Genomic DNA, 115,343 nt, shown 5'->3' with positions numbered 1-115,343 from the left:
CAGTCTGGGCAAGCTGCTTGCCGATCCGGGCCACGTGGCGCCGGTGGCCGGCGTGGGCCCGGTAAAGCGGGCGCGCCTGATGGCGACGCTGGAACTGGCGCGGCGTGCCCTGGGCGAAGGGCTCGTCGACCTCCCCCGCCTGGAAAGCCCGCGCGACAGCGCCCAGTACCTCCGGGCGAAGCTGTGCCACCTGCCATACGAGGTATTCGCCTGCCTGTTCCTCGATACCCGGCACCGCGTCCTCGCCTACGAGCAACTGTTTCGCGGCACCATCGACGGCGCCAGCGTCTACCCACGCGAGGTGGTCCGCGCGTGCCTCCGGCACCACGCCAGCGCCGTCATCCTCGCCCACAACCACCCTTCAGGCGTCGCCGAGCCCAGCCGGGCCGATCGCGACATCACCCGGACCCTGGTGGATGCGCTCGGCCTGATGGAAATCCGCGTGCTGGATCACATGATCATCGGCCAGGGCGAACCCGTCTCCATGGCCGAGCGCGGCCTGCTGTGAGCAGGAAGCAAAAAAAAACGGCGCGAGTGCCGCTCGCGCCGTTCTGGGTCACCTTTCGAGGGAGGGGTGGGTAACCCGCCGTGCCTTGGGCCGGGGAGACACCGGGCACGAAACGAATTGTGACGATGAGCGATGACAGGTCCGTGACGCGTCGCTTCAACGCCGATGACGGCCTTGCAAATTCCGACTTATGCACATTGGGCCAAATCCTCACTTGGCCGTCACAGCTGTTGCCAGCGCACAGATCAATGATCTAAGCATATGAATAGTAAGGAAATTAGATATTACGAATCCATGTCATCGACCCCGCTCCGCCGAAGACCATCAAAAACCGTCGTATTGCCCACAGAGTTATCCACAGGCTGTGGATGAGGCGAAACCCGCCACGACCGGCCGGCTCGCCCCTTCTGATAGGATTGCCGGTTCCATATCCGCGCCGCGTATTCCGTGAAACAAGAGCTGAAACAACTCGTCCTGCAGGCCATCGGTGCGCTGCGGGAGTCCGGCAAGCTGCCGTCCGACTTCGTCGCGCCCACTTTCGTCATCGAACGTACCCGTAGCCGCGAGCACGGCGACTTCGCGACCAATGCCGCGATGATGATGGCCAAGACCGCCGGGCGTAAGCCGCGCGACATCGCCACCGACCTGGTCGAGGCGATGCCGGCGTCTCCGTGGGTCGGCAAGGTCGAGATCGCCGGGCCCGGTTTCATCAATTTCTTCCTTGCGCCGGCCGCTTTCCACGCCGAGATCGTCCGCGCCCTCGGCGAAGGCGACCGCTATGGCCGCAACCGGGATGGCGCCGGCCGCACGGCGGGCGTCGAATTCGTCTCGGCCAACCCGACAGGCCCGCTGCACGTCGGCCACGGCCGCGCGGCCGCCATCGGCGACAGCCTAGCCCGCTTGCTGGACGCGGCGGGCTGGAAGGTATTCCGCGAGTTCTATTACAACGACGCCGGCGTCCAGATCGCGAACCTGGCCCTCTCGACGCAGGCACGGGCCAAGGGCATCGCTCCGGACGAGCCCGGCTGGCCGGAGTCCGGTTACCGTGGCGACTACATCGCCGAAGTGGCGCGGGCCTTCCTGGCCGGCGAATCCGTCGAGGCCGATGGCGAAACCGTCACCGCCAGCGGTGACGCCGACAACCTGGACGATGTGCGCCGCTTCGCCGTGGCCTACCTGCGCCATGAACAGGACCTCGACCTCAAGGCCTTCGGCGTCGGCTTCGACGTCTATTACCTGGAGTCGTCGCTCTATACCGAGGGCAAGGTCGAGGAAACCGTGCGGGAGCTGGTCGCCCACGGCCACACGTACGAGGAAGGCGGCGCGCTCTGGTTGCGCTCCACGGATTTCGGTGACGACAAGGACCGCGTCATGCGCAAGTCCGACGGCACCTATACCTATTTCCTGCCGGACGTGGCCTACCACCGCACCAAGTGGCAACGCGGCTACGAACGTGCGATCACCGAACTCGGCTCCGATCACCACGGCTCCCTGGCACGCGTGAAGGCCGGCTTGCAGGCGCTGGACGCGGGCATCCCGAAGAACTGGCCCGAGTACGTGCTGCACCAGATGGTCACCGTCATGCGCGGCGGCGAGGAAGTGAAGATCTCCAAGCGTGCCGGTTCGTACGTCACCTTGCGCGACCTCATCGACGAAGCGGGACGCGATGCCACGCGCTACTTCCTCATCGCACGCAAGGCCGATTCGCAACTGGTGTTCGACATCGACCTGGCCCGTTCGCAAAGCAACGACAACCCCGTGTACTACATCCAGTACGCCCATGCGCGCGCTTGCCGCGTGTTCCGCGAACTGGCCGATCGTGGCCTGTCCACCGACCGTGGCAACGGCCTGGCGAAGCTCGACCTGCTCGCGACAGAGCACGAGTCGGCGCTGATGGTGCAGCTGTCGCGGTATCCGGAAATGGTCGAGGCCGCGGCGGCCAATCTGGAACCGCACCTGATCGCGCAATACCTGCGTGAACTCGCGGGCGAGCTTCACAGCTACTATCACGAGCACAAGTGGATCGTCGATGACGCCGACCTGCGCGATGCCCGCCTCGCCCTGGTGGCGGCCACGCAGCAGGTGCTCAGGAACGGTCTGGATCTGCTGGGCATTTCCGCCCCGGAGAGCATGTAATGGCAACACGCAAGAAGGGCAAGGGCCGTCAGGCCGTCCGCAACGGCTCGAGCGGCATGCCGGGCTGGAGTTGGGCGCTGATCGGCATCCTCGCTGGCGCCCTGCTCATGGCTTTCGCGATGCGCGGCACCTGGATGCCGATGATGCGCCAGCAAGATGGCCCCGCGCCTAACCCGCAGGCCACCGCGCAGAAGGGTAGCGACCCGGGCGTGGTGGATCAGGCCGAACCGGAGAAACCGAAGAAGCCGTCGTACGACTTCTACTCGGTGTTGTCCGAGAAGGAAGTGCGGATTCCCGATGCGGAGATCCGCGCGCAAGCCAGCGCCGAGGCACAGCAAAAGCAGCAGCAACAGCAGGCGGCGCAACAGGCGGCGGCACAGCAACAGGCCTCCGCGGCACAACAGGCGCAAGTCACCGCGGCCGCCTCGAACCTGCCGAAGGCGACGACGCAGACGGTCACCGCCGTGCCGGCGCAACAGCCGCCCGCGGCCGCGTCCGGTGGCTCGGGTTATCTCCTGCAGGTCGGTGCGTTCCCGAGCGCCGCCGATGCAGAAGCCTTGAAGGCCAAGCTTGCATTGCAGGGCTTCGTCGCAAACGTGCAGTCGGTGAAGGTCGGCGCGCAAACGTACAACCGCGTGCGCCTTGGCCCGTTCAAGTCGGCGACGGAACTGGAAGGCACCAAGCAGCGCCTTCAGTCGGCGGGCATCAGTGCCATCGCCTTGAAGGAAGGTGGCTGAGTCGTCGACTCAGCCACCTCCGGACCAGGCGAGGTTCGCGCGAAGGATTACGCCGGGCGCTTCAGCCGGATCAATGCCGAGATGTCGTCGTCGCCGTAGCCCTGGGCCATCAACTCGCCGAAATCGGCCAACGACTGCTCGATGATCGTGCGATCCGTCCCCGCCTCGCTGGCGATGCCACGGACGATGCCGAGATCCTTGTGCAGCAAGGCCAGCTTGAAGCCCACCGAAAACTCGTTGCGCAACATCGTCGCGCCTCGCTTGTCGAGAAACCAGTTTCCGGCGGCGCCCGCGGCGAGCGTGGGGATCAGGCGTTCCGCTTCCAGGCCGAGGGCTTCGCCCAGGGCCAGCCCTTCCGTCACGGCCTGGGCGATGCCCGCGACCAGCACCTGGTTCACCGCCTTGGTGGCCTGTCCGCTGCCGACCTGGCCCATGTGCGTGATGCGTAAGCCGTAGGCTTCCAGCACGGGCCGGGCGCGCTCCAGAACGCCTGTGTCGCCACCGACCATCACCGACAGCTTGCCGTTCTTCGCGCCCTCGACGCCGCCCGATACCGGGGCGTCGAGGAAGTCCGCGCCTACCTCGGCCAGGATGCGCGCCGCCCGGGTGGCGGTGGCCGGCGCGACCGTCGAATGGTCGATGACGATGGCGCCCTTCTTCAGCGAAGGCGCCAGCGCTTCCACCACGCCGATGACGTCGGCATCCGCGCTGACGCATAGCGCCACCACGTCGCACGAGGCGGCGATATCCGCCAGGGCGGGAGCGGCGACGCCAAGTTGCTTCGCCAGCGCATCGGCCTTCGCCTGGCCGCGGTTGCCGACGGCGGCCAGCAGACCCTTTGCGTGGAGATGGCCGGCCATGGGCGCGCCCATCGCGCCCAGTCCGATGAAAGCTGCCTTGAGGGTCATGCGCCTGCCCCGGTGGTTTCCGCGAGATACGTATAGCCGGTAAGGCCCTTGTCCAGCGAGGCGGCCAGCGTCTCCGCCTCCGTGCCGACGATACCCGCCGCCGCGATGCGCTCGGCATAGGTCTGGCGCAGCGCCTTGAGATCGTAGCCGACGTAGTCGAGCATGAGGTCCGTCGTATCGCCATGACGGATGTGCGCGAACTCGTAGCCGTCCTTCGTGGCACGGACATTCACCGCGTCGGTATCGCCGAACAGGTTGTGGATGTCGCCCAGGGTCTCCTGGTACGCACCCACCATGAAGATGCCGAGGCGATACGACTCGTTGTCCTTCAGCGGATGCAGCGGCAGGCTCACGTCCACGCCTTCCGCGTCCACGTAATGATCGATTCGGCCGTCGGAATCGCAGGTGAGGTCGGCGATGACACCGCGGCGCGTCGGCTCTTCGTCCAGCCGTGAGATCGGCACGATCGGGAAGATCTGGTCGATCGCCCAGATGTCCGGCACCGATTCGAAGACGGAGAAGTTCACGAAGTACTTGTCGACCAGCTTCTCGTCCAGGTCGTCCAGGGCCTGCCGGTGGGCACGCTCCGCCGGAAGCAGGCGCGGCCGCACCGCGTTGGCGATGGCATAGAACAGTTCGTCGAGCCGCGCGCGATCGCGCAGGTCGAGCTGACCCAGCGCGAAGAGGGCCTGGCCCTCCGCAAAATGGTGTTGCGCCTCGTGGAAGAGTTCCAGCGCCGGCCGGTGGTCGAGTTCGGCGTGGGTCTCGCGCAGGTGGCGAAGCACCATCGGCTCGCCCTCGCGCGCCGCGGGAATGGCGCCCTGCGGGAGCGACTCCACTTCGCTGACGTTCACCACCATCACCGCGTGGTGCGCCGTCATGGCGCGTCCGGACTCGGTGAAGATCACCGGCGCCTTCATGCCGTGCTCGGCCACGGCCTCGGCCAACGGCTGGATGATGCTGGCCGCGTACTGTTCGAGGCTGTAGTTGATCGAGTTGTAGCTGCGCGATCGCGTGCCTTCATAGTCGACGCCCAGGCCACCCCCGACGTCGACGATCTCGAGCGGCACGCCCAGGCGATGCAATTCGACGAAATAGCGGACAGCCTCGCGCATGCCCGCGGCGATGTCGCGGACGTTGGAGATCTGCGAGCCCATGTGGAAGTGCTGCAGCTTCAAGGTGTGCTTGAGCCCCGCGGCCTCCAGGCGCTGGATCAGCTCCAGCACCTGGCCGGGGCTGAGGCCGAACTTGCCTTTGTCGCCACCCGTGTTCTGCCACTTGCCGGCGCCGATCGAGGACAGGCGCACGCGCACGCCGAGCAGTGGCTCGACATCCAGCGCCTTGGCCTCGGCGAGGACGTGGTCCAGTTCGGACAGCTTCTCGATGACGATGTGCACGCGCAGGCCGAGCTTGAGGCCGATGAGCGCGAGGCGGACGTATTCCCGGTCCTTGTAGCCGTTACAGACCACCATGCTGCCCGGCCGCGCGTGGGCGAGTACCGCCATCAACTCCGGCTTCGAGCCGGCTTCGAGGCCGAAGCCCTGCTCGCCGGCGGCGACCAGTTCGCTGACCACGCCGCGCTGCTGGTTCACCTTGATCGGATAGATGGCCGTGTACGAGCCGGCATAGCCGGCGTCGTCGATCGCCTTGGCGAAGGCCTGCTGCAAGCGGGCCAGGCGGTCGGCGAGGATGTCGGGAAAGCGCACGAGCAAGGGCAGGCGCAGGCCTTCGGCGGTCGCCTTGGCGACGATGGCCGGCAGGTCGAGTGCCGGGCCTTCATCGCCGCGGGGGCGCATGAGCAGATGGCCGTCGCCGCCTACGTCGACGTAGCCGTTGCTCCAGTGAGGGATCGCATAGGTCAGCTTCGCGCGATCGATGGTCCAGTTCGTCATGGGTGTGACGATCTCCAAGTGATTGTGTCGTGTCCCCGGAAGGGGGCGCGGAACAGTCGCAGCGGCGAACCTTGACCTGAAGCGGGCCTGGCGGCCGGGAGCCTCGCACGCCGCGGGGCCGACCAGACTTTTTGCTGCGCGCGGCCCGGTGCAGGCGCGGCAGGCCGCCTATTGTAGCGGCGCCTCGTGACATCCGGGTATCGGCCGGCCCGTTGTAAGACTCCGCTTACATACCAGGCAGGGCAAGGACTTGGCCGCATTTCGGCCCGGAGCCGGTACAATCTTAGGTTTGGCCCCCTTACCCGTTTCCAGGAAAGCGTCATGTCGCAGCAGCAGCTCAGCTGGTTTACCGAGGCCCACCAGGCTTCGGGATCCTCCATCGGTTTCCGCGTCGAGCGCCTGTTGCACGCCGAGAAGACCCCGTTCCAGACGATCGAGATCTACCAGACCACCGACTGGGGCAACCTCATGGTGATCGACGGCTGCGTGATGCTCACCGGCCGCGACAATTTCCTCTACCACGAGATGATGACCCACCCGGCGCTGTTCACCCACGCCCGCGCCAAGCGCGTGGTGATCATCGGCGGCGGCGACTGCGGCACCTTGCGCGAGGTCCTCAAGCACGAGGAAGTCGAGACGGCCACCCAGGTGGAGATCGACGAGCGCGTCACCCGTCTCGCCGAGCAGTACTTCCCGGAACTGTGCGACGCCAACGACGACCCGCGCGCCGAACTCCTGTTCATCGACGGCATCAAGTACATGGCCGAGGCCGATCCGGAATCGATCGACCTCATCATCGTCGACTCCACCGACCCGGTCGGCCCGGCGGAAGGCCTGTTCAACGCCGCCTTCTACTCCAGCTGCTACAAGGCGCTGCGTCACGGCGGCATCCTGGTGCAGCAGTCGGAATCGCCGCTGGCCCACATCGAATTGATCAAGGCCATGCGTTCGGCCATGCGCACCTCCGGCTTCAAGGCCGTGCGCACCTTGCCGTTCCCGCAGCCGTGCTACCCCACCGGCTGGTGGAGCTGCACCATGGCCCGCAAGGACGGCGATCTCTCGGGCTTCCGCGAGCGCGGCGCCATCAGCAAGAACTTCGCCACGAAGTACTACAACGCCGACATCCACAAGGGCGCCCTGGCCCAGCCGGAGTTCATGCGCGAGGCACTGGGCGAATAAGCCCCCGAGTGGTGGTGGGAGCCGACCCTGTCGGCGATCCCGCGGCAGCGGGCCAGGGTTGAGGCAAGCACCCATCGCCGACAGGGTCGGCTCCCACCGAATAAGGGCCGGGTTCGGCCCTTCTTATTTCTCTACCTTGGCCGGCTCCCAGCCAGCGGGCGCCTCCGGCGGCATGCCGTAGGCACGTAGCGAAGCCAGGATCACGCTCATCTCCGTGCCGCCGCTGCGGGCCAGCGCCAGCAGCTTCTGCGCCGTGGCCTTGTCGCCCTGCGCCTGTATGTTGAGCTGGGCGAAACGCTGCATCTGCCAGACCAGGTTGAGCCGGGCGTTCTTCGCCGCCTGCTGGTCGGCCACGTCGGGCGACAGCGTCTCGCGCAGGTGCAGGCCGAGCGAACGCCCGAGCGGGCTGCTGCCCCACTCCAGCACCTTGGCCAGCTTCAGGCAATCGCCAACCACGCCCGCGTCGGACTTGTTGTCCTCGCAGTACTTGGCCGTCGCCTGGAATCCCGGCAAGGGTTGCGCACTGGCGAGACCGAAGACGATCACCATCTGCACGCCGGCAGCCCCCGCGCCTTGCAGCGGGTTATAGGTATCGGCCGGCGGGGGGAGCTGGCTCACCGAATTGGCCAATGCCTTCAGGCTGGCGCCGAGGTAATCGTCGTAGAGCTTGGCATTGGCGGCACGGGTGAGGTCGGCGCGCACGGCATCGCCGGCACCCGCATGCTCATCCATGCCCAGTTTCAGCAGCCACACGGCCGCGTTGTCCGGCGCCTGTTTCTCCAACACGCCCAGCGCATCGGTATTGGGGCAGGTACCGGCTTTCGCATCGCAGTCGGCCAGGCGGGCCCAGGCCACCTGAGGACCGGCGTCGGCATTGCGCGACGCGCGCTCGAGCAGGGCGTGGTAGGTCAGTACCTCGGGGGGATTCGCCAGCGGACGGGCCAGCAGGGCGGCGCCCAGCAACGGCTCGGCCTCGGTGCGCAGCGCGAGGACGCTGGCAAGGTCCTTCTGGAACTGCAACAACGCCTTGGTCGGGTCCTTCTGCACGACCGGTCCCTTGGCGGGACCCTTCGTCGCGCCGGGCCACGGCGTGGCCGCCATGACGGGCAGGGAAAGCAGGCCCGCTAGGGCCAGGGTCAGGACGCGGCATCCCCGCATGGGCCCATCTCCGTGAAATAAAACGACAAGCATACGGCTCCACCATGAACGGAAGCTGCGCCCGAACGATGCCATTCGCGGCAAGGTTGTTACTATCGGAAACCGCGCGGGGGGAACGCTGGCCCTTGGTCCGCATGACCGCACGACCCAATCCTGCGACAGAACAGGAGTTTAGAATGGATCAATTCGCCCTCTTCGCCAGCGAACGCGCTGGTTTCTTCGTTGGCTGGGGCACCCTGACGCTGATCAACGCCGGCCTTGCCCAGGGCAAGAACCGCGGCGGCTTGCTCTGGTGGGTGCTTTCCCTGTTCCTCGGCCCCCTGGCCACGCTGATCCTCGTGATCCTGCCGAAGGTACGCGCCAAGATGTTCTGAGGCGTGCGGCCCCGTGCGCCTACCACCGGCGGCCCGGGATGTGTAGGCTAGGAGTCCTCCCAAGGCAGGTGCTCGCGGATGCTTACGACGCTCGTGGCAAGCAGCAAGGGTGGTTGCGGCAAGACGACGCTGGTCACCCAGCTCGCGACACACTGGGCGCAGACCGGAAAGCAGACGGCCGTCATCGATGCGGACCGTCAGCACTCAAGCTTGCGCTGGGTCGGTCGCCGCCCTGAGAACGCGCCAGGCATTACCGCTATAGAAGGCAGCCGCAGGGCTTTCGACCGCCTGCCGGGCGACGTGCAGCGGGTCATCGTTGACACCCCCGCCGGCGTTGGCGAAAAAGACCTCGAACCCTATCTCGAACGCGCCGATGTCATCATCGTGCCCGTCCTGCCTTCCCATTTCGACCTGGATGCGACCCTCGACTTCCTTACGATGCTGCGAGGCATCAACCGGGTGAAGCGTGGGAAATTGCCGGTCGGCCTCGTAGGCAACCGCCTGAAGCCGTGGACCAATGCCAGCCAGGCCGCCATCGCCGAACTGGGCGAACGCGCTCCCTTTCCCGTCGTCGCGGAACTTCGCGACTCCCAAGCGTACGTATTGCTCACGGCGCTCGGTAAGGGCATCTTCGATTACCACTCGGAAAATGTACGCGGGCATCAGGAAGACTGGGCAAAACTGCTACGCTGGATAAAGCGCAGCACCTGAGCCGACCGGGGCCGCGTCATCGATCACGCCACCTTGTGGTGGCACAGCGGAGGACGGTACCCATGCGAGAACTCATCCTGTTGCGTCACGCGGAAGCGGAACCCGGCAAAGACGACAAGGACGACCGCGAGCGACGACTCACCGAACATGGCAAGAACGAAGCCCGCGCAGCGGGCGAATGGCTGTCATCGCATCGCGTCACCTACGACCGCATCCTCTGCTCCCCGTCCGAGCGAACGAAGGAAACCGCGGCGCTGGCCCTGGGCCAGGTAGAACCCTCTTACGAACCGGCGATCTACAACGCCACTCCCGGGGATCTTTTCGACCTGCTCGACCAGCACAAGGATGCGGAGCGGGTGGTCCTGGTCGGCCACAACCCGGGCATCGAGCAACTGGTGGCCTTCCTGGTCGATGGCCGCTCCGAGGACTACCGCGGCATGCCGCCCGCCGGCATGGCTCGTCTTCGCTTCGATGGCTCCCTTGAGCCAGGCAGGGCCAAGCTCGAGACATTCTGGTCCCCCCCGAACTGAGCCCGTCGAATGCGCCACCTGATGCCGGCGATCGCCATGCTCCTGGCGGCGGCGCCTTTGTCCGCCGCCGACCTGCGCATCGATCCCGTGCGTTCACGCGCCGAGTTCAGCGTACGCCTGCTCTGGGTGAGCACCGTATCGGGTAGCTTCGACGGCATCCGTGGCGACCTCGTCATCGATCGCGCGGCGCAGACCGCCGTGGTCAACGCCGACATCGACACCGAAAGCATCCGCATGGACTCGGCCCGTTTGCGGCGCTGGGTCCTTGCCCCGGAATTCTTCGACGCGAAGCACCATCCACGCATCCACTTCGAGTCGGACCCCACGGCCCTGCAATTGCTGAGCGAGGGTGGCGATGTGCAAGGCAAGCTCACCATGCGCGGCGTGACCCAGCCGGTGACCTTCCACTTGCAGGCCAACCGTTGCCCACCGGAGGCACTGGCCGGATGCGTACTGCAACTCCAGGGCATGATCGACCGCACCGATTTCGAGATGCGCGGGCGACGCGGGGCGTTGTCGGATCGCGTGAACCTGGGCATGGCCATCGTATTGACACCCCCTTAGGCAAGAGGGCCGGCCTGGCCGGCTCACGTGGCGTTGTCGAGGCTCGCCTATGATCTGCGCCATGCGCCGCCTTCCCACGATCCTGCTCCTTGCCACTGTCCTCGCCACCGGCGGCTGCTCCCTGTCGCGCACGCGCATACAGAAGGCCGATGCGGTGGTGACCCTCACCGTCGACCGGCAAGACACCTGCGACCCGGCCGACGCCAGCCATTGCGCGACGCCCTCCCCGCTCATCGACGCCGCCATCGAGGCCAACGCCGCCTCGACACCCACGCGTCCCGTGCATGTGGCCACGCTCCTGGAGGATGGCGAGAGCGCCATGGCGGCGCGCATCAACCTGATCCGCGCGGCGAGGAAATCCATCGACGTGCAGACCTATATCTGGGAGCAGGACGACGCGGGCAAGCTGGTTCTCGACGAACTGGTCCAGGCCGCGCGCCGCGGCGTGCGTGTACGAATCCTGGCCGATCAGCTGTTCTCGTTCCGCGACCCCGGCCTGCTCGCGGGGCTGGCCCGCGCCAGCGATCGCCTGGAGATCCGCCTTTACAACCCGACCTTCCACAGCGCCCGCACACCCCCCCTGGAGTTCGCCGCGGGCATCCTGTGCTGCTTCTACAAGTTCAACCAGCGCATGCACAACAAGCTGCTGGTGGTCGACGACCTCATCGGTATCACCGGTGGCCGGAACTACGAGGACCGTTACTTCGACTGGGACGAGACCTTCGACTACATCGACCGCGACGTCATGGTGGGCGGCCCCGCCGCGAAGGCGATGGGCGCGAGCTTCGAACAGTTCTGGACGCACAAGCGTTCCGCGCGGCTGACCCACTTGCGCGACGTGAATCGCGAACTCCTGGCCGACACCGACGATCCCCGGCACTGGAACGTCCCCATCTACGAACGTCCCGACCGCGTCGCGCAGATCGTCGCCGATGCCGAGGACCCCGTCTGGATCGAGGAACACCTCGGCCGGGCCTCCCTGCGCCTGAACCGCGTGGAGTATCTCTCCGACCTGCCGGGCAAGACCGACGAACCGAAGCGCCGCGAGGTACGCGCACTGACCCGCCACATCATGGGCCTGCTGCGCGAAGCCAAGAGCGAGATCGTGTTGCAGACGCCTTACCTGGTGATGAGTAAACCAGCGCAGAAAGTCTTCAGCGGACTACGCCAGCAGGAAGAACCGCCGCGCGTCGTGGTCTCCACAAACTCACTGGCCTCCACGGATGCCTTCGCCGTGTATGCGATGTCCTACAAACATCGCAAGCGCTACCTGACCGACTACGGCTTCGAAATCTATGAACTCAAACCGCGCCCCGCGGACAGCGATATCGACGAACTGGAAGGCCGCTCGACCGACGTGGCCACGCCGCCGCTGGCCGCACAGGACACCGGCAAGGGCAGGCGCGGGCGTGGTTCGTCGCACGGCGCCTCAGCCGGGCGCCCGGGACCCCCTTCGGAAGCGGCGAACTTCCTCGGTTTCGGCAGCCGTTCGGGGCGCGGCGCGCGCAGCCGGCCCGCACCGCTGCTGACCGCAGGCGTCCGTTTCGGCCTGCACGCGAAATCGATCGTGGTGGACGACACCTTCGCCATGGTCGGCACGCACAACCTGGACCCGCGTTCGGACCACTACAACACCGAGTCGGGCGTCATCGTCTACGACAAGCGCTTCGCCGACCGTCTGCGCGACTCGATCATGCAGGACACCCGGCCCGGCAACGCCTGGGTGATCGCGCCGCGGCGGAAGTCGATCCCGGTGTTGTCGTCGGTCAACGAATTCATCGGCGATGTCTCCGAGCGGTTGCCGTTCTTCGACCTATGGCCGTTCCGCTACGCCACCAGCTATGAGCTCAAGCCCGGCTGCATCCCCATGCGCTGGAGCGACCCGCGATTCTTCGAATGCTACGAACCGGTGGGCGACTTCCCGGAAGTGGATGTCTCGCTGAAGTTGATCTACACGCGGATGATCACGGCCTTCGGTTCGTCCGCGGCCGGCATCCTCTGAGCGACGAACCGCCATCCACCCTCGCTCAATACGTGCGGGTCAGCTCGAAGTTGACCGGCAGGTCGGCGGTATAGCGCGATGGACGGTCGGCGGCGGCGAAGCGCCAGCCGCGCACGGCGTCTTCCGCCGCACGGTCCAGGTCGATGTCCCCGCTGGAATGTCCGACGGTGACGCTGGTGACATCGCCTTCCGGCGTGACCGTGACGCTCAGGACCACCTTGCCCTCCCGCCCCGCGCGCAGGGCGGACATCGGGTAGCGCGGCGATGGCATGTAGACGGGCACGAGGGGCTCCGTCGCGGGAATCGGAGTCGTCGTTTGCACCGGAGCTACTCGCGGCCCGGGAATCCGCGCGACGGCATGGTGCGAACGCGACGCTGCATCCGCCACCGCCACCACCGGCGACGGCGCGATACGGGACACCGTCTTCGAGACCAGGGCGGGCGCAGCCGTTGGCAGGGTCACCTCGGCCAGACGGCGCGTCATGGGTGCGCGTTCGTAAGTCAGCGCCGTGAGCCAGCTGGTGCCGGCGATACCCATGACGAGGGCCAGGGCACTGAGCGATGTACTGCTGCGTAGTGTGAGCATGAGTCTTGCGCGGAAGGCATCAGGGCCGTTCGAGGATGGCGGTGACGCCCATGCCACCGGCCGTGCAGATGGAGATCAGGCCGCGACCCGACCCCTTCTGCTCCAGCATCTTCGCCAGGGTCGCGACGATGCGCGCACCGGTCGCCGCGAACGGGTGGCCGGCGGCGAGACTGGAACCGTTGACGTTGAGTTTCGCCGGGTCGATCGATCCCAGCGGGGCTTCGAGACCCAACCGGTTCCGGCAATAGTCCTCGCTCTCCCATGCACGCAGCGTGCAGAGCACCTGCGCGGCGAAAGCCTCGTGTATTTCGTAGAAGTCGAAGTCCTGCAGCGTGAGTCCGGCCTGCTTGAGCATGCGCGGCACGGCCACGGTCGGCGCCATCAGCAGGCCTTCGCCATGGACGAAATCCACGGCGGACACCTGGGCGTGCGTGAGGTAGGCCTGGATCCGCAGGCCGCGCGCGGCGGCCCATTCGTCGCTGGCCAGCAGCACGGCTGCCGCGCCATCGGACAAACCCGTGGAGTTACCCGCGGTGAGCGTGCCCTGGCCGCTGGTCTTGTCGAAGGCCGGCTTCAGCGAAGCGAGCTTCTCGAGCGTGGAATCGGCACGCAGGAAGCCATCGCGCTTCAGGCCCCGGAAAGGCACCACCAGGTCGTCGAAGAAGCCCGCCTCGTACGCGGCGCCCAGCTTCTTGTGGCTGGCGAGGGCCAGTTCATCCTGTTCGATGCGGCCGATCTTCCACTCCTTGGCCATCAACTCGCAGTGGTCGCCCATCGACTTGCCGGTGCGCGGTTCGGCCACGCCCGGGAACGATGGCTTCAGTTCCTTCAGGGCGAAACCGCGCGTGGCGACCTGGAACTTCTCCTTCAGCGTCTTCGCCCGGTTCAGGGCCAGCAGCCGCTTGCGCAACTTCTGGCCATAGACGATCGGCACGTCGCTGGTGGTGTCCGAGCCACCGGCGATACCCGCGTCGATCTGGCCCGTGGCGATCTTGTTGGCGATGAGGATGGTGTTGTCGAGCGAGGTGCCGCAGGCACGTGCCGTGGTGATGCCGGGCGTGGTGGGCGCCAGCCCCGACGACAGCAGGGCCTCGCGCGCGAGGTTCCAGTCCGAGGAGTGGCGGATGACCGCTCCCATCGCGACCTCGCCCAGTTCCACGCCGTGGAGGCCGAACTTCTCCACCAGGGACCCCAGCACCTTGACCGACATCCCGAAATTGCCGACATCGGCATAGGCGGTGTTGTTGCGGCAGAAGGGAATGCGGACGCCGCCGACCACACCCACACGCTTTTGCGTCTTATCCATGCTTGAGAAACGATCCAGACCGATGGGGATGCCACGGGGGCAAGCCGAAATGCGAAGACGAAGGGATCGCGGACGCCGACGATCGCCGACGAACGCGTATCGGCAAGGCTAACCCGCATCCCCGCCCGGCGAAAGCCCGACGTGCCCCGATGATAGAATTACGTTCCTTTGCCGTTCGGAAAAACCTGCCGTGAACGAGTCGCTGATCGCCTGCCCCGCCGTCCTGGCGCTGGAACTGGCTGCGGGCGAAGTGCCCGCCCGGCTGGAACTGACCCGGGACGAGGCGCAGGCCCTGGCGACCCTGGTGGCCGACGACCTGCGCACCCTGCTGCCCGGCGTGGAGGCCTCGCGCTTCGCCCTGGCCGGCGCCCTGTTCGACGGTGTCGAACTGCTCAGGCCCGGTTTCCCCGTGTTCACCACGCTGGAAGAACTGGCCCGGCGCATTCCCCGCGTGACCACCGCGGGCGGCGTGGTGGCCTTCGGCACCCATGATGGCCACATGCCGGCCCAGCCGCTGGTGCCCGATACCCGCTATGCCGGCGGGCCGATGCGCCTGGTCCCATGGATGCTGCTGGCGCCGGAAGACCTGGCCGCGGAACTCACGGCACGCATGGAAGTGGAACTGGTGGGCCGTGGCGAAGCCGGCGCCGCCACCGCCGACTTCCTCATGCGCACGCTGGGCATGCGCCTCGAACACGCGCGCTACCTCAGCCGCGACGACCTGCTGGCGCTCACCTGCGTGCAGTACGAACACGTGAACCTGGCCCCGTTGTGGACGATGCTCGAAGCCGCCCTGCTCACCCCCTACAAGGAAGAGACCGCACTGGGCTCGCGCGGCCTTCCGCTGCATTACGCCGAGGGGCGGGTCGGCATCCCCGGTCCGGCCGCCTGGTTCGCCCGCGCCGGGGCCCAGCGGGAAAACCCCGCCCACGAATTCGCCGGCACCCTGTTCGAGCTTCGCCAGTACGCCGCGCTGCTCGCGGCGCACCACGTACCCCTGCACCTCCAGGGCCAGCCCGCGCAAACCGCCGGCTACCTGATCGAGCCGGTCGCCGACGCCGATCCCGCCCTGCCTGCGCCCGCGATCTACGCGCACGAGGCACCCGGTCTGGGCATGGCCGCGCTCACGGTGGCCCAGCCGGCGGCAGGCAAGGCGCGCATCCTGGCCCACGGCTACCCGCTGGCGCCCGATGCGCTGGCGCCGCTGCTGGACACCCTGGCCGGACGCTATGCGACGGAGCACGAGGTCCATGCCCTCGGCCGCGTGCTCCTCGACGCGGATGGCGCGCTGTCGGCACCCGCGCCAAGCCTGCATTGAAACTCGCGTTTTCCCGAATCGTTCGATATACGCGGGCCAGGGTGACGGATTAGAGTGGGTCGACGTCCTTACGGCGACCGCATGCCCGCTTCCGCCCTCCCCGCGAACGCTTCACCCTCGGACTGGTCCGCGTACCTGCTGGAACGCGCGCCGGCGATGATCGCCTACGTCGATACATCCCTGTGCTACCGCTATGCCAGCCCCGCCTACCTCGCCTGGATGAACATCCAGGAAGACGACGTGGTCGGCCGGCGCATCGACGAACTGATCTCGCCCGATCTCCACGCAAGCATCGAACCGGACCTGTGCGCGGCCCTCGCCGGGGCGCCGGTCGTGGCCGATCGCGCCATCGCCCACGAGGATGGCAGCCGCCATGCCCAAGCCACCTTCTCGCCCGACATCGACGCGCTGGGCAAGGTACGTGGCGTGGCCATCCTGCTTGCCGACATCTCCAGCCGGCGCGAACTCGAGGCGCGGCTGAAGGAAAGCGAGCGGCGCTTTTTCCAGGCGTTCCGCTACGCCGCCATCGGCATGGCGCTGGTGCTCCCCGACGGACGCTGGCTGCAGGTGAACGACGCGCTGTGCGCCATGCTGGGGTACGACGAATCCGAACTGATGATGCGCTCGTTCCAGGAACTCACCCATCCCGACGACCTCGCCGCCGATCTCGCGCTGGTCGGGAAGCTGCTCGCGGGCGAGAGTCTGTCGTACCACATGGAGAAGCGCTACCTGCACCGCGACGGACACGTCGTGCATGCACAGCTCAGCGTGTCCCTCGTGCGCGACGAGCATGGCGAGGCGCTGTACTTCATCTCGCAGGTGCAGGACATCAGCGAGCGCAAGGCCTTCGAGGAAGCCCTGTTCCGCGAACGCGAGCTGGCCGAGGTCACGCTGAAGTCGATCGGCGACGCGGTGATCACCACCGATCCGAATCTGGTCGTCACCTCGCTCAATCCCATCGCCGAAGCGATGACCGGGTGGTCCAGCCACGAGGCCGTGGGCAGGCCGATGGACGACATTTTCCAGCTGCGCGACCCCCTCACCCGGCGGCCGATACCCAACCCGCTGATCATGGCGGTGGACAAGAACAGCATCGTCGGGCTCACCACCGATGCGATCCTCGTTCATCGCAACGGCTTCGACAGCCCCATCGAGGATTCCGCCGCTCCGATCCACGACCACGCCGGCAACGTGATCGGTGGCGTGGTGGTGTTCCATGACGTGAGCGAGACCCGCGCACTCGCGCTGAAGATGGCCCACCTCGCCCACCACGACACCCTCACCGGCCTGCCCAACCGAGCCCTCCTCACCTCACGCATGGAGTTCGCGGTGACCGTGGCGGCACGGCGCCACCAGCGCGCGGCACTGCTCTTCGTCGATGTCGACCACTTCAAGCAGATCAACGACACCATGGGGCACGCCGCGGGCGATGTCCTGCTCCAGGAGATCGCCCGACGCATCCGTGCCTCCGTGCGCACCGACGACACCGTGAGCCGCCTGGGCGGCGACGAATTCGTGGTGCTGCTGCCGCAGATCGAAGGTCCGTCCGATGCGAGCGCCGTGGCGGAAAAGGTACTGGCCGCCTGCAGCCAGGCCGTCGGCGTGGACACTTCCGCGTTGACGATCAGTTTCAGCATCGGCATCAGCGTGTATCCGGACGACGCGATCGACGCCGAGTCGCTCCTGCGCAACGCCGACACCGCGATGTACGAGGCGAAGATGCAAGGCCGCAACGGCTACCGTTTCTTCAATCCGCACATGAACGAGCGCAACAGCGCGCGCGTGCGCATCGAGGTGGAACTGCGCAAGGCGCTGGCGCGGAACGAACTCAGCCTGTACTACCAACCCAAGGTCGATGTCAGTCTCGGCACGATCGTCGGCGCGGAGGCGCTGTTGCGTTGGCAAGTGGATGGCGAGGATGTCTATACGCCGGAACAGTTCATCCCGGTGGCGGAAGACTGCGGCCTGATCGTTCCCATCGGTGAATGGGCGCTGCGCGAGGCCTGTGGCCAGGCCGAAGCATGGACACGCCTCCACCGGCCCCTATCGGTATCCGTGAACGTCTCCGCCTTGCAGTTCCAGCACACACGCTTCTTCGAAGCCCTGCGCGGCATCCTCACGGAAACCGGCCTGCATCCCACGCTGCTCGAGCTGGAGCTGACGGAGCGCACGGTGATGGAAGGCGGCGACCACATCGCCAACCTGCTACGCAAGATCAAGTCGCTGGGTGTCTCGTTGAGCCTGGACGATTTCGGCACGGGCTATTGCAGCCTGTCCTACCTGAAGCATTTCCCGATCGACACGCTGAAGATCGACCGCGCCTTCATCCGCGATGTCGCCTGGGACAACGACAGCGCCGCCATCGTGAGTGCGATCATCACCATGGGCAAGGGCATGAACAAACACGTGCTCGCCGAAGGCGTGGAAAGCATGGAACAGGCCAGCTTCCTCGACTCGGTCGGCTGCTCGCAGATGCAGGGCTTCCTGTTCGGCAAGGCCATGACGGTGCGCGATTTCGAGGAGCGCATCTCGGCGGTGGATACCGGTGACCCGCGTGTGCCGGTGGATTGAGGGGCATCGCCGCTGAAGCGGCTCCCACAAAGGCTTACATGCCGCGGCGGGTGGAGCGGTTCTGGTGGGAGCCGACACTGTCGGCGATTCAAGGCCCCAGCGCCGCCTCATCCATGCAGCACCGCCTCAAGCCCCCAGCGCCGCCTCATACATGAAGTAGTGACACCGCTCCATCCCCAACCCCGCATACGTCGCCTGCGCGCGCTCGTTCTCCACTTCCACGTACAACCGAAGGCCCACCGCACCCGCACCTTCGGCCATCGCCTTCACATGCGCGTACATCCCGCGGAACACTCCGGCACGCCGCGCCTCGGGCGCCACGTAGACACTCTGCACCCACCAGAAATCGCCACACCGCCAATCGCTCCACTCATAGGTGACGAGCAGGCAGCCCACGGCGACGCCGTCCAGTTCGGCGATCAGGTAGAAGCCCCGGCGCGGCTCGTCGAACACCGCACGCACGCCACGGCCGATGGTCCCGGGATCGAGGCGCTTCTCCTCGGTCTCCCATGCCATGGCGATGTTCCAACGGGCGATGGCGTCGGCGTCATCCGGCGCGGCGCGGCGAATCTCGAGGGTCATGGGGTTATCCGTTCGAAGGACGGCGCTTGCGCGAAGCACCGAGTTTGCGTGTGAGGGTATTGCGGCCGACGCCAAGCGCCGCCGCCGCATGTTGCCGGTGGCCATCGTTGGCGATCAGCGCCACTTGCAGCAAGGTCTTGTCCAGGGCGTCGCGCGCACGCGCGTGCACGTCCACCTCGCCCTGCGCCAGCGCATCCTGTGCCCAGACGCGCAGGGCGTCCGTCCACTCCGCGCTGCGCGTTTCGCGCGCGGGCAGTCCGCCGAGATCGCCCGCCTGGATTTCCGGACCCGGGGCGATCACCGCGAGCCTCCGGCACAGGTTTTCCAGTTCACGCACGTTGCCCGGGTAATCGCGCTGTTCGATCAGTTTCATCGCGCCACGCGAGAAGCGCTTCGGCGGCAGTTTCAACTCCGCCGAGGCTTGCGCGAGGAAATGCCGCGCCAACAGGGGAATGTCGCCGCGCCGCTGGCGCAACGACGGCAAGGCGATGCGTACCACGTCGAGACGATGCTTCAGGTCCGCACGGAAGAGACCGGCGGCGACGCGCGCCTCCAGGTCCTGGTGCGTGGCCGCGATGATGCGCACGTTGCCGTGCATCAACTCGCGTCCACCGACGCGGTAGAACTCGCCACCCGCCAGGACGCGTAGCAAGCGCGTCTGCAACGCCAACGGCATGTCGCCGATCTCGTCGAGGAACAAGGTGCCGCCATCGGCCTGCTCGAAGCGGCCGGCGTGACGGCGCGTCGCCCCCGTGAAGGCGCCGGCCTCATGACCGAACAGTTCGCTCTCCAGGAGTTCGGCGGGAATGGCCGCCGTGTTCAAGGCCACGTAGGGCTTGCCGCGCCGCGCGCTTTCCTCGTGCAGCGCACGCGCCACCAGTTCCTTGCCCGTGCCTGTTTCGCCGGTGATCAATACGTTGAGGTCGCTCGCCGCCACGCGGCCGATCAGGCGGAACACCTCGCGCATCGCCGGGCTTTCGCCCATCAAGGCATGCGCATTCCCACTCGGCACCGGCACGATCACTTCCTCGTGCGCGATGGCGAGCGTGCGCTCCACCGCCTCGACCGCGCGGTCGAGGTCGAAGGGTTTGGCGAGATAATCGGCCGCGCCCGCACGATACGCCGCGGCCGTCGTCGCCACGTCGGTATAGGCGCTCATCACGATCACCGGACCGATGTTGCGCCGGGTGAGGTCTTCGAGCAGGCGCAGACCGTCTTCGCCCGGCATGCGCACGTCGGTCACCAGCAGGCCCGGCTTGCCCTCGGCCAGCGCCGCGCGCACCGCGTCGCCGGCACTGAATTCGCGCACGGTGTGCCCGGCGTCGCGCAAGGCTTCGGCGAGCACGAAGCGCACGCCACGGTCGTCGTCGGCGATCCAGATTTCAGTCATGCGGCCGCTCCATCGGAAGGTACAGCGAGAAGACCGTCTCGCCGGGATGGCTGGTGTAGCGCAGGTCGCCGCCGTGTTCGAGGGCGATTTCGCGCGAGAGCGCGAGGCCAAGGCCCGTGCCGTCCGGCCGTCCCGACACGAGGGGCTGGAAGAGTGAATCGCGCAACTCGTCCGGCACGCCACGACCGTCGTCGACCACATCGACACGCAAGGCCGCGCGCACCGTCCGCTCGCCCAGGCGCGCGCCATGTTCCACGCGCGTGCGCAGCGTGATCGTCTCCGCCCCGGCTTCCCCGGCGTTGCGGGTCAGGTTGAGCAGCACCTGGAGCAGGCGGTCGGTATCGCCGAGGCTGTCCGGCAAGCTGGGGTCGTAGTCGTGGCGAAGACGCGGGGCATCCGCTTCGGCACCGACGAGGCCTTCGAGCCGTTCGAGCAACTCGTGTACGTTCACCGGGCCGATTCGTGCCGCGCCGCGATGGCGCAGGAGGCCATCGGCCAGCGCCGCCAGCCGGTCGGCCTCGCCGATCACCATGCTGGCGAGTTGGCGCAGGTCCTCCTCCACCACGCGGCGTTCGAGCAGTTGGGCCGCACCGCGCAAGCCTGCGAGGGGGTTCTTCACCTCATGGGCGAAGCCGCGCAGGGTTGCCGAGAGGGGCGTGCCGCCCGGGGTCAGGTCGGGAGCGAGGGCGTGAACCTCGACCAGGATCCGGTCCTCGTCGATCGGCTGCATGGTCAGGTCGGCGGTGACTTCGCGCCCCCGCGCCACGCCGAAGGTCACTCCACGGAGGTTGAAGGCGCGGCGTTCGGAGAGGGTACGGGTGAGTTGCGAGGCGAGACCGGGCTCGCGCATCAGGGCCGTCAGTTCCTGGCCTACGGCGGTTCTTGGGCCCACGTCCAGGACCTCGCCGAGGGCGGGGTTGAGCCATTGGACGCGGCCATCCAAGCCCACGATGGCTAGGCCGGTGGACAGCAGGGTCAGCAGTTCCGCCTGGCTGGGTGCATGCATTGCACCAATGTAGGGAGTTAGGGGGGCGGGGGCAATGGGACGGATTCGGGGCTGAGGTGGACGGAATACCATAGTTCTCGCTGCAGTGAGCACTATGGTGAACGCACGAACGGAGACGGCGTGACTAGGTTGATGGATGCGGATTCGCCCCCGCCGATAGGTGCCTGTAAGTGATTGATTTGCTTATAGCCCTTTTGCTTGATCGGCCCGTAAAGGGTGGACTGGGCTACGGTTTTGCTTTTTTGGTCCGTTTTCTTTGCGGCGTGCTTCCTGCTCCGCCCGGGCCTGACACTGCTTCGCTCTGAATATGCTTCACTTGCCGCCGATCGCATGGCAGGGAGGGTCTGTTTGTGACAATTAATGTTGCTGCGCTTACGTATGACGCCATCGTTCTCGGTTGCGACAGCTTCTCTAGTCTCACCGACACCGCAATCTTTCCATTCCGCCCAGATGGCGCGGGCTTTGCGCTCGACGAGAATGGCGATTTCATTACCGACAGAGATGGCAACTTCGTTGTCGCTCTCGCCCAGCCTCACATCGAGACTGTTGCCACCACAGTATTCGGGGGCGTCAATAAGATGTTTCTACTATTCGAGGACGGCGATACCAGCGTCGCTGCGACGACTGCGGGAATGGGCACGTTGAACGGGCTGACCATCGCGGCTCACGCTGGACGTTATAGACGAGCGTGCGGTCGGGCGAACACCCACTTTGACTCGGTCAGCGCCGTTGCCGAGGACTTCCGGGCATACATCCGCAGCGAATGGGAGAGGCAAACCGACTGGGAGAACCTCCCTGACGAACGGAAGCGATATTTGGGAACGGTAGAGCTCATCGTGGGAGGCTTTTCGCCAGACCACGACCACGGCCAAGTATTCGTGATCGATACCAAGGAGAATTCCTGCCATGAGCAGTTTGAGGAAGAACGGTCGGGTCTCTGCTGGACCGGCCAGGCAAACTTCGTCGAACGGCTCCTGAGCGGCGTCGACGGAAGGTTGCGGGCCATTGTTAGCCGTGAGATCGTTCGGGCGCTCGAGGACCAGCGAACGACGCTGCTGGAAGGAGTTTCACGGGAACTTCACGTTGCCGGAATCGCCGTTCCTGATGGAACGGAACTTCGGATCGAGGAGACGGTCGAACCGTCCCTACCGTGGTCGGTGGGCTGGGCAGATATAGATTATGCCAACCTCCCGACTCAATACGGCATCGATCTAGTTTCGTTCCTGGTTAACACACAGTCCGGTATGCAGCACTTCAGCAAAGGTATCGCAACGGTCGGGGGGCGTACCCACATTGGCGTATTGCGGCGTGGAGAGCGCTTCACCATGCTTCACGAACCGGAACTGACGCACGACCACACGGGATTCAGCCATGATAGATAACGGGTTTACCAACTCAGTTAGATCACCCCGATCATCGAAGGGCGCCAGTCCTTCGAAGCCGTCAGAGCGGACCGGAGCGGTTAGCACACCCAGGTCAGCTGAGACACGTGGACCTACGAAGACACGCTCGTACACCGTAGTGTTCAATGATGGCGTTTTTTCCGTGAAGAACGGTTCCGTTAGGAAGCGATGATCGCCCGCCTTCTTTACCGTGTGCCGTAGAAAGGCCTGCTAGCTCACTAGCAGGCCTTTTTTTGCAGGGACCATAGGGATACTAACGGCGCTCATGCATACCTAGTAATTCGCTCGGCCTACCCCGCAGCCGAACGCGGGACGGGACGGGACGGGACGGGACGGGACGGGACGGGACGGGAATTTTTTCCAGAGTCCTCCGCGTCCTGCCAACTGGGTGTAACGTCGTTGTCCGCGCAGGGGCTGACCTAACGCATGCGGCTAACTATCGAGCGTGGCCAAGCCAGCCATGGACGAGCTGGTTGCGGCGATGGCGGCCCCTGGATTCCCATAACCAAAACCAAACTCTCGATACACCCAGACCCGGTCCTCGTCGGTCGTCTCGAACATGTATAGGCGATACATTACGACCAGCGACAGCAACCGTGTGGCCACTAGGTTGTCCGCGACACGCTTCTTTAGCTCACGAAGCTCAGCACGAGGCAATCCATTACCCGAATCCAAGCATATCGCGACCGAGATCAGGTCAAAGGCCGAGGAATTCGTTCGCTTGATAACCGCTTCTACATCGTCACGCAAATCGGGGGAACGTGCGCATTCCGCTGCGTGGACCACGTAGCCAAAGCTCAACATTTCGATAATCAACGCAATGATGCGCTCCACTAGCTTCCGCCGTTCCTCGAGATTCTTAACAGCCTTGCCGGCAAAGGAGTCCGCTCTGCGCTGAAGCCGCTCAGGCTCTTTAATCAGTGCGACATAGATGGCTCGCAGGCCGCGCATCGAACCGTTGAAAATGCTGCTTAGAAGCTCCTGCTTCCGGCTGTGACGGAAGCTCGAGTATTGGGCTTTGAGGAGCAGCCCCAATACCTCGGTGGTCTTGAACAGCATGGTCGTCTGAGCTTGAAAGCTAGCTTGATCGCCCGTCTCGGGGACATCCATCAGGCCGTCGTCGCCGTCGTCCATGTCATCCTGGAATTCAGCTGCCTTGGCCCGATGCTCCTTCGGCGTACCGCCTCTGAACTCAATCTTCGGCGCAGCCTTGGTCACCAGATCTGTGACATCACGAATGTCACCATCAAAGCAAACGGGATTGAAATCGGCGAATAGAGCGTCGAGGGTGCCTTGGATAGAGCGCACAAAGAAGTCCTCGTGCGCATGATGAGCCAAGAACAGCACCGTGTTGGCATTGTCACGCACATACAATTGAGCACAGGCCGATTCGATGTACGCCCGAACCTCTTTGTCGTCGATCTGCTCAGCGAGATATTTGCCCTTGAGATAGTAGTACACATACGGGTAGCGAAACGACAGAGACGAGCCGCGACGCTCCAGGATCTTGGCTTTGAGTAAGAATTCCAATCGGGACTCAAATTCGGTCGTCGTCCACTCCTTCGCGTATTCCTGCGTGAACCTTCGCATACTCGCCTCAGACAGGTCCTCCGCACCACCTAAATGAAACGTCCAAGCAAGGTGCGCACAATAGTCGAACAGTTCGTTGAACTTTTCTAAAGGCGCATGAGAGCCACGGAATGCCTCCGAGATAAGGTAGTGGTAGTAATGACCGAGGCTGCTGTCGATAAGCTCAGGCCCACGCTTGACCGTCAGGCTTTGCAGTAGCGTGACCAGGTAGAGCGGCAGCGCCGGAATAACCTTTCGAGTCATGACATGATTGACCACGCGCTCAGACTCGTCGCAACGGACCGTGAACTCAGCTTCGCTGAGGTTGGGTTCGGAGAATCCGTACCAACGCTGGATCAGCTCTTGGCGTGCTTTGTATCCAAATGGCTGAAGACTAAACCGGCGTAGCTTGACTCCGTCCAGCTCCAGACCGCCCGTCGAGAACGCCTTGTCACACGCTATCAACAGGCCACCGCAGACTGCCTTAAGGTTCGCTAACAGCACGCGACGATGTTGCTCGTTCTTGAGCCCGACGAATTGGAAATCATCGACGAGGACGACTTTTCGCGCCACTTCCAGCTGCTGGAAGCGGAGATAGTCGGTTTCGTATTGGGCTTCGAAGGCGCCGCGAATCACCCGCTCGATCTGATCAGGCTGGGTGTGTTTGAGATCCTTACCATTGACGATGACCGGAATCAGCGCTGCATCGCGATACCGCCCAAAGAGCTGATAGAGCAACGACGTCCGGCCCGACTTCTCCTCGCCAGCTACAATGACACCAGTCTTGAGCCACTCCATCGAGGCCAGTTCGGTGCTTGAATAAATCGGCATAGACCCGCGCTTACCGCGCTGGGCCTGATCGGTCATGTCAGGGTATACAAAAAACTGGGCCAGCTCGATTTCTCGGCTGTAGGCGTCCATGATTGGCGCACCTGGGTCATTGAGTGTTCGCTCAAAGGCGGCGCGAACTACGAAGGCCTCACCTTCGGTCAATCGAAGCGCCCGGGGCTGTACCCAAGGTGCGTCGGCCGCGGGCACAAATCTGGTGCCATCGAAGCTGAAACGCCAGGCCGAGACCTGCTCGGCTCCGGTATCAACCGTTAGCACCAAGAAGCTCGCGCGGCCCAGGCCATCGTGTTCTTGCAAGGGCCCGCATTCGACAAAGGTGGTCGTGGCCGCTTCGGTGTCAATGGTTAGCCCGACGTTGGGCTCGTGCTCATGGCCGGTGATCACGATCTGCGATCGCTTCTTCAAAAATGCACGGTAAGGCCGGTACGTCGCTTGATGCAGCCAGTTCGACGGGTGATGCTGGATAGCCACCCGAAGCCCCCTTGCGCTCGGCGCCAAAGCTGGGGCGAAGTCCTCCCAAGGGAACGTGAGCTCGCCGATCTTTTCCTTGAGCGTCGACAGCCAAGCGACGTTGATGGCATCGATGAATACGGACTCGTCGCCCACGACGATCTCAGTGGTACGCCACAAGCGATCACTGATGTCGCGCTTGTTGGTTACACCCTCGAGTGCGTCACGGAAGGCGAAGAACGCCTCCTGAACTCCGGTGCACTTCTTGACGACCTCGTCGTCAGCCTTGTCGCCACTCAGCACGCCCTTGATGAGCATTTTTCGTATGGAGTCGTTCTGGGAGAAGTCGCAGTCATGGTTACCGGGTACGACAGCGACATGTATGGGCAGGTCTCGCTCGGCCCGCAGGCTTGAAATTATTTCACTGAAGAATGGTGTGGCTAGATCGTATTCCTCTGCTCGACCGCTAAACGCGACATCCCCGGCGATCAGCATGAGTACGGCGTCCACATTGGCCAAGCAGACATACGACGCCTGCGCAATCTCTTTTGCCTTACCCAAGATAGGGTCGGCAGCATGTGAGATATGGACGTCGCTCAAGATGAGCATCGCGACCTTCATGGGCGCTCCTGGATTGGGTCATCGACATGGCGCAGGCCGATCAATGGCTTGCACCCCACTCTCAGGTGAACCCATTGGTGCCTCATCCACGGAGCGACCAGCGATGATCCGAATGGATCACCGCGTTGGCGGCGCGCATGAAACCCTGTGCTTCCCCTGTAGCGATCCATCATATCAATGTGCTGAAGCGTCCTCAGTGATATTTTTTCGACCACTCCCCTAAGGCCAGTACGCATTTTCGGCAACGCGTCATGGGCGTGCCTTCGTGTCACGAATGCCGATCCTTGGCAACGCTACGCGGTGCCAGCGGCTCAGGCAGGACGAGGTCGGGGCTTGATGCGTAGGGCCGATGGCACGACGCGCACCGATGGTGCTAGCGCGTGGACGTCTTCGATGGTCGCCTGTTGCTGCTCTGCTGTCATGGCAGGCCCCAGAGTGACGGTGAGATCGTCGAAAGCGTCATAAGCGAGGGGCAAGTCGATGAACTCGACTTCGGGATGCAAGTCGGCGAACACCATCCGCTCTAGGGCCGCCTCCACCATATTCACCATTGACCGCTCATATGCCGCCGGATCCGCCGTGTAGACCATAGCCGGACCACGAATCGCGTGGAGAACGAAGCGATACTCCGCTTGGTCCGCCCATCCGCTGTCTTTGACACGCGCCAAAATTGAGCCGTCGCCTCTGACGGTAATGCCCTCGTTTGTGACATTAATGAGCTGCGCGATGACGGCCTGCGGATCGGTGGCGTAGTGCACTCTTCCGCCGAAGGTCTCTTGCAAGTCCCCGCTCATGGGGGTCGCGATATAGCCGTTTCCCAAGAAGGTCTCTTTTGAGAAGGGAACTAAAAGATCGGTCACCTTGAGGCCCACACGCTGAGGCGTGCCATCGGGTTTTAGCCTTCCGGTGCCTCGGGATATCTCCAGAGACAGTGGTGACCATGGAAAGCGCAAGGTGTCTACCGAGAGGCGAACACCTTGGTCAAAGTCGCCGTAACGCGACCACATGCCTGCTTCGCCGACTGTTGCCTGCGACCAAGAACTGATGAAGAACGATTTCCGATGTACAAGCGCATGCTGAAACGGCACCTCGGACTCATCGTCGAGCAAGTCCGCGCGCCTGAAGCGAATCGTTCGGTTGGCGAGAATCAGTTTGAGCGTGGCGGCACTGGTGTAGTGGTGAATCATCTTCGTTAACGACAAACATAATGGCTCGAGCATGACGGCGCGTCGGCGCCTGACTGGGCTTGACAGCGAGGGCAGGCGTGGGGCCTGAAAGACCTACAAGCGGCGCCGCGAACAGGCGTATCACGACGTTTGGCTTTCGCCTGGCTTGCAAGATGAGCTGCCAGCGGATTGCACCTCGGTCGAGCCGATTGATGTGGTGATTTTTCTGCGGCCTATTATGGCCGTTTGCAATACTGGTGTCTGCGGCACATACGATGCGACGAAAGATGGTCTTTGCGTTCGTCCATTACCAACGACTTCCTTGACCGTTCGTCTACCCACGAGTGCAGACGAACGATGCAGCCCTAGCGCGAGCATTTGCCTCAATTTTCTGATCAGGTCACCACGTCCGGGACGCACCCCTAGACCTCGCTTGCAGACCACCCGTAGTGGGCCAGAGCAATGCGTAGGCTGAGTCGCCGACGCGGATTGCATCCTCCATGATCTCCATGCCGCCCCCAAACGTCCACCCATCAAACCAAGCGTGGGCCGGTACGCGGCGAGGCCCACGTGCCGGCTCCGCTCTGAAGCTCAGGTCAAACGCGGCGCTCTCCGCCCCCAGCGCCTCTGTAGGAAACCAACCCGCTTCGGTACCCGCTGGACCTCGATGGAACCACTGCCTTCGCCCATGCTTGGCCACGACAAACAGCAACGGTGAAGCGCTCAATTCTGACATTCGCAGAGCGGTTGCGACGAGGCTAGTTGAGAAAGCTGATGCAACGGAACGCATGTGCTTCCACGTTGGTTGCGCTGCGTCCACGAAGGGTACAAAAAGTCGTGTGGGCATCAATAGCGACGAGGCGTAATGATCGGCCGTCAGCTCTGGCTCTCGACCTACTCGGGGGTCGCCGTCTATGTCGCCCGACAAGCAATACAAGCCTTGACCTCGGTGATAGTGCCAGTGTCCCAATTCGTGGGCTAACGAGAACCGTTGCCGCTCTGTCGAGCAGTCCCGATTGACTGTGACCATGGCACGAGCCTCATGTCCAACGAGAAGCGCATCGCAACCAGTCAAGCGGCGATAGGTTACCGAGATGCCCACTGTCAACGCGATCGCGTCGAGATCGATGTCTTTTGGATGGTCAATGCCCAGCTCGTCGATGAGCGCCTCTGCGGCCAAATCACTGGCCACTCGATGGCTCCGAGATTAAACCCAATGCTAAGAGAGAGCGATAGACTTCTAGCGCATCGCTTTCCGACAAGGTCTGGCCGTTTCTCGCGGCCATAGTGATCGGCCGTTCTCCCGGGTTGGCACGCCAGTATCCGAGCACCGCTGCCTTGGCTTCGGCGCCGGACACGCTAGGTAGTGCGTCGGCGCGCGATTGGCCGGCGAGGGCCATCTTTGCCCTGGCCAATCGGGCAGCCCCGCCGGCTCGCTTCGCGCCCATCAATGCGCGCGCAGCGGCGGCATCGGCGGCAGACACATCGCCAAAGGCCAGGCGCAGCTCCTCCTCGACCTCCGCGTCGGTCAGGCGATCGACATCCTCAAGCAGGAAATCAAGCGTCCGTTCGAACTGGTCTTTCGCATCGTTGGCGTGCTTGGTCATGCCGTCCGCTCCTCGTCGGCGTCGCGATCCCGAAGCCGGCGGATCTGCCGCTCCAGGGACTCGAACTCGGTCCAAGGGATGCTAAGCATGTCACGCAACTCCTCGCGCGACATCCCTTCTGCTCGCCCCTCAAGAACCATTAGTACCCGACCGTCTTTCGACGCCGCCGCGATGCGTTGCACCCGCGCGACGAGGTCGTTCATCCACACCACGGCGTCCTCGGCCGACTCGACGACCAAACCATCGAGATCCTCCGAGACTTCGTCCAATGCATCCGTTCGCTCCGCCTTCTTGCGCAGGTTATTTAGTTCGCTACGCATGGCATTCGCAAGAAAGGTCACAACGGGTACATGCCTGGGACAGATTCGTCGGCCAGTCAAGGCCGCATCTAGGGCTTCTTGCAGCACGTCTTCAGCGCTTGAGCCTGGCAGGCTCGATGCGAGACGGGAGGCGGCGACCATCAATCGCCGCCATTCGGCACGCGTAAGCTGCTGAATCAATGAATGAATTTCGTCCGTAGACCGGATGGAATGATCGGGATCTGCTTTGGTCACGGCGGCCTCCTTGTGCTTAGGCTCTCCAGACGCGCCCGTTAGGACACGCCACCCAACTTTACCGCCAACGCGATGCCCCTGGAGATAGTTCCTTCGGTCATGTCCGAACTTGCCGTTTCCAAGCGCCTAAGGATATGGGCGGCCCTGTGCCCGACCTAACGCGTTGTATGTTCGATTCTTAGTCGAACACAGCATCTGTGTCCATGGACTCATAAAGATGAGTTGTCTCTAATTTCATGACCGCCATGGGCTTTTATACGGACCTCCTCGAGAGCACAGATTATGACCACCGAAAAGAAAAAGCTTCATATTTTCGTCAACCAGGATAGCCACGAGGTCGAGACACAGACGATTTCGTACGAGCGTGTCGTCGATCTCTACCTTGGCGCAGGCCAACCGCAGTCGAAACAGTACGTCGTCAAGTATTCCCATGGCCCCTCGGAGAATCCGAGTGGCACGCTCGCACCTTCAGAAGAGGTTAGAATCAAAAATGGCATGCGATTCCGTGTTTCTGGAACTGGCGAGTCGTAATCCGTTCGTCCGGGACCTCCATGAACTCGGCTACCACGCCGACTTCTTGGGGGGGCACTTTTCGCTCTACGGCTTGCCCTACCTGGATCAGGCCGGCGCTATTCAATATGGCGATCTGTTCACCCCCGTTGCCCTTGGTCCCGAATCAGTGATCGAGCCTGCCGGCACCCACCAGGTGTGGTGGCGTGGCGGCCGGCCGTACGCCGCGGGCGGAGTCGAGCTGGGCATTGGTGCCGCACCTGCGACTGTCCAGATCATTCCCGGCATCATGACGGACTGGGCGTTCTCGTTGAAGCTGCGGGACGATGACCAGCAGCCGCGCAACTACGTCTCCTTCCAAGAGAAGATCCAAACCTATCTCGACGTCATAGTCCGGCCAGCTATAGCGGCGCATCCCGGCGCGACACCTTTGCGTGGCATCGAACGGCGGGCTGCCGAGCAGGGATCGCCGCTTCGGCTCCCAGACACGGCTTCTTCGAACTACGGCATTAACGACCTAAGTGACCGCCTTCGACGAAAAAAGGTAGCCATTGTCGGACTCGGGGGTACCGGATCATGCATCCTGGATTTTGTTGTGCGAACACACTTGGAAGCCATCACGTTGTTCGACGATGACAAGATTCACGTCCATACGCTGTTTCGGATCCCAGGAGTCATAGGCAGCAACGCCATCGGAAAGCCGAAGGTCGAAGCACTGAGTCAGTACTACGACAGTTGGCACGCTGGCATCACACCTGTGCCAGAGCGGGTTACCGCCGAGAACATAGATCGTCTGCGCGATTTCGACTTCGTCTTCGTCTCAGTCGACGATGGCCCCTCGCGGCGCTTCATCGTCGAATGGCTGAGCAATGGGGGCATCCCCTATGTCGATTGCGGTATGGGACTCAATCGATCCTTCGGCGGAACGCTTAACGGCGTGGTTCGCATCACCGGAATCGATCGCGAGGCCTACGAACGAGCCGTGGATAGCCCATACTTGCCAACTGTGAATCCGAAGGATGCGGAGTACCGCAAGCAGGCGCAGATCATTGAGCTCAATGCGCTGAATGCGGCGATGGCCGTTGTCCGCTTTAAACAGCATTTCGGGCTATATGACCGGACGAACGACGCCGCGTGGTACACCTTCGAAACCGCGTCATTTGAAGCGGACGCCGAGCGAGCCAGCGAATGAGATACAGATATGAGGCAGTACAGCGTATTCCTGCGGAGTTGATCGCGGGCGTCGTGTACCACAACGTGGAATTCGAGTTAGCAGCGCTCCTTTGCGCATGCGGATGCGGTCACCGTATCACGCTGTTGGTGCCAGACGGTCACCGTATCTCAGCGACGGTGACTGGACCGTCTATTACGCCGTCGATTCTCGTTGCTGATGCTCCGTGCCACTCGCATTACTTTATTTCCAATGGAGAAGTGGAATGGCTTCGGGCCTTCTCACCAAGCCAAGCCGAAGCGATCATGCGGAAGCAGGTAGCACGTCACGTCGCCTCTGATCGGGCTAGTCGCTCGTGGCGGGAGCGCACGCGTCGGGTGATCGCACGAGCAACGGGCAGGCTCAAGCGGTTCATCACCTTCGGCCGATGAGCCAAGGGGGAGCCGCCGCTAGCTCTTGGCACTCCGCCCACTGCGAGTATGACGCGGCGAGCCGGGGATTGGCCGGACTACTGGTCAAAGACCACTGCCGCCCGTGTTCGGCCCGCATGCGGCCGCTCTTAATCTTGATGCGACCACAAGGATACAAGCCCAAGACTTAGCTGAGACCCATGTTTATTCATCCAAAGCGACGCGCGTATTGATAGGATTGCCGCCGCCGTACAGTGACTGTTTGGATTCAGACTAACGAAGCCGCCCCGACGACGCCCGCCAAAGAGTGACTGGCGACGCCGCTGCGTTGCAGTCCCTATCACTCGAAGAGCGCCCGCAGTAACGAATACTCTCGCTTGATCAAACTATGTAGAGACTGCCTGTCATGCTTCGGAAGCGATGCCCGCTCTCGTTTGGCGTCATCGCTCTGAACCCTATCAAAGCTTTCGCCACAATCAACGTTGTGAAAATAGTCCGACGTGTTGATCTCTGCAATCGGTGCAAAGAAGCCAGTCTCCCTGCTGTACACCGCCCCCTTCACTCGATAGAACCGGAGCAATTCAGTTGTCACGATTTACGCTGAAGCTCAGATGCGACTCGACATCGTAATTACTTCCCCGGAACTCCTATTGTAGGTGATCGACATCGATCGTCGCACCAATTGATCCAGCAAAAAGCGACATGGACGGGGGAATCTCAATACTCGGACATCGCGGGTCATCGCCCATAACGACAATGGTTATAACTGCTCTACCTTCTGCAGAAAAACGACGAAAAGCATCGATGTTGGACAGAAGATCTTTCTCGATTGTGTTCCAATGTGACTCCACGGACTGTTCCGGGCCGCCTTCCGAGCGAAGCGTCCATAGATTGGATCTTGGTAAGTCTCGCTCGCTGTTTCGCTCGCCTCGCAATAATTCCGTATAAGGCTTGATGCGAGTAACGGCAGAAATATCACGAGGATGCGTGGTTGTGCCGATGAGTGAAAATGAGATGAACAATTTCGACGACATTACTTCCACCCGTTCGAGTTCATATTTAAGTATTCCATTTGCCCGGTTCCTTGCCGTGGCCCGGAATACATGTTCCCATTCCCGTCGACAAATATGTCACGGTCGCTGCCGAGGTTTAGATCCCTCTTCATTTCATGTGCGTCTTTGTATCCGTTTGCCTCACATGCCTTGTCCAACTGTCCCGGTGACATCCGCTTCGCATCCTTCGCATCTTGTGGCGAGGGCTGTGATCCATCGTCGGAGCATTTCTGGAGGTCGAAGCCGGGAAGCTTGAGAATCGTTTTGCACTTTGTAGCGAGCCCTAGAGGATCTACGTAACCAAGCGGATTGCTTCCTACGTAGGCGAACGTAGTAGTGCCTGCGAGTAAACCGAGTGGATCGCTTTGAATGTACCGCCCAGTTGCGGGTTCATAGTCACGGTTTACGTTGTAGCTCAGCCCACTCTCTGCATCGAAGTACTGACCGGGAAAACGAAGATTCAACGTGTAACCCGTCAGAGACGCCGGCAGCATCTCGCCAAACGGGTTTCCCTGAAACACCAACGTCCAGATCGTCACGCCCTTGGCATCGGCGACCGCACGAGGCGTACCCAATGCATCCGCGTGAATATATCCGAAAGTCGCAATTCCGCCAGCGATGTCGACCGTTGCAATAGGCAAGTTGTCCAGCCAGACAATATCCCGGTTCGTGGCCCCATACTCGGCCAATAGCTGACTGTTTTCGTCATACACGAACCGCGTGATACCAGCAGCAGGCGTTGTTACCGTCTTGGACACTCGCTGTCCGAGCGCATTGTAGACGTACGTACCTACCGTAGCGCCATTGCGCCGGACCGCCGTCATGCGATTGCGGCCGTTGTAACCGTAGCCGAGTGCCTCGCCGGCGATCGTGCTTCCGGTCGTGTTTCCATTGGAATCGTAGGTACGGGAATCGGTTCCTACGCTCGTGAGCCAATGAGTACCTGCCTGATAGCCGTAAGCGCCGGTGGCTTGTCCTGGCGCCACCTTGTTCAGTCGATCGCCGGTCCTGTTATACGTGTAGGCCTCGATCGCCGCGCCATCCGCGTCATTCACGGAGGTCAGGCGGTAGAGCGGATCATAAGTGTAGGTTTCCGTTGCCGGAATGGCGCCAGGGGTGGCACCGAGCGACACGAGGTTGCCCATGACGTCGCGTGCGAAGTGCAGATCGAGCGCCGGGCTGGAGACGTCGGTGACCGCAAAGTTCGCATCGTAAGTTCGCGTAACGGTCTGCCCGCTCCCCAGGCGGTAACTTGCCACCGGTCCGAAAGGCAGATAGGTGACGCTACTGACCACGGTCTGGCCCACCCCAGGGGCCGTGAAGAGTATCGATACCGTGCGACCCCGGTAGTCCCGCGAATAGGTCACCTTGCCACCATTTGGATACGTCACGGTGTCCAGCCGATCCGCGCGGGTATAGGTGTAACTGGTCGTGTCGGTCTGTGTTCCGAGCGTCTGGCTCTTCCGGGTAACGTTCCCACGCCGGTCGTAGCAATAGGTCGTTGTCACGGCCGATTCCACGATGCGGGTGAGCCGGCCGATCGGGAAGGAGCCCGCGCATCCGGTCGTACTGTCCGGCTCGTCGTAACGCCACAACACGTTGTCGGCGGTCGTCGGGTAAGTCGCCGAGGTACGACGGTTCAGTGCGTCGTAGGTGTAGCTGACGGTCGTGCCACGGGCATCCGTGCTGGTCGTGGCGTTGCCAGCCTCGTCGAAACCTGCCGACGATGGCCCCGTATCCGGGCTCACCTGGTTCACGACATCGCCGAAGGCGTTGCGAACGTACGTGGTCGCTAGGCCCTCGGGGTCGCTGATGCCCTCGATGTGATCGAGCGCATCGTATTGCGTCACGGTCTGCGTGTTTTGAGTGGCCGCTGTCTTCCCGCTGGCATCCTGAATAGCCACGACCAGTCGATCCAGGCCGTCGTACGTTGCCTTCGTCTGCACGCCCAGGCCGTCGATGTTTTGTACGAGATGGCCGTTGCCGTCGTATGCGGCGGGGGCGCTGGCATCCATGATCACGTGGTTCAGGCCGTCGAAGAGTCGGGTCAGGCGTCCCAAGGCGTTGTATGTCCGCGTTACGCCCTTGATCACGACGCCAGACGGATTGAGCACCTGCTCTTGCACGCGATTGCCCGCCGCATCGAGAATATAGTGAATGCGGTTTCCCGCGGTGTCCTTGATGTCCGTCAGGCGATGGGCGTTGTCGTAGATAAAATTCGTGACGACACCGCTGGGGTCGGTGAGGGTCTCGACGTTGCCGTACGTTGTGTAGGCAATTTTCGTCAGGACGTCGCCCGATGCATCCGAGCCATCGGCATTGGCCCGTACCGTCCGCGATTGTAGCCATCCGCGTGGCGTGTACGTGAGATCGGTGATGACGCCATTGGCATCGATGGTGCGCGTCGGTCTACCCGCGCCGTCGTACTTCGCAATGCGGGTGACGTGGCCCAATGCATCGGTGACGGACTTCAGGTCGCCGTGTCGCCACTGAGCGGTATCGTCCATGTAGTACTGGTACGTCGTGGTCTGCACCACGTCCTTGCGCGGTCCGGTGATACTCAGCAGAAGACCGGCTAGCGGACACTGTGTGGTGTCGACCACAGCGCAATAGGTGTAGATCCAGCGACGTACGCCAGCAGGGACATCTCCGGTCGGCGAGCAGACATAGGTCGAAGCGCCAGGTTCTGCGAGATCCGCTTGGCAACGTGCAAGCAATAGCCCTGTCGCATCGTAGACCTGGCTCGTGGCCATGAGCGCCGTTCCGGCACCGTCGAGCACACGCGTCACCAATGGCAAGCGAAGACCCGTGTCCCATGTGGTCTGCGTGCGCCGCTCCTCGGGCAGGCCCACTGCTTCGCTGGTCGACTCCAGTAACCCAAAGGCGTCGTATGTGGTCTGCGTCGAAACGCCGTTGAAGTCCACCATGCTCGCTGGGAAGCCGCGCGCATCATACGTGCGAGACTGCCAGGGCTGACCGCAGTCGGGGGTGCAAGGACCGTCGAGCGAACCCACCCTCATCAGGCCGTCGATAGAAACGGGCGCGATGCGAACGGTATTGCCTAGCGGGTAGGTGATCGCCGAGGTTCCATCGGCCTGGTAAGCGATCCGCGTGGTGCCAACATTGCCGTTGAACGTCGACGAGGTTGCCCGTCCAAGGTCGTCGTAGGTGATGCTTTCGTAACGTATACCGCGCTGGTCCGTGATGCCCGTCAGCGCGTTCGGCAGCGGTGTTGCACCGACAAAGCCGCTCTCGTTGTAGGTATACCTACGGGTTTGATTGTCCGCATAGACCACCTGACTGAGGTTGGACGAGGAAGAGCCGTAGCTGTAGGACAGACTCTTGCCATCGGGCAGCTTCACCACACTGAGCCGGGCGGAGCTGTCGTAGGTGAAGACGAGCTGGCGGCCCTTTGAGTCAGTTACCGTCGACAGCAATCCGATCGCCGGCGAAGGCGTGGCCGTATAACTGAGCGTGATTCCCTGGCCGTCCTGGCCAACCACCGATATCAGGTGACCGGCCAGATCATAGTTTTCGGTCTGTCGTGTGCCGCCGACAAACAAGGCGTACCCCATGGGCGCGCCCTGCGCGTCACGGAGATCGGTGAGGATGTCCGTCCGCGTGTCGGCGAGCCATGAGCCGGTACTGTCGCTGCGCGTGTAGATCGTCTGCTTACCGTCGGGGCGCAATGAAATGATGGTGTTCGCTGGATTGCCCGAGATGTTCAGCGAGCGATCGAAGACGTGCCGCCAGCGGAACCCCATGGCCGCCGGTGCGGTCGCGCCGTTGCTGTTGTAGAAGCGCCGGAAGGTGAGCCAGGGGCCGCCCTCGTAGTCGTCCTCCTGAAGATGGAAGTTACCGGTGGAGGCATCGATCGGGTCGCCCACGACGTTTGCACCCATGACCTCGGCGCAAGACGAGCCGTTGGCATTGCCGCTGGCGGTGCCGCCGCTCCCGCTACCGGACTTGGCGGAGCCGAGACCGCCATCGCACCTCGCTCCGCTGCCGAGGTTCTTGGTTGCCTGCCCACCATAGCGCGTGATGTCCACCGTGCCACTGGAACAGCCGGCCTGGGTTGAGGTCCAGGTACCTTGTAATCGAGTGCCGTCCGGTGTCTCGGACAAGGCGAGCGACATCGACGTCTTGCATCCCGTGTTCGAGCCGCCTTGCGCAAGGATGGTGCCGTCGCCGATCGTCAACGTGTTCCCCGAGACGCCGCCGGCTATCGACCATAAGTACCAGCCACTGGCATTCGACAGCGGCGTCGTACGACGCGTGCCTGTCACATTACCGGCAACGTCCTGCGTGAGTTCGAATTCCTCGGCCCAGTCTGCGGCGGTGGAATCACCGGCTGCATGCAGGTTGCCGTGCCAGGTGCCGGTCACGTCAACGGTGGCAGCGATGCCGTTTGGTGCGGCTGCCGGGACAGTCGTCGTCCACGCCGGGAGCTGTCGTCCTGACGACGGCGAGGCATCCTGACCACGTGCTTCCGGCGAGATCACCGCGCCAGCGACGAAAAGCACCAGAACAGCATACCGCCATGCGATACCGACCAAACCCATCCCTGTGGCGGGCCAATTCGCCCTCCCTCCCTGAGTGCCCCGAACGTCCATCGCGTTTCCCTGCCGTGTTTGTCTGAGCGCGTGGAAAGCCCGATGCGCGCTGCACGCAAGACTACGTATTCAGGAAGTAGCGAGATATAGGAGTGGTCCTACGTGACGCGGCTAGTTATATGCAGTTTTGGCAAGGAGCCATCAAGCGTGTAACCGGTCGCCGCGGCACTAGCTACGCCGCCAGCTGCCGGTTCCGCGCGAGGTAGCGAAGCCCGATCGAAAGCGCCATCTCGTACCCGGCGGCGGGATTGCCCGGCGTGGTGACACTCACCAGGGACGGATGAGCCGGAGAGATCGTCGCCAGGTCGCCGGCGCGGCTATCGGCGTGGATCTCGATCAACGGCACGCTCAACGCGTTGAGCGCGCGGCGTAACGGAGCCACCTGTCCCTCGGGTATCGCATCCGCGTCGACGTCCAGAAGGACCAGGTCCACCGAGGCAGCCTCCCGGCCGGCCAGGCAATCGGTCACCTGCTCGATGTCGGCGCAAGCTCGCCAGACCAGGTCTTCCCCTTGCGCTTGCGCGCGGTCCCATAAACCCATCAACGCGTCATCGGCGACCGCCTCCGCTTCTTGGGGATGAACCGGAGCGACAAGCAACAGAATCGACATCGGAGAACTCGGCAGTGGGAACGGGCCCAGTATCTGCCTGCCCGCCGTAAATTCTCCCGGTCGAGCGGGGCGGCGAGCCGTAAAAATCGCGTCAAGTTACATCCAAGTGACTAACCCGTCTTGGACAGATTCTTGAACGCCATCCCCAGCGTATGCAGCGCACTGCGCGACCGATTGTCATGAAGCGCCGAATACAGCACCACCTCGTGCGTGGGTAACGGAGGCAATGAAAGCGCTTGGCCGATATCGATGGTACCGGACGGTGCGGCACGCCTCGGCAATACGGCGACCGCCAAGCCGATCGTAGCCGCGGCTCCCACCACGGCAGCACCCTTGCCGATGAACACTTCCGTCCAGGCGATGCCGGCACTATCCAGCGCACGGACCGCTGCCGCGCGAATGCTGCATGTTTCGCCCTGGGTCGACAGCGGGAGCGGTTGACCTGGGCGCGGTTGCCAATGCGGAGCGGCGATCCATGCGAACGATTCGGCAAACAGCACTTCACCATGGCGACGGCGATCTTCCGGCTGCAACACCAGGGCGGCATCCAGCACGCCGTCGTCGTAGGCCTTGAGTACTTCGTTCGAGCCGGCGACGCGCAACTCGATCACCAGATGGGGATCGTGCTCGTTCATCCAGAGCAACAACCCGGGTAACTCACTGCCCACCAACTGATGGCTGACGCCGATCACAAGTCGCCGCTGCTTCACGTCGAACGACGCGATGGCGCGTTCGTGCGCACCGACCAACTCACGAGCGGCCTCCATGAATGCGGCTCCCTCGGCGGACAGCCTCACCTGGCGCGGCGTCCGCTCCAGCAGGCGCCGGCCCAGCTGGTCTTCCAGCCGGCGCAACTTCAGGCTGATCGCCGACTGCGTGCTGTTCAGCGCCTCGGCGGCACGGGTGAAGCTCTGCAACTCAGCGATCAGGACAAAGGCTTTGACGGCATCGAGATCGAGGGCTTTCATGGTGTATCCATTTCATTCTTAAATGACTGAAACACATATTCATATATGTTCGAAATGAATGGTAGCGCACTAAACTGCGCCGCACATCGGCAGGAAATCCCCGTCATGAAATCCTCGAAGACGCTTCTATTCGCCCTTCTGGCCCTTCTCCCGATCCGTGCAGTCACCGCCTCGGAGCCCGGCACCACGAATACGGCCGCTCCCATCGAAGGCACCTGGACACTCGCCTTCGCCGACGTTCAACATCCGGACGGAACGCGAACGCACGACTACGGCGATGCCCCGAAGGGCGTGCTGCAAATCGATCGCGCCGGTCACTATTCGCTGTTTATCTTCAACAGCGCCCGGCCTAGGTTCGCCGCCAACGACAAGAACGCGGGGACGCCGGATGAATTCCGATCGGTCATATTGGGAACGAGCTCTCACTTTGGAACGGTCGAGGCCGATCCCGTGAAGCGAACGCTCACGTTCCACATCGAGGGGGCGACGTATCCGAACTGGGAGGGAACGACCCAGGTGCGCAGCTATGAACTGAGCGGCGACATGCTGAGCTACAAGGTGCCGCCGCGGCCCAATGGCGATATTCCATTGACGGGCTGGAAGCGAATTTCTCGCTGATCCAGGCAAGGACATCCGCTCGCGTGAGCGTCCCGCGAGCGGAATCCACCCAGAACGTCCTACCCCACCTCCTCGCGGGTAGTTGACAACCGCACGTTCCTGCACCAGCATGGATTTCCCATTCGGACTTCTAAACACCCAGACATCTGGTCGTCCTCCGGAGTAGAACCGCCATGATCACGCAGCCCACGACCGACACGCGCTATCCGATCGTCCCCACGATCGGTGCGTGTTGCTGTTGTCCTGCCTGATCCTTCGGGCGCACCTGCGCCCCTCCGCCTGACGGGCGGATAGAAACACCTCCCCCTAGTCCCCTGCGTCACGCGCGGCTCCTCGCCGCGTGCCGTACCGCTGCCCGCACCATCCAGGAATCCGTTCATGAGGCATGCCCTGCCAGCGCGCTTGTCGCTGTCCGTCCTTTTCGCCACCAGCTTGTATGGCCCCGTCACCCACGCCGAAGATGCCGACAAGGCCGAGGACGCCACCAAACTGCAGACGGTGGTCGTCACCGGCACCCGCTCCGTCAATCGCAGCCAAAGCAGTTCGCTGTCACCGATCGACGTGGTCACGTCGCAGGACTTGCAATCATTCGGCGATACCCAGTTGGGCGCCGTGCTATCGCGGCTCACCCCCTCGCTCAACTTCCCGCGCGCCCCGGGCAACGACGGCTCGGGTATCGTGCGCCCGGCCGCGCTACGCGGCCTGTCACCCGACCAGACACTGGTCCTGGTCGACGGCAAGCGCTGGCACACCAGCGCGCTGCTCAACTTGCAAGGTGCGCTCGGCCGCGGCTCCGCGCCCGCCGATCTCAACGCGATCCCGATCTCGGCCATCGACCACATCGAAGTGCTGCGCGACGGTGCCTCGGCCCAGTACGGCTCCGATGCGATCGCCGGCGTGATCAACATCGTGCTCAAGGGTGCCGCCGGTACCGGGACCAATGAAGCGAGCATCACCGCGGGACGCTACAGCGCGGGTGACGGCAAGCAATGGCAGGGCGAAGCCAGCCTCGGTGTTCCGCTCGGCGGCGACAAGGGCTGGGCACGCCTGAGTCTGGTCCAGGGCCATGCGGACGCGACCCACCGTGGTGGCCGCGACTACCGCGATTCGTCCTCGCCCGTTTACGGCCAGAGGACGCAGCGCATCGGCGAGCCGGACATCGGCAACCACCAGGCCCTGCTCAACGTCCAGTACGCGCTGGCCTCGAACGTGGACTTCTACGCCTTCGCCAGCACCAGCAGCCGCGAGGGCACGTCGCCCGCCCTGTTCCGCACCTACGACAGCGCGCGCAACGTGCCGTCGATCTACCCGAACGGCTACCTTCCCCTCAACGACGTGCGCTCGATCGACAGCGCCGTGGTCGCCGGCGTGCGCGGCACCACCGCGGGCGGTTGGCGCTGGGACATCAGCGGCAACTATGGACGCGATCGGGTCAGCATCGACCCGACGCATACGCTCAATGTCGACCTCGGCGCGGCGAGCCCCACCCGCTTCAACGCCGGGCGCCTGATCGCCACGCAGAAGGCGTTCGATGTCGACGTGGCCCGCGATCTCGACGTGGGCTAGTTGACCAACCCGGTGACCCTCGCTTTCGGCATCGAGTACCTGCACCAGCAGTACGAGATCGAAGCCGGCGATCCGTCGTCGTATTTCGGCACGGGATCGCAGGGCTTCCCCGGGTTCACGCCAGGGGACGCGGGGCGCCACAGCCGTCACGACGTCGCCGAGTACGTCAGCCTGGAAAACCAGATCACCGACAAGCTGAACGGTTCGCTGGCGGTCCGTCACGAGGATTACAGCGACTTCGGCAACACCACGTCGGGCACGTTGTCGGCGCGCTACGACTTCACCGACAGCTTCGCGCTGCGCGGCACGGCGGCGACGGGTTTTCGCGCGCCATCGCTGCCGCAGCAGTACTACACGACCACGTCGACCAATGTCATCGGCGGCGTGCCGACGCAGATCCGCAATGTCGCGGTGAGCGATCCGGTCGCCCGCGCGCTTGGCGCGGAACCGCTCAAGCCCGAGAAATCGCATAACTACACCCTCGGCGCCGTATACGCGCCCGGCACGTGGACGCTGTCGCTCGACCTGTACCAGATCACGATCGGCAATCGCATCGTTCCCTCGGAGAACCTGGTCGGCGACGACGTGCAGGCGTACCTGCAGAGCCAGGGCTTCGCCAACATCCAGGGCGGCAGTTACTTCACCAATGCCTTGAAGACGCGCACGCGCGGCGTCGATCTCAGCAGCGGTTACCGCCTCGACTTCGGTGATGCTGGCAAACTCCAGCTCACGGTCGCCTACAACCGCAACCACACGTCGATCCTCTCGGTGGCACCCAACCCCGCCACGCTCGCCGAGAGCGGCCTGGAACTGGTACGTGTCGGACACATCGCGCAGGGCTACATCACCAACGGTGCGCCGCGCGACAAGATCGCCTTCGGTGCCGATTACGGCATCCGCGACTGGAGCGTCCACGCGGCGCTGACGCGCTACGGCCAGTTCACCGTCAACCAGGACCCGGTCGGCAACCCCGGTTTCGACCAGGTCTTTCCCGCGCGGTGGCTGCTCGACCTGTCCACCAGCTACGCGGTCCACGGCTGGACCTTCACGGCAGGCGTCGACAACCTCACCAACGTCTACCCGCAGAAGTACAGGACCGGAAGCGACGGTGCCGTCGGTGGCACCTGGCCTTATCCGGATTACTCGCCGTTCGGCTACAGCGGACGGTATCTCTACACGCGCATCGCCTATCGCTGGTGACCGCGCTTTTTCCACGACCGTCCAGGGGCTACAACGTGCATTCCAGGCTACCGATCCGCCGCCAGTTGCTGGCTGCGACACTTCTCTCCGTACTCGGCACGCAAGCCGCCTTCGCCCAGTCGACCACCGGCGCCATCTCGGGCCAGGTCGGCGATGCGCAGGGCGCCACCGTCGTCGTACAAGGCGGCAACGGCCTGACCCGCGAGGTCACGGTCGATGCCAAGGGGCGCTACAGCGCAAGCCAGCTTCCACTCGGCACCTATACCGTCACCCTCCGGCGAAACGGCGTCGACGTCGACAGCCGCAAGGACGTGGGGCTCAGGGTGGGCGCGTCGACCGACGTGTCCTTCGTCGCCAGCGCGGCCAATCTCGAAGGTGTCAGTGTCAGCGCCTCGCGCCTGCCCGATATCGACGTGACATCGGTGGACTCCCGCTCGGTGATCACCGCCGACCAGCTGGCCAAGCTGCCACTCACACGCAACGCGGATGAAATCGCCCGGCTCGCCCCCGGCGTCGTGTCGAACAGTGGTGGATTCAAGGGCCCGACCGGGTCGTCGCTGAACAGTTTCGGCGGCTCGGCGGCCAGCGAAAACGCCTATTACATCAACGGCTACAACGTGACCGACCCGCAACGCGGCATGGGCGGCATCTCCCTGCCCTACGGCGCCGTCGACCAGCAGGAAGTCTATACGGGTGGCTACAGCGCGCAGTACGGGCGCTCCGACGGCGGTGTCATCAACCAGGTCGGCAAACGCGGCAGCAACGAGTGGCACTTCGGCGGACAGGTGCTCTGGGAACCCGCCTTCGCGCGTGCCGGGTCGGCCAACACGTATTACACCAACGGCCTGCCCGCCTCGCCCGTCGCGGGTGATCTTTACCAGCCCAATCGCGAGGACCGCAGCTGGGTGACCACGGTGAGCAGTTACGTCGGCGGTCCGCTGATCAAGGACAAGCTGTTCTTCTTCCTGGCTGGCGAGTTCGAGCGGCAGGAAGGTTCGACGCACAACAACGTGGACGACACGAGTCCGGACGTGCAGTACCGGTATGGCTCGCCGCGCTGGTACGGCAAGCTGGACTGGAACATCACGGACAGCCACATCCTCGAGGTCACCAGCGCCTCCAGCAAACGCGAGACGCAAGGCACGATCTACGATTACGACTACAGCGCGCTGCGTCGCGGCGGACGGATCGGTTCGGATGACGACACCAAGACGGGCGGCGACGTGTGGTCGGCCAAGTACACCGGCTACATCACCGACGACCTCACCGTCTCGGCGCTGTACGGCAAGATGAAACTTGACCAGTACGACCAGCCGGGCTCGTATAACGGTGACCTGACCTACGTCAACGGACTCACGAACCAGAATCCAGCGCTCAACGGTGGCTCGCCGTTCGGCAACAACCAGACGGTGCAGACGTTGACCGATTCGGGCCGCGGCACCCGCAGCACCAACACGCGCTTCGACGTGACCTACGTGCTCGGCGACCACACGATCAGCGCCGGCATCGACAACCAGGTCACCCGTGCGCTCGACCAGGGCTCACAGGCTTCGGGCGATGGCTATTACTGGACCTACGGCAAGGCCGATCCGAATACGCCGATCTCCACGGGGCTGGGCGTCCCCGCCACCGGTGGCATCGTCAACGGTGAGCAGGGCTATTACGTGGTCCGGCATGTGGTCAGTTCGCTGGCCAGCGTGCGCGCGAGCCAGAAGGCCCAGTACATCGAGGACAAATGGCAGGTCGACGATCGCTGGCTGCTCTCGCTGGGCCTGCGCAACGACCAGTTCGAGAACTACAACCGCGACGGCGATGCCTATGTCACGCAGCACCGGCCGCAGTGGGCGCCTCGCCTCGGTTTCAGCTGGGACGTGAACGGCGACGCCAGCTTCAAGGTCTACGGCAATGCCGGCCGCTACTATCTCGGCCTGCCGCTCAATCCCGGCCTCAATGCCGCCGGCGCGTCGCTCAGCACGTCGCAGTACTTCACCTATGGAGGCATCGACGCACAAGGCCTGCCCACGGGCCTCACGGCCTTTTCGCAGCCGGTCTCGTCGAACAACTATTACGGTGTACTGCCCGATCCGCGCACGGTCACGGCAAGCAACCTCAAGTCGGAATACCAGGACGAGTTCATCCTCGGCTTCACCAAGACGTTGGGTCACGACTGGGTCTACGGCGCGAAGGCGACCCAGCGCATCCTGCGCAGCGCGATCGACGACTACTGCGACACCGACCGGATCGTCGCCAAGGCGGCGGCGCTCGGTTACGACGTGACCACGACCAACAGCTGCTACCTGTTCAACCCGGGCCGGGCGAACACGTTCAACGTGATCGATACCTCCGGCAACCTGGTCGCCGTGCCGTTGAGCAACAGCGAGTTGGGCTTTCAAAGCCTGAAACGCCGCTACTACTCGCTGGAAGGATTCCTGGAGCACCCGTTCGACGGCCGCTGGTACGGCAAGGTCGACTATGTGTTCTCGCGCAGCTACGGCAACACCGAAGGCCAGCTCCGCTCGGACCTCCAGCAGACGGCGGCCTCGACCAGCGAGGATTGGGACAACAGCTACATCATGGAGAACACCAACGGCCCGACCAACAACGACCACACCCATCAGCTGAAGCTGTTCGGCTACTACCAGCTGACGCCGGAATGGCTGGTCTCGGCCAACCTCAGCCTGACCTCCGGTTCGCCGAAGATCTGCCTGGGCTACTACGGCCCCGACTTCTCGGACCCTGGCAAGTACGGTGGTTCGTACCACTACTGCGACGGCGTCGCGTCGCCGCCGGGCAAGCAGGGCCGGCTGCCCTGGATCCGCCAGCTCGACCTGGGCACGACGTATCGCCCGGCCTTCGCCGACGGCAAGCTGTCCTTCACCGCCAGTGTCTTCAACGTGTTCAACGAGCAGCGCCCGTTGAACCGGTACCCGTACTCGCAGACCGATCCCGGCGTGCCCGACCCGCAGTATGGGCAGGCGGTGGTTCGCCAGGTGCCGCGTTACGTGCGGCTTGGTGTGAGTTACGACTACTGAGGATGTCAGGTGGCGCTGGTTACCCAGCGCCATCTTCGCGGACGCCGGAGATGCGAAGACTGGTAAGTCCGGGATCATTCCGGAGCCGGACTGAAGAAGATCTCCCGCACCTCGACCTGTCCCCGGGTGGCAGTGGCACCCTTCCGCGCCCACGCCAGTGCCTCGTCCATGTCGGCGCATTCCAGTATCCAGAAGCCGCCGATATGTTCCTTGGCTTCAAGGTACGGACCATCGGTGATGAAGACGTCGCCGCCGGCTTGCGTGCGCAGCGACTTCGCGGCGCCGAGTCCACAAGCGAACTTCCTGACGCCGGCGTCGATCATTTCCTTGTTCAACGCGTGAATTTCGCGGCCGACGGCTTCATCCATCTGGGACGGGTCGAAATCGTCGGGGAGGTAACCAGCAACCAGATACTGCGGCATCACCTTCTCCTCGAGTGGCTTTCAGTCGGGCCAATGCCCGCCTTACCGATACGTCGAACGAAGGGTACGGAATTCGACAGCCTCTCCCCGAATAACGCCTGGCCTGCTTAAGCGGGCAACAGGCCGGCCTCACGGTAACTCTCGATCAACGTGTCGAACAACGAGATGTCCGAGCGGCTTCTCGCCATCAGTTGCGCACCGGCAACCGCGGCGAAGATGGCTCGCGCGCGCGCTTCGCTTTCTTCTGCCGTGACCACGCCGGCCGTTTTCAACATCTTGCCGATCCAGGCCACATTCACATCCGCGAAGGTCTGGACTTCCTTCTTCACCGGCTCCGGAAGATCGTCGTATTCGGCGGACATGAAACTGCCCAGGCAGAGACGGTTCCCGTTTTCGAGGGAGCGCCGGAAAATCTGCGGATATTTGCGCAGGGCGTCCCGGGGTTCTGGCGTTTCTTGGGACATCGCCTCCAGGTCGGCCACCGTGTCTTCCCAATAGCGCTTCGCCACCGCCGCGCCGAGTTCGGCCTTGCTCGGGAAGTGGTGATAGATACTGGCCGCCTTGATTCCGACCTCGCCGGCCAAGTCGCGAATGTTCAAGCCGCCGTACCCGTGCGCCTGGGCGCTGCGCCGTGCGGCGGAAAGAATGGCTTCGTTCGTGCTCATGCCTGGCTCCGGTGGTTACCGCGACAAGCATCCTACCATGTGTTAGTTAGGCCTTGACGGGCGCCGTGGATGGCGCCTATGGTTTACCTACCAAATGTTAGGTAGATGACGATATGAGCGACGACATCCTCTTTTCCGACGCGACGAAGCTGGCGGAACTGGTCCGCACCAAAGAGGTCTCCCCCGTCGAAATCATGCGGGCGCATCTCGACCGGATCGCCACCGTCGACCCCAGGGTCAATGCGATCGTCACGGTGGTGGATGGCGCCCTCGATGCCGCCAAGGCCGCCGAGCAAGCCGTCATGTCGAGCGACGCGCTCGGCCCCTTGCACGGTGTCCCGTTCACGGTGAAGGACTCGATCGACACGGCGGGCGTCCTCACCCAGCGTGGCTCCCCGCTCTTCCAAGGCCGCGTGCCCGACACCGATGCCACGAGCGTCGCGCGCATGAAAGCGGCCGGCGGCATCCTGCTGGCGAAGACCAACCTCCCCGAGTTTTCGTACTGGATCGAGAGCGACAACCTTCTCTCCGGCCGCTCGAACAACCCCTGGGACCTGACCCGTACACCGGGTGGATCGAGTGGCGGTGAATCGGCGGCGATCGCCGCGGGCATGTCGCCGATCGGACTCGGCACCGATCTCGCCATCTCCGTGCGCGGCCCAGCGGCGCAAACCGGCATCACGTCGATGAAGGCCACCCACGGTCGCGTACCGATGACTGGCATCTGGCCACGTGCGCCACGTCGTTTCTGGCATGTGGGACCGATGGCACGTTCGGTGCGCGACATCGCCCTCGCCTTCTCCCTGCTCGCTGGACCCGATGGCCAGGATGCTTTCGCGACCAGCACCGCTGCCTTCGATGCAGGTATCGGGCGCCAGCCCTATCGACAGCTGCGCGTGGGCTGGATGGTCGGGCCGGGATTCGGGCCGGTCGATCCCGAGGTGGTGGCCACCGTGAAGGCGGCGGCCGATGCCTTGAAGCAATGGGGGGTGTTCGTCGAGCAGGTAGGCATTCCGGCGCTCGAACGCGACTTCGCGCTCGACGTGTTCAATCGGTTGCACGTCATGGAGATGAAGCCCGCCTTCCGGCAAGCCACGGCGGGGCGCCGTCCCGACGAACTCTACAAGATGGCGAAAACCATGCTCTCACTGCCCGATACGTCGATGGACGACTTCATCGATGCCGAGCAGGCAGTGGAACGGTTGCGCGATGGCTACGCCGATTACTTCTCGCGCTACGACGCCCTGATCACCCACGTGTTGCCGATTCCCGCCCACAAGCATGGCGTCGAGGAGTTCACCATCGATGGGCAGACCGTCGATGCCACCTACCTCCAGGGCGCGACCGTACCGCTCAACCTCACGGGTCTGCCTGGCTTGGCGATGCGGTTCGGCACGAGCAAGGAGGGCCTTCCGATCAGCGTGCAGATTGTCGGCAAGTGGCAGGCCGAATCGACCATCCTGCATGTCGCTTCGTTGCTCGAAGCCATCAGCCCCGTCCGGGGTCTGCGTCCGGCGCTTTGACATCCGGCCCACCGGGCCCCTATTGCTTGCACAGCTTGTCGAACCATCGATGCGGGCATACGATCGAGCGGTTTCCAGGGAGCGCGTCATGCTCAAGAACCTCATTCCGAAGATTTTCTACGACCGCCTGCGCGATGGCCTCGAATTCTTCGTGCGCGCGTGAGTGAGGTGACGGCTGTTTCATCAAAGAAAGCTTGATGAAAATCGAGGGAGAGTAGGCTGCCGAAAGCCACCAACCCGGGCACCGAAGAACCTCATGCAGAAGCTGATTCTCTTTTTCGCGTTGCTGATCCTCGCGCCGCTGGCGGGCGCCGCCGACTCGCCCAAGGACGTGCAGGCCCTTATCTCTCGCGGTGACTATGCGGGAGCGGAAGCGATGCTTCGCGACGCCATCGCGGAACATCCGCAAAGCGCGAAGGCCCATTACGTGCTGGCCGAGGTGTTGGCTCACGAAGGCAACATCGGCGAGGCGAAGGCGGAGGCGTCCAAGGCGGCAACGCTCGATCCGGGTACGCACTTCACCGATCCCGCGAAGTTCCAGGCTTTTCAGCGGAAGCTGAATGGGGCGCTGGCCCCTGCGGCCAACGTTCGGACCACGGCGGCTCCTGCGCGCTACGGCGAGACCGGACAGCCGTCCCGCGACGAAGGCGGTTCGTCGAACCTGCTCAAGATCCTGGCCATCGGGGCCGGTATCGCGCTTATCGCGTCCCTCTGGATGCGCCGGAAGCGCGCAGTGGATGGCCCTTCCACCGGCTATCCCCTCGCAACGCCGCCCGGCGGGGCGTCACCTTACAGCGGGTACCCGGGTAACGGTCCCTACGCCCCGCCCCCGCCTCCGCAAGCACATTCGGGCGTGGGCACGGCCGTAGCGGCGGGACTCGGCGGCGTGGCAGCAGGCATGTTGCTCGACGAAGCGCTCCGCTCCCACGGCGATGGCGAGGTATCGCGCGAAACAGGCTCTGTCGTTCGTGATGATCGCGATCCTTCGGCACAGGCCTATGACGATCTTCGTAGCGACCCGATCGATATGGGCAATGACGACAGTTCGTGGGATGACAGTTCGTCGGGTGATGGCGGGTCTAGCGACGATGACTCCTGGTAACTGATGTGGTGCACGGCTTCTTTCGTACCGTGCCGGGCTGAGGGTTCGCGGACAGGGTCCGCTCCCACGCCAAGCTGAACGCCGGCACCTACGGCCGCCTACCCCAGTTCATCCTGCCGCAAGGAATTCCAAGGCAGACTCGCGCTGGCAGTATCCCGGCCTCGTGCCTCGTACGGAGATAGTCCCATGCGCCATTCCACCCTGCTTCTGGCCGCTTCTCTCGGCCTCGTCCTTGCCTCGCACGCCGTCGCTTCCGACCGTCCCGATCCGGGCAAGCTGACCACCCGCTGCCTGGATGCCGCCGCGGACAAGTTCGACGTGAAGAACGACTACATCCAACTGCAGCCGATCCAGGCCGCCGATGCCGGTTACACGATCACCGGTACCGCCGACGCGGGCATGGATGGCAAGAAGAATTTCACCTGCCAGTTCGACAAGAAGGGCAAGCTGGCCAACCTCGTTCCCGAGGGCAAGTAAACATAAGGATGGGCCGTGCGCAGGGCACGGCCCATCCCGTTCCTTACAGTCGAGAAGTTATCAGTGGATCACGCTTACGCGGCGAATCCACCATCGATCAAAAGGCCCGCGCCCGTGATGTTGGCCGCCTCGGGCCCCGCCAGGTAAGCGACAAGACTGGCGACTTCGTCAGGATGGCCATAGCGGCCAACCGCAAGCATGGGGATGAGGCCTGCGGCCATCGGACCATCCGCCGGATTCATGTCGGTATCGATGGGTCCCGGCTGCACCACGTTCACGGTGATCCCCTTCGGTCCGAGATCGCGCGCAAGGCCCTGTGTCAGGCCTTGCAGCGCCGACTTGCTCATCGCATAGACCGCCCCACCAGCGAACGGCATGCGCTCCGCATTGGTGCTGCCGATGTGGATGATGCGGCCGCCCTTGCCCATGACACGAGCCGCGGCGCGACTGGCGATCACGGCGGCGCGGATGTTGACCGCGATCGTGCGGTCGATGTCTTCCGTCGTGAACTCCTCGATCGGCGCGATGGCGAGCACGCCCGCGTTGTTTACCAGGATGTCGAAGCCACCGAAGGATTCCTTCGTCTTGCTCACCGCCGCCTCGATAGCCGTATCGTTCGCGCTGTCCGCCTGGATGGCGATGGCGCGGCCGCCGGCCTTGGTGATGTCGTCGACGACGGCATGGGCGGCGGAAGCGCCTTGCACATAGGTGATCGCGACGGATGCGCCGCCGGCGGCAAGCCGACGCGCTACCGCAGCACCGATGCCACGTGAACCGCCGAGCACGAGGGCGCTCTTGCCTTGGATGGAATTGAGGTCGTTCATGGTGGGACTCCGGTAAGTTGTGTTCGATTCCCGAGCAAATCTAGGCCCTTGGAGCCTCAACCACTAGCGACCTAGTGGTAGTTTCATTCGATCCATCTGGTTTAGAGTCGCCACATGGATACCCTCAACGGCATCGCTTGCTTCGTACGCAGCGCGGAACTGGGCAATTTTGCCGCTGCCGCGCGGGTACTCGGGCTCACGCCCGCCGCCGTGGGCAAGAATGTGGCACGCCTGGAGGCCGAATTGGGGGTTCGTCTTTTCCAGCGAACCACGCGGCGGCTCTCACTCACCGAAGCGGGCGAGGCATTCCGGCTGGAAGTCCAGGGCAGCCTGGACCAACTCCACGGCGCCATGGCCAATGCGCGGGCACGCACGACCGGCCCCGCCGGGTCGCTGAGGGTCGCGCTTCCCTACGCGTTCGGCCGGGAATACATCGTGCCGATGCTTGCCTCGTTCCTGGAAGCGTTTCCCGCCGTAAGGCCTGACTGGCGTTTCGACAACCGCCCGGTCGATCTCATCGCCGAAGGCTTCGATGTCGCCATCGGTGGAGGCTTCGACATGCGGCCAGGCGTCGTCGCCCGTGCGCTCGCACCGGCTCACCGCATCCTGGTGGCGTCACCGGAATTCCTCGCGAACGGACCCGCGATCGCCACGCCCGCGGATCTCGCCGGTCGCGAAGGCATCCTCATTCGCTCGCCGCAAACCGGCCGCGTGAGGGATTGGGTACTTTCCGACCGGCACGGCGCGGAAGCGGCCGTGGCACTGGATCGCCGCATCCTGTTCGACGACCCCGACGCCGCCGGTCACGCCGCCGCACTCGGCATGGGCATCGCGTTGCTTGCCGTGCAATCCGCCCTGCCCTGGATGGAGCGAGGGCGAATCGTGCGCGTGTTGCCGGACTGGTGGGTCGAAGGTGGCCAACTGTCGCTTTACTACCCGGCGCAACGTCTGCTGCCGCAGAAGACGAGGCTGTTCATCGATCACATCGTGGAGTGCTTTCGGGAGCAGGACTTGCCGGCGCGGTTTTCGGCGGTCGATGCGGCTATCCGGATCACTCGCGATCCCGGTGCTTCGCGTCGCTGACGAGCATCAACCGGATCTTCGGTTGCCACGTTTCGGCTTTCGCTCCGCCACGATAAAGACAGACGGCCCGGTGAAGGTAGCGGCTCTGGCTCGCTTCTCGCACCGGGGTGATCAACTCATGAAGACGACGGCATGGATCGGCTTTGTCATCGCGCTATCGGCACCCATCGCCGCCGCGGTGGCGACGACGGGAAGCGAACCGCTGCTCAACCGGCAGGACCGGCCATGGCAACCCGTGGCACCGGCGGTGCAGACACCGCTCTGGCCGAAGGGACTTTCCATCGCCGCGCCCGCCTCGCCCGGCCACGAAGTGTTCGGGACAGGACGAGGGCAAATCGCAGGCCGCCCGGTCACGGTGGTCCAACACGTGTCGGTTCCCACCATGACGATCTATCGCTCCAGCGGCAAGAACACCGGTGCCGCCGTGGTCGTGTTTCCCGGAGGTGGTTACCGGGTGTTGGCGATCGACCTCGAAGGCACCGAGGTCTGTGACTGGCTCACGCCCAAGGGCATCACCTGTGTCGTCCTGAAGTACCGGGTTCCCGGCTCCGGTCCCTACTGGAACGACGAATGCAACTGCAGGCGCGTTCCAGCGGAACCGATGGCCTTGCAGGATGCGCAACGGGCGATCAGCCTCTTGCGCGAACAAGCGACTGCGCTCGGCATCGACCCACACAAGATCGGCGTCGTCGGCTTTTCCGCTGGCGGCCGCATGGTCGCGGACGTCAGCAACCACCCGCAGCGCAGCTATCGCCCCGTCGATGCGGCCGACCGGCAAAGCGCGAGGCCCGATTTCGCCATCGCGCTCTATCCCGGGCATCTCTGGAAAAAACCAGGATTGACACTCGATCCCGGCGTAAAGATCGACCCGCATGCCCCGCCGACGCTCATCATCCAGGCGGAGAACGATCCGACGGACGACATCCGCGAATCGCTTACCTATTACCTCGCACTCCAGCAGGCGAAGATTCCCGTCGAGATGCATCTGTACGCCAACGGCGGCCATGCCTTCGGTTTGCGAAAGACGGCCGACCCCATCACCGGATGGCCGTCGCTGGCGGAGCATTGGATGAGCACGATCGGTGTCGTTCCTTCCGCCGGCCCTTAGGGCGTCAAAGGTGACGGGCGCGGTTTCCTGAAGGTCAGCCATAGGGCGGACAGCAGGAAGTAAAGACCACCGAATCCGGCATAGGGCGCGAGTTGTGCGAGGCCGGGCGCCACGCCAAACGACTGGACGATGAAGACCACACCCGCGAGTGCCGACTGGGCACCGCTGATCATCATGAACACCTGGCCGCCGAGCTTGCGGCGACGAATGCCGACGGCCAACTGGAAGAGCCCGGCCAGCAGGGCCCATGCGCCAAACACCAGCACGCCACCCGCATTTCCTCGCAAGACAAAAGCAACAGCCATGGCCATGGCCGTGATCACGCTGACGAGGGCGTTGAATTTCTGGCCCGGATTGGCTTGCAGTCCACCGCTTCGCCGGGCATCGATGACGTTGGCCATCGCGTCCCAGGCGGGGTAGACCACGAGCAGCGCCGCCGCGAGCGGTACCGGCGCGGGTGCGGACAGGAGTACCGCGGCCACCCATGCGAAGGCGACGCCCGCGCGCAGGTAGTAGAAGGATCGGAGGGGATTCATGGAGGGAGTCCGAATAAGGTGATAACACCCTACTAGTAGGTAGGTAATGCGTCAACCTTGCCAAGATGAATCTTTATTTACAGGCCCACGATTCAGGTTGTGCCAAGACCGACACCTACCACATGGTAGAATTCCGGGCATGAGCACCCAGCAGAAACTCATCGATTCAGCCCGCTACCTCATACAGACGCGGGGCTACAACGGTTTCAGCTACGCCGATGTCGCCGAGCAGGTTCAGGTACGCAAGGCGAGCATCCACCACCACTTCCCGACCAAGGCCGATCTCGCCCGGGCGGTGGTGGAGGAATCCCGGGCGTTGATCGTCGCGCAGACGCGGACGCTCGATGGCGGTGCCTTCGATCCGGAAGAACAGCTCCGCTTCTACACCGGCTATTGGGAGCGGTGCATCGCCGACGCGTCCGCTCCGTTCTGCGTCGCCGGCATGCTCGCCTCCGAACTGCCCACCCTTCCCGCCGACCTGGCCGAGAACGTGCGCGCACATTTCCGCGACCTGTCGAACTGGCTGGAAACCGTGTTGACCAAGGGTGCGCAACTGGGCCTTTTCGAACTGCGCGGCTCGGCCCGCCTGGAAGCGGAATCGTTCATGTCGATGGTGTACGGCGCGATGCTTACCGCGCGCGCGTATGGCGACCCGAAGGTGTTCGCGGACATCGTCGGCAGCGGCTTGAAGAAGCTCTTGCGTCATCGCAAAGAGTGAAGACGAACTTTGCCTACCGCCATATCGTCGCCCGATGGGTTCTCAAGATGCCCCATTCGTCAATCGGGAGACGACGTGCCAATTAGTCGGCAGTGAAAGGCGGAAGCCCATTGGCTCCCGCCCGGATCAAACGATCGACCGTTCCTCAGCGAACCGACTTGAACGCGGCACGCAGTTCTTCGGCGAAGATCTGCGGCTGTTCCCAGGCCGCGAAGTGCCCGCCCTTGCTTACCTGGTTGTAGTAATACAGGCTCGGATACGCCTTCTCGCTCCAGCTCTTCGGCGCGCGATAGATCTCGTGCGGGAAGACGGTGATGGCGACGGGAACCTTGATCTCGGTGGTCCGCTGGGTCACGGAACTGAAGTTGTTGTTGTTGTTTTCCCAGTAGAAGCGCGATGACGACGCACCCGTGTTCGTGAGCCAGTACAAGGTGATGTCGTTGAGCATCTCGTCCCTGCTCAGCACACGCTCGGGCACGCCGTCGCTATCGCTCCACTGCGCGAACTTTTCGTACATCCACGCGGCCAACCCGGCTGGCGAATCGGAGAGCGAATAGCCGATGGTCTGCGGACGCGTGACCATCATGGCGCCGTACGCGGCGTTGCGGCCGAAGAAGGTGCTCAGCGACTGATAGGCCTCTTGCTCGTCGGGGGCAAGGCCCGCCGGGGCCGGGTCGCCGCTGTTGATCGCCTGGGCGAGATTGCCCGGAACGGTCGCGGGCATGTTGAGGTGGATGGCGAGCAAACCCTTCGGCGCCTGCCGGGCGAGCGCGTCCGAAATCACCGAGCCATGGTCACCGCCCTGCGACACGTAGCGCTTGTAGCCCAGCCGCTTCATCAGCACGTCCCAGGCACGGGCGGTGCGATCCGGGCCCCAGCCCAGGGCCGTCGGCTTGCCGGAGAAGCCGTAGCCGGGAATGGCCGGGATGACCACGTCGAATGCGTCCTCTGCGCGACCACCGTAGGCCGTGGGGTCGGTCAACGGACCGATGGTCTTGATGAATTCAAAGGGCGAGCCCGGCCAGCCATGGGTCAGGATGACAGGAAGCGCATTGGGATGGCGGGAACGCACGTGAATGAACTGGATGTCCACGCCATCGATCGTGGTGACGAACTGCGGCAGGGCATTGAGCTGGGCCTCGGCCTTGCGCCAGTCGTAACCCGTGCCCCAATAGCGGACCAGTTCCTGGACGCGGGCCAACTGGATACCCTGCGAATCGTCCTTCACGAGCTCCTTGTCCGGCCAGCGCGTTTCAGCGATGCGGCGGCGCAGGTCGTCGAGTTGCTCCTGGGGAACGTGGACGTGGAACGGGCGGATGCTTTCGTCGACCTTGGTTGTCTTGGCCGTGGCATCCGCCGCTTGATCGAAAGCGGCGGCAGGCTGCGCGTGGAGTGTCGGCGCGAGCACGGCGAAGCCGAGGGCGACAGCGAGCGCGCGCCGGGTGAATGAAGGTTTCCGGAACATGTGTGCGTGTACGGCTGACATCGTCGTTCTCCTGTGGGCTTCACGATTTTTATGGTGACGCCCGGGCTTGCTTGCCCCGACGTGTCCACAGTCTATGAAGCGGTTTCCACTTCGATGGTGTCCAGGAAGGGCCGATTTGAAACGGCATGTATCTCATGGCTTACGGATACAAACGGATACAAACGTCCCCCGGTAAGCTGTTCGTTCCACGCCACACCATGTTTCACTCGAAACACCAATACGATCCCGGCGAGAGCGCTAGGATCGGATCCACAGGAAGAGACCGCCATGCAGAACCTACTGTTGCAGACCACCATCGAAGGGGATCCCGACGACTGGAACATCTCGCGCTTCAGTCACCTGAAGGCGTTCCTGGAGGGCCTTCGTGACGACGATGGGCAACCGGCCTTCCGCGTCACCGCCCGCAACCGCGATCCGCTCGGAAAGGCCGACGCCGTCCTCGCGCGACTCCACGAGTCGGACTTCCATCAGTTATGGCTCTTCGCCGTCGATACCGGTGATGGTCTTACCGAGGAGGATTGCGACGGGATAAGCCAATTCCGGCAGCGCGGTGGTGGCATGCTGGTGACCCGGGACCACATGGACCTCGGCAGTTCGATATGCACACTCGGCGGTGTCGGCGCGGCGCACCACTTCCACACACGCAACCCCGATCCGGATCCAAGCCGCTGCTGCGTCGACGACCGCGACACCACGTATATCTCGTGGCCCAACTATCACTCCGGGGCGAACGGCGATTTCCAGCATGTGCAGTCCGTGGGCGACGTGCATCCTGTCCTGCGCGATCCGCATTCGGATGCGGGCGTCATCCGCTACCTGCCCGCCCATCCTCACGAGGGCGCGGTCGGCGCCCCTCCAGGGGACGAGACCAGCCGGGTGATCCTGCAAGGTCGCAGCCAGGCCACGGGAAGGGAATTCAACCTGGCGGTCGCGTTCGAACAGTCCGACCAGGGTGGCCGGGCCATCGCGCAGTCGACGTTCCATCATTTCGCGGACTACAACTGGGACACCGCCGCCGGTTGTCCTTCGTTCGTATCGGAAGCGCCCGGTGACGGAATGATCCGCTTCCCGGAAGCGTTGCGCTCCACCCGGCAATACGTCCGGAACGTCGCTTTCTGGCTTGGCGGCGTCCATGAGAGGCCTGCATGAATATCGTCGTCATCGGTGGGCGAGGTCTCGTCGGCCGGAACATCGTGGATCGGCTGCGTGGGCAGGGTCACGATGTGACGGCTGCCTCGCGTGCGACGGGCGTGGACGTGATCACCGGGGTCGGTCTCGATCGATGCCTCGTCGGTGCCGAGGTCGTTATCGACGTCAGCAACTCGCCCACGTTCGACGACCTGGCCGCGTTCGAGTTCTTCAAGGCGGCTGCCGTCAATCTGCTCGAAGCCGAAGCCCGGGCGGGAGTGAAGCACCACCTTTCGCTGTCGATCGTCGGCACCCACCGGCTGGCCGCCCTCGGCAGCGACTATCTGCGCGGCAAGGCGCTGCAGGATCGCTTGATCAGGGAATCCGGCATTCCCTTCACGATCGTGCACGCGACCCAGTTCTATGAATTCCTGGTCGCTATCGTCACGTCGGCCATGCACGACCAGACCGTCTACCTGCCGCCGGCCTATATTCAGCCTGTCGCATCGGACGAAGTCGCGGCGTTGATGGCCCGCCTCGCGGTTGATCCACCGCTCAACGGTTCGATCGAGATCGCCGGGCCGGAGCGCGAACGCATGTCGCAACTCATCCAGCGCTTTGTCGTCGACATCGAGGCGCCATGCGATGTGGTCGCCAACGTGCAGGCACCGTACTTCGGCGCCACCCTCGATGAGCTGACCCTGGTGCCACAGGGCGACGCGCACGTTGGCGGGGTCGGGTTCCAGGCATGGTGGCAACAGTCGGAATTCGCGCGCGTCAGCTGGTGATGTGGTACGGCCAGGCTAAGGCAAGCATCCATCGCCGACAGAGTCGGCTCCCACAATAGAAAAGCCGACTGCGGTGACTGGTGGGAGCCGACCTTGTCGGCGATCCCGCGGCAGCGGGCCAGGTTGTGGCAAGCACCCATCGCCGACAGGGTCGGCTCCCACCAAGTCCACCCCACCAAAGTGGCGCCGGCCGATATCAGGGCGCCAAGCGATCCAGGTCCAGGTTCAACGCAAGCACGTTGACGCGCGGTTCGCCGAGCACGCCGAATTGGCGACCCTGGGTGTTGGCGGCTACCAGTTCACGAACCTTCGCAGGGTCCACGTTCCGCGTGCGGGCCACGCGGGCGACTTGATACTCGGCGGCGGCGGGGCTGATCTCGGGATCGAGGCCGCTGCCAGATGCGGTGACCAGATCGACGGGAACGGAGGCCTCGTTCGATGGATCGACCTGCTTCAGCGCGTCGATCCGCTGTTTCACCGCATCGGTGAGGGCGGGGTTGGTCGGTCCCTGGTTCGAGCCGGATGACGAGGCGCCGTTATTCGGATTGGGGGCCGTGGCCGAGGGACGGCCCCAGAAATACCTGGGCTCGGAGAACGCCTGGCCGATCAGTGTCGAACCGATCGTCTTGCCGTCTTTCTCGACCAGGCTCCCGTTGGCCTTGCCATGGAACATCGCCTGGGCGAGGCCGGTGGCCGCCAGCGGATACAGGATGCCGGTAAGCACCGTCATGGCGAGGAAGAGCACGACGCACTGCCTGATGAGCTTTTTCATGACGCTGCCCTCTTAGAACGTGCCCTGGAACATGACGAAACCGCGAGTCCCGCCGACATTGCGCGTATCGCTGGCGTCCACGAAGCTCGACACACGGTGATAGAACGTGTCGTCCGTGGCATGGGTCACGCCACCGCTCACCGACCAGTGCGTGGCGAACTGGTACTTGATCGTCGCCGAGTAGTCGCTATAACTCGCGTCACGCGCTCCATTGGAGAGTGGAACGGCCAGCTTCGCGGTGTAGTGGGTATGTCCCGCGTGCAGCGCCAACGACCACGTATCGGACAGCGGAAACGTGCCATCCAACTGGAGATACCCCGTCCCCCGTGTATCGCCGTCGTAGCCCTGCTCCTTGTCGGCGGCGAAATAGTCCGTCAGCGACCGGTTGTACTTCAGGGTGAACTGGCGCCACGTCAGCGCGGCGTTGGCTTCGACCGTATTGAAGGAACGCGAGCGGAGGCCGGCTTCGTCGAGATCCGCACCGGGATACACATAACCGTACAGGCCGACTCGCCAGGACCAGTCGGCATTGATGGGACGACCGAAACTGGCGTAGAGATCCAGCTCCATGGAACCGCCTGGATAGCTCTTGTCACTGATGCTCGAAGCCCAGGTACCCGCGGAGAACCCATTCGGGTTCGTGTAGTCGGCGCCACCCTGGATCGCGGGGTGGCCCCAGGTCTGGGTCAAGCCGCGGAACATGTAGTCCGAGACCATCGCCACGTTGCCGGTCACCGGCGAGGCGTCTTGGGCCTGTGCGATCGAACCCAGGCTGAGGAAGGAGACAACCGCCGAGGCGGTCAAGGAGACGATCTTCATGGGAATGCTCTAGGTGGAAAGTGGCGAATCAGATGCCGGCGTAGCCGCCGAGCGCGTAGTCGTCCTCGATGGGAGGATGTGCGACGGCGACCGCGCGCGGCGGAAGCGGCGTGACGTTGTCTGCGACGTGCTCGGCGTGGGGGACCACGACCCGGACTTCCATGTCCAGGTCGTCGGTGTCTTCGATGAGTACGGTGAGCTTTACGGAATGCATGGGTGACCTCGGGTCAGGCCAGTCCGAACAGGACCAGCAGCATGTCGATCAACTTGATGCCGATGAACGGAACCACGATGCCGCCCAGGCCATAGACCAGGAGGTTGCGGCGCAGCAGCGCACCGGCGCCCAGCGCGCGGTAAGCGACACCTTTCAGGGCAAGGGGAATGAGAAAGATGATGATCAGCGCGTTGAAGATGACGGCCGACAAGATCGCGCTCTGCGGCGTGGCCAGGTGCATCACGTTGAGCGCATTCAAGGCCGGATAGGTCGTGGCGAAGGCGGCCGGGATGATCGCGAAGTACTTGGCGATATCGTTCGCGATGGAGAACGTCGTCAGCGAACCGCGCGTGATCAGCATCTGTTTGCCGATGCCCACGATCTCGATCAACTTGGTCGGGTTCGAATCCAGGTCGACCATGTTGCCGGCTTCCTTGGCCGCCTGCGTGCCGCTGTTCATCGCCACGGCGACATCCGCCTGGGCCAGGGCCGGCGCATCGTTCGTGCCGTCGCCGCACATCGCCACCAGGCGGTTCTCCGCCTGCATGTCGCGGATGTACTTCAGCTTCGCCTCGGGCGTGGCTTCGGCCAGGAAGTCGTCGACGCCCGCCTCGGCCGCGATCGCCGCGGCGGTCAACGGATTGTCGCCGGTGATCATCACCGTGCGGATGCCCATCTTGCGCATCTCGGCGAACCGCTCCTTGATGCCTTCCTTGACGATGTCCTTGAGTTCGAGGACACCGAGGGTGAGCGATCCGTCGACGACGACGAGCGGGGTGGCGCCGCGGCGTGCGACATCCTCGGCCATCCGCCTGACCAGCGGCGGCAGATGGCTGTCCTGCGATTCCAGGTAGCGCTCGACCGCATCCATCGCGCCCTTGCGGATATGCCGGGTGCCGACGTCGACGCCGCTCATCCTGGTTTGCGCCGTGAAGGGTACGAACTCGGCGCGCGCATCGATCGCGCGGCGATCCGGTCCACCGAAGCGCTTCGCGGCCAGCGTGACGATGCTGCGGCCTTCCGGTGTCTCGTCGGCACGCGAGGCAAGTTCGGCGGCCTCGGCCAGTTCACGCTCCTCGACGCCCGGAGCCGCGTGGAAGGCGACGGCCTGGCGGTTGCCGAGCGTGATCGTGCCCGTCTTGTCGAGCAGGAGCACGTCCACATCGCCTGCCGCTTCCACGGCGCGGCCGGACGTCGCGATGACGTTGGCCCGGATCATCCGGTCCATGCCGGCGATGCCGATGGCCGAGAGCAACGCACCGATGGTGGTCGGAATCAGGCATACCAGCAGGGCGATCAGCACGGTCAGCGTGATGGGATTGCCGATACCGGCCGCCTGCACGCTGTAGATGGAGTACGGCAACAGGGTGGCGCAGGCGAGCAGGAAGATCAGCGTGAACTTGGCCAGCAGGATCGTCAGTGCGATCTCGTTCGGTGTCTTGCGCCGCGATGCGCCTTCCACCATCGAGATCATCCGATCGAGGAAGCTCTCGCCGGGGTTGCTGGTGATCCGCATGACGACCCAGTCGGACAGCACCCGGGTGCCCCCGGTCACGGCGCTGCGGTCGCCACCCGATTCGCGAATCACCGGCGCGGACTCACCGGTGATGGCGCTTTCGTCGACGCTTGCCGCGCCGACCACGATCTCGCCATCGCCGGGCACGATGTCACCCGCTTCCACGAGGACGAAATGACCGGCGCGAAGTTCGCTGGAAGGCGTGAAGACGATCGGCGCGTCACGTTCGGCCCGGGCCAGTTTCTTCGCGGCCACGTCGCGGCGCGAGCCGCGCAACGCGTCGGCTTGCGCCTTGCCGCGTCCTTCGGCGAGTGCCTCGGCGAAGTTCGCGAACAACAGCGTGAACCAGAGCCACAGGCTCACCCAGAAAATGAAGCCGGTGGGCGCTTCGCCGTGCCCGGCCAGCGCCTGGAACCACAGGAGCGTCGTGAGGACACTGCAGACGAAGACGACGAACATCACCGGGTTGCGGAACTGGAGGCGTGGCGAGAGCTTGATGAAGGCGTCGCCCAGGGCGCGCGCCACCAGGGCGCGATCGAGACCGCGCCGGGTCGTGGTTGGATGAGTCATGGATCAGTGCCCCGTGGCGGACATCAATTGCTCGGCGATCGGCCCGAGGGCGAGCGCCGGAAGGAAGGTGAGGGCGCCGACGACGATGACGACGCTTGCGAGCAGCACCACGAACAGCGGTGTATGCGTCGGCAACGTGCCTGCGGATTCGGGCACGTGACGTTTGGCCGCCAGCGATCCGGCCATCGCCAGCATCGCGATCGCCAGTGGATAGCGTGCGAAGTACATGCAGATGGCCAGCAGTACGTTCCAGAACGGCGTGTTCACCGAAAGGCCGCCGAAGGCGCTGCCGTTGTTGTTCGACGCGGAACTCACCGCGTAGAGGATTTCGCTGAATCCGTGGGCACCCGGGTTGGCGACACCCGCGACGCCGGCGGGCGTCATCACGGCGATGGCGGTGCAGATCACCACCAGGGCGCAAGGCAGGAGTACGGCCAGGCTGGCCATCTTCATCTCGTGCGCCTCGATCTTCTTGCCCAGGTACTCCGGTGTCCGGCCGACCATCAGGCCGGCGATGAAGACCGCGACGACGGCGAAGGCGAGCATGCCGTACAAGCCGGAACCCACACCGCCGAAAATGACCTCGCCCAGCTGCATCAGCCACATCGGCACGAGGCCGCCCAGGGGAGTCAGCGAGTCGTGCATGGCATTGACCGCGCCGCAGGACGCGGCCGTGGTGATCGCGGCGAACAATCCCGACGAGGCGATACCGAAGCGGGTCTCCTTGCCCTCCATGTTGCCGCCGCTCTGCAGCGCCGAGGCGTGCGCATCGATGGCCAGCCCGTGCAGCGCGGGATTACCCGCCTGCTCGGCCGCCACCAGGCCGAAGGTCAAGGGCACGAAGATCACCAGCATCGTCGCGAGGATGGCCCAGCCCTGGCGGCGGTCGCCCACCATCGCGCCGAAGGTGTAGCAGAGCCCGGCGGGGATCAGGAAGATCGCCAGCATCTCGATGAAGTTGGAGAAGGGCGTCGGGTTCTCGTACGGATGCGCCGAGTTGGCGTTGAAGAAGCCACCGCCGTTGGTGCCCAGCATCTTGATGGCGACCTGCGAGGCGGCCGGTCCCATCGGGAGCACCTGCTCCTGCGTGGAAACGTGCCTGACCACGGGCTTGCCGGCTGCATCGACCACCGGGTTGCCATCGGCATCCTTCACCGGTTCATCGTATGAAGTGGCTTGCACCGTCGTTGCATGCTCGTAGGGAAGCACGTTCTGGACAACACCCTGCGAGACGAGCAGCAGGCTGATGACCAGCGACAGGGGAAGCAGGATGTACAGGGTGGTCCGCGTCAGGTCGACCCAGAAGTTGCCGAGCACTTTCACACCCCGGCGCGAGAATCCCCGGATGACGGCAACGAGCACGGCGATGCCGGTGGCGGCCGAGAGGAAGTTCTGCACCGACAGGCCCACTGCCTGGGTGAGGTAACTCATGGTCGACTCGCCGCCGTACCCCTGCCAGTTGGTGTTGCTGGCGAAGCTGACGGCGGTATTCATCGCGGAATCCGGTGTAACCGCCGCGAAGTGCTCCGGGTTAAGCGGCAACCATTGCTGCACCCGCTGAAGCACGTAGACGGCGACCATGCCCAGCACGTTGAACAGCAACATCGCGAGCGCGTACTTCTTCCAGCCCATCTCCTCGCCCGGCTCGACGCCGGCCACGCGATAGACGACCCGCTCGATGCGTGCACCGAAACGCGTCACCTTGTTGGGGCTTTCCGCGAAAACAAGGGCCATGTACGAGCCGACCGGCTTGACCAGCAGCAGCAACACGGCGAGATAGACGACGATCTGGATCCAGTCGTTCGCGCTCATTCGAACCACTCCGGCTTGAGCAACGCCACGACCAGGTAGCCCGCAAGGGCGACGGCTATCGAGCCGGCGATGAGATAGGAGACATTCATGGCGGCACCCTCAGCGGCGACCGAGCCGGTCGCAGATCATGAGGAAGCCGATCGTCGCCGCGGTGAGCACGACGATCAGGAGGACGTAGAGGATTTCCACAGGTTCACCCAAGTGAGAAGAACTGCGGAATTATCGAAATCGCCGGATATCTTCGGTGTAAGGCGCGGCCTGGCCCGCGTAAATTCGGCGTAAATTCCTGCGCACGGAAATCGCGCGGGAAGGGAAACCCTGGTGGGAGACCTGGTGGGAGACCTGGTGGGAGCCGACCTTGTCGGCGATCCCGCGGCAGCGGGCCAGGTTGCCGCAAGCACCCATCGCCGACAAGGTCGGCTCCCACCACAAAAAACGGGGCGCCGCTTGCGCGTGCGCCCCGTCGTTACCGCCGGTTTCCGCTGGCGGTTAGAGGTTGCTGTAGAGGTTGCTCACGATCGCACTGCCGAAGCCACTGGCGTAATCCCAGCCCGCCGTGGCCGTCTCGCCGCCGTTACTGCCGGAGGTGACGTCGTGATAGACGCTGGAGGGTACCTGGTAGAGGTGCGGACCGGCGAAGCCGAGCGTGGAATGGCCGGCGAGCATGCGCGCCCAGGTGGCGGCGAACAGCGGTGCGGACAGGCTGGTGCCGCCGTACTGCGCATTGCTGCCGTTGACGATGATGATCGAACCGGAGTTCGGGTCCGCATCGAACGCCACGTCGGCGACGTCGCGTGTCGTCCCGCCTCCCTGTGTCTGCCAGCTCGGCTTGGGCTCCACCGTGCTCGGGCTGCCGCCGGCCTTGGACCACAGGGTCTCGCCCGCCCAGCTGTTGCCGGTACCGGTGCTCAACGTCGTGCCGCTGACGGCCACCACATAAGGTGAACTCGCCGGATAGCTGGGCGTCGTGCCGCGGGGCGCTTTGGTGCACTCGTTGGAACCGGAATCGCCCGTGGAGATCGAGAAGGTCTGCCCCTGCGATACGCCCAGCGCGAAGATCTGGTCGTCCGCCGCCATGGATCCATCGTTGTAGGCGCTGGTCTCGCATTCGCCCAGGGAGACGTTGATGACCTTCGCCTGGTTGTCGCTCACCGCCCGGTTGAACGCGGCCGTCAGCGCGCTGTTGCTGAGCGAATTCGCCGCGTAGAAGATCAGCTTGCTCACGCCGCCCGACATGCCGACGATGTTCTGGCTGTCCAGGTCCCACTCGGGCGTGCCGCTGGTATCGGTTCCCGCCGCCCCGACCACGACCACCTGCGTATTCACCGCGGGCAGGCCATTGGCGGTGGTGAAGCTGGTCAGGTCCTTCAACGGCTGGGTCATGTCACCGTCGCTGATGATGCCCACCGTGACCGTCGCCGCCGTCGGCGTGCTGCCCACGTTGTAGATGGTCGGGAACGTGGTGGGATTGTGGCCGGTCACGCCGGTGGTGGCCTTGGTGCCGATACGGTCGGCGGGCTTGATCATGGTGTGTGCGTGGTTCACCGTCTGCAAACCCACCACGGCGAGTACCGAGTCGCCGAGTGCGGCGGGCACCTTGACGTCGTCGATGTTGGCGTAGGCGGCACGGCCTTCGGCGTCCTGCGCCTTGACCAGACGCGTGGCGAAGGCCGACTGCGCGGCACCCGCGTTGCCATCCGCAGAAACGAGCAGCTTGTTCGAAGAAACGCTGATGTTGGTGAAGCCGGCCTTGCCGAGGTAGGCGACCACGGCCTGCACCTGGTCGTCGCTCGGCGAGAACATGGCGACCGCATCCGCCGGTTGCAGCGTCGCGTGGAACATCGGGCTGGACGGGTTATGCGCCGATGCGATGAAGTCGTCGAGCGTGGAACGGTTCTGCACCTTCAACACCACTTCGATATGGACCGGCGTAGCAGCGTCCGCCAGGTCGGCGGCTGTCGCCGTCGCCGCGAGTTCGTGCGCGCGCGTGGCCGTGACCGCCCACGCCGTCGCCGCCCCCGCGGCCATGGCGGGCGCACACACGAACGCACCCAGCACCGCACTCATCGCCACACATAGCGAGGATTTCTTCATCTGCATGAAACGTCTCTCCCGTAAGTTGAGCCGAATCCCGATTGGGATATGTGGTTCCAGTGACGTTGTCACCGGACGCTGGCAGCTCGGCCCCTTGTCATTCCGTTTTCATTCCCCCCCGGCGAACTCCGTTTCGACGACAAAGCACCGCTCCCCGAAAACGACGCTAGCACAGCAAATCGGCGGGTCGGCATCAGGAAAATTCCTGTTCGTAATGCGTTTGTTCATTCGCACTTTCTTGCGGCAACGTGTCGCGTTGACCCGCTTTCTTTTTTTCTCCGAAAGCGGTGTATAACCGTAGGTATTTGCGACAGGCGCAACGATGAACATCACCCTCGACGAGATCCAGAATTTCATCGCGGTGGTCGATACCGGCTCCATCACGGCCGCCGCGCAGCAGCTCGAGCAGACCGTGTCCGCGGCGAGCCGGTCGCTGGCGAGACTGGAACAGAAGCTCAAGACCACCCTGCTTCGCCGTACCACCCGTCGCCTCGAGCTTACCGATGAAGGCGAGGCTTTCCTGGAACGCGCCCGCGACATCGTCGCGGCGGTGGAGAACGCGGAAGAACAGATGGCGGCACGGCGCGGCCGCCCGGCCGGGCGCCTTCGCATCGATGCGGCATCGCCCTTCATGCTGCACGTGGTGGTGCCTTTGATAGCGGGTTACCGCGAACGCTTTCCCGACGTGGAACTGGAACTGCACAGCAGCGAAGGCTATATCGACTTGCTGGAACGCCGCACCGACGTGGCCTTGCGCATCGGGCGGCTGAAGGATTCCACCCTGCATGCCCGGCCGATCGGCACGAGCCAGGTGCGTTGTCTCGCCAGTCCGGCCTACCTCGCCAGGCACGGACGGCCGCGCAAGGTATCGGACTTGCGCAAGCACGCGTTGCTCGGTTTCACGGAGCCGGAGTCGCTCAACGAATGGCCCCTGCTGGACGAGGGCGGAGAACGCGTGCGCATCAAGCCCACCATCGGTTCGTCCAGTGGCGAAACGCTGCGCCAGCTCGCACTCGAAGGTAACGGTATCGTCTGCCTTTCCGATTTCATGACGCGCGGCGACCGCGAGGCGGGCACGTTGGTACCCGTGTTGTCCAAGCACATCGCCGAGCTCCGCCAGCCGATCAATGCGGTGTACTACCGCAACACGGCCATCTCCGCGCGCATCGCCTCGTTCGTCACCTATCTTGCCGAGGCGATCGGGGAGCACGGCTTCGACCGCTGAGGACGCCGCACTCAGACGCCGGGTGGATTCGAGTCGATCACCTGCACCTTCGGCCCCGTGCTCGCGGGCTGGATGCTTTCATCGGTTGCGAGGAGCACCGAACCCGGCGAGAGCAAGGGCAGAACCTTCTCCATGAACTCACGTGGCACGGCCACGCGATCCACGAGCGCCTCGTCCACCACCTTGCCCGCTTCATCGCCATGCCCGGGAATGCCGATGGTGATCCAGTTCGGCATGCGCAGGCCCGATCGCTGCGGCGCGTCGGGCATGTAGCCGGAAGCGACGATGAAGGCATGCGTCCCGGCCAGGGGATCGCGCACCTGCACCTGGCTGCGGCCGATCTCGATGCCGTTGCGGAACACGATGACCCGGCCGTCGGCCACGCTCAGCACCATGGAGATCGGTCCGGTTGGCGAGGCTTCCGGCGTCCATCGGTAGAGCTGCCCATCGGCCAGCGGCTCGAGGTTCAGGTCGGCACCATTGCGGGGGTCGATGGGAATGACGGCGGTGGGATGCACCACCGTCACCGGCGCCGTGCCTTCCTCGGCCACCACCACGGTCATGCCCATGTTCGTCGCGTCGAACAGCAGCTTCGCGAACTCGGTCGGCATGTGCACGCAACCGTGCGATTCCGGATAGCCGGGAAGGCCGCCCGCATGCAGGGCCACGCCATCCCAGGTCAGCCGCTGCTGGTACGGCATGGGTGCGTTGTCATACTTCTTGGAATGGTGGTCCTTGTCCTTCTGCAGGATCGTGAACACCCCGGTGGGCGTCTCGTAGCCCTTCCTGCCGGTACTGATCGTGGTAACGCCGATGAGGATGCCGTTGCGGTACGCATAGGCCTTCTGCTCGGTGAGGCTCACGATCACCGCCATGGGACCCGGGGAAGCCCCCCGTCCGCCCCATATCCACTCGCCGGGCTTCAACGCCGAGGGCGGGGTATCGGCCGGACTCGACTGCTTCGCGCCCCAGATGGGCACGCTGGCGATGGCCGACGAGGCGAGCGAGAGGGACAGCGCGAGGCCGACGAGCAAGCGTTTCATGGGCGGCTCCTGATCCAGATGGCTCGAGATTAATCGGAGCCGGTGTACCCAGGCGAGTATGGATCGTTCGCGATTTGGCTCTCATGTCGAATTCAAGCTTCCTCGTTCGACGAAAGGGAAAGCCTCCCACGAACCCAGGTGCACCGATGACCCTGAAGCTCTACGCCCACCCGTTCTCGTCCTACTGCCAGAAAGCCCTGGTGGCCCTCTACGAGAACGGCACGCCGTTCGAGTGGAAGCTCCTTTCGCCGGAGCACCCCGAGACTTATGCGGAGTTCGCCGATCTGTGGCCACTGAAGCGGTTCCCGGTCCTGGTCGATGGCCAGCGCACCGTCACCGAAGCCAGCACCATCATCGAATACCTGGACCTCCACCACCCCGGCCCGGCGCCGATGCTCCCCGAGGATCGCGAGGCGGCGCTCGAGGTTCGCAACATGGACCGCTTCTTCGACAACTACGTGTCGACGCCGCAGCAGCGGATCGTCTTCGACGCATTGCGCCCCGAGGGCAAGCACGACGCACATGGCGTGGCCGAGGCGCGCGCGATGCTCGACACCGCCTACGCCTGGCTCGACCGTCACATGGCCGGCCGCGAATGGGCCGTGGGAGACCGCTTCAGCCTGGCCGATTGCGGGGCCGCTCCCTTCCTTTTCTATGCGGACTGGACCCACGCGATCGATCCGCGATTCGCTCACGTGCACGCGTACCGCCGGCGCCTGCTCGCCCGCCCCTCGTTTGCCCGCGCCGTCGACGAGGCCCGCGTCTATCGTCCGTTCTTTCCTCTGGGCGCACCCGACCGCGATTGACCGAAGGAGACCGACATGACCGCCCCAACCCTCGTGCCAGCCACCGAACTGGCCGCGCGCAATACGTACCGCATGCCGAACGAAAGCGCCGAGTACCGCGCGGCGCGCAATGCCCTGCTCGCCGAGGAAATCGAACTGCGCAGGCATATCGAACGCGTGGCCGTGCAGCGCCGCGCCCTCCCGCCCGGCGGCGAGGTGCGCGGCAACTACCACTTCATCGGCCAGCATGGTCCGGTCGATTTCGCCGCGCTGTTCGGCGACAAGAACACCCTCGTGACGTATAGCTGGATGTTCGGCCCGCAACGCGAACGGCCCTGCCCGATGTGCACGTCCCTGCTCAGCGCCTGGGACGGCGAGGCGTGCGACATGGAGCAGAACGTGGCGCTGGCCGTGATTTCACGCTCGCCTTACGAACGCATGCAGGCTTTCGCTCGCGAACGCGGCTGGCGGCACCTGAAGCTCTATTCGGATGCCAACGGTGAATTCAGCCGCGACTACCACGCGATCGGCAAGGAAGGTGGCGACGAGCCCGCACTCAACGTGTATACCTGGCGCGACGGCGTGATCCGTCACTTCTGGGGTGGCGAGATGGGCTTCGAGACAGCCGACCCCGGCGAAGATCCGCGCGGTGCGCCCGACCTCATGCCCTTGTGGACGGTGATCGACTGCACACCGGAAGGACGCAGGCCCACCTGGTACCCCAGCCTGGACTATCCGGGCTGACGACACAGAACGTCCAGGCTGGACTTGGTGTATCGGCACAGGGATCATGCCGTGCATGGCCGATCACCTTTCCACCTTCGTTCCGGTCGCCGATGCGATCGCCGCCCTGCTCCGTCCGCATGCGGAGGTGGTGATCCACGACCTGGCGACCGGCACCATCCGTCACATCGCCAATCGCCTGTCCCGCCGCGAACCAGGCGACGCGTCGTTGACGGATGCCGGTGACGTCATGTCGCTGGATACGCCGGTCATCGGACCCTATGCGAAGACCAACGGGGACGGACGCTCGCTCAAGTCGGTAACGGCCGTCGTGCGCGATGGCCGGCGCAAGCCCGTGGGGCTGCTCTGCATCAATCTGGATGTGAGCATGTTCGAAACCCTGCAATCGGTCTCGAGGGATTTCCTTCGCTTCGCCGACACCAGCGAACGGCCTTCGGCACTGTTTCGCGGCGATTGGCGCGAAGAGATCAACGACGTCGTCGGCCAGTTCCTCGTCGATCGCGGCACCACGCTCGCGGCGATGAGCCTCGCCGATCGCGAAGCGGTCGTCGCGGCGCTGGAATCCCGCGGTCTCTTCGACGTGCGCAACGCCGTCGCGTACATCACCCAGCTCCTGGGCCTGTCCCGCGCCACCTTGTACAAAACGCTCAAGGTGGTGCGCGAGGCCTCGTGAGTCCGCGCCTTCAACGCAGCTGGCTGTCCTTGCTCCCGCGGCGGTTGTAACCGGCGAACGCCGCTTCTTCGCGATCGGCCGCTTCCTGGCACACCACGCACAAGCGTACGCCCGGCACCGCCTTACGGCGGGCTTCGGGAATCGGCTTGTCGCACTCCTCGCAGCGCTCCAGGCTCGGCCCTTTCGCAAGGCGGCTACGGGCACGTTTCACCGCGTCGTCCACGGTGGCGTCGATCTGGTCCTGCACGGCGGTATCGCCCGCCCATCCGGTTGCCATGGGTCACCTCCCGGCGCGTTGGCTCAGACGCAAGAACATGGTGGCAAGTCTTTGGTTTTAAAGGCGTGAAGCGCCATCCCGACGGCGCTTCGGCGTCAGCCAGCCACCCTCGGTTCATCGTACAAACCGAACTCCGTGATACCCGGCTGGCTTCCGGCAACGCTGAGCCTGACGCGCTTCGCCGTCGTACGAGCCACCTCGTGGAACTGGTAGTGCGCGGGCTTCGTGCCGGAGACCACCTCCACCCACGCACCGTCGCGTTCGACTTCCACCTTGTACGACGCGATACGGCTCGTATCGCCATAGTCCTCGTCGTGCAGCGGTTCCACGATGGACAAGGTATTGAACGACACCGGCGCATCGAAGCGCACTTCGATCCAGCCCTCGTTCTTGCCGCGGTCGGCAAGCCAGTACGTGCGGAAGTTATCGTCGAACGCCTGGTCCGGGCCCACGGCCTCGTCGCTCGCGCTGGCCCATGCCGGTTTGCCGGCGGCGAGATCCGGCGTGGTGATCGTCACCGAGCGGCCGATCTTCGGTGCGGGCCCCTCGTTCTTCCATAGCTTGCCGATCTCGGCCAACCGCGCCACGGCGTTGTCGTCGAAACGGCCGTCACGGTTCGGCGCCACGTTGAGGATGAGGTTGCAGTGGTTGTCGTTGAACGGCTTCAGCCATTCGTCGACGATGGTCTTGGCCGCGGCGAGTTCCGAGGTGGGATAGGCCTTCTTCCAGAACCAGTCGCTCTGCAAGGTCGTTCCCGATTGCGAGGGAACGGGACTGTCCGGCGGGATCTTCTGCCCGGCGTGTTGCTCGTATTGCTTGATGTCGGTGTAGTAGAGCGCCGTGCCGGGATAGCTGCCGGCGTTGTGGTCGGTGAGCAGGCAGTCCGGCTGCAGCGACTTCACCAGGTCGTAGATCTCGCGATACGGCAACTCGGCGTACGAGATGCGCGACCAGGATGCATTCCAGCCATCGAGGATCAGCGCGGTGAGCGGACCGTAGTTCGTCAGCAACTCGGTGATCTGCGCCTTGATCAGCGCGATCTTCTCCGGCGTGACCGTGCGTGCGCGGATGTCCTGGCGCAGGTCGAGGATGGAGAAATACAGGCAGACCTTGAGTCCCGCCTTGCGGAACGAATCGACGTAGCGGCGCACGACATCGTGCGGATACGAGGACTGCATGACGTTGGCGCTGCCGGTCCGGGTCGGCCACAGGCAGAAGCCGTCATGATGCTTGGTGGTGAGGCAGGCGTAGCCCATGTGGGCGGACTTCGCGGCGCGCGCCCACTGGTCGGTGTCGAGATGCTTCGGATCGAACAGCTTCGGCGACAACGTGGGATCGCCCCATTCCCGTTCCTCGAAAGTGGCGAGGTTCAAGTGGATGAACATGCCGAAACGGAGATCGAGGAAGGCCTGCTGCAGGGCCAGGAGGCGGTCAGGGTCCACCGCCACGCGATCCCCCGCCAAGGGGGGAGGCGTCGCCGCCATCGTCCGTACCGCAGGCCAGAGGCCACCGCTGAAGGCCCCGGCCGCGGCCAACGCCTTCGCGAACTCACGTCGATTCAATGGACCCACTCCCCGGCTGGTGTGACATTCGACTCTCGCCGCGTGGGCTTCTCATGTCAACGCGACCGCGTCACACCTCCGGGTATGCGCGACGGTCAGGTCGCCGCCGCCTTCATCGCGGCGATGTCGAGCCTGGTCATGTGCATCAGGGCCGCGACGGAGCCGGGGTTTTGCACCAGCTCCTCGATATTCTCGGGGACCACCTGCCACGACAAGCCGTACTTGTCCTTCAGCCACCCGCAGGCCTGTGCGCCCGGGTCGCCCCCGGCCGATAGCTTTTCCCAGAAGCGATCGATCTCGACCTGATCGTGACAGTGGACGACGAGGGAAAGTGCCTCGTTGAACGTGAACTCCGGCCCGCCATTGAGCGCGGTGATGGGTTGGCCGTCCAGTTCGAAGGCAACCGTCATCACCGAGCCCTCTGGCCGGCCCGATGCCGCCGATACCTCCTTGGTATAGCGGGTCGTGCCGACCACCCGCGAGTTGGGGAAGATCGAGACGTAGTAGTTGGCAGCTTCCTCGGCCTCGGTGTCGAACCAGAGGAACGGCGTGATGCGCTGGAAACGATGGGACATGGGATTCTCCTGCGTTCGGTGGACTTGAGCGGGTCACGGAACAGCGGCCTTGTCCTCGTTCGTCGAACGGAGATACGCCAAATCGACAATTCCCGGGCGGTGCCATGCAAGGCGTTACCCCCGCCGACGCGCTAGGCTGCCCGCCATGACCCCTCTCGGCCCCCATCCCTGCGACCGCGCGGCCAGCGGCGATGCCGTCGACTGCGGCGATGTCGCGCGCCGCTGGACCCTCGTCGCCGCCATCGTCGGGTCGGGCATGGCCTTCGTCGACGGCACGATCGTCAATGTCGCCTTGCCGGCGATCCAGAAAGCCCTGGACGCCACGACGGCGGACGCGCAATGGGTGATGGAAGCCTATGCCCTGCTCTTGTCCGCCTTGCTGCTGGTCGGCGGTGTACTCGGCGATCGCTTCGGGCGCCGTCGCGTGTTCATGATCGGCACAGCGGTATTCACCCTGGCCTCGCTGGTCTGCGCGGGAGCACCGGACATAGCCGCCCTTATCGGTGGGCGCGCCATCCAGGGGTTTGGTGCCGCTCTTCTCGTACCCGGCAGCCTCGCGCTCATCAGCAGTGCGTTTCCCAAGGAGCGACGGGGTGCGGCCATCGGCACCTGGTCCGCCTTCAGCGGGATAACGGCGGCGGCCGGGCCGGTGCTCGGCGGATACCTGGTCGAGCATGTGTCCTGGCACTGGGCCTTCCTGATCAACCTGCCGCTCGGCGTGGCACTCGTGGCGATCTGTTGGTGGCGGGTACCCGAGAGCCGTGGCGGCCTCGCCAGTGGCCAACTCGACGCCAGCGGCGCCGTCCTGGCGACGTTGGGGCTGGCGGGCGTCGTGTTCGCACTGATCGAAGGGCCGCAGCGCGGGTGGTCCGCCCCGTCGGTCGCCGGCTCAGTCTGCGTGGGCGTGGCGGCACTTGTCGCCTTCATCCTGGTGGAACGCCGCACGACCACGCCGATGCTGCCGCTGCACCTGTTCCGCAACCGCGATTTCTCCGCGGCAAACGCACTCACCCTGTTGCTATACGCAGCGCTCGGCGGAAGCCTGTTCTTCGTTCCCCTGAACCTGATCCAGGTGCAAGGCTACGGCGCGACCGGCGCGGGCGCCTCCTTGCTGCCCCTGATCGCGATCATGTTCGCCCTGTCGCGCTGGACCGGCCAACTGGTCGATCGCGTCGGTGCTCGCCTGCCGTTGATGGTGGGCCCCCTCGTGGCCGCCGCCGGCTTCGTCCTGTACGCGCTGCCCGGTGTCGGTGCAAGCTATTGGACGACGTTCTTTCCGGCCAGTTGCGTGCTCGGGCTGGGCATGAGCATCGTCGTCGCCCCGCTCACCACCACGGTGATGAACGCTCTCGACCCCTCGTTGGCCGGCACCGCCTCGGGTGTCAACAATGCGATATCGCGCACCGCCGGATTGCTGGCTATCGCGGTGTTCGGCGTCATGCTGACCGAAGTGTTCAACGCCACCCTGGATGTCCGGCTGGCGACGTTGCGCCTGGACAGCGACACCATGCATGACATCGTGGCGCAACGCGCCAAGCTGGCCGGAATTCAAGTCGCGAACGCCGACGCGCGCCGTGTGATCGGGGAATCCTTCATCGCGGGCTTCCGTGCGGTCATGCTCTTTTCGGCGGGCCTGTCGGTACTCTCGGCCCTGGTGGCGGCGCTCGGCTTGAGCGGTAGGCAAGCGACCAGGGCTTCCGTCAATGGCGACCTTCAACGGTAGGCGACGTTGACCGTGACACTGGCATTCGCGGACCCGGGGGCGAGTGGCTTGCCGGTGGTGCGGTAGCGCGCCCGGAAACCGTAATTCCGGCCTTCCTGCACCGCGCTCAGTATGAGCGGAGCGACGCTGTTGGGAATGGCCTGGGCGTCCGGATCGTCGCTACGAAGTTCCACGGCGACACCCGTCGCGGCACCGCTACCGGTGAGCTTGAACAGGGAGGCGTCGGTCTCGTCGGCCGCTCCGGCGAAGGTCAGGAGTATCTGGGTGGCATGGGTACATCCCGTGGCGACCAGCTGCTGCGTGGCCCAATGACTGCTTCCGGCCACGGCGAGGGTCCCGCCTTCGACCTTGCCGATCGGAAAGACCAGGCGGCGCGAGGCAAAGGCACAGGTAGGCCGCTGCGGCTCCACGCGCGCATCGAGCAGATCGGTCCATACCTGGGCATGGCCGTCGTAGCCGGCCCGGGCCAAGGTGCCCCTCGTCAGCGACCCGCCTTCGCGGATCGGCCCCGTCTTGATGAGTTGCACCGTGAATCGCGCATTGCTCAGCTTGCCGTCGAAACTCCATTGACTGGGTGAGCTATACGGCACGACGAAGTCACCCTGGCCGCTGTGGTGAAACTGGATTCGAATACCCACGCCGGGCACGTTGGTGTCGTAGATTCCATCTCCCAGAGCGCTGGGGGTTGCGAAAACACCCAGGCTACCGGTACGCGTCGGCTTGAAGCACTTGAAGCCGGGTGAATTCCAACCGGTGGTGACACGCTCCGCGAGCACGGTTCGCGGTGCCGCATCCACCGCCGCCTCGACGGTACCGAAGGAAAGCGGCTGCGGCGTGCCCTGGGACGGATGGCCCAGGCATCCCGCCTGCGACTGGCCTGCCGCAAGGAGGACGGTGGCGACGACGATGAACCGGTGCGTGGATGGCAAGGACATGGAGCGGCTTCCCTGGGGACATATGTCTTGGAAGTCTGCCCAGCGACGGACACGCATCCCATACGACGAATCTGAAAATGCGATGACAGTGTGCGTCTGCATTGCACGGCGCGTTCACCCGGCCTCGCCAACCATCGGCGCATGAGTCTGCAGGACTACCGCCGCAAGCGAAACTTCGCGAAGACCCGCGAACCCGCGCCGGACGATTCCGCCCTCGGCAGCGGCCGCGCCATCTTCGTCGTGCAGCTGCACCATGCCTCGCGCCGGCACTTCGATTTTCGCCTCCAGGTGGGTGATGTGCTGCGCAGCTGGGCGGTACCCAAGGGACCCAGCTACGACCCCAAGGTAAAGCGGCTGGCGGTGGAAGTGGAGGACCATCCGGTCTCCTACGCCAGCTTCGAGGGCGACATCGAGGAAGGCTACGGGAAGGGGCACGTCGATCTGTTCGATCGCGGCGTATGGGCGACGCGAGGCGACGCCGAGGCGCAGATCCGCAAGGGCCATCTCACCTTCGAACTGTTCGGCAAGCGGCTCAAGGGTGAATGGCATCTCGTGCGTGGCGCGAAGAAAGAGCGACAGCCCACGTGGTTCCTGATCAAGGCGGACGATGCCTACGCGGGCGATGTGGAAGCGGACGACCTGCTGGACGCGAGAATGCGCGAGAGCACGCGCCGCGCGGCGACGACACCCGGGCTGCGCGCCGCGGCGAAGAAATCCACCTCGCGTAAAAAAGCGCCGCCGAAGACGCGCAAGGTTCCGGCCGCCACCCTCGCCAAGGCGGCGGCCGCGTTGGATGGCGCCCGCAAGGCGCGAGCCAGCAACGATTTCTTCGCGCCGCAACTCGCCCGTCTTCGTGAGTCTCCGCCTCAGGGGGACGGCTGGTTGCACGAAGTGAAGTGGGACGGTTACCGGATCCTCGCGAGCGTGGCCAAGGGCAAGGTGATGCTCTGGTCGCGCAATGCCCTGCCCTGGAAAGATCGCCTGCCGGAAATCGTCGGAGCCATCGAAAGTCTCGGCCTGGACAGCCTGCGGTTGGACGGCGAACTGATCGCACTCGACGCGCAAGGGCGCAGCGACTTCAACGCCCTGCAACGGACCTTGTCGGGTGAAGCGCAAGCACCACTGGTGTACATGCTGTTCGACCTGCCCTACCTGGAGGGCTATGACCTTACCCGCGTGCCGCTTTACCAACGCAAGGCGCTGCTGGAGCGCCTGCTCGCGCATGCACCCGCGCACCTCGCCTATAGCGGACACCACGTCGGCCACGGCGACGAGGTGTTCGCCATGGCCATGGAACAGAAGCTTGAGGGCATCGTCTCCAAGCGCGCGGACGGTGGTTATCACGCAGGACGCGGTGACGACTGGCAGAAGATCAAGCGGCTCGAAAGCGATGAATTCGCCGTGGTCGGTTACACACCGGCGAAAGGTTCCCGCCTGGTCTTTGGGTCGCTGCTGCTGGCCCGTCCGGATGCGGAAGGCGGCTGGACCTATGTCGGCCGCGTCGGCACAGGCTTCACGGACCAGATGCTGCGCTCGCTCGGCGAGACGCTGGCGAAGGGCGGAACGAAAAAGCCGACGGTGAAGATCGGGCAGATCGACCCTGCCCTGCGCGGTGCGCTCTGGGTGCCGCCGACGGCGGTCGCGGAGGTCTATTACCGTGGCATCGGCAACCAGAACCTGCTGCGCCAGCCTAGCCTGAAGGCATTGCGCGTCGACAAGTCGCCGGCGGACCTGCGCGATTCCGACCGCGCCGCACCGGCGCCGGCGAAGAAGAAGGCGAAGACCAGGGGCGTTCCGGCCAGGGCGAGCGCCGATGCGATCGTCATCACCCATCCCGATCGCGTGGTCTTCCCGGACGATGGAATCACCAAGCAGGACGTGGTGGATTACTACCGGACCGTCATGCCATGGATGCTTCCGGCGATCGCCGACCGGCCCACTTCGACCATCCGTTGCCCGGGCGGCATCGGCTCGCCCTGCTTCTTCCAGAAGCACGTGATGGCCGGACTGGAGCATGTGGGTACGGCGAAACTGAAAGAAGAAACGGGCGCGCAGGCGGTGTATCTGTATCCGCGTGACGAGGCGGGCATGATCGAACTCGTCCAGTTCGGCGCGGTGGAATTCCACCCATGGGGCTCCCACGTGGGCTCGCCCGACCTGGCAGACCGCGTGGTTTTCGATCTCGATCCCGGCGAAGACGTGGACTGGCGGCGGGTGGTCGCGGCGGCCCGCATGGTGCGTGGATTCCTCGAGGAACTCGGCCTGGTCTCCTTCTTGCGCACCACCGGCGGCAAGGGGCTGCATGTGGTCGTACCGCTCAACCCCGGCGCCGACTGGGGCACGGTGAAGACGTTCGCCCGAGGCTTCGCGGAAGCGATGGCGGCATTGCATCCGCTGGAATTCGTGGCGACGGCCACCAAACGCTTCCGGCGCGGGAAGATCTACGTGGACTACCTGCGCAACGGACGCGGCGCCACCGCGGTGGCCTCCTATTCCCTGCGCTCACGCCCGGGGGCGCCGGTGGCGGTTCCCTTGCGCTGGGAGGAGCTGGGCAAGGTCAAATCCGGCAATGCGTTCGACCTTCGCAACGTACCCAAGCGCCTGGCGCGGTTGAAGAAGGATCCCTGGGATGGGATAGACAAGGTCCGCCAGGACCTGGCCTCGGTGAACGAGAAGCTGGGTGCCTGACCCGCCGCGCGCTGTAGACTCGGCATTCCTTCCCCATCTGCCCGTCCATGTTCGCCAAACTCCCCGTCTTCCTGCGCGTCCCTCTTGCCTGCCTCTTGCTGTTCGTCAGCACGGTATGCCACGTGCTGCCGCTGTTCGTCGTGACGGGGCTGCGCCTGGTCGTTCCGCTGGCTTCGCTGCGCCGCTCCATCGGTGCCGTGCTGGTATGGATCGCGGAAAGCTGGCTGGGGTTCAATGGCTGGCTATTCGGCGCATTCACGCGCACGCGTTGGCAGGTGGAGGGGATCGAGGACCTCGGCCGGCGTGAGAATTATCTGGTGGTGTGCAACCACCAGAGCTGGGTCGACATTCCGGCATTGCAGAAAATCTTCAACCGCCGGATTCCGTTCATGCGCTTTTTCCTGAAGAGCGAACTCATCTGGGTGCCCTTGCTCGGACCGGCGTGGTGGGCCCTCGATTTCCCGTTCATGAAGCGCCATTCGCGGCAGCAACTCGAAGCGCGGCCGGAACTGCGCGGCAAGGACCGCGAAGCCACGCGCCGTGCCTGCGAGAAGTTCCGGCACCTGCCGGTATCGATCATGAACTTCACCGAAGGCACCCGGTTCACCCAGGCCAAGCACGATGCGCAGAAATCGCCTTACACCCATCTCCTGCGCCCGAAGGCCGGCGGCGTGGCCTTCGTGATCGACGCCATGGGCGATGCGATCCGCCAGGTGCTCGACGTCACCATCGTGTATCCGGGAGGCCCGAGCACGATGATGGACATGATCGCAGGCCGGATCCGCGAGATCCGCATCCATGTTCGCCGCCTGCCGATCCTTCCCTCGCTGCGTGGCGACTACGAAAACGACGACGCGTTCCGCGAACGCTTCCAGGCCTGGGTGAACCAGCTCTGGGCCGAGAAGGACGCCCGCATCGCAACCATGCTGGCAAAGCCCCTGTAAATGCGCCGGCCAAGCCGGTGAGAGCCGACTGGCCGGATACCCGGTGAGAACCAACCTTGCCGGCACAGGGTCGGCTCTCACCTTGAAAGCCTTGCAGAAGGTGCTCCCGCGGCGACGCAGGCTTACGGCTTGGCTTCCTCGGCGAGCTTCTCGTCCAGCCGTTGGCGGCCGGCCTTCGCGTACGCCGCGCACGTCTTCCCCTCGCCTTGCGAAGGATGCGGCGTGATCAGCATGTCGCAAGGCAACGCCGCGACGCGATCGAAGGTCTTGCGATACTCCGCCACGTACGCGGGATGGTCGCTATAGCGATAGCCATCGGCGGAGAAGGCGAACAGGCTGTCGACATAGGCGATCGTCTTGCAGGCCTTGCCCTCGCACGATGTCCATGTCCACGCCGTACCGCCGGGCGTGTGCCCAGGTGTGATGTGTGCGGTCAACGCGAGCGTGCCCACGCGTACCACGGTGCCATCGTTGATATCACCGATAGCGTCCACCTTCGCGTACAGCGGCGCTTCGCCGTGCTGTGGATCGGTGGCGTCGTCACCGCCGAGCTGCATCTCCTTCGCACCGGCAGGCGTGGCGCGCACGGTCGCCCCGCTGTCCTTCGCGAACTGCGCGATACCGCCGGCATGGTCGAAGTGCGCGTGTGAGTTGAGGACGAGCTTGACGTCCTCCACGCGAAAACCGAGCTTGCGAATGTTCGCCTCGATGAGCGCGACGTTGTCGGACATCGGCACGTCGATCAGCACGTGACCCTGGGGCGATGTGACAAGGATGGCCGACAGGCCCTTGGTGCCGACGTAATACGTGTTGCCGTAGATCTTGTGCGGCGCCACGGGTGTGGTCCAGTCCCCGTTGTTCGCCGCGACGGCGGGCAAGGCGGTGCAGGCGGCGAGGGTGGCGATGGCGAGCAGGGTGCGGCGCATGTGGAGTCCCCTTGAAAGATGGGACGGAGGATAAAGGGGACTACCGGGCGACAGCGAGTCGATATCGGGGCGAACTGCGGGCGCGTGGCGTCGCCTTCGCCGCTGAAGCGGCTCCCACGGAGGGTTGAGGCGACCCTGCGGAGGATAGAGACAGCTTTCAGGTGGCTCCGCGCGGCCGAACCGCTTTCTCGGGTGGAGGACCTCAGGGGAGGCGGGGTCTCCGGCGCGTGCGCGCACGCCAGAAGAGGAATCCGGTCACCAGCAGGAACATCGGAAGCAGGCCGGTGAAGCAGGCCATCACGCGCCAGGTCATGCCGCCCACGGCGGCCGAGTGAATCGGGAACAGCGCGTCGGCGAGGCGGCCGCCCGGCCCGAGTTTTGTCGCATCCACGCCACCGACCACCGCCGCCGTGCCGGGGTCCATCCACAGAGAACTGCGTCCGGCGAGGTTCCACTCGCCCGGGCGGCGAATGCGCAGCACCACGCTGCCGTTGTCCTTCGATGGCAGGGTCAGGCGGGTGAGTTGCGCCTCGGGAGCCGCGGCCTGGGCGGCGCGGAGCACGGCCGGCCAGTCTATCGTTGCCGCCGTGGGCGCGATCCTTGGTGGCTTCGCAGGCGCCGGCTCGCCAAACGCGGCGGCAAGGCCACTACGCACGGCACCGCGATAGGCCATGGTCGTCCCCGTGCCGATCATCACGATCAGCAAGGGCAACGCGGCGACGCCGACCAAACGGTGAAAACTCGCCCAGCGCAACACCGGCGGATTCGCATGGGGCTTCAGGTGCTTCAGCGCACGCCGGCGCCCAGGCCAGTAAAGCCACGCACCGGAAAACAGCATGAACAATCCCGTACAGGCGACGACGCCGAGCACGGTCTCGCCCACTTCGCCGGTCAACAGGTGCGTATGCCAGTCGAGCAGGAGAAGCAGTCCGTCTCCGGACTTGCTCCGGCGCAACAGCAGCTCGCCCGTGCTCGCGTCGAAATAGCTGCGGTTGCCGCCGCGTTCCTGTGCTTCCCACACCGGAAGTTCCGCATCGGGTAGCGATAGCCCGCGCAACCCCTTCCCCTCGGGCGACGAGAGGATCGCCTGCAACGACCTGCCTTGTGTCGCGAGATCCGGCAAGGAACGCGACGCCAACTCCGGATGTCCCGCGGCGAAAAGCGGCTGCTCGAACAACAGCACGCTGCCCGAGAGCGTCACCAGCGCCAGCAGCAGGCCCAGGCTGAGCCCCAGCCACAAGTGCAAGGTCTTCAACGCGGAGCGGAAGCGGCGTGGCGAAGGCGTCATGTCAGAAATCCACCGACGCCTGCACGAAATAGGTGCGCGGCAGGCCGACGTAGATACCGTCGTTGTTATCGGTCGAGCGCGTGAAGTAGCGCTTGTCCGTGAGGTTCTTCACACCCACGCCCAGGCGGAGGTTCGACGCCGACGGGCCGAAGGCGTACTCGGCGCGGGCGTTCCAGGTCGTCCAGCCGGGGATGTCGCCGAGGTCGCCTTCGGGCGAGGGCTCGGTGATGTATTCCGTGGGGTTCGCGGGATCGAAGCTCGGCGAACCCGGCGAATGCTGTTTCGACTGCGCGAACGCGTCGAGGTTGAAGGTCCATTGCGCGATGCCGTAGCGCAAGCCGAGATTGGCCGTGCGCCGCGAGTAGAACGGCAGGTCGCGGCCTTCGAACGAGCCGTGCTTGTAGAACGCGTGGGTGTACGTGGCCGTACCCCATAGCGTGAGGCCATCCAGCGCGTCGCTGAAGGCGCCCAGGTCGACATGCGCCGCGGACTCGACGCCCTTGTGCGTCGTGGCGCCGAGGCTGGTCCAGCCTTCGTACGAGTCCGGCACGTTGGGCAGCTTGCCGACCAGTTGCAGCTCATGGTCGAAGTTGATCCGGAACAAGGAGATCTCGCCGCCCCACGCCTTCGTGTCGTAGCGCGTGCCGATTTCGTAAGTGCGCGCCGTCTCGGGTTTCAGCCCGGCCGCGAACTGATTGTTCGAATCCTTCTGCCCGATCTGGAAGTATTGCAGCGAGCCGAACGAGGTTTCCGCGTTCGCGTAGAGCTTCAACGCATCACTCAGGTGGTAAATGACATTGAGCGATGGCAGCGGCTTGGAATAGTCCTTCGTTCGCTCCGTCGGCCCCCTTACCACCACCGTCGCGCCCGGATGCGCTTGCCACTCGCTGTCGATGCGCTCGTAGCGGATACCCGGCGTGATCGTCCAGTTCCCCGCGTTGATGGTGTCGTCGACATACAGCGCATGCGCCTCGTTGCTGCCGGTGTTGTTGCCCGAGAGCACGTAGGGGCCGCCATAAGGGAAGCTGTCGTACGGGGTATAGGACAGGTTGGAAACGTAGCGGTTGTTACGCAGGGTGCGCTCGTGCATCGCCTCGCTGGTATAGCGGTAGCCGATGCCGATCTCGTGGGTGACCTGGCCCCAGTCGAACAACTGCGAGTAGCGCGGCTCGATGGCGAATACGTGGTAGTTGCGTGGATAGGCGTTGAGCTGGTGCGTATAGCTGCCGTTCGCGTTCTGGGTGATCGTCTCGATGTGGCTGCCACGGAAGCTGTCCGAGTAGTACGACTGCACTTCGAAGCTGCGGCGGTCGTCGACGTGGCTGTACTTCAATACATAGTCCGTGCGGCGGCCGTGGAAATCGTCGAACGGGCGGCGGGACTGGAAGGGGTCCGCATCGTAGTCGGCCTGGTTCAGTCCACCGGGCATGCCGGCCTGGCCGTCGTAGTGATGGATGCTGCCGGTGAGCGTGTCCTCGGGGGAGAAGGCGTATTTCGCCTTGAGCATCACGTCGTCGATGCTCTCGTTGTCCTCGTGCTCGCGGAAGCCCGGGCCATGCAGGCCGTTGTAGAGCAGGGCGAGGCCGAGCCCGTTGTCCATCGTGCCGCCCACGAAGGCGTTGGTATTGGTGCGGATGCCGCCGTGCTCGCCGCCCTGCATCTGCACGCCTGCGCTGCCGCCGAAGGCTTGCGGGATGTCCCGCGTCACGAAGTTGATGATGCCGCCCACGTTCTGCGGCCCATAACGCACAGACCCGCCACCGCGGACCACGTCGACCGCCTGCAGGTTGCCGAGGCCGACCGGCGCCATGGACGCCTGGGGCTGGCCGTAGGGCGCCACGGCGATGGGTACCCCGTCGAGCAGGATGGTGGAACGCGGCGAAAGGCGCGAGGTGAGGCCACGCACGCCCACGTTGAGCGACACGTCGCTGCCTCCCGTGCCGTTGCTTTCCTGCACCTGCACGCCGGGAATGCGACGCAGGGCGTCACGCAGGTTCACCGCGCCGGCTTCGCGCAGTTCCTCGCGGCGCACCACCGTGCGGGCACCCGGATGGTTCGCCACCGTATTGCTGGCCGCCTCTCCCAACCAGTTGCCGACCACCTTGACGCCTTCCAGGTCGGTGGACGGCGGAGGCGGCGGTGTTTCCTGGCCTGCCGCGGAGTGCGCGGCGAAGGCGCTCGCGAGCGCCAGGGCGAGGGTGGTGGGACCGAAACGCATGAGGCGGCCTTGCTAATGGGCGAAAGGCCGCCATCGTAAGTGCGAATGATTATCAGAGCAATCAGCGCTTACCTTGACCAAGGGTTGTGCAGGATGCACTGGACGAAATCCGTGCGCTGGAATCCCGGCTCCTTGTACGCCATGACGTCGGCCTTGACGTTGCCGAAGGTGGTCTCCGGCTTGGCGCGGATGCCCTCGTAGAAGGCGTCGACGATGCCGGTCTTGAAGGAAGGGCCCCGCGGATGGACCTCGGCGACCTTCTCGCGATCGGCGCTCCGGACGGTTTCGAAGCCCAATCCGAGGACATCCATTTCCACCCCGGCCGTCAGCAGCGCGATCTCGGGTTTCATGTGCCGAGGGATACCCGGGGTGGTGTGCAAGGCGATCGACGCCCAGACCACGTCGATATCGTCCTGCGCGATGCCCTTGCCCGTCAGGAACGCCCGGGCGGCGTTGGCGCCGTCCACCTCGAAGCGTTCCGTCTTGCTCGCATGGGCGGGCATGAGGCCCATGTCGTGGAACATGGCGGCGGCGTAGAGCAGTTCCGGATCGTAGGTGAGTGCCCTGGCCTTACCGGTCAACGCGCCGAACAGGAACACGCGGCGCGAGTGGTGGTAGAGCAGGTCGGTCTCGGTGTCGCGGACCAGTTCGGTGATCTCGCGAGCGAGGGCGCTGTCGGGAATGGCGATGCCGGCGATGGTGCTCATGGCGGGAAGCCTCGTGGGATGGGAGGACCATTGCATCGCGCGCCCGCTCTGTCCTGATTTGACCTGATATATCAAATCCAGCCATATTGCTCACCATGCGGCCGCCACCCCTGACCATCGCCATCCTTGCTCCGGCCGGCGTGCAGATGCTGGACGTCGCCGGCCCGGCGGACGTCTTCGCGGAAGCCAACCGCCAGGCGGGCCGCGAGGTATACCGGGTGATCACGGTCGGCACGGCGCCCCTGGCCGTGGCCGCCTCGTCCGGGCTGCATTTCCTGCCCGACCGCAGCGTGCTCGACGACATTGAGCATCTGGACACCTTGCTCGTCGCGGGCTCACCCGGCCTGCCGCGCGCCGCCGTCGACCTGACGGCGGTGGCATGGATGCGGCGCCACAGCGAAAGGGCCCGCCGTTATGGCTCGATCTGCAGCGGCGCGCTGCTGTTCGCCCGTACCGGCTTGCTCGATGGGCGCCGCGTGACCACGCACTGGCGCGTGGCGTCCCTGCTGGCCGAGCGGCATCCCTCGCTGAAGGTCGAAGCGGATGCCTTCGTGGTTCGCGACGGCCCGGTATGCACGGCGGCCGGTGTAACGGCCGGCATGGATCTCGCGGTGGCCCTGGTCGAGGAAGACCTCGGGCGAGACATCGCCATGGCGGTAGCGGCCGAACTGGTCGTGTTCTACCGGCGGCCGGGCGGGCAGATGCAGTTCAGCCGCCATGGCGACGCGGCGCCTGCGGGACGCGGCGCCCTGCAGGAATTGCAACGCTACGTGGTGGCCCATCCCGCCGAAGACCATTCCGTGGCGTCGATGGCGGCGCGCGTCGGCATGAGCGCCCGGCATTTCGCGCGCATCTTCCAGCACGAAGTGGGCATGACGCCGGCCGCCTTCGTCGAGGCGATGCGAGTGGAAGCGGCGCGCCGCCTGCTGGAGAACGGCCATGAAAGCCCGAAGCGGGTGGCTTCGCGCTGCGGCTATGCCGACGTCAACGGATTGCGCCGCGCCTTCATGCGCCGGGTCGGTGTCACCCCGGCCGAATACCGCAAGCGCCACGCGCACGTGCGGGCTTGACCCCGCCGTCACACCGGTTCGACCGGCCCGGCGAAACGCATGTCCGGAGCCCACCGACGATGACCTCTCGTCGATCGCGCGCTCGGGCACCGGGTTCAGAGCTCGATGATGCCCCGGCGCAGGGCGATGGCGACGGCGTGCGTGCGATCGTTCGCCTGCAGTTTGGCCAGGATGCTCTTCATGTGCGCCTTCACCGTTTCCTCGGCGATACCGAGGGCCGTGGCGACATCGCGGTTGGCCTCGCCACGGGCGACATGGGTGAGCACCTGGGTTTCGCGCGGCGTGAGTTCGTCGTCATCCGCGTGGCCGGCCATTTCCTGCGCGATTTCCTCGGGTACGCGGCGCTTTCCTTCCATGATCTGGCGGATGGTGACCAACATGTCCTTGCGCAGTTCGCTCTTCAGCAGGTAGCCCTGCGCGCCGGCACGGAACGCACGCAGCGCCTGTACGTCGCCGCGATATGTCGTGAGCACGAGGATGCGGGCGTCGGCGAACTCGGCGCGAATGGCCTCGATGGCCGCGATCCCGCCGATGCCGGGCATCTGCAGGTCCATCAGCGTGAGGTCCGGGCGGTGCGTGCGATAACGTTCGATGGCTTCCTCGCCCGAACTCGCCTCGGCCACCAGTTCCAGTCCCTCCTGCCCCTCGATCACGGCGGCGATGCCTTCGCGCAGGAGGGGATGGTCGTCGACGGTCATGATGCGGATGGACGGCATGGTCGGCTCGCGGGAAACTCGGAAACGGCGAGTATCGCGCAATGATGCGGCGCACCGCATGTAAAGACGAACCCTCCACTTCATCCTTGCGAGCATCGGTTCCCATGGCGACCCACCGCGCGAGCAGCAAAGCCCCCAGGCGGGGACACATCCGCACCGGCATGGGTGGTTGGATCTTTCCACCCTGGCGCGGCGTGTTCTACCCGGAAGGACTCGTCCAGAAGCGCGAACTGGAATACGCGAGCCGCCAGGTCCGGGCCATCGAGATCAACGGCACCTACTACCGTTCGCCCGACGCCTCGACCTACGAGAAATGGGCGGCCGAAACCCCGGAAGGCTTCGTGTTCTCGGTGAAGGCGCCACGGCATATCGTGCAGACCAAGGCGCTCGCGTCCACCGGCGAGCGGATCGGCCGCTTTCTCGACGGTGCGGTCGCCCTCGGCGACCGTCTCGGCCCCTTGCTCTGGCAGTTCCTGCCCACGCGAAAGTTCGACGCCGACGATATCGCCGGCTTCCTCGACCTGCTGCCCGAGACGCATGCCGGCGTGGCCCTTCGCCACGCCGTGGAAGTGCGCCACGACAGCTTCATGGACGAGCGCTGGCTGGAACTCGCACGCGATCGAGGCGTGGCGACGGTGTTCACCGATTCCCCGAAATATCCGTCCCTGGCCGACCTGACCGGCCCCTTCGTCTATGCACGATTGATGCGCAGCGTATCGAGCGAAACCGACGGCTATCGGGCGAAGGACCTCAAGGCCTGGGCGGAGCGTGCAGCGACCTGGGCAGAGGGAGGAGACCCGGCCGACCTGCCGCATGTGGGGCCGGCCGCTTCCAGGGCGGCCGCGCGGGATGTCTTCGTCTACTTCATCTCGGCCGCCAAGGAACGGAACCCCGCGGCCGCGGTCGCACTCGGTAAGCTGACCGACAACGCATAATCGCCCATCCCCAGACCGGACGAACCATGGACCGTCTCATCCAGAACCACCTGATCGACCTTTTCGCCGAGCATGGCGTCGAACTCGAAGCCGACGAAGACTGGCTGCTCACCGAAGGCGAGGATTTCCCCGCCATTCGCGGCATCTGGCACGAGGGCGCCGGTGGCGGGATGGGCCGCCTCGACATCGATATCGTGCTCGACGAGGAGCGCACCATCGAGGAAAGCTTCGGCGGCATCGGTGCCGGCAAGGCGGGATGCCGCGATGCTCTGGACGGTTTCGCACGTAACGATTTCCACGTCGTGCTGGCGGCCTGCTGGCACAGGGTGAACGCGAAGAAGCTCGCTGTCCGCGAGCTGGTCGCCGGTGTGCACCGGTTCACCCTCTACATCGGCGACTTCACGCTGCGCGGCGAGAAGGACGCGCCGATGGAGATCCCGGAGGACGGTCTGTCGGCGCTGGAAGCGGCCATCGCCACGGCACCGCTCACGGCCGACGTGCATTGGATACGCGTGTTCTACGGCAACGTCGGCGACGGCAAGACCCAGGTCGAGGTGCTGCTCGACAACGAACCCTGGGCGGCGGGCCACAAGGCCATCGCGTCGGTGGATTGGCCGCAGCACGAGCGCTACTACAGCCTGCGCAACTTCATCGCGCTGGTGCCGATGGATTGAGGGTCCAGTCCTCGGGTTTCATGATCGCGAAAAGGCCGTCGCGCATGGTGCGACGGCCGAGGCGCAACACCTCGGCATCGCGCGAGAACACCACCGCCGCGCCCGCGGCGGCGGCCAGTTCGAGGAATTTCTGGTCGTCGGGATCGCGGCAGCGTGGCAAGGACATGGCCGCCAGCGGCACCGAAATCAACGTGACCGAGGCATCGAACCGGGCGATGGCCGCCTCGATGCTCGCCTCGTCCAGTTTCAACACCGGGTAGCGCAGCACCGCGAGCCACTCGTCGCGGCAGTCGGCACGCGTCACCGCCTCGACGTCGCCAGCCGCCATCGCCGCGACGAGCCGATCCGCGCGCGGATCGGCGAAGACGAAGGCGTCCAGGCACACGTTGGTATCGAGGACGACCCTCACGGGGGCTGGCTCAGGCCGCCGTACGGCGGGCCAGCTCCGCGTGCTGCTCCGCGACGATCGCGTAGGAACGCTTGCGCGCCTCGTGGTCGAAGATCTGCGCGGTGATGATCAACTCGTCGGCACCGGTGCGTTCGATGAACGCGGCAAGGCCTTCGCGCACCGTCCCGGGAGAGCCGACCACGGCACACGACAAGGCGTGGTCCACCTGGGCCTTCTCCATCGGCGTCCACACACCTTCCATCGAATTCACCGGTGGCGGCAACTGGCCGGGCGCGCCACGGCGCAGGTTCCAGAAGGCCTGCTGTTGCGAGGTGAACAGGCGGCGCGCTTCCTCGTCGGTGTCGGCGGCGACCACGTTGATACCGAGCATGGCATAGGGCTTGTCCAGCACGTCGGACGGCTTGAACATCGTCCGATACACCTCCAGCGCCTTCATCATCAGATCCGGCGCGAAGTGCGAGGCGAAGGCGAACGGCAAGCCCAGCTCCGCCGCCAGCCGCGCGCTGAACAGACTGGAGCCGAGCAGCCAGATAGGCACGTTGGTATCCATGCCCGGCACCGCACGCACGGTCTGTCCGGGTTGCGGCGGCCCGAGGAAGAATTGCAGCTCCTGCACGTCGTCGGGGAAGCGGTCGTCGCTGGGGCCGAGCGATCGGCGCAACGCGCGAGCCGTGCCCTGGTCGGTTCCCGGTGCCCGTCCCAGGCCCAGGTCGATGCGGCCCGGATACAGCGAGGCGAGGGTGCCGAACTGCTCGGCGATCACCAGGGGTGCGTGGTTGGGCAGCATGATGCCGCCGGAGCCGACGCGGATCGTGCTGGTGCCCTCGGCGATGTACCCGATGACCACCGACGTGGCCGCGCTGGCGATACCCGTCATGTTGTGGTGCTCGGCGAGCCAGTAGCGATGGAAACCCAGAGCCTCCGCGTGGCGGGCCAGGTCGCGCGAGTTGCGCAGCGATTCGCCGGGCGTCGATCCACGGGGGACGGGGGAAAGGTCGAGCACCGAGAACGGGATCATTCGGGAATACCTCGCAAGGGGAGGCGGCGTGGCACCGCCGATTCGTCCCACATGGGCGCAGGGGTTTCGTTTGCAACCCTGCAAGGCGCTTTCGAGGAAACAATCCGTTCCGGAAAGCGATGCTCCACGGCGGATGGGTCGGAGGAAAATACACCCATCCACTCATCCAGTCCGGTATTCCCGGGGGAGCACGACATGATCGACGTCCGCCGCTTCACCAGTCTTGGCGGTGCCAACCACGGCTGGCTCGACGCCAAACACCACTTCTCGTTCGCCTCGTACCACGATCCCAAGCGCATGGGGTGGGGCGCGCTCCGCGTCTGGAACGACGACACCATCGCCGCCGGCACGGGCTTCCCGCCGCACCCGCATTCGGACATGGAAATCATCACCTATGTTCGCGAGGGAGCCATCACCCATGAGGACAGCCTGGGCAACAAGGGCCGCACCGAAGCGGGCGACGTGCAGGTGATGAGCGCCGGCACCGGCATTCGCCACGCCGAGTACAACGCCGAGCCGGACGCCACCCGGATCTTCCAGATCTGGATCATTCCGGATGGCAAGCGCGACGCGCCGGCCTGGGGTACCCGTCCGTTCCCGAAGGGCGAACGCTCGGGACGCTTCGTCACCCTGGCCAGTGGCATCGCCGGCGATGAAGACGCACTGCCGATCCGTACCGACGCCCGCGTGCTGGGCGCCAGCGTGAAGGCCGGCGAGACGGTGGAATACCCGCTCGCTCCCGGCCGTTACGCCTACATGGTCCCGGCAGCCGGTTCGGTCGTGGTCAACGGTATCGCGCTGGACAAGGGCGATGGCGCCGCGATCCGCGACGAGACGGCATTGCGCATCACCGCCACGAGCGACGCGGAACTGGTGCTCGTCGACACCGCCGCCTGATGAAGCGAGGGGTATGCTGTGGGTCATGACGACCCACGGCACCCCCTATCTCGACAATCCCATCCTCGACACCGACAGCTACAAGGCAAGCCACTGGCTGCAATATCCGCCAGGCACCGATGCCACGTTCTTCTATGTGGAATCACGAGGCGGAACCTATGAGAGCACGGTGTTCTTCGGCCTCCAGGCCGTCCTGAAGGCGCGACTCGGCCGCCCCGTCACGCACGCCGATGTCGACGAGGCGCGCGACTTCTTCGCCGCCCACGGCGAACCCTTCAACGAGGAAGGCTGGCGCCATATCGTCGACACGCACGGCGGCCGCCTCCCGGTGCGCGTGCGCGCCGTTTCCGAAGGCAGCGTGGTGCCGACGCACCAGGTGCTGGTCACGATCGAATCCACGGACCCGAAAGCCTTCTGGCTGCCTTCGTACCTGGAAACGCTGCTGTTGCGCCTTTGGTATCCGGTAACGGTCGCGACGACCAGCTGGCAGGCCCGTCGGACGATCCTGCAGTACCTCGAACGCACCTCCGACGATCCGGCAGGCCAGATTCCCTTCAAGCTGCACGACTTCGGTGCCCGCGGCGTATCGAGCGCGGAATCCGCCGGCCTCGGCGGCATGGCCCATCTGGTCAACTTCCTCGGTACCGACACCGTCTCGGGGGTGCTCGCCGCGCGCACGTACTACGGCGAGGCCATGGCCGGCTATTCGATCCCCGCCGCCGAGCACAGCACGATTACCAGTTGGGGCAAGGAACACGAAGTCGACGCGTATCGCAACATGCTTCGCCGCTTCGCGCGTCCCGGATCGTTGGTGGCGGTGGTATCGGACAGCTACGACATCTACCAAGCCATCGTCGAACACTGGGGCAAGACACTTCGCGACGAAGTCATCGCCTCGGGCGCCACCGTGGTCGTGCGACCGGACTCCGGCGATCCGGTGGAAGTGGTGCACCGTTGCGTAAGCCTGTTGAACGAAGCCTTCGGCAGCACCGTGAATGGCAAGGGCTATCGCGTACTCAATCACGTCCGCGTGATCCAGGGTGACGGCGTGAACCCGGAGAGTATCCGAGCCATCCTCGAGCGCATCACCGCCGCCGGTTACGCCGCCGACAACCTCGCCTTCGGCATGGGTGGCGCGCTCTTGCAGAAGCTCACCCGCGACACCCAGAAGTTCGCGCTGAAGTGCTCGGCGGCCCGCATCGACGGCACGTGGCGCGATGTATGGAAGGACCCGGTCACCGACCAGGGCAAGCTGTCCAAGCGCGGGCGGATGACCCTCCTGCGCCATCGCGAATACGGTAGCTACCGCACCGTGCCGCTACCCGGCGATGCCGTGTCGCTCCCGGCCGACGCGATCGAACCCAGTTGGGAAGAAGTCATGCAGACGGTGTGGGAAAACGGAGAACTGAAACGCGAATGGTCGTTCGCCGAAGTGCGGGAAAGGGCTGCCGCGGGCCGCTGACGGAACCGCCTTTGCCTTTGTGGGAGCCGCTTCAGCGGCGATGGGGCTTGCCTCACCCTGGTCCGCTGCCGCGGGATCGCCGACAAGGTCGGCTCCCCCAAAGGTTGGCTTTCACCAGGGCGGCTTTCACCATGCCGGGGCTCCGCCAGGGTCGGCTTTCATCAGGCCGGGGCTGCACCGGGGCCGGCTTTCACCGGATCCGGAAAAAACATGGCCCTCACGCTCACGCGGAGGGCCATGGCGACCGTCCCTTGGTCTGGTGGCCGTGGCCACCCGAACGCGGCCCGGCAAAGCCGGCGCGGCGTTACCGCCGATGAAGGGGGGGATCGATCCTGGCGCTAGGGACGGACGGCATCCTGCCGTCGGATCGGTCATCGGCGATTCGTTCGCCCTGCCCGACAGCCGGGCGGGGCACGGACCTAATGTTGCGTAGGTCGACCGACGACGGATATAGGAGGATTCTTAAAATTAGTGCCAATTTGCCTCGGCAGGCCTCAGCGAACCCTTACGTTCAGGCTGGGATGCGGGTCTCGCGCCGCTGTTCATGACGCGGACGCTCCGTGTGAACGGGACGCGGGGGCGGTTTCGGGGCCGATTGCGGCACGCTCACGCCACGGCTGGCCAGACTCCGCAAGGCTGCGCAGTCGGACGATCCGTAATCGCGTTTTCCTGGCTCTCGATGCATGGCCATCTCCTGCTTTTCTTTCCGCCCGGACCGACAGGTTGAGCGGAAAAGAGGAAATTTCTGGTGGCGCGGCCGTGAATGTTTCGTGACACGCCTTCACGTCATCGAACCCGGGATTTTCGTTAAGGCGGTGTCGAGACCTCCGGAAGGTGTCCGGGCATGCGCTGGATCAATTCGGTGGCGAGCTTTTCGTAGTCTTCGTCGAAATGGTGCGAACCGGGCTTCTTGTACACGGTGACGAAGGCCGGCAGCCGGCGATCGGTGCAACCGCTGTCGTCCGCGTCCTCCGCGCCGTAGTAGCAGGCCATGGGTGGACGTCCGCCAAGGGCCGCGATAGGCGGAATGGCGTCGGTGTGCACCACCGGGTTCAGCCATTGCAGGAAGTTGTGCGTGTGCGTGGTCCACCAGCCCTGCTGCATGTAACCCTCGAGCTCGATCTCGAAGTTCACATCGCGGCTGGCCGAGAGCAGGACGAGCTGACTGAGCCTGTCGCGATTGTCAGGACGCAGCTTGCCAACGATCGTCGGCAGCACATCGGCGCCGAACGAGTAGCCGACCAGCAGCACGCGGCGCTTGTTCCACTGAAGGGTGTAACGATCGAGCAGGCCGTCCAGGTCGTGCGCGGATTCTTCCGGTGAGCGATAGCGCCAGAAATACTTGAACGTGCTCACCCCCGCGACGGGGATGCCACGCTGTGTGAATACGGCCCCGAGGCGCTGGTCGAGGTCCCACCAACCACCGTCGCCTGAGTAGATCACCACCAGGAGGTCTTCCTCGCCAGCGGGTGCGGCCTTCAGTGCGGGCAGCTCCACGGTGGACTTTTCCATCGAGGCGCGCGTCCACGGATGCCAGGCGAGCAAAGCCAGCACGAGCAAGCCGGCGATGCCGAGCAGTACGTAACGAACCGTCTTCTTCAGGGAACGCTTCACCGGCGCACTACCCCGCCGATGCCACCCGAGATCAGGCTGGCGACGTTGGCCAGCGCCAGCGGCAAGGCGATGCCACCGGGAACGGCGATATAGCGCGGCTCCCACTCGGGATCGAACTTGTCCTTGTAGCGATGCAATCCGCGGAAGTTGTAGAAGCGCTCGCCACGGCCGAACACCATGGCGCCGAAGCGGCTCCACAGTGGCGCGGTACGTCGATTTTGCAGGCCCGATAGTGGGGCCATGCCGAGGTTGAACCAGCGATAGCCTTCGGCTTTCGCCCAGACCATCAGTTCGATGAACAGAAAATCCATGATGCCGGAGGGGCCTTCGGGCAGGTGGCGCATGAGATCGACGGAGGCTTCTTCCTTCGTCGCGGTAACGAAAACATTGGCGAAGGCCACCAGCTCGTCGCCCTGCCAGACCACCGCCATCGGGGTGCGTGCGAGATAGCGTTCATCGAACAGGCCGAGCGAGAAACGCTTCTCGCGCACCTTCTTGTCGCGCATCCATGCATCGGAGACGCATTTCAGTTTCGGCATCAAGGCGGGAACGGCCTCGGCCGGCACGATCTCCATGCGCAAGCCGTCGCGTGACAGCTTGTTCACCGTCCCGCGCAGGGTTTTCTTCGATTTGCCGTCGAGATTGAAGGTTTCCAGCCGGACACGCGCCTCTTCGCCGATCTTGAGCAGGTTCATGCCCACGTCGAGATAGAGGTCGAGGTCGGCAGGGCGCACCTGGTAGAAGATCGGCCAGCCACCCGCGCGCTCGCAACTCTCCCGGAACGACCAGACCAGTTCCCTGCGCGCCGCCTCGTCGGTGCCGACCGGGTCGCCCATGGCCACCCAACTGCGTCCTTCGATGTCATACATGATGAAGGCCTGGTCTCCCGGGGCGAACATCAGCATCTTGTCGCCGACCAGGGCGAGATGCGCCTGCGCGGAATCGAAGTGCTTCAACAGTGGCATCGCCCGGGCCAGGTCCGCCTCGCCCGGATACGCGCGGCGCGGCCGCGCCGGCCGGATCAGGTTGGCCAGAGCGACCAGCATCACCACCGCCGTCGCACCCACCAGCGCGCGGAGGGCACGCGGCGCGCCACCGTGATGGAAGCTGAATTCCCACCACAGGTTGTTGCTGTATTCGACGTGTTTGAAGCTGAAGAACACCAGCCACGTGGAACAGGCCAGCACGGCGCCGATCGCCAGCACCCAGCCGGGCGAGAAGCTGGCGCGGAACAACGACGCGCGCCGGTAGAAGTGCCGGTGCGCGGGAGCCAGGGCGAGGGCGAGCAGGGAAAGCAGGGTGGCTTCCTCGTAATCGATGCCCTTGAGCAGCGACAGGATGGCGCCGAGGATGAGCAGGACCAGGGTCAGCACGTAGGCGGCGTCGAGCCGCCGCTGAAGACCGCGGGCCAGGATCAGCAGCAGCATGCCCACCACACTGGAGAGGAAGTGCGATACCTCCACCAGCGGCAAGGGCACGAAGCCCCGGAGGATCTCCATGCGTCCCGGAATCGCGAGGGTGGCGCCGGAGAACAGCAGCACGGCGCCGCAGACCAGGGTCAACCCGGCGAAGAACGGCGGCAACAGGCTGCTGAACCACGGGGTGACCAGGGCCGCATGGCGCAGCGCGCGGACCTCCCGCCAGATGACCATCACCGTCGCCACGCACAGCGGCAACAGGTAATACACGAGGCGGAAGGCGGCGAGCGAACCCAGGATGGGCGCTTCCAGACCGTGGTTACCGGTGGCGCCGAAGCCCGCCAGCATCACCGCCTCGAACACCCCCAGGCCGCCCGGGACGTGGCTGATCAGCCCCGCCATCTGCGCTACCACGAAAATGGCCAGGAAGTGGCCGAAGCCACCCGAAATCGCCTCGGGCATCAGCACGTAGAGCACGCCGGCGGCGAGGCCCCAGTCGAGCGCGCCCGTCAGGATCTGGCGCATGGCCACGGCAGGAGTCGGCGTGTTGACCGCCCAGCGCCACACGCGCACCGGCCGGCGCACCGCCACCGCGACGCCGAACCAGGCCAGAGGCACCAGCGCCAGCACGATCGCCAGCGGGATACGCAGGCCGGAAAGCGGTACATCGGGAGGAATCGGCACCAGCAGCAAGGTGACGCCGGTGAGCGCGGCGAGGCCGAGCCAGAAGCTCAGGGTCGTGTACAGCACCACCCGCGCCACTTCGCCGGTACTGAGCCCGGCTTGGACGTAGAACCGATAGCGGATGGAGCCGGAGACCAGCAGGGACATGCCCAGCGCGTTCGAAAACGCATAGCTGATGAAGGAAATCAGGCCCACCCGCCGGGCCGGCAGCCGACGACCGATGCTGGCCAGGCCGAACCAGTCGTAAAGGGTCATGACGACGTAGCCGGCCGCGGTCAGCAGCACCGCCAACGCGATGTCGGTGTTGGGCAACGCGTGCACGTAACCGGCGATCTGCCGGTAGGTGACCTCGCTGGCCATGGCGTGGAGGGCCCACAGCGCCAGGCAAAGCAAGACCACGGACAGCACGGGGCCGCCCGCGCGACGCAGCAGGGTCACATAGAGTGCGCGCTTGGCCAAAGGCTGATCTGTCGTCGGGAGCTCCGCCCTCGTTTCGTGCTCCACGTGCGCGCTGACTCCAATGGTCGTTCGGTGGTCGTAAGGTCGTGTAGGTTGCCACAGAGCGCGCGGGTACGGCAGGGCGTGTCACCTGGGTGAACGGCCGGTCAACCAGCCTGGCGACGAAAGGTTCCGCTAAGGTTGGGGAAAGCTCGACGTAAGCACAGGTTCTTACCCTGCGAGGCATGCCGCGCCCGTCCCCGGAGCCGGATCTGTTTCGTGAGGCTCCATGCGTCCTGACTCCCCGGCCCCCGGCGCCCTGCGCCAGCGTTTCCGGCCGCTCCTGTGGTTCGGCATCCTCTTCGTCGGCGTGGCCTTCCTGGTCCGCCTGATCCTGCTGGTGAAAACCCGGCACGAGGTTCCGCCGAACCTGGGCCAGTGGCTGTACCTGTTCCTGGTCGGCCTGGGTTACGACCTGGTCACCTACATCTATTTCGCCTGGCCCCTGTTGCTGGCGCTATGGTTGCTGCCCCGCCGGGCCTACCTGTCGCGATGGGGCCACCGGATCTTCCTCGGGTTGTGCTTCGTGCTGGCGTTCGCCGTGCTCTATCTCGGCGCGGCGGAACTGGTGTTCTGGGGCGAGTTCAGCGCGCGCTTCAACTTCATCGCGGTGGACTACCTGGTCTACACGCACGAGGTGGTCGGCAACATCCGCGAGTCGTACCCGATCGGTACCTGGTCGGCCCTGCTCGTGCTGGCGACGGTACTGGTGATCTTCTTCAGCCGCCGGGTGCTGGCGGCTCGCGACGACGGTTCGCGATTCCGCGGCCGCAGCGCCGTGGTGGGCGTATGGCTGCTGCTCACCGTGGCGGTGAGTTTCGCCGTCGACGGCTCCATGAAGGACCGTTCGAGCAACAACTACGTCAACGAGTTGGCGGGCAACGGCATTTACCAGTTCTTCGCCGCGTTCCGCAACAATGAACTGGACTACGCGAAGTACTATCCCACGCTGCCCAAGGATGAAGCCTTCGGCAACCTGCGCGGCCTGCTGAAGACGCCCGAGGCGACCTTCACCAGCGACGATCCGATGGATATCACCCGCACCATCGCGGCGAGCGGGCCGGAGAAGAAGCTCAACATCGTCCTGATCAGCGTCGAGAGCCTGTCCGGCGACTACGTCGAGGGCCTCGACGTCAGCAAGCACAAGCACCTGATGCCGAATCTCGACGCGCTGGCGTCGAAGAGCCTGTTCTTCACCCAGCTCTACGCGAACGGCACGCGCACCGTGCGCGGTCTGGAGGCATTGTCGCTCTCGGTGCCGCCGACGCCGGGCGAGTCCATCGTGAAGCGGCCGGACAACGAGGGCCTCTGGTCCCTGGCCGACGTGTTCAACGCGAAGGGGTATGAGTCCGAGTTCCTGTACGGCGGTTACGGGTACTTCGACAACATGGACCACTTCTTCTCCAGCAACGGCTATACCGCGGTGGACCGCGGTGCGATCGACGACAAGGACATCCATGCGGAGAACGTCTGGGGCGTGGCCGACGAGGATCTCTACACCCTCGTGATGAAGCGCATGGACGACGCGTACGCGAAGGGCAAGCCGTTCTTCGGTCACGTGATGACCACCTCGAACCACCGGCCGTTCACCTTCCCCGAAGGCCGCGTGAAATTGCCGCAGGGTTCGCGCCGCGCCGCCGTGCAATACACCGACTGGGCGATCGCCGATTTCCTCAAGCGCGCCTCGACCAAGCCCTGGTTCGACGACACGATCTTCGTGATCACGGCGGACCATTGCGCGACCAGTGCCGGCAAGACGAGCCTGCCCGTCGACCGCTACCACATCCCGTTGTTCATCTATTCGCCCAAGCATGTGCCGCCCGGCCGGGTGGATCGCCTGATGAGCCAGATCGACATTCCGCCGACGATCCTGGGCATGCTCAACTTCAGCTATACCTCGCGCTTCTACGGCTATGACATCTTCAAGCTCGAGCCCGGTCGCGAGCGCGCCTTCCTCAGCACCTACCAGGAACTGGGCTACCTGCACGGCGACCGGCTGACATCGTTGATCCCGCGCCAGCCGGTGAAGGAGATGATCCCGCAGAAGACCACGGGTGACGCCACGCCGGTCGAGAAGATGGATCCGGTGGATGCGAAGGACGCGGTGACCTACTACCAGACCGCTGCGTACCTTTTCACGAATGGACTGATGAAGCGGAAGTCACCTCCAGCCAACTGAGCCCCCATTCCTTCCATGGAAGCGGCTTTTCCATGGAAGCCGCTTAAGGTCGGCTCCCACCCTATCGGTCCTCCGATCATCAGGGCGCTTTCACCACGGGAAAGCTCTCCGCGACATCGACGGCCGCTTCGCCTGCGATGTCGCTGGCCGAACGGCCGAGCTTGACCGTGTAACGGCCGGGTGCGACGCGCCAGCGCTTGCCGGCATCGTCGTAGCGGGCGAGCGCCAGGGGTTCCAGCGGAATGTCGACGCGGCGGCTGTCGCCCGGCGACAGCTTCACCTTGCTCCAACCGGCGAGCCGGCGCGTGGCGGCGCCAGGTGCCGTCACGTAGATCTGGGGGACATCCGCACCGGCCACCTTGCCCGTGTTCTTCACGGTGACGTGTGCCACGGGATGGCCCGCCGCATCCTTGTCGACCACGAAATCGCTGTACGCGAAGCCGGTGTAGGTCAGGCCATGACCGAAGGCGAACAGCGGCTCGCGATGCGTCTTCTCGAACCAGCGATAGCCGACATCGGCGCCTTCGATGTTGTAGTCGACGTTATCCGCCGGCTTCGCCTTGGAATAGAGCCCGGCCGCTTCGATCGTCGTCCGCGGCAGCTGCGATTCGTCCTTCGGCCAACTCACCGGCAAGCGCCCGGAAGGCGCCGTCACGCCGTAGAGCAGGCGCGCGATGGCTTCGCCACCTCCCGAGCCGGGATACCAGGCTTCCATCACGGCGCCGACCTGGCCCAGCCAGGGCATGTTCACCGGGCCGTTGGTTTCCAGCACCACGATCGTCTTCGGGTTGGCCTTGGCCACGGCGGCGACCAACGCATCCTGGCCGTCCGGAAGCGACAGGTCGGTCCAGTCGAACGACTCAGCCGCCCACTTGGTGACGAAGACGACCGCGACGTCCGCGCTGGCGGCGGCCTTGGCGGCAGCCGCCAGGTCGGAACCCGGATCGAAACTCACCTTGCCACCGGCCAGCTTCTGGATGAAGGCGAGCGGTGCCGACGCGTGGTACTTCATCGGGCCGGGCCAGGCCTTCGGCTCCAGGCCGGGCACGGGGTCGCCCGCCACGTCGGAGACCAGCGACGACCCGCCACCGGCGAGCACGCCCTTGTCGGCATGACCGCCGATCACGGCGATCGACTGGCCCTTCCGTGCCAGCGGCAGCAAGTCCGCCTCGTTACGCAGTAGCACCGCGCCCGCTTCGAGGGTGTCACGCGCCACGACGCGGTCGGCCTCGTACGGCACCTTGGTCTTCTTCATCGGCTCGTCGATGACGCCGTGCGCGAACAGGCTGCGCATGATGCGTTTCACCATGTCGTCCAGCCGCGCCTTCGGGAACTGGCCCGAGGCATAGGCCTCGCGCAAGGGCTTGTCGAAGAACACCTCCTTGTCGAACACCTCGCCCGCCGATTCCTGGTCGAGGCCGGCCATCGCGGCCTTGGCCGCGCTGTGGACGCCACCCCAATCGGACATGACCCAGCCCTTGAAGCCCCATTCCTGCTTGAGCACCTGGTTGAGCAGCCAGTCGTGTTCGCCGGCATAGGTGCCGTTGACCCTGTTGTACGAGGACATCACCGAGCCGGGATCGCCCTTGGCGATGGCGATCTGGAAGGCCAGCAGGTCGGATTCGCGCAAGGCGACCGGATCGATGTCGGCACTCAGCGTATTGCGGCCGGACTCGAGGTCGTTGATGGCGAAGTGCTTCACCGTGGCGACCACCTTGCGCTCCTGGACGCCCTTCACCGCGGCACCGACCATCGTGCCGGCCAGCACCGGGTCTTCGCCCGCGTATTCGAAATTGCGTCCGTTGCGTGGATCGCGCACCAGGTTCACGCCACCGGAGAGGATCACGCCGTAGCCCTTGCCGCGCGCTTCGCCGCCGATCATGCGGCCCCCGGCGTGCGCCACGGCGGGATCGAAGCTGGCCGCGGTGGCGAGGCCGGCGGGCAACGAGATGGCGCCCGCCTGGTCGCTGCCGGGCCGGGTTACGCCAAGACCGGCATCGGTCTCGTTCAGTACGGGCAAGCCCAGGCGCGGAATGGCGGGAACATACCCGGCGCCATCGAGGGAATCCGCCGGGTGGGGCAGCTTGTCGTTCTTCTGGCCGAAATCCGACCGGATCAGCCGGAATTTCTCATCGTCGGTCATCGCCGCCACGATCAGTTCGGCGCGGCGGTCCGGCGACAGCGAACGATCCATCCACGGCCGCTCGGCCGGAGGGGCGGCGTGTACGGCGCCGGCAAGGCCGGCGGAGAGCGCAAGGGCGAGGGTGGTGCGGCGCGCGATATCGGGCATGGTCACGATTCGATCCGGGGGAAACACCAACCATCGCCAAGTAACGCTTTCATCGCAACCCATGCGACCGTCCCGGGTTACCCTTCGGCTTGCCAACCGGGCCTTTCGGCCCCACTTAAGTGATTCAATGAATTCACAAAAGTCGACGCCACTCGCCGCTTTCCACCCCGCCGTCGCCGATTGGTTCGCGAGCACCTTCGCCGAGCCCACGGCGGCGCAGGCGGCGGCGTGGCCGGCGATCCGTTCCGGCCGGCATACCCTGGTCGCCGCGCCGACGGGCTCGGGCAAGACCCTCACCGCCTTCCTTTCCGCCATCGACATGCTGGTGCGCGAAGGCGTGGAAGAGGGCGGCTTGCGCGACCGCACGACGATCCTCTACGTCTCGCCGCTGAAAGCGTTGTCGAACGACATCCGGATCAACCTCGAAGCGCCGCTGGCGGGCATCCGCGAGGAACTGCGCAAGCAAGGGCTGCCCGACCTCGAAATCCGCAGCGCCGTGCGCACGGGCGATACACCCTCGTCCGACCGCGAGCGGATGAAGCGCCGGCCGCCGCATATCCTCGTGACCACGCCCGAATCGCTCTACGTATTGCTCGGCTCGGAATCGGGCCGGGCGATGCTGCGCGACATCCGCGAGGTGATCGTCGACGAAATCCACGCCGTGGCGGCCAGCAAGCGTGGCAGCCACCTGGCTATTTCGCTGGAGCGGCTGGAATCCCTCGCCCAGCGGCGGATCACCCGTATCGGCCTCTCCGCCACGCAAAAGCCGATCGAGAAGGTCGCCGCCTTCCTCACTGGAAGCGAGCGCGAAGATTGCGCCATCGTCGACATCGGCCACTCGCGCCGTCGCGACCTCGCGCTCGAGGTGCCGCCGGTGCCGCTCGAAGCGGTGATGTCGAACGACATGTGGGAGTTGGTCTACAACCGGCTCGGCAACCTGATCGAGCAGCATCGCACCACGCTCGTCTTCGTGAACACGCGGCGCATGGCGGAACGCGTCTCGCGGCACCTTTCCGAGCGACTCGGCAAGGAGGCTGTCACCGCGCACCACGGCAGCCTTTCGCGCGAGCAGCGCCTCGACGCCGAGCAAAGGCTGAAACGTGGCGAACTGCGCGCACTCGTCGCCACGGCCTCGCTCGAACTGGGCATCGACATCGGTGATGTCGACCTGGTCTGCCAGATCGCCTCGCCACGCTCCATCGCGGCCTTCCTGCAACGCGCGGGGCGTGCCGGTCACGCCGTGGGCGGCACGCCCAAGGCCCGCCTCTTCCCTACGTCGCGCGACGATCTCGTCGAATGCGCCGCGCTGCTCGATTGCGTGCGCCGTGGCGAATTGGATGCACTGGTCCTTCCGCACGAGCCCCTCGACGTGCTCGCCCAACAGATCGTGGCCGAGGTCGCCTGCCAGGAATGGGACGAGGACGCATTGTTCGACCTCGTCCGTCGCGCATACCCGTTCAAGGACCTGAAACGCGAGACCTTCGACGAGACCGTGCGCATGCTGGCCGAGGGATTCACCACACGCGTCGGCCCGCGTGGTTCGTACATCCACCGCGATGCCGTGAACAAGCGCCTGCGCGAGCGCCGCGGCGCCCGGCTGACCGCCGTGACCTCCGGTGGCACCATCCCCGACACCGGCGATTACAACGTGCTGCTCGAACCACAGGCGATCGTCGTCGGCACGGTGAACGAAGACTTCGCGGTGGAAAGCCTCGCCGGTGACGTCTTCCAGTTGGGCAACCGCTCTTACCGCATCCTGCGCGTGGAAATGGGCCGCCTGCGCGTCGAGGATGCGCAAGGCGCGCCGCCGAACATTCCCTTCTGGCTGGGCGAGGCCCCGGGCCGCACCGACGAACTGTCCTTCGGCGTGTCGCGCCTGCGTGCCGACATCTCGGCGGCCTTCGACGAAGGCGGCCGCGAAGCCGCGCTCGCGTACCTCGTGGAAACCCTGTCGCTGTCGAAAGCCGCGGCCGAACAGGTCGTCGACTACCTGTTCCGGGCGCGTGCCGCGCTCGGCGCCCTGCCGACGCACGACACCCTGGTGATGGAACGCTTCTTCGACGAGTCCGGCGGCACCCAGCTCATCATCCACACACCCTTCGGCAGCCGCATCAACCGGGCCTGGGGCCTGGCCTTGCGCAAGCGTTTCTGCCGCAAGTTCAACTTCGAGCTGCAGGCGGCCGCCACCGAAGATGCGATCGTGCTGTCGCTGTCCACCAGCCACAGCTTTCCCCTGGACGAGGTGGCGCGCTACCTGCATTCGAACTCGGCCGAGCACGTGCTTGTCCAGGCCCTGCTCGACGCGCCCCTGTTCGGTGTGCGGTGGCGCTGGAACGCCACCACGGCGCTCGCCCTGCCACGCTTCAGTGGCGGCAAGAAGGTTCCGCCGCAGTTGCAGCGGATGAAGAGCGAAGATCTGCTCGCCACGGTCTTCCCCGACCAGGTCGCTTGCGCCGAGAACCTCGTCGGCGAGCGGGAGGTACCCGATCACCCGCTGGTGAAGCAGACGCTCGAGGATTGCCTGCACGAGGCGATGGATAGCGAAGGCCTGCTCGGCGTGCTGCGTGGGCTCGAGTCCGGCGCGATCACCATGATCGCGCGCGACCTCGCCACCCCTTCGCCATTGGCGGCGGAAGTGCTCAGCGCGGCACCGTACGCGTTCCTCGACGACGCGCCGCTCGAGGAACGCCGCACGCAGGCGGTGCAGTCGCGCCGCTGGAACGAGGCGGAGAGCGCCGACGACCTCGGCCGGCTCGATCCGGAGGCGATCGCTTCGGTACGGGAAGAGGCCTGGCCCGAAGCACGCAGCGCGGACGAGATGCACGAGGCGCTGGTCCAGCTCGGCGCCATCACGCTCGACGAGGTACGCGACAACGCCGGCTGGGCGAAGCTGCTGGCGACGCTCTCGGCCGATGCGCGTGCGACGCGGCTCTCCCATGAGGGCGTGTCGTTGTGGGTCGCCGCGGAGCGCCTGCCTGCATGGCGGGCCATCCATCCCGGCGCCAGCATGGCACCAGCGATCGCGGCGCCCGCCGAATTCGAGGCGCAGGCATGGACAACCGAATCCGCGCTCGTCGATATCGTCCGCGGACGCCTCGGCGGACTCGGACCGGTGCCCGCCATCGTCCTCGCCGCTTCCCTTGGGATCGCGGTGGTCGATGTCGAGCTGGCCCTGGCTTCGCTGGAGAGCGAAGGCTACGTGATGCGCGGCCCCTTCTCGCCGGGTACCTCCGAGGTGGAATGGTGCGAACGCCACCTGCTCGCGCGCATCCATCGCTATACCATCGGACGCCTGCGCCGGGAGATCGAACCGGTCGCTCCACGCGACTTCCTCCGCTTCCTGCTCGACTGGCAGCACGTGACGCGGGCCACACGGGTCGCGGGGCCCGACGCACTGGCCGGTGTGATCGGCCAGCTCGAAGGTTTCGAAGCCGCGGCGGGCGCGTGGGAATCGGAATTGCTGCCGGCCCGCGTCGGCGACTACAGCATCGGTTGGCTCGACGACCTCTGCCGCGCCGGGCGCGTGGTCTGGAGCCGGTTGCGCCTCGGTACCGGCAACGGTGGCCCGGTAAGGGCGACGCCGATCGTGTTGCTGCCACGTCGTCAGTTGGCCGTCTGGTCGGCGGCGGCACCCGCCGCGAACGACGAGCAGCCACTGTCGTCACGTGCGCAGGCCGTTGCCGATGCCTTGCGCGACGAGGGGGCTTTGTTCTTCGACGAACTCGCGTCGACGACACGCCTGTTGCGCACCGAGCTCGAAGATGCGCTCGGCGAGCTGGTCGCCGCAGGCCGCGCCACGGCCGATAGCTTCGCCGGATTGCGCGCGCTCCTGCTTCCCGCCGCCAAGCGAAACGGTAATCGCCACCGGCGCACGCGACGGCACATGCTCAGCGGCATCGAGGACGCCGGCCGCTGGGCATTGGCGCGGCGGCCGAGCGAACAGCGTAACGATGCGGATGGCCTCGAGCACATCGCCCGCACCTTGTTGCGCCGTTACGGCGTGGTCAGTTGGCGCATCCTGGAACGCGAGGCCGCATGGCTACCCGCATGGCGCGAGCTACGGCGCGTGTATCACCGCCTCGAAGCACGCGGCGAAATCCGCGGCGGCCGTTTTGTCGACGGCCTCGTCGGCGAACAATTCGCCTTGCCCGAGGCACTGGCTGCGCTACGCCAGATCCGCCATCGTGCGCACGATGGCGAGATCGTATGCATCGCGGGAACCGATCCGCTGAACCTGGTCGGCAGCATCGTCGCCGGGGGCAAGGTGCCATCGACGATCGGCAACCGCATCGCCATCCGCGACGGCATTCCACTGGCCGCGATGATCGCCGGCAAGTTCGTCACGCTCACGCCATTGGAAGGCGACGACGAGCGCGAAGCCCGCTCGGCCTTGCAGCGCAAGGCCGACATGCGCTCCATTCCGGCCTGAAGCCCCTTTTTTGGGAACCCGCTCTGGTGGGAGCCGACCTTGTCGGCGATCCCGCGGCAGCGGGCCAGCTTGAGGCAAGCTCCCAATCGCCGACAAGGTCGGCTCCCCCAAGGGCCCCTACCAGGGCCTGAGGCAAGCTCCCATCGCCGACAAGGTCGGTTCCCACCAAAGACCTCTCACCGAGCGGTCAGGCTCATGGGCCGTCGGCCATCAGCGGAGTTGCACGTCTCCCAACACCCATAGCTTCGGGCCCGGCTTCCCGGTGACGACGAAGCAGAGGTCGTGCGTGCCTTCGCGCTTGGGCAAGACGCCATCGAGTGTCGCGCGGCCATCCTTCGCCTTCGCCAATGGAATACTCGTGAGCTTGGGCCCGTCGCAAGTGTCCTGGTGCACTTCCAGTTCACCCGCGCCCGAGCGCGCCTTGCGGGCGACGATGCCCTTGGCATCCTTCCACAGCGCATAGTTGTAGGGCAGGCGGTCGACCGTCACCGCGACGCCATAACGTCCGTCGAGCTTTACACCCTTCCACATCCAGCAGGTGTCCATGATGTCCACCTTGTACACGGGACGCTGGCCATTCACCGCGTTGGGCGACTCCAGGCGCAGCACGAGCTTGTCGCTGCACGTGTCCAGCTCGTCGCTGGTCCGGTGCAAGAGCGACTTGGCGTCTATCTCGCGATCGCGCGGGCCGGCCAGGCCGAATCCACCGGCGAACGCGTTGGCGCGAACCGTCGTCGGCAACGGCACGTCGAAGGGGCCGCCATAGGCGGTGGATTGGGACGTCGGCGCGGAACCGTCCGTGGTGTAGCGCAGCGTGCCGTAACCGCTCTGGTTGGACAGCACGATCTTCGCCTTGTCCCCGCCGGCCGCCTCGGCCTGGATGGCGACCGCATACGCACCGTCGGAAGGAACGATGCCCGCCGCACGATAACGGGACATCTGCACCGGAAGGCGCGCGATGAATCCACTCCAGTCCGCCTTTGGCGACCAGGTGCGTTCGGCGATCGCGGCCATGCGGGGGAAAATGGCGTGCTGCGTGCGGTACCAGTTCGGCAGGTACTCGCTGAATACCGTGACCTGCGCACCGAGTACGTGACTGGCCTTGTCCGGCGCTATCTCCGCCGGCACCGGATCGAAATCGTAAAGCGTCCTCAGCGTCTGCCCGGAGGGGCGGCCCGGCTGCTCGTCGGGGAGGCTGGATTGCAGCTGGTCGAGGTAGAGCGTCGGCGACGGTGCGAGCACGACGTCATGGCCGGCGTTGGCCGCCTTGATCGCACCCTTGGTACCCCGCCACGACATCACCGTGGCACTGGCGGGTACCTTGCCGTCGAGGATTTCGTCCCAGCCGATCAGGCGGCGGCCATGTTTTTCGAGGTAGTCGCCGATGCGCGCGATGAACCAGCCCTGCATCTGTTCCTCGTCGGCGATGCCGAGCGATTTCATCTTCGCCTGCACCGTCTTCGAACGTTCCCACTCGTCCTTCGCCGCCTCGTCGCCACCGACGTGGATGTACGTGGACGGGAAGACCGCCATCACCTCGTCCAGCACGTCCTGCAGGAAGACGAAGGTGCCGTCATCGACGTTGTACAGCGCGGTGTTGACGCCCCAATCGGACGATACGGGGAGCTTCTTGCCACCGGCGCCGAACTTCGGATAAGCGGCGACCGCGGCCTGCGCGTGTCCCGGCATCTCGATTTCCGGAACCACGGTGATATGACGCTCCGCCGCGTAGGCCACGATCTGCTTCGCCTCGTCCTGCGTGTAGAACCCGCAGTACGGACGATCGGGGTCGCCGGTCAACGCGACGTCGGGGCCGACGGGCTTGCGGCATGCGCCGGTTTCCGTGAGCCGGGGATACTTCTCGATCTGCAGGCGCCAGCCCTGGTCATCGGTCAGGTGCCAGTGGAAGGTGTTGAGCTTGTGCATCGCCATCTGGTCGAGCAGGTGCTCGATCTCGTTCACCGACTGGAAATGGCGGCTGGAATCGAGCATCAGGCCGCGCCACTCGAAGCGAGGCGCGTCGACGATATGCACGCCGGGGACGCCGTTCTGCGCCGCGGGGTCGGTCAGCAACTGCCAGTAGGTAACCGCGCCGTAGAACAGGCCGGTTTCGTCATTCGCGGCGATACGCACGCCACCGCTATCGACGTCGAGCGTGTACGCCTCGCGTCCCTTGATGCTGGATACGGTGGCGAGGGCGATGCCACCGCTCTTGGGCTTGCCCTCGACGATGGCCGGAGTGAAGCCCCTGGCCTGGCGGATCCAGCCCTGCAGTTGAACCGCGACGCGCCTGGCCTGCGTGTCGCCCGGCGCCACGCTGATCGACGTGCCGGCGTCGAGGCGGAAATGCCCGGGAGCGCGCTGCAGCTGCGCGGGCATGGGAATGAGGGATAGCGGAGTGTCGTCGACGGGACCGGCTTCATGCCTCGGCTGGTTGGCACAGGCGGCAAGGCCTGCGGCCATGGCGAGGAGGAGGATTCGGCGCATCGAGGGCTCCTGTCGGATCGGTTGATGGTCGGTCGATTGTGGCGGTAACCGGTGACGCTGCCTACCGTGGTGGGAGCCGACCCAAAAAAAAACGGGCCCGATGAAGATGCGTCGGGCCCGAGGGGAATGGAGCTTCGAGGGGTGCGCGTGCGGCCGTCCGTGGCCGCACGTCCGGGACGTGTTATCAGAGGTCGAAATGCACCGAGGCCATGTAGCGGCGGCCGGTGGTGTACTTGGCCACCGGCATCGCCGTGATGCCGAGGTACTGCTTGTACTTCTCGTTGGTGAGGTTCATGCCAGCGAGGGTGAACGACACCTGCTTGTTGAGCTTCCAGCCCAGGGTCGCGCCGAGGTCGCCGTAGTCGGCCGTGGTGGCCGGCGGCGCACCGGCGATGTAGCCGCCGGCAAGGTACTTGCCACGCCAGTTGTAGGTGAGGCGGGCGCTGAACGGACCCATTTCGTAGTACGGGCTGACCGAGTACGAGTTCTTCGAGTTGTACGGCAGCGAACCACCCGAATCCAGCGTGCCCTTGGCATACGTGTAGTTGGCGGTCACGCCGAAACCCGTATCCCAGAATGCCTGCTGGTAGCTCAGGCTGCCACCGCGCACCTTGCCCGAACCGGTGTCGCGCGGGCGGCTGATGCTATAGGTGCAGAAGCCGTCCGGCGTGCAGAGGCCCTGGGCGACCTGGCGCGCGAACGTCGTCTGGTCGTTGAAGATGCCCGAGTTGAACTGCTGCTCCGGCGCGGAATCGACGAAGGTGTAGTTCTCGATCTTCTTGTAGAAGCCGGTCAGGGCCACGTACGACTGCGGCGCGAAGTACCACTCCGCCGAGAGCGAGAAGTTCTTCGACTTGTACGGCTTCAGGTCGGGGTTGCCGCCGGAACCGGTGAGCACGGAATCGTTGAGGAACAGGTTGTTCACCTGCATGTTGTATGGCGGGCGGGCGATGACCTTCGCCGCCGCCAGGCGCAGCACCACGTCTTCACTGACGTCGTAGGCCACGTTCAGGCTGGGCAGCCAGTTCTTCGTGGTCTTCGACGAGGTCTGCCAGGAGCCGGCCGGGGCGGGCAGTACCGGGGCGCCGCTGTAGACGAAGCCCGTGCCGTCGGTCTTGGTGTCGACGTAGCGGAAGCCCACGTTGCCGTGGAAGTCGCCACCGGCGAAGTTGCCCTGCACATAGGCCGCATTGGTCTTCTCGACCAGCTTGTAGGTGCCGTTGAGGTAGGTGCCCGGGTCTTCGTTGCCGCCGTTCGTGTTGCGCACCCAGGCGTACTGGGCGTCACGGTCCGGCATCACGTGGCTCGACGAACCATCCAGCGCGCCGTCGAACGCGTCCAGCGTGTCGGTGAAACCACCGAAGCCGAGCGCGGCGAGGTTGGTCGGTGCGTTGCCGCCGTAGACATGCGCCTGCATGCCTTCCTCATGGCGGTTCCAGCGATAGCCGAAGGCCAGTTCGTTGAAGAACGAATCGAAGTACTTCGAGAAGTCCAGCTGCGCATAGGTGTCACGCGACTGCGCCGAGTAATCGCCGTAGTTGCCTGGCCAGCCGCCGAGGCCGTCCACGTCGCCCATGTGCCAGTTCGCCGGATCGCGCGCGGCGGCCGGGTTGTCGAAGGCGAAGCCCTTGTTGATGTCCCAGGTGTAACCGCCGGCATAGACCGGCTCCATCACCGCCTGCGAGATGTTGTTGTTGGTGGCCTTGCTGTAGCCCGCCGCGCCACCCAGCTTCCAGCCGTCGCCGCGATAGGTCGACTTCAGGTCGAACGCCGACGTGCGCACCACGGACTTGCGGATGTTGCTGTCGAAGGTGCCCTGCGCGATGGCCGGACAGCCCACCGTATCGTTGCCGCAGACATGGCCGCCGGTGACGACGCCGTCCGGACCCTGGTTGAAGCTGGTGACGTTGCCCGGCGTGGCGCCGGTGAACGGATACAGCGACTGGTTCCAGTTGTCGAAGTTCTCGCGGACGAACAGGTTGTTGATGTCGATATCCCAGTTATCCGTCGGGCGGATCTGGAAGCCCAGCGTGGCGGTGTCGCGCTTGCGCTTCTGCTGGAACCACGCCGAGTTCACCTCGTCGGGAACCTTCGCGTTCGGATCGAGCGTGCCGTTGGCGATGCCGGCGGCCACGGCGGGGCTGGATGCCCATTTCGATACCGGGCTGTAGCTGAAGATCTCGAAGCCCTGGCGATCGATCTTCTCTTCGTAGTGCTGGATCGAACCGATCACGCCGAAGGTATTGCTGGCGTTCTTCCAACTGTACAGCGCCGAGCCGTTCGGGCGGGTGCCCGGCGTGGCCTGGTCGTTGTAGTTGAGGCCGAACGAGCCACGGATGGTATTCGCCGGCAGATCCAACGGCTGCAGTGTATGCAGCAGGATGGTGCCGCCGAGGCTGCCTTCCGGCAGGCGCGCTTCCGGCGACTTGTAGACTTCCAGGCGGCCGACGATTTCCGGGGCGAGCATGGTGAAGTCGAAGCCGCGGTTCGGCTGCGCGCCGTACTGCCACGGCGTCTGCGAGATCGGCTGGCCGTTGAGGAAGGTGAGGTTGAGGCTGGGATCGGTGCCGTCGATCGAGACACGGTCACCCTGGCCGAAAGCGCGGTCGATCACGACGCCCGGGATCTGCGTCATCGCCTCGGCGACGTTGGTGTTCGGGAACTTGCCGATGTCCTCGGCGGTGACCGCTTCGACGACGGCGTCGGCGTTGCGTTTGGTATCCAGCGACTTCTCCAGGCTGGCGCGGATACCGGTGACGGTGATGCCTTCGAGCTGTGCGGCCTTCGCGGCATCCGCCTTTTCCTGGGCGGTCTGGGCTTTCGCCGGAGGCGGCGCGGCGTCTTGCGCGGCGGCGATCCCGGTGAAACAACACAATCCGGCGACGATGCTCGCCGTAAGCAGGTTTCTACGATGCGACATGATGTCCTCCCCTCAGAGGATGTAGCGACGACGGGTTTCGCGGCCGCGCCGTGCTTCGTTGCTATCGAAGGGCCTTGCGGCCCGGTTTTTGAACTAAGCGAAGCGTTCCTTTCCCGCTCTTCAATGAGCGGTCGAACCGTGCAGGTAGAGACCGGCGGCACCGATCACACCCAACTGTCCGTGGTCCATCAGACGTACCGGCACTTGCTGGAGAAAGGCGCGCATGACGCCCTTGTTGAAGAACCTGGTGGCGAAGCTGCTGGCGAGCAGGCGGTCGCGTACCTGCGGCAGGATCCCGCCGGCGAGATACACGCCACCACGGGCGCCGTAGAGCATGGCGAGATCGCCGACGAAGCTGCCGAGCAGACCGCAGAAAACGTCCAGCGCTTCGGTCGCGGCGATGTCGCTGCCGTCGAGCGCGGCGCCGGTGACGGCCGCGGGGTGGGGCAGCGTCGCGGCCGTGCCGCGCAGCGTGGAAATGGCTCGATAAAGATTGAGGAGGCCCGGGCCGGAAAGCGCGTTCTCATAGGAAACATAGTCACGGCCGCGCGCCAGTTCGCCGAGGATGGCGACTTCGCGCTCGTTGCCCGGGGCCAGGGATATCTGTCCGGCTTCGGTCGGCAGCACGGTGGCGTGTGGCTTGCCGGGCAGGAGCACAGCCGAACCGAGCCCCGTGCCGGGCCCCATCACGAGGATCGGTCCCTCCGCCGGTTCGGCGGACGTCTCGATGATGGGCGTGGTTTCGTGGCCCTGCAGGAACTGGCAGGCGTAGGCCACGGCTTCGAAATCGTTGACGACGGCGAGCCCGGTCAGCCCCAGGGTTTCGCGAATGTCGCCGATGGAGACCGGCCAGGGAAGGTTCTCGTTGACGATGGCGTCGCCGAGCACGTAGCCGGCACTCGCCACGGCGCAATGTTCAATGACGTCGTGGCCTTCCAGACGGCCGACGAAATCCTGCAGGACGGCGGTCAGGCTGGGCCAGTCAGCGCAGGCGTAGCGCTCGTAGCGGAGCACTTCGATCGCGGAGGAACCGGCGGCACGGCGAACCAGGCCGATACGGGCATGGGTGCCGCCCACGTCGGCGGCGATGAACGCCCCGGCCCGCGATGCACGCACGACTCCCCGTTGTTTGGCCGACTCGCCCATCCCGTGCCCCTTGTGACTCCCCTGTTGCCGCCGAGTCTGTGAGGCCGATGACAACGTTGTCAACAGGACAAATGGCTAGGACAAGCGCGATTCCATAACGCGCTGCAACAGGAATCCTTATCCCGCCGCACCCGTTCCCCCGCCAACGAAGCGCCGTGTGGCCGCTGGCATGCACGTCGCATGGCGGATCAGTGGCTTGACGCGCCGCGACATCGAAAGTCGCACCCCCTGCCATCGGTCACGCGCCGCACGGCGGCGGCGATTGACAACGTTACGCACACGAGTCAATAAAGGGGACAAATCGGGGCGTCTCCGGCGGTGCCGCCGTTCCGGATGCCGAACATCACACGAGGGGAGCCACCCATGTCGTCCACCGCGGTCGCCGTCGACGAGACGCGTCATTCAAGCCTGGTCCCGATGATCATCATCGGCGTCCTGTTCTTCATTTTCGGCTTCGTCACCTGGCTCAACGGGCCACTGATCACCTTCGTCAAGCTCGCCTTCAACCTCGACGACGTGAACGCCTTCCTGGTGCCGATGGCCTTCTACCTCTCGTATTTCTTCCTCGCCCTGCCCTCCTCCTTCATCCTGAAGAAGACGGGCATGAAGAAAGGGATGGGCCTGGGCCTGTTCGTCATGGCGATCGGCGCGGTGATGTTCGGCCAGTTCGTCACGATGCGCGTCTACCCGGGAGCACTCACCGGCCTGTTCGTGATCGGCGCCGGCCTCTCGCTGCTGCAGACCGCCTCCAACCCGTACATCTCCATTCTCGGCCCGATCGACAGCGGTGCGCAGCGCATCGCCTTCATGGGCATCTGCAACAAGCTCGCCGGCGCGGCGGCACCCTTCGTGTTCGGCGCGGTGGTGATGAGCGACATCGGCAATTTCGACAAGCAGATCGCGGCGGCTGGTTCCCCGGAGGCGAAGGATGCCCTGCTCGCGGCCTTCGCCGCGAAGGTGCACCTGCCGTACATGGTGATGGCCGGCCTGCTGGTGGTACTGGCGGTATGGGTGGTCCGCTCATCGCTGCCGGAGATCAAGCCGTCGAGCGACAATTCCGAGCGCGCCATCGGCCATGCCAAGGGCAGCCTCTTCAGCTTTCCGCACCTGTGGCTGGGCGTGCTCTGCCTGTTCGTCTACGTGGGCGTGGAAGTGATGGCCGGCGACGCCATCGGCACGTACGGCCAGGGCTTCGGCATGACGCCCGCCGACACGCAGCACTTCACCTCGTACACGCTCATCGCGATGCTGGTGGGTTACATCGCCGGCCTGCTCCTGATTCCGAAGTTCGTCTCGCAGCAGCGTTACCTGGCCTTCTCCGCCGTCCTGGGCGTGGTCTTCTCGATCGGCACCTATGTCACCAGCGGTTATGTCTCGGTGGGCTTCGTCGCCGCGCTCGGCTTCGCCAACGCGATGATGTGGCCGGCGATCTTCCCGCTGGCGATCAAGGGCCTGGGCGCCCTCACCGAGTTCGGCTCGGCTTTCCTCATCATGGGCATCGCCGGCGGTGCGATCATCCCGGTGATCTTCGCCCACCTGAAGCAGACCTTCGATTTCCAGGCCGTGTTCCTGTGCCTCATGGTCCCCTGCTACCTCTACATCCTGTACTACGGCGCGGCGGGCCACCGGGTGGGCCAGCACGTCAAGGACTGAGGTCCCACCTTCGCTAAGTAACGGTCATCCGCTAGGATGGCCGTCTTGCTATTGAGGGGTCGTAGATTGCGTAGCCCTACCATTAAGGACGTCGCCGAGCGCGCGGGCGTATCGCTCAAGACCGTCTCCCGCGTGATCAACCACGAGCCGTCGGTCCATGCGCGTACCCGCGAGAGGGTGCAGCGCGCGATCGAGGCGCTCGATTACCAGCCCGACCAGGCCGCGCGCAGCCTGCGCAGCTCGCGTACCTACGCGCTGGGCCTGGTCTACGACAACCCCAACGCGCACTACGTCATCGCCATGCAGAACGGCGTGCTTTCGGTATGCCGCGAGCGTGGCTTCGGCCTGCAGATCCATCCCTGCGACTCCTCCGCCCCACGCCTGGCCGAGCAACTGGGCGACCTGGTACGGCGCAACCGGCTGGCCGGCCTCGTGCTCTGCCCGCCGATGTCGGAGCAGCCGGGTCTGCTGGCGACGCTGACGGAACAGAAAGTGCCTTTCGTGCGGATCATCTCGGCGCGGCAGGACCCCAAGGACGGCTGGCCCTGCGTCTTCGTCGACGACCGCGACGCGGCCTACGCCATCACCGAGCACCTCATCCAGCTTGGACACCACCGCATCGGCTTCCTCTGGGGCGGCAAGGAACACCGCTCCAGCCCCGAGCGCTACCAGGGCTACGAGGACGCGCTGCGCGAGTACGGCATCGCGGTGGACAAAAAGCTCGTGGTGGAGGGTGATTATTCGTTCGACGATGGCTTCCGCGGCGCGCGCAAGCTGCTCGCCTTGAAGGAACCGCCCACGGCGATCTTCGGCTCGAACGACGAGATCGCGGCCGGCGTGCTTGCCGCCGCCCGTTCCGGAGGCGTGGACGTGCCCTGGGAGTTGTCCATCGCCGGTTTCGAGGACAGCCCGTTCTCCAAGCAGTCCTGGCCCGCACTGACCACCGCACGCCAGAACACCGAGGAGATCGGCCGTCACGCGGCACAACGCCTCATCGCGGAACTCGAACGCGAGGACAACGAGCCGATGATCGAGAACGAGGGCTTCAGCCCGGATCTCGTCGTGCGCGGATCGACGGCCCCTCGGCGGTTGTAACCGTTCGCCGCTATCAGGCGATGGTCATCACGCCGATCGCGCCGATCGCCAGAACCACGCCGAACCAGTTGACCGCCGCCAGGCGCTCCTTGAAGCCGAAGGCGCCCACGAAGGCGCCGAGCACCACGACACCTACGTTCATCGACGCGAACACGAGCGACGGGTCCTTTGGCAAGGCCTGGTGGCCACGCACATAGAACAGGATGTTCGCGAAGTTGGCGGCGCCCAGCAGGACGCCGAAACCCATGCTGCGCGCCGTGACCGGCGCCTGCCGCATGGCGGCTCGCACCAGCACCGTGACCCAGCACAGCACCATGGCGATGAGGAACGACGCGAGCAACGCGCTCGCGAACGGGGCGCCCGCCTGCGCGATCAGCTTGAAGCAGATGTCGATCGCGCCGAACCCCACGAACACGGACAACGGCGCCAGCCAGCCACCGCGCTCCATGCCGCCGCGCTCCTTCCGCCATAGCACGCAAAATACCGCCAGGAGCGCGAGGACGATGCCCAGCGACTTGATCCCTGTGAGCGTATCGCCGAGGAAGGCGAAGGCGGCGACGAGCGAAAGAAACAACGAAAGGCGCTGTGCCACGTCGGTGCGAACGATACCGGCGCTGCGGACCGAGCGCGCCAGCATCAGGAAGATCGCAGGCAACAAGATGCCGAGTATCGCCAGGGGTGCGTAGGTGGCCTTCGCGTCGATCGCGGCCTGCGGTGTCGCGTGAAGCAGCCATACGCAGAGCGATGCTGCCACGACGTAATTCGTCGCCACCGCCTGCACGATGTCGACGTTCGCGCGGCGCGCGAGCTTGAGCAGGACCGAAACGGCGACGCTGAAAACGACGGCAAGGAGGATGTAGGTCATGGGCACGGCGCGCAGCACGGCAGGGCTGCGAAGGATCGCACATGGGCGCGACAGCCGACGACTACCTTCGCGCTACCCAGGCAGCGATGGTTCTCAGGCCTTGCGCGTCAGTGTCGCCGCCTCGCGTGCGAGGGCTTCGATGCCGGCCCAGTCCGAAGCGGCCAACTTGTCGGCAGGGGTGAGCCAGGAACCGCCGACGCAGACGACGTTGGGCAAGGCAAGGAAGTCGGGCGCATTGGCGAGGCCGATACCGCCGGTCGGGCAAAACCGGATCTGCGGCAGCGGGCTGGCCCAGGCGCCGATCAGCTTCGCGCCACCGGCCGGGACCGCCGGAAAAAACTTCTGAAAGCGGTAGCCGCGCTCGAGCAACTCCATCGCCTCGCTGGATGTCGCCGCGCCCGGCAGCAGGGGCAGTTCCGAATCGTCCGCCGCATCGAGCAGGCGCGGCGCGCTGCCCGGCGACACCGCGAACTTCGCGCCCGCCTTGTATGCGTTCTCGAGGTCGCGCGCGGTAAGCACCGTGCCGACACCGACGAAGGCACCTTCCACTTCGGCGGCGATCGCGCGCACCGCGTCCAGGGCGGCGGGCGTGCGCAGTGTCACCTCGATCGCGGGAACGCCGCCCGCGACCAGGGCGCGCGCCATGCCCACGGCCTTCGAGGCGTCGTCGATGATCACCACGGGAACCACCGGCGCGAGGCGCAACGTGGCTTCGACGAGTTTCTGCTTCGCTTCGTTACTCATCAGGTACTGCTCCGGTAAATCAAAAGACGCCCGCGCCCAGATCGGCCGTGACGGCCGACTGGCGGAACATGGCGAAGAGTTCACGACCCATGCCGGTGTGATGCACGGCAAGGTCGACGTGGTCGGGGACGCGGCTGTTCCACTCGTCGGCATCGACCAGCACCTGGAGCGTGCCGTTGACGGCATCGACGCGCACGAGATCGCCCGTGCGGATGCGTGCGATGGGTCCGCCCGCCTCGGCTTCCGGCGTGACGTGGATCGCCGCCGGCACACGCCCGGATGCGCCGGACATGCGGCCATCGGTGACCAGGGCCACGCGGTACCCGCGGTCCTGCAACAGGCTCAGCGTCGGCGTGAGCTTGTGCAGCTCGGGCATGCCACGCGCACGAGGCCCCTGGAAGCGGACCACCGCGATGAAATCGCGATTGAGCTCGCCACGGTCGAAGGCCGCCTTCACGTCGTCCTGTTCGTCGAACACGATCGCGGGGGCCTCGACGACCATGCGGTCGTCCGGCACCGAGGACACCTTGATCACGCCACGGCCGATGTTGCCGTCGAGCATGCGCAAGCCGCCGTCGTGGCGGAACGGTTCGGTGATGGAGCGAAGCACGCCACGGTTGCCGCTCTCCTTCGACACCGGCTTCCACACGAGTGCTCCGTCCTCGAGCACAGGGGTGGTGCGGTAGTGGCGCAGGCCGTGACCCATGATCGTGTTCACGTCGTCGTGCAGCAGGCCCGCGTCG

At 64.8% G+C, this 115,343-nt stretch carries 92 protein-coding genes and 1 pseudogene (2 of these 93 cut by a window edge); 43 read left to right on the top strand and 50 right to left on the bottom strand.

The features are described from left to right. The 3 genes from radC to J2T07_RS08135 all read left to right on the top strand — a co-directional run. A protein-coding gene (gene radC, locus J2T07_RS08145) for a RadC family protein (protein ID WP_306849512.1) crosses the window boundary here: on the top strand, positions 1–508 show its 3' portion. It extends 188 nt beyond the left edge of the window; 508 of the gene's 696 nt are visible here — the last part of the coding sequence; its start codon lies beyond the left edge, outside the window; it ends in the stop codon at positions 506–508. A 447-nt stretch (positions 509–955) separates the two neighbouring features. Further along, on the top strand, positions 956–2,644 hold the full coding sequence (argS, locus tag J2T07_RS08140; RefSeq protein ID WP_306848860.1) for an arginine--tRNA ligase: 1,689 nt from the start codon (positions 956–958) through the stop codon (positions 2,642–2,644). Next, positions 2,644–3,381 (top strand): SPOR domain-containing protein, encoded by a 738-nt coding sequence (locus J2T07_RS08135; protein ID WP_306848859.1) that lies wholly within the window; start codon positions 2,644–2,646, stop codon positions 3,379–3,381. The genes argS and J2T07_RS08135 overlap by 1 nt, the downstream gene beginning before the upstream one ends. 47 nt (positions 3,382–3,428) lie before the next feature. Here J2T07_RS08135 and J2T07_RS08130 read toward each other — a convergent pair whose 3' ends face one another. Further along, positions 3,429–4,289 carry an NAD(P)-dependent oxidoreductase gene (locus J2T07_RS08130; RefSeq protein WP_306848858.1) on the bottom strand — a complete coding sequence of 287 codons (861 nt, stop codon included), beginning with the start codon at positions 4,287–4,289 and terminating at the stop codon, positions 3,429–3,431. After that, entirely contained in the window at positions 4,286–6,181 is a 1,896-nt protein-coding gene (gene speA, locus J2T07_RS08125) for an arginine decarboxylase (protein ID WP_306848857.1), read from the bottom strand. The genes J2T07_RS08130 and speA overlap by 4 nt, the downstream gene beginning before the upstream one ends. Positions 6,182–6,502: 321 nt before the next feature. On the opposite strand from speA, the gene speE reads away from it, so the two are divergent. Further along, positions 6,503–7,360 (top strand): polyamine aminopropyltransferase, encoded by an 858-nt coding sequence (gene speE / locus J2T07_RS08120; RefSeq protein WP_306848856.1) that lies wholly within the window; start codon positions 6,503–6,505, stop codon positions 7,358–7,360. A gap of 123 nt (positions 7,361–7,483) precedes the next feature. Here the strand turns inward: speE and J2T07_RS08115 are convergent, their stop codons facing one another. Continuing rightward, positions 7,484–8,518, bottom strand: a complete 1,035-nt coding sequence (locus tag J2T07_RS08115) for a hypothetical protein (protein WP_306848855.1) — start codon at positions 8,516–8,518, stop codon at positions 7,484–7,486. A gap of 176 nt (positions 8,519–8,694) precedes the next feature. Here J2T07_RS08115 and J2T07_RS08110 point away from each other — a divergent pair, with 176 nt between their 5' ends. The 5 genes from J2T07_RS08110 to J2T07_RS08090 all read left to right on the top strand — a co-directional run bounded on the left by J2T07_RS08110 (position 8,695) and on the right by J2T07_RS08090 (position 12,699). After that, the gene (locus J2T07_RS08110; RefSeq protein WP_306848854.1) at positions 8,695–8,892 is read left to right on the top strand and encodes an antitermination protein NusB; all 198 of its coding nucleotides are present in this window, start codon (positions 8,695–8,697) and stop codon (positions 8,890–8,892) included. Between the two features lie 78 nt (positions 8,893–8,970). Beyond that, positions 8,971–9,603, top strand: coding sequence for a ParA family protein (locus J2T07_RS08105; protein WP_306848853.1), 633 nt, complete (start codon positions 8,971–8,973; stop codon positions 9,601–9,603). Between the two features lie 62 nt (positions 9,604–9,665). Then, positions 9,666–10,133, top strand: coding sequence for a SixA phosphatase family protein (locus J2T07_RS08100; RefSeq protein WP_306848852.1), 468 nt, complete (start codon positions 9,666–9,668; stop codon positions 10,131–10,133). A gap of 9 nt (positions 10,134–10,142) precedes the next feature. Continuing rightward, positions 10,143–10,697, top strand: coding sequence for a YceI family protein (locus J2T07_RS08095; protein ID WP_306848850.1), 555 nt, complete (start codon positions 10,143–10,145; stop codon positions 10,695–10,697). A gap of 61 nt (positions 10,698–10,758) precedes the next feature. After that, positions 10,759–12,699 (top strand): phospholipase D family protein, encoded by a 1,941-nt coding sequence (locus J2T07_RS08090; RefSeq protein WP_306848849.1) that lies wholly within the window; start codon positions 10,759–10,761, stop codon positions 12,697–12,699. A 25-nt stretch (positions 12,700–12,724) separates the two neighbouring features. Here J2T07_RS08090 and J2T07_RS08085 read toward each other — a convergent pair whose 3' ends face one another. Further along, on the bottom strand, positions 12,725–13,285 hold the full coding sequence (locus tag J2T07_RS08085) for an energy transducer TonB (RefSeq protein WP_306848848.1): 561 nt from the start codon (positions 13,283–13,285) through the stop codon (positions 12,725–12,727). Between the two features lie 19 nt (positions 13,286–13,304). Further along, positions 13,305–14,591, bottom strand: a complete 1,287-nt coding sequence (locus J2T07_RS08080) for an acetyl-CoA C-acetyltransferase (RefSeq protein WP_306848847.1) — start codon at positions 14,589–14,591, stop codon at positions 13,305–13,307. Between the two features lie 190 nt (positions 14,592–14,781). Here J2T07_RS08080 and J2T07_RS08075 point away from each other — a divergent pair, with 190 nt between their 5' ends. Together J2T07_RS08075 and J2T07_RS08070 are read left to right on the top strand one after the other, a co-directional pair. Then, positions 14,782–15,909: a hypothetical protein gene (locus tag J2T07_RS08075; protein ID WP_306848846.1), complete on the top strand. Its 1,128-nt coding sequence runs from the start codon at positions 14,782–14,784 to the stop codon at positions 15,907–15,909. Positions 15,910–15,990: 81 nt separating this feature from the next. Continuing rightward, entirely contained in the window at positions 15,991–18,480 is a 2,490-nt protein-coding gene (locus J2T07_RS08070; RefSeq protein ID WP_306848845.1) for a sensor domain-containing protein, read from the top strand. A 126-nt stretch (positions 18,481–18,606) separates the two neighbouring features. Here the strand turns inward: J2T07_RS08070 and J2T07_RS08065 are convergent, their stop codons facing one another. From J2T07_RS08065 to J2T07_RS08055, 3 genes are read right to left on the bottom strand one after another with little or no spacing between them, the layout of a single operon-like run. Beyond that, entirely contained in the window at positions 18,607–19,062 is a 456-nt protein-coding gene (locus J2T07_RS08065; RefSeq protein WP_306848843.1) for a GNAT family N-acetyltransferase, read from the bottom strand. 4 nt (positions 19,063–19,066) lie between these two features. Further along, entirely contained in the window at positions 19,067–20,452 is a 1,386-nt protein-coding gene (gene ntrC / locus J2T07_RS08060) for a nitrogen regulation protein NR(I) (protein ID WP_306848841.1), read from the bottom strand. Beyond that, entirely contained in the window at positions 20,445–21,458 is a 1,014-nt protein-coding gene (locus tag J2T07_RS08055) for a two-component system sensor histidine kinase NtrB (RefSeq protein ID WP_306848840.1), read from the bottom strand. The genes ntrC and J2T07_RS08055 overlap by 8 nt, the downstream gene beginning before the upstream one ends. A gap of 350 nt (positions 21,459–21,808) precedes the next feature. On the opposite strand from J2T07_RS08055, the gene J2T07_RS08050 reads away from it, so the two are divergent. Then, entirely contained in the window at positions 21,809–22,840 is a 1,032-nt protein-coding gene (locus tag J2T07_RS08050; RefSeq protein ID WP_306848839.1) for a hypothetical protein, read from the top strand. Between the two features lie 453 nt (positions 22,841–23,293). Here J2T07_RS08050 and J2T07_RS08045 read toward each other — a convergent pair whose 3' ends face one another. From J2T07_RS08045 to J2T07_RS08030, 5 genes are all read right to left on the bottom strand, one after another. Then, a complete protein-coding gene (locus J2T07_RS08045; RefSeq protein ID WP_306848838.1) occupies positions 23,294–26,350 on the bottom strand; it encodes a metallophosphoesterase in 3,057 nt (1,018 codons plus the stop codon). A gap of 311 nt (positions 26,351–26,661) precedes the next feature. Beyond that, a complete protein-coding gene (locus J2T07_RS08040; RefSeq protein WP_306848837.1) occupies positions 26,662–27,570 on the bottom strand; it encodes a hypothetical protein in 909 nt (302 codons plus the stop codon). A gap of 346 nt (positions 27,571–27,916) precedes the next feature. Next, positions 27,917–28,618, bottom strand: coding sequence for an ImmA/IrrE family metallo-endopeptidase (locus J2T07_RS19140; RefSeq protein ID WP_430539341.1), 702 nt, complete (start codon positions 28,616–28,618; stop codon positions 27,917–27,919). A gap of 79 nt (positions 28,619–28,697) precedes the next feature. After that, positions 28,698–29,123, bottom strand: a complete 426-nt coding sequence (locus J2T07_RS08035; RefSeq protein ID WP_306848836.1) for a hypothetical protein — start codon at positions 29,121–29,123, stop codon at positions 28,698–28,700. Further along, complete coding sequence (locus tag J2T07_RS08030) at positions 29,120–29,677, bottom strand: hypothetical protein (protein WP_306848835.1); 558 nt, start codon at positions 29,675–29,677, stop codon at positions 29,120–29,122. The genes J2T07_RS08035 and J2T07_RS08030 overlap by 4 nt, the downstream gene beginning before the upstream one ends. Before the next feature lie 282 nt (positions 29,678–29,959). On the opposite strand from J2T07_RS08030, the gene J2T07_RS08025 reads away from it, so the two are divergent. The 3 genes from J2T07_RS08025 to J2T07_RS19135 are packed head-to-tail and all read left to right on the top strand — an operon-like array spanning position 29,960 to position 31,789. After that, entirely contained in the window at positions 29,960–30,208 is a 249-nt protein-coding gene (locus J2T07_RS08025) for a multiubiquitin domain-containing protein (protein ID WP_306848834.1), read from the top strand. After that, the gene (locus tag J2T07_RS08020; RefSeq protein WP_306848832.1) at positions 30,183–31,379 is read left to right on the top strand and encodes a ThiF family adenylyltransferase; all 1,197 of its coding nucleotides are present in this window, start codon (positions 30,183–30,185) and stop codon (positions 31,377–31,379) included. Before J2T07_RS08025 ends, J2T07_RS08020 begins: the two co-directional genes overlap by 26 nt. Beyond that, the gene (locus tag J2T07_RS19135; protein WP_430539327.1) at positions 31,376–31,789 is read left to right on the top strand and encodes a DUF6527 family protein; all 414 of its coding nucleotides are present in this window, start codon (positions 31,376–31,378) and stop codon (positions 31,787–31,789) included. Before J2T07_RS08020 ends, J2T07_RS19135 begins: the two co-directional genes overlap by 4 nt. A 626-nt stretch (positions 31,790–32,415) precedes the next feature. On the opposite strand, the gene J2T07_RS08015 is transcribed toward J2T07_RS19135, so the two are convergent. The 4 genes from J2T07_RS08015 to J2T07_RS08000 form a co-directional block, all read right to left on the bottom strand. Then, positions 32,416–32,802, bottom strand: a complete 387-nt coding sequence (locus J2T07_RS08015; RefSeq protein ID WP_306848830.1) for a DUF4279 domain-containing protein — start codon at positions 32,800–32,802, stop codon at positions 32,416–32,418. Continuing rightward, positions 32,802–37,376, bottom strand: a complete 4,575-nt coding sequence (locus J2T07_RS08010) for an RHS repeat-associated core domain-containing protein (RefSeq protein ID WP_306848828.1) — start codon at positions 37,374–37,376, stop codon at positions 32,802–32,804. The genes J2T07_RS08015 and J2T07_RS08010 overlap by 1 nt, the downstream gene beginning before the upstream one ends. Positions 37,377–37,605: 229 nt before the next feature. Then, positions 37,606–38,043, bottom strand: a complete 438-nt coding sequence (locus tag J2T07_RS08005; protein WP_306848825.1) for a hypothetical protein — start codon at positions 38,041–38,043, stop codon at positions 37,606–37,608. A 110-nt stretch (positions 38,044–38,153) separates the two neighbouring features. Next, complete coding sequence (locus tag J2T07_RS08000) at positions 38,154–39,011, bottom strand: LysR family transcriptional regulator (RefSeq protein ID WP_306848823.1); 858 nt, start codon at positions 39,009–39,011, stop codon at positions 38,154–38,156. Between the two features lie 105 nt (positions 39,012–39,116). On the opposite strand from J2T07_RS08000, the gene J2T07_RS07995 reads away from it, so the two are divergent. From J2T07_RS07995 to J2T07_RS07980, 4 genes are all read left to right on the top strand, one after another. Next, on the top strand, positions 39,117–39,629 hold the full coding sequence (locus J2T07_RS07995; protein ID WP_306848820.1) for a lipocalin-like domain-containing protein: 513 nt from the start codon (positions 39,117–39,119) through the stop codon (positions 39,627–39,629). Positions 39,630–40,007: 378 nt separating this feature from the next. Beyond that, positions 40,008–41,195 carry a TonB-dependent receptor plug domain-containing protein gene (locus tag J2T07_RS07990; RefSeq protein ID WP_306848819.1) on the top strand — a complete coding sequence of 396 codons (1,188 nt, stop codon included), beginning with the start codon at positions 40,008–40,010 and terminating at the stop codon, positions 41,193–41,195. 12 nt (positions 41,196–41,207) lie between these two features. Further along, on the top strand, positions 41,208–42,395 hold the full coding sequence (locus tag J2T07_RS07985; protein ID WP_306848818.1) for a TonB-dependent receptor domain-containing protein: 1,188 nt from the start codon (positions 41,208–41,210) through the stop codon (positions 42,393–42,395). 35 nt (positions 42,396–42,430) lie between these two features. Beyond that, positions 42,431–45,427 (top strand): TonB-dependent receptor, encoded by a 2,997-nt coding sequence (locus J2T07_RS07980; RefSeq protein ID WP_306848817.1) that lies wholly within the window; start codon positions 42,431–42,433, stop codon positions 45,425–45,427. Positions 45,428–45,501: 74 nt separating this feature from the next. Here J2T07_RS07980 and J2T07_RS07975 read toward each other — a convergent pair whose 3' ends face one another. Both J2T07_RS07975 and J2T07_RS07970 read right to left on the bottom strand, forming a co-directional pair. After that, positions 45,502–45,849 carry a YciI family protein gene (locus J2T07_RS07975; protein ID WP_306848816.1) on the bottom strand — a complete coding sequence of 116 codons (348 nt, stop codon included), beginning with the start codon at positions 45,847–45,849 and terminating at the stop codon, positions 45,502–45,504. A gap of 107 nt (positions 45,850–45,956) precedes the next feature. After that, positions 45,957–46,514 carry a TetR/AcrR family transcriptional regulator gene (locus J2T07_RS07970; protein ID WP_306848813.1) on the bottom strand — a complete coding sequence of 186 codons (558 nt, stop codon included), beginning with the start codon at positions 46,512–46,514 and terminating at the stop codon, positions 45,957–45,959. A gap of 113 nt (positions 46,515–46,627) precedes the next feature. Here J2T07_RS07970 and J2T07_RS07965 point away from each other — a divergent pair, with 113 nt between their 5' ends. The 3 genes from J2T07_RS07965 to J2T07_RS07955 all read left to right on the top strand — a co-directional run bounded on the left by J2T07_RS07965 (position 46,628) and on the right by J2T07_RS07955 (position 49,616). Next, positions 46,628–48,037 (top strand): amidase, encoded by a 1,410-nt coding sequence (locus tag J2T07_RS07965; RefSeq protein ID WP_306848811.1) that lies wholly within the window; start codon positions 46,628–46,630, stop codon positions 48,035–48,037. Between the two features lie 256 nt (positions 48,038–48,293). Then, a complete protein-coding gene (locus J2T07_RS07960; protein ID WP_306848809.1) occupies positions 48,294–49,139 on the top strand; it encodes a tetratricopeptide repeat protein in 846 nt (281 codons plus the stop codon). A 186-nt stretch (positions 49,140–49,325) separates the two neighbouring features. Continuing rightward, positions 49,326–49,616, top strand: coding sequence for a hypothetical protein (locus J2T07_RS07955; RefSeq protein ID WP_306848807.1), 291 nt, complete (start codon positions 49,326–49,328; stop codon positions 49,614–49,616). Positions 49,617–49,690: 74 nt separating this feature from the next. Here J2T07_RS07955 and J2T07_RS07950 read toward each other — a convergent pair whose 3' ends face one another. Continuing rightward, positions 49,691–50,440, bottom strand: coding sequence for a 3-oxoacyl-ACP reductase family protein (locus J2T07_RS07950; protein ID WP_306848805.1), 750 nt, complete (start codon positions 50,438–50,440; stop codon positions 49,691–49,693). Positions 50,441–50,554: 114 nt separating this feature from the next. Here J2T07_RS07950 and J2T07_RS07945 point away from each other — a divergent pair, with 114 nt between their 5' ends. Beyond that, positions 50,555–51,523 (top strand): LysR family transcriptional regulator, encoded by a 969-nt coding sequence (locus J2T07_RS07945; RefSeq protein ID WP_306848803.1) that lies wholly within the window; start codon positions 50,555–50,557, stop codon positions 51,521–51,523. A gap of 118 nt (positions 51,524–51,641) precedes the next feature. After that, on the top strand, positions 51,642–52,631 hold the full coding sequence (locus tag J2T07_RS07940) for an alpha/beta hydrolase (RefSeq protein WP_306848801.1): 990 nt from the start codon (positions 51,642–51,644) through the stop codon (positions 52,629–52,631). On the opposite strand, the gene J2T07_RS07935 is transcribed toward J2T07_RS07940, so the two are convergent. Then, a complete protein-coding gene (locus J2T07_RS07935; RefSeq protein ID WP_306848799.1) occupies positions 52,628–53,167 on the bottom strand; it encodes a hypothetical protein in 540 nt (179 codons plus the stop codon). The two genes, J2T07_RS07940 and J2T07_RS07935, sit on opposite strands and share 4 nt — an antisense overlap. Before the next feature lie 139 nt (positions 53,168–53,306). On the opposite strand from J2T07_RS07935, the gene J2T07_RS07930 reads away from it, so the two are divergent. Then, positions 53,307–53,885 carry a TetR/AcrR family transcriptional regulator gene (locus J2T07_RS07930; protein WP_306848797.1) on the top strand — a complete coding sequence of 193 codons (579 nt, stop codon included), beginning with the start codon at positions 53,307–53,309 and terminating at the stop codon, positions 53,883–53,885. A 145-nt stretch (positions 53,886–54,030) separates the two neighbouring features. Here the strand turns inward: J2T07_RS07930 and J2T07_RS07925 are convergent, their stop codons facing one another. Continuing rightward, entirely contained in the window at positions 54,031–55,371 is a 1,341-nt protein-coding gene (locus J2T07_RS07925) for an epoxide hydrolase family protein (protein WP_306848795.1), read from the bottom strand. A gap of 267 nt (positions 55,372–55,638) precedes the next feature. Between J2T07_RS07925 and J2T07_RS07920 the strand changes: the two genes are divergently transcribed. Beyond that, positions 55,639–56,520, top strand: coding sequence for a hypothetical protein (locus tag J2T07_RS07920; RefSeq protein WP_306848793.1), 882 nt, complete (start codon positions 55,639–55,641; stop codon positions 56,518–56,520). Then, positions 56,517–57,287, top strand: a complete 771-nt coding sequence (locus tag J2T07_RS07915; protein WP_306848792.1) for an SDR family oxidoreductase — start codon at positions 56,517–56,519, stop codon at positions 57,285–57,287. The genes J2T07_RS07920 and J2T07_RS07915 overlap by 4 nt, the downstream gene beginning before the upstream one ends. A 196-nt stretch (positions 57,288–57,483) precedes the next feature. On the opposite strand, the gene kdpC is transcribed toward J2T07_RS07915, so the two are convergent. From kdpC to J2T07_RS07880, 7 genes are all read right to left on the bottom strand, one after another. Continuing rightward, positions 57,484–58,059 (bottom strand): potassium-transporting ATPase subunit KdpC, encoded by a 576-nt coding sequence (gene kdpC, locus J2T07_RS07910; RefSeq protein WP_306848790.1) that lies wholly within the window; start codon positions 58,057–58,059, stop codon positions 57,484–57,486. A 12-nt stretch (positions 58,060–58,071) separates the two neighbouring features. After that, positions 58,072–58,878, bottom strand: coding sequence for a TorF family putative porin (locus J2T07_RS07905; protein ID WP_306848789.1), 807 nt, complete (start codon positions 58,876–58,878; stop codon positions 58,072–58,074). Between the two features lie 28 nt (positions 58,879–58,906). Further along, complete coding sequence (locus tag J2T07_RS07900; RefSeq protein ID WP_306848787.1) at positions 58,907–59,092, bottom strand: hypothetical protein; 186 nt, start codon at positions 59,090–59,092, stop codon at positions 58,907–58,909. 13 nt (positions 59,093–59,105) lie between these two features. After that, a complete protein-coding gene (gene kdpB / locus J2T07_RS07895) occupies positions 59,106–61,178 on the bottom strand; it encodes a potassium-transporting ATPase subunit KdpB (RefSeq protein ID WP_306848786.1) in 2,073 nt (690 codons plus the stop codon). Positions 61,179–61,181: 3 nt separating this feature from the next. After that, positions 61,182–62,990, bottom strand: a complete 1,809-nt coding sequence (gene kdpA, locus J2T07_RS07890; RefSeq protein WP_306848785.1) for a potassium-transporting ATPase subunit KdpA — start codon at positions 62,988–62,990, stop codon at positions 61,182–61,184. After that, positions 62,987–63,079, bottom strand: a complete 93-nt coding sequence (kdpF, locus tag J2T07_RS07885; RefSeq protein WP_306848784.1) for a K(+)-transporting ATPase subunit F — start codon at positions 63,077–63,079, stop codon at positions 62,987–62,989. Before kdpF ends, kdpA begins: the two co-directional genes overlap by 4 nt. 400 nt (positions 63,080–63,479) lie before the next feature. After that, positions 63,480–65,090, bottom strand: coding sequence for a S53 family peptidase (locus J2T07_RS07880; RefSeq protein WP_306848783.1), 1,611 nt, complete (start codon positions 65,088–65,090; stop codon positions 63,480–63,482). Between the two features lie 316 nt (positions 65,091–65,406). Between J2T07_RS07880 and J2T07_RS07875 the strand changes: the two genes are divergently transcribed. Beyond that, complete coding sequence (locus J2T07_RS07875) at positions 65,407–66,309, top strand: LysR substrate-binding domain-containing protein (RefSeq protein WP_306848781.1); 903 nt, start codon at positions 65,407–65,409, stop codon at positions 66,307–66,309. A gap of 11 nt (positions 66,310–66,320) precedes the next feature. On the opposite strand, the gene J2T07_RS07870 is transcribed toward J2T07_RS07875, so the two are convergent. Beyond that, a complete protein-coding gene (locus J2T07_RS07870) occupies positions 66,321–67,352 on the bottom strand; it encodes a L,D-transpeptidase (protein WP_306848779.1) in 1,032 nt (343 codons plus the stop codon). Between the two features lie 146 nt (positions 67,353–67,498). Between J2T07_RS07870 and J2T07_RS07865 the strand changes: the two genes are divergently transcribed. From J2T07_RS07865 to J2T07_RS07855, 3 genes are read left to right on the top strand one after another with little or no spacing between them, the layout of a single operon-like run. Continuing rightward, positions 67,499–68,158, top strand: a complete 660-nt coding sequence (locus tag J2T07_RS07865) for a glutathione S-transferase family protein (RefSeq protein ID WP_306848777.1) — start codon at positions 67,499–67,501, stop codon at positions 68,156–68,158. A gap of 15 nt (positions 68,159–68,173) precedes the next feature. Beyond that, positions 68,174–68,881, top strand: coding sequence for a DUF899 family protein (locus J2T07_RS07860; RefSeq protein WP_306848775.1), 708 nt, complete (start codon positions 68,174–68,176; stop codon positions 68,879–68,881). A gap of 55 nt (positions 68,882–68,936) precedes the next feature. Beyond that, entirely contained in the window at positions 68,937–69,554 is a 618-nt protein-coding gene (locus J2T07_RS07855) for a helix-turn-helix transcriptional regulator (protein ID WP_306848773.1), read from the top strand. A 10-nt stretch (positions 69,555–69,564) separates the two neighbouring features. Here the strand turns inward: J2T07_RS07855 and J2T07_RS07850 are convergent, their stop codons facing one another. The 3 genes from J2T07_RS07850 to J2T07_RS07840 form a co-directional block, all read right to left on the bottom strand. Continuing rightward, positions 69,565–69,831, bottom strand: a complete 267-nt coding sequence (locus tag J2T07_RS07850; protein WP_306848771.1) for a DksA/TraR family C4-type zinc finger protein — start codon at positions 69,829–69,831, stop codon at positions 69,565–69,567. A 95-nt stretch (positions 69,832–69,926) separates the two neighbouring features. Then, positions 69,927–71,393 carry an alpha-L-fucosidase gene (locus J2T07_RS07845; RefSeq protein ID WP_306848769.1) on the bottom strand — a complete coding sequence of 489 codons (1,467 nt, stop codon included), beginning with the start codon at positions 71,391–71,393 and terminating at the stop codon, positions 69,927–69,929. A 95-nt stretch (positions 71,394–71,488) separates the two neighbouring features. After that, the gene (locus J2T07_RS07840) at positions 71,489–71,968 is read right to left on the bottom strand and encodes a VOC family protein (protein ID WP_306848768.1); all 480 of its coding nucleotides are present in this window, start codon (positions 71,966–71,968) and stop codon (positions 71,489–71,491) included. 145 nt (positions 71,969–72,113) lie between these two features. Here J2T07_RS07840 and J2T07_RS07835 point away from each other — a divergent pair, with 145 nt between their 5' ends. Next, entirely contained in the window at positions 72,114–73,691 is a 1,578-nt protein-coding gene (locus tag J2T07_RS07835; RefSeq protein WP_306848767.1) for a DHA2 family efflux MFS transporter permease subunit, read from the top strand. On the opposite strand, the gene J2T07_RS07830 is transcribed toward J2T07_RS07835, so the two are convergent. After that, positions 73,682–74,626 (bottom strand): fimbrial protein, encoded by a 945-nt coding sequence (locus tag J2T07_RS07830; RefSeq protein WP_306848766.1) that lies wholly within the window; start codon positions 74,624–74,626, stop codon positions 73,682–73,684. The genes J2T07_RS07835 and J2T07_RS07830 overlap by 10 nt on opposite strands. Before the next feature lie 141 nt (positions 74,627–74,767). On the opposite strand from J2T07_RS07830, the gene ligD reads away from it, so the two are divergent. Then, positions 74,768–77,314, top strand: coding sequence for a DNA ligase D (gene ligD / locus J2T07_RS07825; RefSeq protein ID WP_306848764.1), 2,547 nt, complete (start codon positions 74,768–74,770; stop codon positions 77,312–77,314). 47 nt (positions 77,315–77,361) lie between these two features. Then, positions 77,362–78,258: an acyltransferase gene (locus J2T07_RS07820; protein WP_306848762.1), complete on the top strand. Its 897-nt coding sequence runs from the start codon at positions 77,362–77,364 to the stop codon at positions 78,256–78,258. 122 nt (positions 78,259–78,380) lie between these two features. Here the strand turns inward: J2T07_RS07820 and bla are convergent, their stop codons facing one another. The 4 genes from bla to J2T07_RS07800 all read right to left on the bottom strand — a co-directional run bounded on the left by bla (position 78,381) and on the right by J2T07_RS07800 (position 83,397). After that, positions 78,381–79,184 (bottom strand): subclass B3 metallo-beta-lactamase, encoded by an 804-nt coding sequence (gene bla / locus J2T07_RS07815; protein WP_306848760.1) that lies wholly within the window; start codon positions 79,182–79,184, stop codon positions 78,381–78,383. 202 nt (positions 79,185–79,386) lie between these two features. Further along, complete coding sequence (locus J2T07_RS07810; RefSeq protein ID WP_306848758.1) at positions 79,387–80,472, bottom strand: PepSY-associated TM helix domain-containing protein; 1,086 nt, start codon at positions 80,470–80,472, stop codon at positions 79,387–79,389. Between the two features lies 1 nt (position 80,473). Further along, positions 80,474–82,690 (bottom strand): TonB-dependent receptor family protein, encoded by a 2,217-nt coding sequence (locus J2T07_RS07805; protein ID WP_306848755.1) that lies wholly within the window; start codon positions 82,688–82,690, stop codon positions 80,474–80,476. Positions 82,691–82,758: 68 nt separating this feature from the next. Next, positions 82,759–83,397: an HD domain-containing protein gene (locus tag J2T07_RS07800; RefSeq protein ID WP_306848753.1), complete on the bottom strand. Its 639-nt coding sequence runs from the start codon at positions 83,395–83,397 to the stop codon at positions 82,759–82,761. A 95-nt stretch (positions 83,398–83,492) separates the two neighbouring features. Here J2T07_RS07800 and J2T07_RS07795 point away from each other — a divergent pair, with 95 nt between their 5' ends. Next, on the top strand, positions 83,493–84,467 hold the full coding sequence (locus tag J2T07_RS07795; protein WP_306848751.1) for a GlxA family transcriptional regulator: 975 nt from the start codon (positions 83,493–83,495) through the stop codon (positions 84,465–84,467). A gap of 95 nt (positions 84,468–84,562) precedes the next feature. On the opposite strand, the gene J2T07_RS07790 is transcribed toward J2T07_RS07795, so the two are convergent. After that, positions 84,563–85,183: a response regulator gene (locus J2T07_RS07790; protein ID WP_306848748.1), complete on the bottom strand. Its 621-nt coding sequence runs from the start codon at positions 85,181–85,183 to the stop codon at positions 84,563–84,565. Between the two features lie 161 nt (positions 85,184–85,344). On the opposite strand from J2T07_RS07790, the gene J2T07_RS07785 reads away from it, so the two are divergent. Further along, on the top strand, positions 85,345–86,118 hold the full coding sequence (locus J2T07_RS07785; RefSeq protein WP_306848746.1) for a DUF72 domain-containing protein: 774 nt from the start codon (positions 85,345–85,347) through the stop codon (positions 86,116–86,118). 26 nt (positions 86,119–86,144) lie between these two features. After that, a complete protein-coding gene (locus J2T07_RS07780; protein WP_306848744.1) occupies positions 86,145–86,792 on the top strand; it encodes a DUF6348 family protein in 648 nt (215 codons plus the stop codon). Here J2T07_RS07780 and J2T07_RS07775 read toward each other — a convergent pair. Both J2T07_RS07775 and J2T07_RS07770 read right to left on the bottom strand, forming a co-directional pair. Then, positions 86,767–87,201: a putative toxin-antitoxin system toxin component, PIN family gene (locus tag J2T07_RS07775; RefSeq protein WP_306848742.1), complete on the bottom strand. Its 435-nt coding sequence runs from the start codon at positions 87,199–87,201 to the stop codon at positions 86,767–86,769. The two genes, J2T07_RS07780 and J2T07_RS07775, sit on opposite strands and share 26 nt — an antisense overlap. A 10-nt stretch (positions 87,202–87,211) precedes the next feature. Beyond that, positions 87,212–88,219 carry an LLM class flavin-dependent oxidoreductase gene (locus J2T07_RS07770; protein ID WP_306848740.1) on the bottom strand — a complete coding sequence of 336 codons (1,008 nt, stop codon included), beginning with the start codon at positions 88,217–88,219 and terminating at the stop codon, positions 87,212–87,214. A 195-nt stretch (positions 88,220–88,414) separates the two neighbouring features. Between J2T07_RS07770 and J2T07_RS07765 the strand changes: the two genes are divergently transcribed. After that, positions 88,415–89,116 (top strand): pirin family protein, encoded by a 702-nt coding sequence (locus J2T07_RS07765; protein ID WP_306848738.1) that lies wholly within the window; start codon positions 88,415–88,417, stop codon positions 89,114–89,116. 25 nt (positions 89,117–89,141) lie between these two features. Next, on the top strand, positions 89,142–90,578 hold the full coding sequence (locus J2T07_RS07760; protein WP_306849511.1) for a nicotinate phosphoribosyltransferase: 1,437 nt from the start codon (positions 89,142–89,144) through the stop codon (positions 90,576–90,578). Positions 90,579–91,385: 807 nt separating this feature from the next. Here the strand turns inward: J2T07_RS07760 and J2T07_RS07755 are convergent. Both J2T07_RS07755 and mprF read right to left on the bottom strand, forming a co-directional pair. Then, entirely contained in the window at positions 91,386–92,192 is an 807-nt protein-coding gene (locus J2T07_RS07755; protein WP_306848736.1) for an AcvB/VirJ family lysyl-phosphatidylglycerol hydrolase, read from the bottom strand. Next, positions 92,189–94,753, bottom strand: a complete 2,565-nt coding sequence (gene mprF / locus J2T07_RS07750) for a bifunctional lysylphosphatidylglycerol flippase/synthetase MprF (protein ID WP_306848734.1) — start codon at positions 94,751–94,753, stop codon at positions 92,189–92,191. The genes J2T07_RS07755 and mprF overlap by 4 nt, the downstream gene beginning before the upstream one ends. A gap of 268 nt (positions 94,754–95,021) precedes the next feature. Here mprF and J2T07_RS07745 point away from each other — a divergent pair, with 268 nt between their 5' ends. Beyond that, entirely contained in the window at positions 95,022–96,971 is a 1,950-nt protein-coding gene (locus J2T07_RS07745; RefSeq protein WP_306848732.1) for an LTA synthase family protein, read from the top strand. A gap of 79 nt (positions 96,972–97,050) precedes the next feature. On the opposite strand, the gene J2T07_RS07740 is transcribed toward J2T07_RS07745, so the two are convergent. Continuing rightward, the gene (locus tag J2T07_RS07740) at positions 97,051–99,261 is read right to left on the bottom strand and encodes a beta-glucosidase family protein (RefSeq protein ID WP_306849510.1); all 2,211 of its coding nucleotides are present in this window, start codon (positions 99,259–99,261) and stop codon (positions 97,051–97,053) included. Positions 99,262–99,388: 127 nt separating this feature from the next. Between J2T07_RS07740 and J2T07_RS07735 the strand changes: the two are divergent. Further along, a pseudogene (locus tag J2T07_RS07735) lies at positions 99,389–103,763 on the top strand (DEAD/DEAH box helicase). A gap of 137 nt (positions 103,764–103,900) precedes the next feature. On the opposite strand, the gene J2T07_RS07730 reads toward J2T07_RS07735, so the two are convergent. The 3 genes from J2T07_RS07730 to glk form a co-directional block, all read right to left on the bottom strand. Next, entirely contained in the window at positions 103,901–106,177 is a 2,277-nt protein-coding gene (locus J2T07_RS07730) for a family 20 glycosylhydrolase (protein ID WP_306848729.1), read from the bottom strand. Between the two features lie 184 nt (positions 106,178–106,361). After that, entirely contained in the window at positions 106,362–109,097 is a 2,736-nt protein-coding gene (locus tag J2T07_RS07725) for a TonB-dependent receptor (protein ID WP_306848727.1), read from the bottom strand. A gap of 120 nt (positions 109,098–109,217) precedes the next feature. Beyond that, positions 109,218–110,243 (bottom strand): glucokinase, encoded by a 1,026-nt coding sequence (gene glk / locus J2T07_RS07720; RefSeq protein WP_306848725.1) that lies wholly within the window; start codon positions 110,241–110,243, stop codon positions 109,218–109,220. 363 nt (positions 110,244–110,606) lie between these two features. On the opposite strand from glk, the gene J2T07_RS07715 reads away from it, so the two are divergent. Together J2T07_RS07715 and J2T07_RS07710 are read left to right on the top strand one after the other, a co-directional pair. Then, the gene (locus tag J2T07_RS07715; RefSeq protein ID WP_306848723.1) at positions 110,607–111,896 is read left to right on the top strand and encodes a sugar MFS transporter; all 1,290 of its coding nucleotides are present in this window, start codon (positions 110,607–110,609) and stop codon (positions 111,894–111,896) included. Positions 111,897–111,962: 66 nt separating this feature from the next. Then, positions 111,963–112,991 carry a LacI family DNA-binding transcriptional regulator gene (locus J2T07_RS07710; RefSeq protein ID WP_306848721.1) on the top strand — a complete coding sequence of 343 codons (1,029 nt, stop codon included), beginning with the start codon at positions 111,963–111,965 and terminating at the stop codon, positions 112,989–112,991. Between the two features lie 13 nt (positions 112,992–113,004). Here J2T07_RS07710 and J2T07_RS07705 read toward each other — a convergent pair whose 3' ends face one another. From J2T07_RS07705 to edd, 3 genes are all read right to left on the bottom strand, one after another. Beyond that, complete coding sequence (locus J2T07_RS07705; RefSeq protein WP_306848718.1) at positions 113,005–113,856, bottom strand: EamA/RhaT family transporter; 852 nt, start codon at positions 113,854–113,856, stop codon at positions 113,005–113,007. Positions 113,857–113,949: 93 nt separating this feature from the next. Further along, the gene (eda, locus tag J2T07_RS07700) at positions 113,950–114,600 is read right to left on the bottom strand and encodes a bifunctional 4-hydroxy-2-oxoglutarate aldolase/2-dehydro-3-deoxy-phosphogluconate aldolase (RefSeq protein WP_306848716.1); all 651 of its coding nucleotides are present in this window, start codon (positions 114,598–114,600) and stop codon (positions 113,950–113,952) included. Between the two features lie 19 nt (positions 114,601–114,619). Further along, positions 114,620–115,343, bottom strand: the 3' end of a protein-coding gene (gene edd / locus J2T07_RS07695; RefSeq protein ID WP_306848714.1) for a phosphogluconate dehydratase. It continues 1,088 nt past the right edge of the window; only the last 724 of its 1,812 coding nucleotides appear in the window; its start codon lies beyond the right edge, outside the window; it ends in the stop codon at positions 114,620–114,622.

The organism is Luteibacter jiangsuensis (assembly GCF_030812295.1).
Taxonomy (GTDB): Bacteria; Pseudomonadota; Gammaproteobacteria; order Xanthomonadales; family Rhodanobacteraceae; genus Luteibacter; species Luteibacter jiangsuensis_A.
This window is presented reverse-complemented; position numbering and strand designations above follow the sequence as displayed.

Bases quoted from the DNA above. Each gene is read 5' to 3' on its own strand.
- J2T07_RS07715 (WP_306848723.1), top strand. From the start codon at position 110,607: ATGTCGTCCACCGCGGTCGCCGTCGACGAGACGCGTCATTCAAGCCTG.
- J2T07_RS08105 (WP_306848853.1), top strand. From the start codon at position 8,971: ATGCTTACGACGCTCGTGGCAAGCAGCAAGGGTGGTTGCGGCAAGACG.
- J2T07_RS07725 (WP_306848727.1), bottom strand. From the start codon at position 109,097: ATGTCGCATCGTAGAAACCTGCTTACGGCGAGCATCGTCGCCGGATTG.
- J2T07_RS07995 (WP_306848820.1), top strand. From the start codon at position 39,117: ATGAAATCCTCGAAGACGCTTCTATTCGCCCTTCTGGCCCTTCTCCCG.
- kdpC (WP_306848790.1), bottom strand. From the start codon at position 58,059: ATGAAAAAGCTCATCAGGCAGTGCGTCGTGCTCTTCCTCGCCATGACG.
- J2T07_RS08040 (WP_306848837.1), bottom strand. From the start codon at position 27,570: ATGCTCGAGCCATTATGTTTGTCGTTAACGAAGATGATTCACCACTAC.
- J2T07_RS07800 (WP_306848753.1), bottom strand. From the start codon at position 83,397: ATGAGCACCATCGCCGGCATCGCCATTCCCGACAGCGCCCTCGCTCGC.
- glk (WP_306848725.1), bottom strand. From the start codon at position 110,243: ATGGGCGAGTCGGCCAAACAACGGGGAGTCGTGCGTGCATCGCGGGCC.
- speE (WP_306848856.1), top strand. From the start codon at position 6,503: ATGTCGCAGCAGCAGCTCAGCTGGTTTACCGAGGCCCACCAGGCTTCG.
- J2T07_RS08045 (WP_306848838.1), bottom strand. From the start codon at position 26,350: ATGAAGGTCGCGATGCTCATCTTGAGCGACGTCCATATCTCACATGCT.
- J2T07_RS08055 (WP_306848840.1), bottom strand. From the start codon at position 21,458: ATGCATGCACCCAGCCAGGCGGAACTGCTGACCCTGCTGTCCACCGGC.
- J2T07_RS19135 (WP_430539327.1), top strand. From the start codon at position 31,376: ATGAGATACAGATATGAGGCAGTACAGCGTATTCCTGCGGAGTTGATC.
- speA (WP_306848857.1), bottom strand. From the start codon at position 6,181: ATGACGAACTGGACCATCGATCGCGCGAAGCTGACCTATGCGATCCCT.
- J2T07_RS08025 (WP_306848834.1), top strand. From the start codon at position 29,960: ATGACCACCGAAAAGAAAAAGCTTCATATTTTCGTCAACCAGGATAGC.
- J2T07_RS08065 (WP_306848843.1), bottom strand. From the start codon at position 19,062: ATGACCCTCGAGATTCGCCGCGCCGCGCCGGATGACGCCGACGCCATC.
- J2T07_RS07770 (WP_306848740.1), bottom strand. From the start codon at position 88,219: ATGATCCCGTTCTCGGTGCTCGACCTTTCCCCCGTCCCCCGTGGATCG.
- J2T07_RS07920 (WP_306848793.1), top strand. From the start codon at position 55,639: ATGCAGAACCTACTGTTGCAGACCACCATCGAAGGGGATCCCGACGAC.
- J2T07_RS07810 (WP_306848758.1), bottom strand. From the start codon at position 80,472: ATGACGCCTTCGCCACGCCGCTTCCGCTCCGCGTTGAAGACCTTGCAC.
- J2T07_RS07820 (WP_306848762.1), top strand. From the start codon at position 77,362: ATGTTCGCCAAACTCCCCGTCTTCCTGCGCGTCCCTCTTGCCTGCCTC.
- J2T07_RS08100 (WP_306848852.1), top strand. From the start codon at position 9,666: ATGCGAGAACTCATCCTGTTGCGTCACGCGGAAGCGGAACCCGGCAAA.
- ligD (WP_306848764.1), top strand. From the start codon at position 74,768: ATGAGTCTGCAGGACTACCGCCGCAAGCGAAACTTCGCGAAGACCCGC.
- J2T07_RS07785 (WP_306848746.1), top strand. From the start codon at position 85,345: ATGGGTGGTTGGATCTTTCCACCCTGGCGCGGCGTGTTCTACCCGGAA.
- J2T07_RS08080 (WP_306848847.1), bottom strand. From the start codon at position 14,591: ATGGATAAGACGCAAAAGCGTGTGGGTGTGGTCGGCGGCGTCCGCATT.
- J2T07_RS07875 (WP_306848781.1), top strand. From the start codon at position 65,407: ATGAACATCACCCTCGACGAGATCCAGAATTTCATCGCGGTGGTCGAT.
- J2T07_RS07705 (WP_306848718.1), bottom strand. From the start codon at position 113,856: ATGACCTACATCCTCCTTGCCGTCGTTTTCAGCGTCGCCGTTTCGGTC.
- kdpA (WP_306848785.1), bottom strand. From the start codon at position 62,990: ATGAGCGCGAACGACTGGATCCAGATCGTCGTCTATCTCGCCGTGTTG.
- J2T07_RS07740 (WP_306849510.1), bottom strand. From the start codon at position 99,261: ATGCCCGATATCGCGCGCCGCACCACCCTCGCCCTTGCGCTCTCCGCC.
- J2T07_RS07780 (WP_306848744.1), top strand. From the start codon at position 86,145: ATGGACCGTCTCATCCAGAACCACCTGATCGACCTTTTCGCCGAGCAT.
- J2T07_RS07745 (WP_306848732.1), top strand. From the start codon at position 95,022: ATGCGTCCTGACTCCCCGGCCCCCGGCGCCCTGCGCCAGCGTTTCCGG.
- J2T07_RS07805 (WP_306848755.1), bottom strand. From the start codon at position 82,690: ATGCGTTTCGGTCCCACCACCCTCGCCCTGGCGCTCGCGAGCGCCTTC.
- ntrC (WP_306848841.1), bottom strand. From the start codon at position 20,452: ATGACTGAAATCTGGATCGCCGACGACGACCGTGGCGTGCGCTTCGTG.
- J2T07_RS07760 (WP_306849511.1), top strand. From the start codon at position 89,142: ATGACGACCCACGGCACCCCCTATCTCGACAATCCCATCCTCGACACC.
- J2T07_RS08115 (WP_306848855.1), bottom strand. From the start codon at position 8,518: ATGCGGGGATGCCGCGTCCTGACCCTGGCCCTAGCGGGCCTGCTTTCC.
- J2T07_RS07830 (WP_306848766.1), bottom strand. From the start codon at position 74,626: ATGTCCTTGCCATCCACGCACCGGTTCATCGTCGTCGCCACCGTCCTC.
- J2T07_RS08110 (WP_306848854.1), top strand. From the start codon at position 8,695: ATGGATCAATTCGCCCTCTTCGCCAGCGAACGCGCTGGTTTCTTCGTT.
- J2T07_RS07835 (WP_306848767.1), top strand. From the start codon at position 72,114: ATGACCCCTCTCGGCCCCCATCCCTGCGACCGCGCGGCCAGCGGCGAT.
- J2T07_RS07955 (WP_306848807.1), top strand. From the start codon at position 49,326: ATGCGCCATTCCACCCTGCTTCTGGCCGCTTCTCTCGGCCTCGTCCTT.
- J2T07_RS07730 (WP_306848729.1), bottom strand. From the start codon at position 106,177: ATGCGCCGAATCCTCCTCCTCGCCATGGCCGCAGGCCTTGCCGCCTGT.
- J2T07_RS08005 (WP_306848825.1), bottom strand. From the start codon at position 38,043: ATGTCGATTCTGTTGCTTGTCGCTCCGGTTCATCCCCAAGAAGCGGAG.
- J2T07_RS07960 (WP_306848809.1), top strand. From the start codon at position 48,294: ATGCAGAAGCTGATTCTCTTTTTCGCGTTGCTGATCCTCGCGCCGCTG.
- J2T07_RS07855 (WP_306848773.1), top strand. From the start codon at position 68,937: ATGGCCGATCACCTTTCCACCTTCGTTCCGGTCGCCGATGCGATCGCC.
- J2T07_RS07930 (WP_306848797.1), top strand. From the start codon at position 53,307: ATGAGCACCCAGCAGAAACTCATCGATTCAGCCCGCTACCTCATACAG.
- J2T07_RS07900 (WP_306848787.1), bottom strand. From the start codon at position 59,092: ATGCATTCCGTAAAGCTCACCGTACTCATCGAAGACACCGACGACCTG.
- J2T07_RS08085 (WP_306848848.1), bottom strand. From the start codon at position 13,285: ATGCTCACACTACGCAGCAGTACATCGCTCAGTGCCCTGGCCCTCGTC.
- J2T07_RS07795 (WP_306848751.1), top strand. From the start codon at position 83,493: ATGCGGCCGCCACCCCTGACCATCGCCATCCTTGCTCCGGCCGGCGTG.
- J2T07_RS07915 (WP_306848792.1), top strand. From the start codon at position 56,517: ATGAATATCGTCGTCATCGGTGGGCGAGGTCTCGTCGGCCGGAACATC.
- J2T07_RS07870 (WP_306848779.1), bottom strand. From the start codon at position 67,352: ATGAAACGCTTGCTCGTCGGCCTCGCGCTGTCCCTCTCGCTCGCCTCG.
- J2T07_RS08090 (WP_306848849.1), top strand. From the start codon at position 10,759: ATGCGCCGCCTTCCCACGATCCTGCTCCTTGCCACTGTCCTCGCCACC.
- J2T07_RS07790 (WP_306848748.1), bottom strand. From the start codon at position 85,183: ATGCCGTCCATCCGCATCATGACCGTCGACGACCATCCCCTCCTGCGC.
- J2T07_RS07865 (WP_306848777.1), top strand. From the start codon at position 67,499: ATGACCCTGAAGCTCTACGCCCACCCGTTCTCGTCCTACTGCCAGAAA.
- J2T07_RS07860 (WP_306848775.1), top strand. From the start codon at position 68,174: ATGACCGCCCCAACCCTCGTGCCAGCCACCGAACTGGCCGCGCGCAAT.
- J2T07_RS07970 (WP_306848813.1), bottom strand. From the start codon at position 46,514: ATGAGCACGAACGAAGCCATTCTTTCCGCCGCACGGCGCAGCGCCCAG.
- J2T07_RS08095 (WP_306848850.1), top strand. From the start codon at position 10,143: ATGCGCCACCTGATGCCGGCGATCGCCATGCTCCTGGCGGCGGCGCCT.
- J2T07_RS07950 (WP_306848805.1), bottom strand. From the start codon at position 50,440: ATGAACGACCTCAATTCCATCCAAGGCAAGAGCGCCCTCGTGCTCGGC.
- J2T07_RS08000 (WP_306848823.1), bottom strand. From the start codon at position 39,011: ATGAAAGCCCTCGATCTCGATGCCGTCAAAGCCTTTGTCCTGATCGCT.
- eda (WP_306848716.1), bottom strand. From the start codon at position 114,600: ATGAGTAACGAAGCGAAGCAGAAACTCGTCGAAGCCACGTTGCGCCTC.
- J2T07_RS08015 (WP_306848830.1), bottom strand. From the start codon at position 32,802: ATGTCGTCGAAATTGTTCATCTCATTTTCACTCATCGGCACAACCACG.
- J2T07_RS07990 (WP_306848819.1), top strand. From the start codon at position 40,008: ATGAGGCATGCCCTGCCAGCGCGCTTGTCGCTGTCCGTCCTTTTCGCC.
- J2T07_RS07940 (WP_306848801.1), top strand. From the start codon at position 51,642: ATGAAGACGACGGCATGGATCGGCTTTGTCATCGCGCTATCGGCACCC.
- J2T07_RS07935 (WP_306848799.1), bottom strand. From the start codon at position 53,167: ATGAATCCCCTCCGATCCTTCTACTACCTGCGCGCGGGCGTCGCCTTC.
- J2T07_RS07975 (WP_306848816.1), bottom strand. From the start codon at position 45,849: ATGCCGCAGTATCTGGTTGCTGGTTACCTCCCCGACGATTTCGACCCG.
- J2T07_RS07880 (WP_306848783.1), bottom strand. From the start codon at position 65,090: ATGCAGATGAAGAAATCCTCGCTATGTGTGGCGATGAGTGCGGTGCTG.
- J2T07_RS07965 (WP_306848811.1), top strand. From the start codon at position 46,628: ATGAGCGACGACATCCTCTTTTCCGACGCGACGAAGCTGGCGGAACTG.
- J2T07_RS07905 (WP_306848789.1), bottom strand. From the start codon at position 58,878: ATGAAGATCGTCTCCTTGACCGCCTCGGCGGTTGTCTCCTTCCTCAGC.
- J2T07_RS07925 (WP_306848795.1), bottom strand. From the start codon at position 55,371: ATGTCAGCCGTACACGCACACATGTTCCGGAAACCTTCATTCACCCGG.
- J2T07_RS07945 (WP_306848803.1), top strand. From the start codon at position 50,555: ATGGATACCCTCAACGGCATCGCTTGCTTCGTACGCAGCGCGGAACTG.
- kdpB (WP_306848786.1), bottom strand. From the start codon at position 61,178: ATGACTCATCCAACCACGACCCGGCGCGGTCTCGATCGCGCCCTGGTG.
- J2T07_RS08035 (WP_306848836.1), bottom strand. From the start codon at position 29,123: ATGACCAAGCACGCCAACGATGCGAAAGACCAGTTCGAACGGACGCTT.
- bla (WP_306848760.1), bottom strand. From the start codon at position 79,184: ATGCGCCGCACCCTGCTCGCCATCGCCACCCTCGCCGCCTGCACCGCC.
- J2T07_RS08070 (WP_306848845.1), top strand. From the start codon at position 15,991: ATGCCCGCTTCCGCCCTCCCCGCGAACGCTTCACCCTCGGACTGGTCC.
- J2T07_RS08130 (WP_306848858.1), bottom strand. From the start codon at position 4,289: ATGACCCTCAAGGCAGCTTTCATCGGACTGGGCGCGATGGGCGCGCCC.
- J2T07_RS07840 (WP_306848768.1), bottom strand. From the start codon at position 71,968: ATGTCCCATCGTTTCCAGCGCATCACGCCGTTCCTCTGGTTCGACACC.
- J2T07_RS08135 (WP_306848859.1), top strand. From the start codon at position 2,644: ATGGCAACACGCAAGAAGGGCAAGGGCCGTCAGGCCGTCCGCAACGGC.
- J2T07_RS07850 (WP_306848771.1), bottom strand. From the start codon at position 69,831: ATGGCAACCGGATGGGCGGGCGATACCGCCGTGCAGGACCAGATCGAC.
- kdpF (WP_306848784.1), bottom strand. From the start codon at position 63,079: ATGAATGTCTCCTATCTCATCGCCGGCTCGATAGCCGTCGCCCTTGCG.
- J2T07_RS07765 (WP_306848738.1), top strand. From the start codon at position 88,415: ATGATCGACGTCCGCCGCTTCACCAGTCTTGGCGGTGCCAACCACGGC.